Raw genomic sequence first — 115343 nt, 5'->3', positions numbered from 1 at the left:
TTTAAACTAATATTTTAGAATTTTCGCTATGATCATCAATATAGGAAAAATGCATTCCTCTAAACTTTATAATGGTTTATCTACTATAAACACCCTCTTATCAAAGAAGTTCCTGAAGCAGAATTTATTCTGAGATCAGCCGATCTGAAGGAGTTTCTGAAGGATTTGTGCTGGAAGCCTTAAGCCGATAATCGGACGGACTTAAACCATACTCTTTTTTGAAGCGCTTATAAAAGTGGCTTTCATCGGCATAGCCAAATGATCTGCAAATTTGGGAAATCGTATCGGCGGTTTGAATTAACAAATGGGCGGTTGACCTTAATCTCTCGCGACCGATATACCCTTTAATAGAAATACCCATTTCTTGCTTAAAGTAAATGCTCAACTGGTGTAGTGGCATTCTGAAGGTTTCAGCCAGCCCGGGAAGGCTTAACATTTGTGGATCTTTTAAATTTTTGTGGATATGCTTTAATATTTTATCTATCGACTTCCCTCCACTCCTTTTGGAATTTTTATTTTCCCCGAAAGACAGATTACGTTCAATGACAGAAATGAGAGTCAGCAATTGAAAATAAAACAAGTTCTCATTCTTTTCAGGATGTTCGTTCATCTCCAACATTAGGAAAACTACCTTTTTGGCAAGTGCGAGGTCATCATTTTCCAGTCGCACTTTTAAATTTAGTGGAGACTGTGCCTTAGAAAATGAAACGACCACATTACTATTTTTATCTATCAATCCCCTTAGTACACTTTTCCCCGCCTCGGTAAATCGGATGCTGATCACCTCTACCTCAGAGACAGCCGAAACATGGTATCGCTTCATGCGTCTGACAAAAAAGATATCGCCATTTTCAAAGCTGACTTCCTGCCCCTCCTTCCTTAATTTCCCTGTCCCCGAACAAATATAAAGGAACTCATAAAAGTCATTGACGATATCCTGCGATGTCCCTGCATTGATCATCACCTTCTGCACATTTACTGCCCTGAACTGCTTTAAAGACCCCATGAAATAAAGGTATAAATATCAAGACCTTAAACCAATAAGTTATTTAAAAAGTACCAATGATTATTATAAATGTACCAGACAACCGCCTTTTGTGCCTACTACCTTTGCCCCCTATGAATGACAATATGAAGCACGAAAAAATGAAACCTGAAATGATGAAGGGATTACTGTCCATAAAGTCAAAAACTTTTCTTAGTCCACACTACATCAGTGTGGTTTTAGAGGGTGAGGACTTGAAAAACTTCAAAGCAGCTGAGATTGGCGACAACAACAAACTATTGATCCCAGCTAAAGGATCTAAAAACGTTGTTTTTCCGGAAAATGGAATAACTGGTAGTACTGCAGCCACGATCATAAGAACTTATACCCTACGAAACCTTGACCTGGAAAAACAGGAAATGACCATTGAATTTGTCGCACATGGTGATGAGGGACCTGCCTCTTCCTGGGCAATTTCAGCCGAAATAGGTGATCTGCTAGGTGTAATGATGAAGAAAAAGGATAAAAAGATCTTTCAGCCCGCTGATTGGTACCTTTTTGCAGGAGATCACACCGCCCTGCCTGTGATTAGTGTATTGCTGGAATCTATGCAGGAAGACGCCCGTGGCGAGGTGCTGATCGAGGTACATGGACCTGGCGACGTGATGGAGCTAAAACACCCGGCAGGCGTAAACTTAGTTTGGCTATTCAACCAGACACCAGGTCTCAACTCCAGTCTCCCTGAAGTATTCCGCTGGACAAAGATTCCTGATCAGGGAACCAGATTCCTTTTTGCAGCTGCCGAATCGCAGGCCGTAATTGAAATTCAGAGCTTTCTTAGAGAAAATCCAGCGCTGAAAAGAAATGAATGGAAGGCATACTCCTATTGGAAACTGGGGCAATCTGAGAGTCAGTCTTCAGGAGAGCGAGGATGATACACCACCTGACAATCAATGGGTGAGATGATATGTTTGCTGCCTCTATTTTTTTGCGAAGCAACAAAACCAAATACATTCAACTGAATAACAGATTTTTAACAAAAAAAACGGACTAAATACGCATGAAGGATTTTAAGTACCTGTTTTGCAATAATTAATACGGTTTAGTAGTGAATAATTGGTACAGGGCATAGGAATTGATATTTCTTCCTATATAAAATTCCTATGCCCATGGATACCATTACATACGATTTTAACTTCCATTTATGGAGTTATAAAGAGAAGTTTATTATAGAACTATCTGACAATTAATCTAAAACTAATCGAAATGAAAATCTTATTAAAAACAATCCTGCTAGTTCTGGGAACCAGCATTTCAGTAAGTAGCTTTGCACAGGATAAAAAAAAAGACACCATAAAGATAAATCCAGATCCGCAGATCAAAAAAGCAGCGAAAAAGGTAGGTGACAAAACTGCGGAAATTGCCGTAAAAGGCGCCTCAGCAATTGTTGACAAAACCTATAAAGGTAAGGTTGGACCCAATGGGCAGACTATTTATATTGACAACAAATCAAAGTATTATTATGTAAATGCTAAGGGTGCAAAAGTTTACCTGCCTAAATCTAAACTTAGAAACAAACCGGCAAAACCTTAACTCATGGGCTTAAAGTATGGTCCTTGCTTCAGGATCAGCCACCGGTTACTTTTTCTGGTCCGGAATATGCATTTTGAGAATGGAGTATAGCAAATCCAAATCAAAGGGCTTACGTATATAATCATCAAAGCCATTTATCCCATACAACCGATCAATATTATAATTGCAACTCATGGCAATCACCGGAAGGTGTGGGTAATGTTGTTTGATCTGGAAACAGGTTTGCCTACAGACTTCACCATCCAGCCGGTAATCCAGCATCACAACGTGAGGTCTATGCAAATCAACCAAAGTAAGAAAATCCGCTTCAACATTTTGGATCGGCAAAACAAAAAAGCCCTCCATCGTTAAGGCCTCTGTTAATACATCCAATATAGCTACATCGGTATCCTGTACAATAATGGTTTCCATAAACTATCTTTTTGATTAATCAAAGTACGACTTCTTTGGAGATTTCTCTGCTGAACTGATCTTGTTTCTTAAAGGACAATAAAAAAAACTCCGTCAAATTTTAGATCATTTTGCGGAAACCGGTAGAAGAAGAGTTAAGAAAACGGCCAAAATCAAGAATTTAAGGTTGAAAGCAGCAAACTTACCTATTGGTTGTTTTTTTGATTTCTCCTCCTATGCTCTGTACTAATTCCTGTTTAAGGAGCATATCTGCGTGTCCTGAAGTTTCATCATATTCATAACCTGAGTAAGTAACGGCATCCAAATCATTTGCAGAAATTGCCTCCCAACTTTCTCCCTGCCCTATAAAGATCTCCCCTACAAGAGCGCCATGGTAAACAATCTTATAACTACCCGCTTCCTGGGGGTGGATGTTTAAGTCCAATTGTTCAGTACCGTTTTTGATGACAATGTTAAATGGGTCCATAATATTTTCTATATAAAGGTTATTTGTATTGAAAAACACATGATTAGATATCTGGCTGGCTTAATAGACTTTAAAGAGCAGACTTCCAAGCTTGAACCGACCCCGAAAAGCAACAGAAAGTCGTTCCATCCGCCATAAAACTCATTTTATTTCAATGAGATCTGAATCTCTTTGGCCATTTTATTATGCTTTTCCAAAACCGGCAAGGTATGCTTGATGAAGTCTTTTACTTCGTGCCTTAAGCTACTGGAAGATTTGAAAAGTTCAAGTGTTTTTTGATGATCTTTTACCATCATATCCATATAACGAACATCAAAATCTTGTTGATTTAGTTTTTTCATTTCATTCATATGGGCCCTTATATCGGAAGGATAATCAGTTGGCAGAAGATGCTCCAGTTTAAATGCAATAGCCTTAAGTTCCGCATTGACTTTGCTATGGTCAGCAATCATCTGGGAAGCAAACTTCCTCACATTTGCATTTTTGGATTTTTCGAGTGCAAGTTTAGCCAGATCAACCTCCATCATTCCGCCAATTGCAGCGGTGTCCATGAAATTAGCACCATCGCCATCTACTTTACTCATAATGGTTAAATCCCGTGATTTCTTACGGGTATGATCCCTTTTAAGTGAATCTGTATCCTGACCAACAGCTGAGCTATCCATTTGCGCTTTACCACGTTTATCTGTATTCATACATGCAACCAGTGTTGTTAATACCAAAAGATAGGTACAGTATTTAAAAATGCTTATACTTTTCATAATCGTATATTTTAAGAGATTCTATGGTTCAAAGGCCTTAAACTCATCGAGTGCACAAAAAGTTTTAAATCCTACAAAAAAAGGATCAAACTACATTTATTCTATCCAAAACATCTTCCAATATCATGACATTATAGGTTTTGACCGGGTTGATCTATTCGCTAAGACACTAACAGATAAAATCACTTTTCAGATAAAAAGCCTGTTCTATTTAAGTTTAAATTTTCTTACCTACAAAACCAAAATGCATCGGCTTTGTTCATTAGGCTATACATTCTCTAAGACATGTTAAAAACACTCACATCCGCTATGACTATTCATAATGACCTGGTAACTGATAAAAAACATCCACATGAAAAACGAACTGAGTAATCAATTATTAGATTTCTGAGGATAATCTCTTAAAGAAGCCATGATTGACAATGCAGGTAAAGTGGAATTCAGGGATACTCTAAAGGGGACCGGGACAGAACTTCACATAACACTAAAAATAAAATACAATGGGAAATCTACTTTATACTATCGCGGTCATTTTAGTCATAATTTGGGCCATCAGTTTCCTCGGCGGTTTTTATACCGGCGGAATTATTCACATCCTAATTGTTATTGCTATCGTAGCAATCATTCTCGGTGTCATTCGAAGGTCTACATAGGCAAACCGGGCCTCTGAATGCGGCCCAGGGATGCTTAAAACTTCCAGGCTATTCGTGATGAAATTCATGCTAATGAACATTTAGATTAATCAAATAACCATACTAAGTATTTGATTTCAACTCTGGACGACCAAATAACATTGCAAATACAAGATCCCTCTTTTAAACATCTAAGGGGAATCTTGTATCCGTATAAACTATTTAAACCTAATCGTATGCAGTACAGACCAATTGATTTTTTGAAGACAATTTGATTACAATTAGTCAAAAAAGGAAGGGCGTTGATCCCTGTTTTTATGGAAATAGAAGACCTATCTTAGGGTTGACCTGACTGCGATCTGATTGCGCAAACAATTATCTGATAAAATCGTTTATTAGAGATCAACCATATACCCTTCCTATGAGTCAGACAAACCCAAATTATCATATTGTTAAGGTATTAGAAGCTTATTTTATCACGCATGATGTAAAACGTTTTGTAGTCGAAAAACCTGAAGGATATAATTTTGTTCCAAGTCAGGCGACAGAGGTTTCCATAAACCTTCGGGAATGGAAAGATCAACTGCGACCATTTACATTTACCTGTTTACCCGAACAGCATTATCTTGAGTTTATGATTAAGATATACAGAGATCATGATGGTGTAACCAATATGTTGGGTCAAATCAATAAAGACGCTGAATTAATTCTTCACGATGTTTTTGGCGTTATACAATACAAAGGCCCCGGTACTTTCATTGCCGGTGGAGCCGGTATTACCCCATTCATCTCCATCTTCAGAAGTTTGAACAAGCATAGGCATCTGGATGGAAACAGATTAATTTATTCGAATAAAACTTCAGCCGATGTAATCATGGAAGAGGAACTCCAAAAGATACTCAAACATGATTTTGTAAAAATATTCACCAGAGAACATGTCCTGGGATACATACCTCGACGAATTGATCGTAACTTCCTTATAGAAAACATTGCTGACTTTGGACAAAATTTTTATGTGTGCGGGCCAGATCAGTTTGTGAAAAATATTAATACACTTCTGCTTGATCTTGGTGCCTCTTCAGAAACGGTTATATTTGAAGAATAAATACCCCTTCTGAACCATAATTCAGAAGGGGTATTTATGTTTTTATTTTTTGCTGTTATTTCCCTGGTTCCCGCCTTTCTGGCTGCAGAGTGAAAAAAAAAAATTAAATACTAAAGAGAAACAAACTTTAGGTATACCCCTTTCAATTACAAATAAGGAGTATATTGAATTGTCTATTCAAGACGAAGATGATACCAAATCGGTATTTGATTTAGCAGCAACTACATACCCAGGAAATCAGGCCAATACTAAGGCCGACGCTTTTAGACATGCTTATTTTAATGCTTCAAATACCGTAACAATTGGTGAGAACCTCACAAAATTTTTATCTAACGCTCACTAGCTAAATCCTGGTTCAACAATTTCAATTCAGATGGACTTATGGAATAGCCAAGCGCCTAGTCAATTTCATTCTTTGGCCCAGGCAATACTTGCAATACAAGATTTAATGCACTCTCTGGAATTGAGGTATATTAGTGGCGGAGTTTTGACTCCTTCAAATCAAATAATTATGAACACAATTAAATTTACTGCCTTAATATTACTGCAATTTACTTCTTGCGGGCATCGTTCTAATGTTCCAATTATTGATTTTGATAGAAATGTAAATATTCTGGGAATTTCCAAAAATTTAACAAATCAACCTAGAAAAGTAGATTTCTGTAAAATAATTAATGTAGAATGGGATTTAGTTTGGATAATCCCCCCTTATACATCAACAGATCAAATAAAAAAAATTAAAGCAGAAAATTTTTTTGCCATTAGAAATGAAATTGAAATGGCTAAGGTTGCAGAGCATAATGTTCAGCTAATTATAATAAAAGAAAATAAAGTAGTTGCGCATGGCATACTGAGCCGGCGTCCTTTGGATTTAGCTGGAATTGTAAAATCAGATGGAACATTAATCTCGTTTTCAAAAGAAAATTGTGATCATTTTATTGTGTTACCAAATGATTTGGATTCCTTAAGTTTGAAATTAAGATTAGACCAATTAAAGTAAAAGTTAGCACTCTGTTAATTATAAGTATGTAGAAGTGTTTAAAAGTGTTCAGTTATTTCCTCATTGAAATATGACGAGGTACCCCCGCTATCCGAGTTACAAAGAAAACCAGAAAGTATGCAAAACCGCATCTGAAACACATTTCAGATGCGGTTTCTTTATTTTTATTTTGTGATTTTTTGCTGTTATTTTCCGAGACACAAACCATAACAAATTGATTACACGATACTTAAATACAACAAATAAGAATCATAAATTATCATCAATGGTTATCTCACTTGTTATGTGGAAAACCAACAACTAATTAGATACTAGTTATTAAAAAATTATATTTTCTTCTCCGTAACTACATTGATAAAAAACCTTCCACTTTAAACACCCAGGCATGTTCACACGGCAAATTTCCAGGATTTAAAACCGGCGGGATAATGGTAAGGCTATTACCTTTAAATGCTTTTTTTATAGTGTTATTTACGCCTATCATACTTACTTTCCCAACCCTCTTTATGCCTTTAATTGTGATCGGCTTATCAGGCCATTTTGTACAGAATACGTAGAGTTGATTTTTATTCATCGTGAAAAACACAGACTTATCACTTAACTGAGGTCTTTTTTCCCATGCAGAGCTACCATAAATGGCCTCTCCATTCACTTTTAACCACTCGCCAATATTGATAAGTCTCTCCTGCATTACTACTGGTATAAGGCCATTGGCATCAGGGCCAATATTCAACAGTAAATTACCGCCGTTCCCAACTTTATTGATCAATAAATCAATTATTTTTTTTGAGCTGGAATAGTCATCAGCTGTTTCAAATTGATTGTATCCATAAGACATCCCGATGCCGCGACTTTCTTCCCAAGGATGTTCACTCTTTTCACCGATTCCTTTTCCATTGTTTACCACATCATATTCTGTCGTATAATAACCTCCATGTTTGCTTCTGGTCTCCTTCCCCCATCTATCATTCACAACGACAGTCTGTTTTACAGGAGATTCATTATAAAGCCAGGCAAGGAATTGCTCACTTTTAAACTGATCACTTGTATAATCCCATTCCCCATCAGCAAAAATAACCTCTGGTTTATAGCTGGTTACCAGATCTTTCATTTGCGGAATCATATGCTCATCTACCCATTTATTCATGGTAGCCGGACTATAAAGTGGATTGTTCCATTCCAGTAAAGAATAGTATAATCCCATATGTAATCCCTTATTACGTACCGAAGTACTGAGTTCAGCTATGATATCCCGGTGGGGGCCTATAGCCACGCTATTCCACTTCGGACTCTCTTTACTTGGCCAAAGGCAAAAACCATCATGATGCTTTGATGTTAATACCACATATTTTGCTCCGGATCTTTGTATTAGATCGGCCCATTTATCGGGATTAAAATATTCTGCCTTAAACATAGGCGCAAAATCCTGATAAGTAAAGTTGTTACCATAATATTTCTGATGATGATTCACAAATAATTCATTTTTTGACAACAGCTTATTTTCATAATGTTCAGCATATTTATCATAAATACCCTTCACCTCAGTTGTTGGCGCATAGGCGGGGACAGCGTATAGGCCCCAATGGATAAAAATGCCAAATTTAGCATCCTTCCACCATTCAGGAACAGGCCTCTTGTCCAGTGATTCCCATGAAGGCTGATACTGTGCCTGAACATTTATCGAAATGGTTAGCATGGCGATGAACACAATGCTGCTAATAATTTTCATAAGTTTATTTTTTAATGGTATTGAAGCGATCATGAGTTTTATTCATTATTGTAAACAGACAAAATATTACCTATCTGTTTTGAGGTTCGGACTAAATTTTCATAGGTGTGGTCAATGGCTGACAATAGAGATTCAGGTTTATTTCCAATACTCAATAACATAGAAAAATATCGCTGCAGATCTGCGGGTACTACCCCTGGTATATTTCCGGCTAAGCCTATTACCGGAATATTTGCAGCCAAAGCATGTTTTGCCACAACATAAGGGGCTTTGCCATTTAAAGTTTGCCCATCGATACTTCCTTCTCCTGTAATTAATAAATCTACATTGGACAAAGCTTGTTTAAAACCGGTAATCTTACAAAAGTGCTCAGCTCCTTCCAGCAAATCTGCATTTAAATAGACACTTAATGTGGCGGATAAACCACCAGCAGCCCCTCCAAATTTAACCTGATCTAAAGATTTCCCCAGCGTATTTATGGTAAGCTTATTAAAGCTCGACAAAAACGCTTCTAATAAGATGACTTCTTTTTCAGTAGCTCCTTTTTGCGGACCAAATACTTTTGCAGCACCACGTTCCCCCAGTAAAGGATTATCGACATCACATAATACCCTAAACTTGCAGTGGCTGATCCTTTGCTTTAATCCAGTGACGTCGATAAAACCTACCTGCGAGAAATTTTCGGGATACACATCGATAACATGATGATCTGCATCCAAAAACCGAACACCCAATGCAGTTAACATACCAATGCCACCATCTATGGTGGCAGAACCTCCCAGGCAAAGTATGATTTCAGAGACACCAAGGCTTAAAACATGATCAATTAACTGTCCTAGTCCTTTTGTATCAGCCTGTAAAACCTGTCTGAGCTCCCCTTTAATAGTTTTAAATCCAGATGTTTCTGCTACCTCTAGTATCGCTGTTTTTCCATTATTTATGAGTCCAAAACGAGCATTCACTAAATCGCCATAGGCACCAAAAACCAGGTGATGGCCAAAATCACCTTTTAGATGATTTGTGAGTAAAAAAGCAGTATGATCGCCCCCATCACCTATCGGAAATTTGCTAGACTGAAACTTGAGGTTACTTTGGTTTAATCCCTGTTCAATAGCATGAGCAGCTTCATCAGCTGTAAGACTTCCTTTGAAACTATTAGGGGCGATTAAAATTTTGTACATATTAGCCAAACATTTATTAATTAAAAATATCCATTTACAGCCACATCACCATAGTTCAAGGCAACTTCTAACCGTTTAACCACAAAAACATTAGGTGTCCTGGCAACAATGCTCACTTTGTTCTCGCCTTTAATCAGGCAGTTTTTTGGAAGCACATAGGCAACCATTTTCTCGCCTTCCTGCAGGCCATGATTTCTATCATAATCCTCCGGGTATTTGGCCTGTATTTCTGTAATTTTCAAACCATTTACCTCAATTTCCATTCTGGAAGAACGGTCTGTACGAAGAAACAGGATGCTTTCTTTTGGATATTTTTTATCTATAGGATCTCCAATAAAAATGGACGCTGTGCTTTTTTTCCCAACTCCACAAGCCATTGGAAGATCGCTAACCTGTAATACCCCATAAGAGTTGGTAACTCCATCCGAAGCACAAAAGATTTTATTTGCGGTGTTCAGCTTATCTATAGTCCCAAGTTCATTAAGCAAACGTGTAGATCTTGTACGGCAAACTAAGCCGCTCGGATTTAGGGCTTTTTGATAATCAACTTTTCCGTAGTTGGCAAAATAAAAATTAAATAAATATAAGCCGTCACCACCCTGACCAAGTATGTTCGAAGCCATTCCTTTGAACATCCCATCTGAATAAAGTTCTCTTGGTAAATATCCTCCATCATCTATTGATCCATATACAGGGATCCTTTTATTTGATTTACCAAATAAATCCTGTTTAAACTTTGCGATAGGCATAGCGGTTTCTCCTCGCCAATGAGCACCAATAGAGATAAAATCAATGAGATCTTGCTTTACCCAATCTTTTACATCCAATCCCTTCTCCAAAGCGCCTTCAACCGTAATAGGAACACGTACAGACAATAAGATTTTTTTTCCCCGAACCTTAGACACAGAATCGACCATCGACTTCACAGTCTTTACAAAAGAGGTCATTAAATGAGCTTTAGAAGAACCTTCACCAGCCTTAAACAGCACAATAAAACGCATGAAATCTAAATCAAATCCATCAATCATCTCATATTTCTCCAACTGCTCGCGAATCATCGCCAGCTTATGGTCACGCACCGCTTGATGCGTAAAATCCAATGCCCTCGAACTATTCATTCCCTGGTTATCCTCTCCTATCCAATATTGCGGGTTATTAAACCAAAAATCGGGATAGGATACCCTACAATGTGTTGCTGTATCCGCGAAATGAAGATCATTAACCCTAAAGGTGATGAAAGCTTCCATTCCGCGTTGTTTGGCCCGTGTTAAAGAGGCATCGATGATATCAGTGCCCTCGGCTTCTAAGCTCTTGAAATTCTTAATATATTGCTTAAAAGCTTTACGCTCAGATTCGCTTCCTTTACAATCCAGCGAATCATTCAGATCATCCCCAAATGGGCGCTCATATTTGGAACGATAAAAGACGAAATCACTCCCCGTACACATCATAAATGTGGTGACCACCTTGCTTTCCGCAACCAGATCAACATAATTATTGATATCTTCTCTTGTTAAATCTGGTTTTCGATTAAACCACATATTCGCCAGCGCATCGGTACCATCATTATTATGGATGATCCTGAATTTTGGAGGTTTCGATTTGTAATCAGCTCGATCTGCTGAAGATAATAACGCTATTAAACTGATGGATATTAAAAAAAATCTCAGTCTGCTAAATTTATTGATACTTATGTTGAACTTCATTTACTTAGGTTTAGTTTTATGTTGATAATGCTTTCTTTTCCAATGCGTTTTTTTCCAGGCCTAACCAAATACAATGCGATGGCTGCGAGTACAATTAATACGGAAGCAAATTTGAAGATGGTACTTAGGTCAATATTTAAATCTCTTAATGCACCGCCAAAATACAATCCGAAACCACCAACCAAAGTGCCAAAGAAGTTTAAAACCCCATATCCTGTAGCCCTGTAGCGGTTGTCGACAGTCATACTTAATATTGGCATTGTATTGGTATCCACAAAGGATTTGCAAAAAGTATAAAGCATAAAGCAGAGTAGAGAAATAGAAAGCAGATGAGAGTAATTAGCCAGGAAGATTGCCGGTGCAGCAATACATAAGCCAATAAAAGGCACATAAATCCTTGCATTAGAATTTTTTCTACTCCATAAATCGGTTAAAAAACCTCCGACCAGCACACCTACAATTGCCGATGTAAAAACATATCCCGTGGAGTAAATCCCTGCCTGGGTCTGGCTTAATTGAAACCGCTCCTGGAAATAAGTCGGCAACCATCCCACAATAAGCCAGGAAACAATGCTAATTAACCCGAAGAATAAAACAATACAAATAAAAGAGAAGTTGCTGAACAGCGCACGTAATGACTGTCCGAAATTGACTTTAGGCTCCTGCTCTTCCTCAATTATGGTTTCTTTATCTGGCGCATCTTTAAGGAAAAAGAAGATGATCAAAGCATAGCTGATCCCGAATACCCCTAAAATAGTAAAGGCGTAATTCCAGGTATGGTTTTCTGCCAGCCAGCCACCCAAAAAGCCTAAACTTTGTCCAGCCATAATACCTGCCATATGTATTCCCGTTGCTAAAGACCGTGTAGGTCCTTTGTGATAGTCCATAATTAAGGAAAGTGCTGCCGGAATATAACAAGCTTCACTAATCCCCATTAAGGCTCTTGTAATCAGTAATTCCTCAAAACTACTTGCATAAGAAGTCATCCAGGTGACCAGCGACCATACAAAAAGGCTAAAAAGTATGATTTTACTCTTACTATAACGATCTGCTAAAAACCCTGCTAATGGGCTAAATAAACCATATACCCACAGGAATACTGCAGTCAGCAGGCCAAAATGAGCGTCTGTCATAGGAATTGAACCTACAATTGAGCCCCGCATGGTGGTAATCATTGTCCTGTCAATATAATTGAGCATCGCAATGATAAATAATAACCCTACAATAAGCCAGGGCCTAAAAGTGTTCATCGATGTATTGGTGGTTGCTAACTTCATTATGTCTTGTTTTTATCCCATATGCGCAAGCACATATTTAGCTTTTTCAATGGCGAAATCAATATCTTTTTCTGAATGTACAGCACTAATGTACCATAGCCCACGACCTATAATCCGGACTCCTTGATTTTGCATACCGGTAATGAATGTATTTAGTTTTGATTTGTCAGCTTGCAAGGTGTCACGATAATTAAATACATCCTCCAAATCAGAGAAAGAGGTGACCAATACTGGCCCAATCCCATATACTTTAAGATTTTGATGGGCTTCTTTTCCAGCATCTTCCAGTCCCCGCATTAACTTTTCGCCCAGTTCAAACATTCGCGGATAAGGCTGCTCCTCTTCCAGAACGCTTATGGTAGCTAAGGATGCAGCAATTGTCGGATTACTGGAATTCATTGTACCTGCATGGATCACTTCAGATTTGGAAATACAGTCCATCCATGATGCTTTCCCTACGATTGCACTTATTGGATAGCCACTGCCCATTGCTTTGGCAAAAATGGAAAGATCAGGAGTAACGTTAAAATAAGTTTGTGCGCCACCTAAGCCCAATCTAAAGCCAGTGATCACCTCATCGAAAATCAATGCGATGCCGTAACGATCGCAAATGGTTCTCATTCCCTCCAAAAAGCCTTCTTTTGGGAGTATACAACCATTATTACACATCATCGGTTCTGTAATAATGGCAGCAAGCTCATCTTTGTATCGCTCTACTGTTTGCGCTAATAAAGCTAAATCATTCCAGGGCAAAATAATAAACTCGTCCCTGCTGTTTGGAGAAATACCTTTTGACCAGGGATAACAATTTGGCTGATCTTCCTCTCCGAGTGCTTCCAGTCCAGGGCTGGAAATCCCCCAGGCTACATTATCTAACCAACCGTGATAATGCCCTTCAAAACGTATGAATTTATTTTTCCCAGTCTTGGCGCGGGCAACTCTAAAGGCCGTTTGCACCGCTTCAGATCCATCTAAACAAAAACGTACCAGTTCTGCTGAAGGGATATGCCGACAAAGTTTTTCAGCCAGTTCCACTTCCTGAATATGTTGGCCAGCATACAGCTGTCCCAATGCCGAATAAGATTGTACTGCTGCTAAAACTCCTGGATGAGAATGACCCAAGATCAAGGGCCCCTGACTTAAAGTAAAATCTAAATATTCATTACCATCAACATCAGTAATTCTGGAGCCACTGCCGGCTTTATAAAATAAGGCATGTGGATGATTGTATTTACGGAATTCCGAAGACACTCCTCCCGCCAAAACCTTACTTGCTCTTTCTAAAAGCCTTTGAGATTCATTATATTGGTTCATATTTAGTTAGGTTTATTATTTTGAATTCTTTAAATCGATAGCGTAAATCTTATTGGTTCTAGCTCCCGGTCCAATCTCTCCGTTTATCAGTAAACATTGTCCCTGGTATAAGACTGTCGGTACAGTTAGCCGAACTTCCTGTTTAGGCAATTGCCCTGCAGGTTCCCAGGTATTGTTGATCAGATTATACTGAAAAACATCTGGTAAGAAGCCCGGATGGGTTTTAGGCTCAGCATGCTGAGCCGTTTCCTGATCCAATCCGCCAAAGAGTACAATATGCTCCCCCTTAACCACTGGAGCAGGACTGGGTCCTGCCGCCATTCCTCTTGGCATTTCAGCTAATTTTTTCCAGGTTCCTCCAATTAATTTTTTGCCAAGATATTTAGGAAAAAAAGAGTAGGCATCAGTCAATACCTTTCGTTGGATCCCCAGTGATGTTTGAGTGATCTGAATGCCTGTAAATAGGTAGAATATGCCTGATGAAGAGGCACTTACCGAATTTATTCGGGCCGGACCCGGAATGTTTTCCAGAACTTCCCATTGATCTCCTTTGATGTCATAGGCCAGGAAATTTTGTGTAGGCAAGCCTGCTGAATTTTCCGACCCACCAGCAATAAATAAATAATCACCAACTAAATCACCACACATATTTGCTAATGCGACTGGCATGGAGGCCAGTTGTTTGATGCTGACTGCTCCATCTTTTTCCGTCAGCAGCAGCACATCGTTAATGTTTTTATTCCCCTCAGTGCAGCCGCCAGCTAATATCATTCCACTGCCATAAGAAACGGATACACCATAGGCCATTTTAAGCGGTAACTTTTGAGTCTGTCTTTTCCATTCGCCTACCTCTGGTTTAATGATATAGATGGCATCAGAAAAAGATTTAACCCCGCCATCCCAAGGCATTTTATCCAAAAAATTAGCCCCACCAGCCGCTATTACCGCCCCATCGATTGTGCCTGCATACATTGCTGCAAATCCAATTTTATCGGGCAATTCGGGGAAATCCTTTCCGACATAAGCAGATTTATTTTGAGCATATAGGGTTGTTTCTAGTAAAATCATAAGGGTTAACAATAATATTCTTTCAAATGTTAAGTATTTCATGGTACTATCGACTAATGATTCTCACCCTTCCCGGACCAGGCTCAGAAAGCCCTCCGGTTATTATAATTCTGTGATTATCTACATGAATATTACTGGTCAATGGAATTAAACTTTCCATGGAAAAGAGCTGGTTTTGCTGGAAATCAAAGCAATGAACTAATCCCATCCCATGGTGTGCAATCCACAAATTTCCGTTTTCGTCAAAGGCTAATCCATCTGGCAAATTATCAGCTTCTTTTCCTGAAGGATTTTCAGGAAGATCCACCAATACCTGAACCTGGGGAGGATCAAAATGAAGGTCCATCATAAGTATCCGATTTTTAAAACTCTCGGCTACATACAAACATTTTTTTTTGGCATCATAAACAATACCATTAGGGTAATCCAGATTTCTCGCAATAACCCGGGCTTGTCCGGCTTTATCAATGCATACCACTGCACCTTCATGCCGAATAGAATCTGTAAAGAAAATGGTATCATCTGGCTCTATCCATAAGTCATTCGGACATTGAATAAGATGATGGTCAACTTCTGCAATACGCCAGGTTTTTAAGAACTCACCATTCGGCGCAAAGCAATCTAATGACCCTGCTAAACTATTACATACAAAATGATTTCCATTTGCTGCAATAAATTGTCCATTCGGGCTTTTACATGCTGCCCACTCTTCCATACATTGATCATCAATCCGGAGAATTTGCCCCCCCAATAAATTGGTAAGGAAAACATTGCCCAGGCTATCCACCACAGGCCCTTCGGTATAAAAAGGGGTATCGATTAATACATCTTTTTTAAATTTGTCTAGCTGGAGTAGGTTAAGCATAGTTGTCGGTTTTTTCGAAAGGAAACATTGGTTTTCTTCGATATTGATATTTAAATTGTGTGGCATCAGCATTGCACTCACCTGGGGTATGTACCTTAAAATAAGTTGGACAAATATCCCTGTAAGCGGCAATTGGTGCATTTACTCCTTTTGCAATGATCCAATCCAACTCTTCGAGGGCGATATTAAAAATTCGCAATTGCTCGCTACTAAAAGGCGGTACACGTATAGAACTGAGTACAATGAAATTGCGGGATCTGGTTTTGACCAATACGGTTTGTCCCATATCATAATCAACTTGTCCACCATGTCTGGGTATCAGCTCTGTAAATTTCCCCGGTTTTATTTCCTGTACACACACCTCATAAGGTGCTTTCCGATTAGCCGGATTTGCAGTATTCAAATCAAGTAAAAGCCAGTCGCCCGGCGTATATTTAACTGCTTTAGCAACCAGGGCAGCATCATTGATGCAAATACAGGCGTTACTCAAACCTGCTGCTTCAATAGCATCCAAAAGGAAACTACTGTTGCCTTGAGCCCCACCCCCAACATTGTCGCCCATATCCAGTAATAACACCGGTTTTTCATAATTATCTTTCTTCTCCAGCACCCCTGAAATCTCTATTTTAGTCCCAATAAACTGGGGAAAATAACTTTGAAACAGCTTCATGATTTCAGTCTTCAAAGCAGTTGTATCGAATGACGCCTCAGTGATTAAAATCAAGGCTGTTCCCATTTCCTCTACATCAGCATATGGAAATCCAAGAATAATACTATGACTGATAATTTCCTCCTGATTTAGCAATTCCTGTACATCACGATAAAGAGAACGACAAGGATTTACAGCTGTCTCTTGCTGTTCAATACTGATAGAGGCTGGAAATTGAATCAGCTCCTGTTTAATCCGAATTTGATCAAAGAGGATTTTTTTAAGTAAATCAGCCACTTTTTTACCTGTCATTCTCTGATCTAAATGAGGATTCGTAGCATAAGCGATCAATGCGTCTGTGGCATTTTTCATGGCGATACTCACGTTCGCATGAGGATCCAAGGAGCCAAGAATTGGAATTTCCTGCCCTACTTTTTTCCGTAATACCTGCAGCCAATCTCCATCTACGTCTCTAATTTCTTCACTTACGGCTGCTCCATGTGCAGCAACATAAATTGCATCTACGGGTAAAACAGGTTCCAAGGCCTTTAAAAGCTCAGCTTTCAAACGCTCATAAGTCAATTTATCGATTCTTCCTCCAGGAATGATATCTGCAAAAAAAATCGGAATTAATTCGACATCAGCTGAATCCATACCTTCAATAAATCCACCAATCTCATGATGTGCCTGCTCATATCGGGCTATAATTTCGCTTCCATAAAAAAGATGTCCATCAGCAAAATCAGCCCAGTTGGTAATACCCAGGCTAAAAGTATTTGACTCATGATAAATACCCAATATGGCCACACGTTTTTTCATCATTTCTATTTAAAAAATGCCATTGCATCCACCTCAAACTTAAGCACCGAACCAATACAAGCCACCAAAGTTGTACGCGCTGGAAATGGAGCAACAAAATACTCTCTATAGATTTCATTAAAGGCTGGTAAGTCTTTATCTTCAGCCACATAATTACGTACTTGCACCAGGTCAGACATTTCTAACCCTGCAGCATTTACAATATTTTTTAAATTATCAAAAGAACGTCTGCATTCTTCTTCAAATGTTCCACTGATAATTTTTCCTTCCAAATCAACCGATGCCTGACCAGAAATAAAAAGGAATTGACCACATTTAACACCCGCGGAAAAGGGCAAGTGACTATTTGGTACTTTTTCACCCTGAATAACTTCTTTTTCCATAATTTTATCTTATTTATTTAATTTATTTTCAATGATTGTCTTTGTTTGGAACATATCCTCGGCATACTCACAATCCTCTTTCGTATAAATTTGATCCAGCGCCTTTAAATCCTTTGGACCATTCCCTGTAACCAAACAAACCACGGGATCCTGAGCCCGAACTTCTCCTCTTTCCATTGCTTTTATCAAACCAGCTAAGGCTACAGCTCCGGCAGGTTCACAAAATATACCTTCTTTTTGAGCCAGTAATTTCTGGTATAAGAAAACCTCCTCATCTTCCACAATGGCTCCATTACAAGAATGGTTTAATGATAAGTCATAAATAGCCTGAGCATCTAAAAGTGACGGAACCTGCAATCCACTAATACAGGTTGCACTTGTGGCCAGCGACTTAAGCACATGCTGTTTCCCCATTAAAACAGATGCAATGGTATCATTACCTGAAGGTTGCACACAACACATCATTGGCCTGACCTGCTCATTTTCATTGGTTTGCCATTTTGAAAAGCCAAGCAGGACAGATAGGAATAAACCTCCGCCACCGGCAGGTACAAAGACATGTTTTACCTCAGGCAGCACATCTGCAATTTCGAAAGCTATGGTTTGCACGCCCTCCATTCCCAGTGCTGAAAATTTATAGGCACTGATCTCCAAACTATAGTCTCTGGCTACAGCTAGTTCTTTCAAATGATCCATTACCTCTTTTGTTCGCAAGTCCTGGATTCCAAACCCTTTGATCATCAACAATTCTGAGCCATATACGCCCATTTGCTGGATCTTTCCAAAGGGGGCACCATCAACTAAAGCAACCAGGCATTTCAAGTCTGCTACAGCCGAATAAGCTGCCAGAGCCGCACCAGTATTTCCGCTTGAGGTCGCCAGGATAGCACCTTTCCTTTGTTGCAGGCAATTTGAAACCACCATCGCTGCAAAACGATCCTTATAAGAACCAGTAGGATTTAAATTCTCTAGTTTAAAGTATAGATTCTCCAGTCCAAGTGAAGGACCAATATTCCTAGAGCGCAATAGCGGGGTATTCCCTTCACCTAAGGTGATTTGATTGATATCCTCTATTGCTGGCAGTAAGTTTTTATATTTCCAGATTCCTTTCAAAATTCATTCGGTTTAAGGCGTTTCTTTAACGCGTAAGAATTAAAATTACGAAGCAGGCCACCATCTATATCTAAAGTTGTGGCGGTAATAAAGCTGGCTTGCGGGGAAGCCAGCCAAAATACAGCTTCAGCAATTTCTTTCGGATTTGCAGATCTACCCAGAGGTGTACGTCCTTCAATTTCTGTCAGAATTGCATGGCTGATATTTTCACCATCCGGATCAGTATAGTCATTGCTTAAGCTCGTTGTTACACTTCCCGGTCTCAAGGCCACAGATCTAAACCCATGAGGGCCATATAAGGCTGCCAATTCATAAGTCAGGCTTTCTACGGCACCTTTGCACACTGTATATGCCGTTGCATAACCGGATACCATGTGGGCCATGATACTCGACATATTTACAAAAACGCAATTTTTCTTTTTCAGCAAGAGTGCTTTAGCAACAAATTTGGATAGAAAGGCCGGAGCAGTAATGTTTACAGCTAAAGTCCGATTCCAATCCTCCAAACTGGTATGCGTTAAACTCTCCGGCTTCCGCCAGGCAGCATTATTTACCAACACGTCAATTTGTCCCCATTTTGCCATACTCTGATCCACAATGGTTTGTAAAAAACTGATATCTTCTAAATTACCTTCCAGGAGCAGATGATGTGAGTGGGCATTTTTCAAAAAGCTTCTTCTTTTTTCTATTTGACTGAAGTCAATATCTACCCAAACAACGGCATAACCTTCATTTGTGAATTTATCAGCTATAGCCCTACCGATTCCTCCGGCAGCACCGGTTACTATGGCAACCTGACATTTTAATTTCGTCATCTACTTCAATTCTAAACTGATAAAATACCGCCTAACGACTCCTCTTTATTTACCCTTGGCTGGCTCCTTATAAAAAGGACCAATCCATCTGCATCAGCATATACCTGATGAATTTCGTAAAGTGGCAAAGCATAGATAAGCCCCCACAGCTGGCCCCTTTTCACGATTTCACCCGGCAAAACCTTTGGCACAAAAATGCCATCTGTTGGCGAAAGCATTTTTTGCTGCAGAAAACCGCTGTCAGGTTCATAATCTTCAACTGTATACTGTATATCATTGACTTCCGATCTGTGATCCGTTAGCATATCAAAAAGCGCTAAAACATTTAAACAGCCATTGATATATGAATTTACCACGTTCTCTTTAACCGGTCCCGGCCCAGCATATTCAACATAAATCGCCGGGATATTCGCATCTCTGGCTATCGACAATGTACGCCCCTCAGGCAAAGGATCTGTACCCCAAACCAAGGGTAACCCAAAAGCTTTTGCCATTTTTCGCTGCTCATCTAACACCGGTTGATTCGGATGAAGCATATATCCAGCTAAGGGAAATAAATCAAACAGTTGTCCCCCGGTATGCAAATCAATCAAATAGTCACATTCCAAAATCAGCTTCGAAACATTGGCCGCATCCTGCATCGTAGATGAACCTGATAAATTTCCAGGACAGCTTCTGGCCAGATCCAATCCATCAGTTCCGCAGCGTGTTCCTGCATAATAGGCCGACTTATTCACCACTGGGACGATCTGCACAGTTCCCTTTTTTAATTTATCTTTTAAAATAACTGAAAGTTCAATTGCAGCCAATATTGGTTCGTATTCATCACCATGGACCCCTGCAAGGATCAGTAATTTAGGCCCCTCCTGATCTGATTGAATATCTATTTCACACATTTCCATATATTAATTATAATACGAGTCCTTAATAATTCCTGTAAATAGTTTTAAGATCCAGCAAAGCAATATCTGTCACAGAAAGATGTGTTTTTTGTTTTTGGCTTCCTGCACAATAACTTAACAGCACATTATTTTGATCAAAATGGATTGCCATATAACAATACCATCCATCCGGATCTGTTTCTATATTCTTAACGTGTTCCCAACTTTTACCATCATCTTTAGAAATTGCAATGGTTAAGGGAGTCCTTTGATCTTTCGCTTTAGGATCAGAACCATCAATATTATTCCAAATGGCAAAAAGATCGCCAGTGCCTGGAATGCGCTCAATACTAGCCGGAGATAAAGGCGACTTAAGGTTATAAGGAAGGGCATTAGTCCAGGTTTCTCCATGATCTTTCGAATAGGACACCAATTGCGAGCCACCAGTCGCCCGAATAAACATCATGACATCCCCGTTTTTCAATTCCACTACTCCGGGCTCTTGTGTTAACCTATCTTTCGGTCCCTTTACTTCTTGTCCGCTCTTCCATGTTCTGCCATTATCATCCGAATAATAACTAAACAAATTTCCTGACCCTCCCATGTATGCATTGAGATGCTGATGTAAGGCAACAGCGAATAACAGTCTACCGCTATTCAGTTGTATAACCCGGTCGTTATTCAAAACAAAGTAGCCAGTTTGATCCGTTATACAAGCGATGGGCTCAGACCAGGTCTTCGCTTCATCTTTTGAAAACCGCAAATATGGGATGCAATCCTTTGTCGTGTTTTTTTTCAAATAAAACATGGCGATTTCCCCGTTTTTTAAGCGCAGCAGCGATACAGACATTACATTCAGACCGCCCTCATTATTCAATACAACATCATCTTCATCTGTCCAACTGTGTCCGCCATCTGATGAAAATCTACTCGCCAGAAAAGCTGGATCATGATCATCTCCAGTCCCGGAAGTATACCTGGAATAAACGAATAAAATGTTGCCATTTTTCAAGGTTATAAATGACCCCTCACTGTTTCTGGGATTACCAGCTCCCGGTTTAATTTCAAGTACGACATTACTCTTCATTGCCGGTACCAACTGAGCAGCAACCTGGAATACATGACACAGTTGTAATCCCATAAGGGCCAGGAAAAAGCAAAAAACACATTTTGTCTTCATCATAATTCTAAAAGTTTAAAATAACAGAACATATACATATGTACGACATATATAGATATAAAGCTAAATATTATTTTTAAATAATTTCAAACTTTAAAAAAATAACTGTTAAACACAGCTACATAACCCAAATAATTTCTTTTCCAATAAATAAGTATTACTTATATTTGTAGACTATGAAAAAACTACAGCTTCAAGGAATAAAGCCAATAGAAAACATGTCTCAGGTTGATCGTATTGAAATTAATCTTTATGAATATTTTCGCAACGAGAATTTTGTGCCTGGTGATTCAATTCCCAAAGAAGTTGAACTAGCGGAAGCCATGGGTGTAAGCCGTACAGCCATGCGTGAAGCATTGACAAGATTTAAAACTTTGGGCATTATAGAATCCAAAAAAAATCGGGGAATGTCTATTACCCAACCTGATTTTTTTCAAAACATGAACCGGATACTTAACCCGATTTTGTTAACTAAAGAAACCATGCAGGATTTCTTTGAACTCCGTCTGGTTATTGAAATGGGCATTGTTGATTTGTTATTCATCAGGAAGACCAATGATGACCTGAAAAAACTGGAAAATATTATTGAAAAAGAAGAAGCTGCAAAGAGCAAATCTGAAAAGCTCAAATTGGATATTGAGTTTCATTCTACACTTTACCAGATTTCAGGCAACCATACAATTGAACGTTTTCAGAAAATTCTGATGCCGATATTTGACTACATGAATCATGACTTACATATCAGGAGTCAAGAAGAAAACGAGGACTACATCTCACACCGTGTTTTGTTGAAAATTCTAGAAAATGGTACAGCAGAAGAATTTAGAATGAACATGCACAAACATTTGATACAATATTTTGAACAAATAAAATAAAGATATTACTGCCCCCAAATAGCGCTCAGCTTTTGGGGGCAGTGTGGATTTAACCAGGCTCTTTTTTATTTCATAACTTAGATTAATTATACCCTAAATTCTGTTTAACTTTTGGTTCAAGACTGAGTGTAGTTTCAGCTATCGGAAATAGCAAAAGGTTGTTATCAACTGGCTTGCTCGCTAAAGACGGAACCAGTTCGAACGCTTTACTAAAGCGCACTAAATCCCACCAGCGCTTTCCTTCTACCGTCAACTCCAATAATCGTTCCTTTAAAATGGCTTTATCATTCTCCACAACAGACTGATTCACATAGGTGTGAGCTGGAAAATTAACACCGTAGGCCCGCTTACGAACCGCGTTGATCGCAGCAGTGGGATCTAAACTTAAAGCATTTTGAGCTTCAGCTTTCATCAGCAAAACATCAGCATACCTAAACAAAACAATGTCGTCATAAAACTTTCTGGCACCACCAATCACAGTTCCACTAAACTTAGAAACCACTGAACCGTAGAAAGTATTCACACCATTTACTGGTGCATAAATCTCAATGAAGGTAGCATTACGACGTTGATCATCAAGAGAAAACTGATCCCGAACCAGCTTACTAACGGTAAAGGCTGGTAGACCGCCAAGTACACCAATCAGATCTTTAGTGGTTTGATCTGTATTTTTATTCATATAAGAATTATCGATATACATATTCATAAACACGTTATCGCTTGATTCAATATCCTGGAAGCGTACCGCCATCAAAATCTCTTTATTGCCTTTATTTGTGTAATCAAAAACAGACTCGTATTTATCTAACAGGACAATATCGCTCTTTTCAACCTCCTCTACAGCTTTTAATGCCATACGGAAATCATCCTGCCCGCCTTGCATCATCTTACCAGTCCAGAGGTATACCTCTGCTTTCAAAGCATTGACAGCTGGTCTTGACCACATATTCCTTCCATTTTTAAAAGCATTGTCCGGGAACAATCCTAGCGCCATCTCAATATCTGCTTTAATCTGCGTCATTATTACAGCTTTAGAAGACCTTTCCTTCATAATAACGTCAGGGTTACTGCCTTCTGTAGGCTCAAGAACCAGCGGCAAGTCGCCCCAGGTCCTGGACATCACAAAATAAGCATAGGCACGCATGGCATAAGCTTCTGCCAAGATCTGATGCTTATTGTTCTCAGAAGAGAAAGAAATTTGTGGCGTTTTTTTAAGCAATAAATTTGCAGCATGAACAGCTGCATACATTCCTTGCCAGGTAGAATTTATGGTATTATTAGCTGCCGACACGCCCACATTCGACCGATTCAATTCATTAAGAAAAAAAACTTGTAAGCCTGCCGTGCCACCTAAACTACGATCCATCACCTCTGAGCGCGCTTCACCCCAGGCAAACAAATTACCAGCGGCTTGTGTGCGCAATTTAACATACATACCATTTAATGCTCCAGTTGCATCATTTTCCGTTTTCCAGAAGGATTGATTGGAGATCTGACTGATTGGATCCAGTTCTAGTGTTTTCGTACAAGAAGTAAAGCCAGCTATTGCAATTACCGCCAACGTAAAAAATGTATTTACTTTTTTCATAATCTTCATTTACCTAAAATGTCAAATTTGCACCTAATACAATTGTTCTTGGCACTGGATAACGACCATTATCCGTACCACCGTCTTCAGGATTCTGCCCTACATAATTTGTGAAATAATGCAGGTTACTTCCCGAAAGGTTCAGTCTCAACTGACCGATTTTCAACTTATTTAATATCGCCTGAGGCAGCACATAACTTAGTGTCACTTCTCTCAATGCCAAATAATCACCTTTTTCATAGTAATGTGAATTCCCTCTGAATATGTTGCTCCTTGCCTGCTGGTCGGCCCAGTAAAATCTTGGAATATCAGTGATATCACCTTGTTTTTGCCACGAGCGCAGAACAGTAGAAGAAAGGCCGTTTTCGCCCTGGAATTGCCCTATGCTAGCTGCTTCTGTGTAATTGTAGATGACATGGCCTGCCGTATAGTCGAAACGCACTAACAGGCCGAAATTTTTATAATTAAAAGTATTGGTAAAACCACCGGTCCATTCCGGATAAATATTACCTACATAAACACGGTCACGAGAATCAATCAAACCATTTCCGTCCACATCTTCCCAATTTACATCCCCACCATATTTAGTCTTATCAGCTAGAGGAACCATCGTGTCTTTTGGCCCTTTAGCAGCTTCTTCATCGGTAGCATAAATCCCTATTTGTTTATAGGCATAAATATCTCCAGGTTTTCCGCCTTCCTGTAATCCCCCCATCCAGGCATAATCGCCGATTTTAGGGTTGTAAACATAATCGCCACCAATCCGATTTAATGGGATCCCATTGTTTGGCAATTCTAAAATTTTGTTTTTGACTTTTGCAGCGTTTAATGAGATATTCCATCCAAAAGCTGAGCTTTGAGGAAACACATGCCCTGACAGCTCCAATTCTATCCCCTTATTTTCTAAACTACCCAGATTGGTCAGGATACTCGCAAAACCAGTGGAATGCGGCAGTGACATATTGGTCAGCAGATTATCAGTTACACGACGATATACATCCAGCATCAGGTTTACCCTACCGTTAAAGAAACCTAAATCCGTACCAAAGTTTAAAGTTTTAGATTGCTCCCAGGTTAGCGCGGGGTTTGATAAAGCTGTATTCTGTACTGCTGCAGCACCGTTATACTGCGCGCCTACGCTATATTGTCCTTGCGCATCGTAATAACCTAACTGGCCTATATTTCCATTCACACCATAACTCGCTCTAAGCTTAAATTGTGATATTTTATCTGAAATACCGCTCCAGAAAGCTTCCTTATGCACATTCCAACCTGCGGAAATACCCGGAAAAAAGCCCCACTTTTTATCTCCTAAATTCGAAGCCCCATCGTAGCGAAGATTAAAGGAAAGCAGATATTTTTCTAAATAGTTGTAATTTATTCTAGAAAAATACCCCATAATCCGAAGCTGACTTTCCAAACCGCTGACCGACACTGGCACCGCCGACCCATTTAATGTTGGTATTAGATCAGAAGCTGCACCTCTTCCTGAGGCTAAAAGACTGGTTTTCTCTGTCTGAAAGTAAGAAAAGCCCAATTTTGTCTCTAACTCGTGCTTTTCCAAAAATGTTTTATTGTAAGAAAATACACCTTCCGCCTGATGTTGAAGCGTTTTGTTATATCCTCCACTCGCAACTCTCGAATCGATATAACTGGCTGGCCCGTTATAATAAGCGCCTTGAAACGAACGACTGTCATCTGTCACCTGATAAATGGATACTTGTGGTGCAAAGTTTAAATCTTTGGTGATATTCCACTTTCCGCCAACAGAAAGGGTTAGGTTATCGGTACTGTTCTTAGCGTCAATTGTTGACTCATAATAGAGCGGATTACCGATTGTTGCTCCCAAACCAGGGGCTAAACTACCATCTTCATAAGTGAATTTTGCAGTTGGCGCCAAAGCTAAAGATCTACCGAACATATCACTTTCTTTTCCGAATACTTGTGTATTACGCATGTTAGAATACAAAACACGCCCAAAAACACTAAGATTGTCGGTGGCCTGCAACTCACCATTCATATTTAAAGTCAAACGCTTATAATCTGTAGAAATCGCAATTCCTTCATTATCCAGATAACCCAAACCTAAATTGAATTTTGCCTTTTCGCTTCCTCCCGATACGGAAAGGTTATGGTTGTTGGTCTTTCCGGTACTGAACAACACATCCTGAAAATCGGTATTTTTGAAAATTATCGTTCTGGTGGGATCTGTAGGATCGACCATACTTTCCCAGCCTTCATTTAATTTATAGCTATTTGCAGAAGTTAGGTATTGGGTAGTGTAAGCTGTTTTATTTGTTAAATCATTCCCAGCGCCTCCGCTGGTTGCGAGCCCTAGTTTTACCAGCTGACTTGGGTCCTGATCAGCACGTGCTGCAATCCCCATTCGCTGATAGTAAATGAAATCTCTGGCATTCAGCATGCTATATTTCTTTTGTAAAGTAGAGATCCCTAAATCATATCCATAATTGATCTGAACAGCACCTGCTTTTCCTGATTTTGTAGTCACCAAAACAACCCCATTCGCTCCCCTTGACCCATAAATAGCAGTCGAAGCGGCATCTTTTAAAACTTGTAAGGACTCAATATCATTGGAATTAAGGTTATTAATATCACTGCGTATAATACCATCTACGATGTATAAAGGCGCAGCACCATTTGGATTGTTAATAGAAGTTCCTCCTCTAATAATCACCCGTGGTGCGGCTCCTGGCTGACCAGAGGTGCTTTGCACACGAACCCCTGGTAATGTCCCCTGCAGGGCAGAAGCCACATTGGCAAGTGGTACATTCTCTAATACTTTCATATCCAATTTGGAAACTGATGTACTGAGCTTTTCCCTGGATTGTGTTCCATATCCAATCACAAGGACTTCTTCCATTGTCCTGCTTTCCTCTTCAAGAGTAACATTAAAAACCCTTTGGTTACCCACAACTAACTCCTGTATCTTTTTTCCTATGTAATTAAAAGTCAGCCTACTTTGATCAGAAAGAACCTCTATACTGAAATTCCCATTGGTATCCGTGGAAGTCAAATTTGTTGTCCCTTTTTCTTTAACAATAACTCCAGGAATACCTATTTTTTGTTCATCAGTAACTTTCCCTTTTAATTTTACCTGGGAAAAGGAAAAGCTGGCAAAAAGAAGCATTGAAAAGGTTAATAATACTTTATAAAAATTTTCATTGAATTTCATAATTGTTATGGTTAGTAACTTTTTGGTTTATATTTGGTTAATTGCTGATGTAACGTTGTTAATCCTGCAAAGTCTGCTCTAATGAAGCTAGAATAGCGGCAACCTGGCTTTCGGTCCAATCTGTTTGACCACGACCTAAAGGAGATATTGTATTTCCTATATTAACCTGGTGCTTAACTAGCATGGCTTCTTTGAGAAAAGTCCAGATATTTGGCAACACCAATTCAATAATTTCCTGAAACTTCAACATAAACCTACTTGCCAACTGAAAATTACCCTTTTGAAACTCATGTAATACATATTTACACTCCTGTCCCCATAGGTTATAAAAAGTACCAATAGCACCAACAGTACCTGAAAGTGAAGCCTGGCAAAATAATTCGTCTGCTCCACTAAATAACTTTAGCTGATCTTTGGCTATATTATGTACACGACTGATTTCCAGTAAATTTCCTGTCGTCAATTTCATACCCTCGATAAAAGGAACCTTTAGAATAGCTTGAATAAATTCCTCAAAATTGCCTGGTATAACACCCAGTTGGTAAGGAAAAAATGGCAATTGTGCAGCTTTTGCAATTTCTGTATAATGATGAATTGCCATTTGCTGACCTCCAGCGAAATAAATCGGGCCGACTGATGAAACTGCCGCTACACCTGATAGCGCTGCATGCTCAGCCAATCTCACTGACTCCTTGGTCGTTAGACACCCAAGTTGCGCCATTACCGGCACTCTTCCCCCAACACATTCTAAAACAACTTCCAACACTTCTTTTCGATCCTCTTCCCCGAACAGCACTCCTTGCCCCGTTGATCCTAAGACATACAAGCCGTCTACGCCTTGTTTCACCAGGACTTCGCACAACTTTTGTAGTTCTTTTAATTCAGGTTTCTCATTAGTACCAACGGGGGTAATTAACGCTGGCCACAGACCTTTAAATAAATCTTCCTTATTCATATCATTTGATTGATTTGCATATATGTAGTACATATGTATTACATATGTAAATATATATAAGTTACTGTGAGAAAAACAAATATTTTTTACCCCATCCAAAATCAATTAATATAAGATGAATGATGTACATCAGGGTTAGTGCCGAGGAACAGGCGAAAATGATTTTCTCAACGCGGCCAGGAAGAAATTCCGCCTTATAACATGAAACACATTACACATTTATAGCACAAAACGCAGCATATAAGCTGTACATCCCAGCTGAATTAAACCACCACCACATCCCCCTGCTGAATTTCAAGTTCTTAAATACGATCTGAGGCCCCCCTATCTATCATTATTATTATAGATATCTATTAATTATATTATTTTGATGATAACTGTTTTATAAGGAATTTTGTCCTATAGAAAAAGTTAAACAAACGAATCTTAACTAAAAAAAACATGAATACAGTAATCAAATCCTTAACGGCCACTGAAAATCAGTCCGTTGGTATTGAAAAAAAGCAAGGTTTACCAGCCGCGCTTTGGGCACTAACCATTAGTGCTTTCGCCATTGGAACAACAGAATTTGTAATTGTAGGTTTATTACCTACGGTGGCAAAAGACCTAAGCATCACCATTCCTTCGGCAGGTCTGTTGGTGAGCTTATACGCAATCGGGGTCGCCATTGGCGCGCCAATTTTAACTGCCCTGACCAGCAGTGTGCCACGTAAAAAACTATTGATCTTACTTATGGTCTTATTTATCATCGGTAATGGACTTGCCACCATCGCCCCTGGATTTTATACGCTCGTGATCGCCAGGATCGTCACCGGATTTGCCCATGGGGTTTTCTTTTCAATAGGCTCTACAATTGCCGCAGCACTTGTTCCGGCAGAAAAAAGAGCTTCAGCGATCTCCATTATGTTTGCCGGACTTACCGTCGCCATAGTTACCGGAGTTCCACTGGGAACTATCATCGGTCAGCATTTTGGTTGGAGGGCAACCTTTATCGGGGTCGCATTATTAGGTGTAGTTGGTTTGATTTCCAGCATGATCCTGGTTCCCTCAAACTTGAAAAATGAAAAAGCTGCCAATTTAAAAACACAGTTAAAAGTCATCACCAATAAGCGCTTATTATTGGTGTATTTAATGACAGCTTTGGGGTATGGCGGTACATTTGTAGTTTTCACTTACTTGTCCCCAATCCTTCAGGAATTAACAGGTATATCCGAATCCACTGTAAGCATCATTCTATTGTTATATGGTATTGCCATAGCGGTTGGTAACCTTGTAGGCGGAAAGGTTTCCAATAAAAACCCGCTAAAAGCATTAATATGGATGTTTGTGCTACAGGGAATCGTTTTATTGGTCTTTACCTTCACGGTCCACCATACCATTTTAGGGATCATTTCTTTATTTATCATGGGAGGCCTTTCCTTTGCCAGCGTACCGGGACTGCAGTTGCTAGTGGTACAGACCGCTGAAAAACAACTACCCGGAACAGAGGATGTAGCCTCAGCATTCAACATTGCAGCATTCAATATCGGAATTGCAATTGGTGCCTATGTAGGTGGATTAATCGTATCCTCAGCGCTAGGCCTTGGGGCAACCCCATGGGTAGGTGCCATTTTCATTCTTTTGGCCATTCTGATTACCCTATACAGTGCAAAAATTAACCGTGAATAATACGTGCTTAACCTTCCTATCCAGGTTCTTTGGAATGAAAAGATGTCCGCTAACTTCCATCTTATATTGGTTATTGAACGTTACTTTATTTAGCTCAACATTATCACTCATTTTAAAAGTAGTGTAGTTATCTGATGTTCCATTTCTTTTGTCTTTTCTGATTGCTCTTTTTGTTTTACTTCCTTACAGGCCAGCCCAAACAACATAACAGATCCGGCGATTAAAATCTTTGAAATTCTCATGTTTTTACCTTTTAGATTTCCTTAAACTTAAGCCTGAATTGATTTAATGATTTTTGCCGGGATGCCACCAACAACTACATTATCTGGAACATCTTTTGAAACTACTGCTCCCGCTGCAACTACCGCATTTTCACCTATAGTAACACCAGGCAATATTGTGGCTCCCGAACCGATCCATGCATTCCTTTTGATCAGGATTGGTTTTGTGACTAGTGCCCTCCTGTCGGCCGGGTCTAAAGGATGGTTTTCTGTGACCAGATTTACCCTCGGGCCAATCAGCACCTCATCTTCTATCGTGATACCGCCCATATCAAGGAATGAGCAGGCATGGTTAATAAAAACATTCTTTCCGATTCTCGTGAACCTGCCAAAATTGGTATAAAAAGGGGCAAAAATGGTGGTACTCTTATCAATCGCTGTGCCGATGATTTCACTTAAGGATTGGCGCATCTGAACGGTATCAATCGCACTATTCAGTTGCTGGGATAGCTCCATCGTCCTGCAAACGACCTCGTTGATCTTAAAATACTCCGGATCATTTAGGCGTATAGGCTCGCCCGCCCTCAACCTTTGAAATATATCTGATGTCTTATGTTCCATTACAATTTCTCCTATCGTATTTTCCATAAAACAAAATTAACCAGAAAGCCCCACAGCGACGTTGCTGTGGGGCTCAATTTACCTTTCTGAGAAGCTCAATTCTTCCTGAATTTTACACCTCTGTTGGCGGAAATCCGTACTGTTTTTTAAATGCAGTAGAAAAATGTGAAGGGTTTTTGAAACCAACTTCAACATATACCTCCTGCACCTTTCTGCCTTCTTCCTTTAGTTTAACGTAAGCTGCTTCCAGGCGTTTTTTAATCAGCCATTTTTGTGGACTAAGACTGCTGATCTTCTTAAAATCTCTTTTAAACGTGGCAAGACTACGTCCTGTATAGGCAGCAATCTGCTCCATAGAAAGCTCATCCATATAATTTTCATTAAGAAATTCCAAAATGTCCATTTTCCAGGGTTCGGTAAAGTCGAACAGTATCGGAAAGAAAACATCAGCGCTATTCAGCAGCGCATAAATTCCTTCCTGCAATTTCAATTTTACCACACCTTCGGTTGGCTTCACACCATCATCAAAATAAGGGGTCAGTGATTGGAACAGACTGTTGATATCAGCCCTTGGTTCGATCTTAATCACATTTTCTTCTGTAATAGTTACTTTTTTTGGGATGTCTGCTTTGTTCATCCTGCTGTAGAATTCGCGCAGGAGGCTGCGATTAAATGTTAAGGAAATACCCTTGTACAGTTCTTCAGCCTTGCTGTTCTTATACATTAACAATCTATGGCTCCGTCTGATAAATGCGCACTCTCCAGCCCGTATTGTAATCTTCTCATTTCTGTCTTCTATAATTTGTTCCCCAGCGTACAAATACAAAAGCACGTGCTCCGGTGTAGCGTGGATACATTTTTCGCTGTAATCAGAAAAACAGGACAGGAATATGCCCGAGTAATGGATGGTTCTTAGTTTTTCTAGCGGTTCCATAGTCATGCCCAAAATATATATCAAGATAGGCAAACCTAATCAAAACATAGCAGGAAAACTTTATTGTGGGGCTCAATTTACCTTTCTGAAAGGCTCATCCACATTCAATTCAACAATATTATTTAAAATGCAGAAACTGTTTAAGGAGAAAAATAATTATTACTTAACCCAATCATTAATATAAAACATCATCCTAATTAATTGAGGTAATGAAGCACTATCCTATGTAGAATTGGACCTGCAAAAGGAAAAGTAGCACTAAAAATAAAATAGTAATCAAGGTCCTATATATCACAAGAATACTCGAGTCCGAAAAGGGAAAACCAATAGTCACATGGATTATTAAGAGACAGAATACCAGACACATGAACATGACAACTGTTGTTATTATGAGAGAAACTGGCTTTATCAGAACATAAAAATGGATCAGCAATATACAAAGCCGTTCTACATGTTTTTCCTTATCATGCCTATGGGTATCAGTCAGGGGTTTGTAACGGTGGCCTTGCCTTTTTTACTGACGCAAAACGGCTTTCCTCTAGCACTCACAGCAAGCATTGTTGCCACTGGGCTTTCGGCTAACTTATGGCGTTTCGTTTGGGGGCCAATAGTGGTTTTATCACTTAGTTTACATAAATGGTATTGGATAAGTTTATTGGCTTGTGTTGCTTCATTGTTGTTGCTCTGTTTTTATTCCCTTTACCCTAAAGGAAACCGCTTTACTTTCAGTAATTGTCTTTATATCTCAAGTGGCCGCTACCATTACCTTATTGCCTATTAATGGCTTTATGGCAAAGCGAATTAGAGAAAATAAAAAAGGAGAAGCTTCAGGATGGTATCAGGCCGGTAACCTTGCCGCTACGGGTCTGCGAGGAGGTGCCGGTCTGTGGCTTGCAACACATTACAATCTCCCGCTAACGGGTATCGTTTTGTGTATAGCATCCCTACTATTTGCAATGGTTATGCTGCTAATCAAAGATATTCCGCATTTAAAAGAGAAAACAATGGTGCAGGAAATAAAAGTAATGGGTAAGGATATTTTATCCATGATAAAATTACCAGTAGCCTTATTTGTAATGATACTTATAATTATGCCGATTGGTACTCACTTATGGGCTTTGTACAGGATTGATGTACAAAGCTTTCACCGCCATTATTTTTTTTGTAATTGGTAAAAATCAGGTAGCCACTAAATACTCCTTGTTGTCCTCTTTGGGTAATTTACCGGTAGTGTATATGAATACTTTTAATGGATGGACCCATGATAAATTCGGCAGCCGGTATATGCTTACTGCAGAGGCAATAGCGGGGTTGGTATTTGTAATTATTTTCATCCTTATTCTAAAACTTATGAGAAAGAAAAATCTAATTCCAGTGATTGTTGAATCATAGGATTCAGTAAAGCAAACCTAAATATAGAAACGCTGATCAACGGCAATCTAATCCACAAAGAAAAACCTTAGCAGGAAAGATTTTGAAATGCCAGCCACTGTATTAAAGATTTCAGATATAGCGCCTGAAAGGATATTTGACAGGTGTCATAAGAAAAAGAGCCGTTATTCTAATTGAAAAACAGCTCTTTAAGCTTGGACCTTTTGTATTGTAAATATCAGCCTTGTTTAACAAGATTTAGGAACGTTGAGATTCCTCATAATTAGGGCCATACATAGATGGTACTTTATTTCCTGTTACCCTAAGGTGCGAGATCAGCTCTCCGCGATGATGATACAAATGATTGTAAAGAAATCCCCTGATCACCTGAATCTTCGGCAATGACGGCATCATTGGGTTGCCTCCTGCAGACATTGTCCAGGTATTCATATACTGTGATTCATCAGAGTTTTCTATTACAGTCTTTGCATTCGCAACATTTTCTTCAAACTTTCCCAGGATGTTAGAGGCTTTACTAATATCACCTTTGTCATATTTATAAGACCCCATATCAAATTCATCCTGGTCAAATGTAGGTCCATACCAGTTGTATACTTCAGCAATATGCGAAGCTAGCTGACCTACTGACCAAAGATGTGGCTGCGGACGGTATTCTAATGCACTGTCCGGAATCATTGATAATAACTTTCTTGTGTTTTCTGCTTCATGCAGGAATTCACCAATTAATGCTTGTTTCATCATTTTTCTACTAATTAATTCAATATAAAAATAGGGAATATTCCACTATGTTCATCCTGGAATCAATTAAAAAAAACGGTTAGCACAACATTGCCTTTTCCATCCAATCCTCTATCTATAAACAGTTTTTTCACCGAAACAACGGGGTCAGTTTAATCCTAATTGATCTAATTTACCTTGAAGTTTTGGGGCTGAATATTTGAGCAAAGCTTCCAGTTGTATCGGGAAGGTGGATCTGGTGCCAATGGTGGTGGTGGATGTGGTTGTAATTAACTGAAATCATGAGAAAAATCTATCTGCATGTACTCATGCTCTTCGCTGGCGTCTTAAGCGCGCAAGGACAAATTAAGATTAAAACTACTCCCTCAGACACAACCAATTACCAAAGTCGAAAGCTGAAGATCGATGAGATCAATCTGGTATCAGCTTGCATTCGCCTCCGCAGCCTCGTTCATTATAGGTGGCCTGCTTCCCCTACTAGTTTCCATATTTGCACCAATAAAACTAATGGCTATTTACCAGTCTGGCTTTTCCATCATATTTTTAGCACTATCAGCAATGATTGCGGCAAAGGCAGGTGGCTCAAACCTGGGGAAGGCTGTGCTGAGGATTTGCTTTTGGGGAACTGCTGCCATGTTAATGACAGCAGCTGTTGGTTATTTGTTTGGTGTAAGAACAACATAGCTTTTCCTTTTCCACCACTTAATGAGCTCAAACCAGATTACACTAAGGAATCCAATGCCTGTACTTAACCCTAGTTGTGCTAAAGTAAGTGCCTGGAATTCAAAGAATCCTGACAAGAACTCATTGTAGGTCAACAAACCACAAATAGCGATTGTTACCGTAATAATTCCTAAAACTAAATTATTTTTATATTTCAATGTAGCTATGATGCTATAATAAAAGGAACGATTGATTAAGGTTAAAAAGATATTTGCTGAGATTAACACCGTAAAAACCATAGTCCTCGTTGTATTTTCACCCAAATCAAAGTAAACTGCATATTGATAGGTAAATAAGGCTCCAACTGCAATCATCAGCCCCTGTATCAAACTGGTCACTAATTCTTTACTATTAAAAAAAGTACTGGTAAAGGGCCTGGGCTTTTGTAACATTGTATTTTTTTCCATCGGCTCATTTTCATAGATAATTGAACAGGTTGGTCCCATGATGAGTTCTAAAAAAATGATATGCACAGGAGAAAAGATATTTGGATAAATCCAGCCTAGCGCTAAAGGAACAAACACCGTAAGGATAATAGGAATATGGATAGATATGATGTATTGGATTGCTTTTTTGAGATTTGCATAAATCCGCCGGCCCATCCCAACCGCAATAACCATTTTTTCCAGGTCATCATCTGCCAATACTAGTGATGCGGCCTGTTTGGCAATTTCCGTCCCTTTTTTTCCCATAGCTATCCCAATATGAGCAGCTTTAAGTGCAGGTCCATCATTTACCCCATCTCCTGTCATCGCTACGATTTCATTGTTTTCTTTTAGTGCATTTATGATCTTAAGTTTAGCTTCGGGAAACATCCTTGTAAAAATAGCAGTATCTGTAACCCTCTGTTTTAATTCACTAGCTGTCAGTGCCATCAGTTCTTCCCCACTTATGCTATTTTCAGCCCCGCGAAAACCTACCTGACGGGCAATTGCACAGGTTGTAGCTGCATTATCACCAGTTACAATCTTCACATCAATTCCAGCAGCATAAAAATCATTAAAAACGGACTGAATGTTTTTCTTGGGTGGATCATAAAAAGCAACCAGTCCTTTAAATTTAAAGCTAAAGTCCTGTTGTTTCTCCGGAAAATCATCGCCTGCAAAAACTGCTTCCCCAACGCCTAAAATCCGATAACCATTATTTGCCAATGCTTTGATGGCTGCTTCAATTCCCCTCCTCTGGTCAATATCTAAATCAGAAACATTTAATAAGGCTTCGGGGGCTCCTTTTGCAGCCACCACTCTATCCCCAATATCATTTTGAAAAATATGTGTCATCATTGGAGGCTTTCCTCCTAAGGGATACTCATGCCTCATTTTAAATTGAGGCCTTTCATCCAACGTTGAAGTTTTTGCATAGGCATCATGTAAGGCGACCTCCATAGGATCAAAAGGAATCGGTTCACTCGCCCACATCGCTGTTCTAATCAGCCATTTTTCTTCTAAACTAAGTTCGTCTTCCGGGCTGGTTATCTTTTGCTCCCGGCTTGCATAAAGCCCTGCCAGGATCATCTTGTTCTCTGTTATAGTTCCTGTCTTATCTGTACAGATCACAGTAGCACTGCCCAGTGTTTCCACTGTTTTCATCTGTTTCACTACAATTCCCATTTTCATTAATCTCCAGGCACCAAGCGCCATAAAAGTGCTGAAAGCTACCGGGATTTCTTCCGGTAGCACACTCATAGCAATGGCTAGTGCCTTCATCAAACTATCAATTGCATTGCCGGAATTATAAAAATTTATTGCCCAGACTACAGCAAAAACAACAGTGCCAGCAAGAACCATTTTTTTTACAAAATTGCTGATCTGTACTTCCAGTGGTGTTTTCTCTTCCTTAATTTGTTCAAGACTTTCACCGATTTTTCCCAATTTGGTTTCATTTCCAATTGCAGTTACCCTGACAATAGCCAGGCCACCTGATACAGTGGTACCTGAGTACACACAATTATCTAACTGGGTATGGTCCTTATAAACCGGCATCGATTCACCGGTAAGAATTGATTCATTGACAGAAAAGTCATTAGACTGCTCAATTATCCCATCTGCGGGTATAAATGTACCTTCCTCAATCATCAGACAATCCCCTAACACCAGATCTTCACTTTTAACTTCCCGGACCTGTCCATTTCTTATCACTTTACAATCAGGCTCTGTTAATTTTTTGAGCTGTGCTAAGGCATTCCGACTTCTTGAATCCTGGTACAATGAAATTACAGATATTAGAACTATGGCAATCGCCAGAAAAACCCCATCACCGACATTCCCATTAATAAAATAGATGGCAGATGCTAAAAGCAACAAAATGACCATTGGTTCCTTCAATACCCCTTTTAGAACATTCAAAAAACCATTCTGCTTTTTATGATTAAATGAATTATTTCCATGCACCTTCCGGGCAGTGATCACTTCTTCTGCGCTTAACCCTTGTATATCTCCTAATTCCATTGAAATAGCTTTTAATCAATTATATACAAAATACCAGAGGCCTGTTAAAGGCTTAATCCTTCAAATATCACACAGTTTTATTTAATATTTGAAGGATTGATCAATTGTAAATATTAAAATCCAACTACCGCCTCAATCACATATCCGTTAAATTTGCCTCCTGCACGATAATCCTGTGTTGGAAAATCCTTGTATTTTTGGACTACATATTCTCCTTTTAAAAGGATATTTTTAGTTAAAAACCAACCTGCTGCTCCGGCAATTCGCTCAACTTTAACGTCCTCATTATAGGAAATAGCTGTAGTATTGGCCAGACCTGCGGTAACTGTATTGTATTTGGCACCAACAAAAAAGTTTTCAGTTTTTCCGAACCGGTAAACGACATCAGCAGCAAATTGTTTCATTTTTCTGGTGTCTGTTTCTTTGGCAGTTCTTCCTGAAGCTGTTTCATAGGTTCCAAACAATTCAAGGCCTTTAACTTTTAAAAAACCATTCAGCATAATGGTATTTACTTTCTTAGTAAAGCCCGGATTGAAACGGCCAGAGAACGCCAGGGGAGTTCCTGCTCCTGTTGTACTGCTGGGATTAGCAGAATTCAATTCCATAATATACTGATAATTAGAGCCAGAACGGTCTCCGCCAAAAATGGTATTTCCGCCAGAGCTTTGATTTCCATAATAGGAAGCGCTTATCCTTAAGCGCACATCTTGCATAACCTGTTTATCAAATCCACCTTTTAGCAATATAGAAGGCGCTTTATGGTAGTCCCCGTCAGAGTTTGAAGCTGCATATAGTGAGTCTATATTTCCTTTGATCATACCATTGGTTACACCGATCAAACCAAAAAAACCATTTTTCCTTAACATAACCTGTCCGCCGATCTCGGTTGCAAACTCATCAACAATGTTTCCTTCCATGAAAGGGTTATAAATCGCATTACCTCCATCGCTTCTACGAAAGTGCTGATCGCCATAATCTACCTCAAAATGGCCTATTTTAATAGTAGCGATTTCCATGATGTCTTCCCAGATTTCCCCCTTGAATGGGAGCTTATCAAATTGAATGTATCCACCCTTCACCCAATTCTCATTGTGGTGTTTTGTAGAAAGGTAACTGGTGATATTTAACCTGATCCCATCGGCCAGCTGGACATCCATATACAGATTGGCCTGAGCGGTCTGGAATCCCGGAGTAATTACTTTTAACCTGTTACCTGCTACAGCGGGATTAAATGACCCAATATTGTTATTTAAAGCACCCGGATTTTTATGTTTCAGGTTTTGAAACTGTTGTGTAAAGCCAGCCCCGAATTTTAATTTTAATCCATCAAACGTGGTGATGGTATCTTTTGGGTCCTCAAATACATTGATACCGGTTTTATCGTAAGGCCTCAGATTGTCAATTTTTTGAAACTGGGCTTTACCGATAAGGGGAATAAAGCACATCCACATTAATACAGTTCCGGTAACTAACAGTTGAGTATTGTTTATTTTCATGATTTTGAATTTATTTTAGATTATAACAGGTTATTTTTTAAAATTGAGGGTAAATGAAATGGTCAGCTCGTTGCCTACCTTCATTGCGCCGAGCATAAAGCTGGGCGGCTGAATGCCATAATCAGTAAGCTTTATTTTTTTCTGGCCTGTACATAAAATGGCATTGTCTGCATTAACTTCCCCGTTTACTTGTAAAGTAATGATCCTGGAAACCCCGGCAATCGTTAATGTTCCGATAGCATTGACCGAAAATTTATTCTTCTGCAGTGGTGTAATAGTTGCTTCAGAAAGTTTAAAGTCAATTTCCGGATAATCATCAGCCTTGATGGCTTTATAGGTACGGTTGTTCATAGAACCGCTTTCGCTCTTCAGACTTTTAGACTTCAGGCTGAAATTTAGCGACCCCAGGTTTTTAGGTACTCCACTCTCCTGAGAAATAGCACCAAAATTTGCTTCACACACTGGATTTTTCGCTATCATTGTCCAGTCATGAACATTTGATTTACCAGAAACTTTTACACTATTATCTTTCGATCCATTTAGTCTATACACTCCCTGTGCATGCAGTTCAATACAAGCTGTAACACAGATGAAGACAAACAAATATTTAAAACGGACAGGGAGCAAAAAATGATTTAATATCTTTCTCATAACACTTTGATTAAAATTATTTAACCAAAAGTACAACCGGGAATATCTCCCCCAGATGATAACCCGCATATAAAATAATGACATTCATCACCTTATCATCGACGATAAAGGTTTCCTGGAAAGGGGGGGGGCGCATTTAAGGATTTAACTTTGCAAACAATATCCCTGCAACTATGGCCTGGGCAAAACCATAGACAAAACAACTGAGTACCATATAGGCTGTAATATCTATCGCACTAAATGTGATCCACATTACCGGTAGCAAAGCTAGCAGAGCATATACAGTACCGAACTCCAGTCCTCTTAAAATAATGATGTCTTGGACAAGACTTTTGAAGCGATTCCAAAACCATGATAAGACCAAACTGGTGACAAAGGCATGCATGTAAAAAAGTACATCTCTGTTTCCTTCTGAATTAAATAATGGGTTATTATAATCTATAAAAAGATTGGGAAAAAACCTGATTCCAAAATACAAACTGCCGTAACTAAGGGCAAAGAGTACGGTCCCTACAACTAGTCCAGGAAAGATGATTTTCGTTAATTTAGAGTTTTTAAATTGAGTATAAATTCAACATTCAGCTCATTATTGGTTTTGATCATTCCCCCTAATTTCCGGGGAGGTTCAATATTGAAATCAGAGAAATTCACTTGTTTTGTTCCGATCAGCCGCAGCTCATTATCTCCGTTCATAATGTATTTGTAATCTACGTCAAAACGTTTCACTGTCCCGGCAAGTTCAATGGTTACTGTACCTTTTATGGTATTCTCTTTTATAGAGGGCTCCGGATATCTACTTAGGTTAAGAAACCTGATCTTGATTTTTGGGTGTACTTTCGCTTTAAGTGTTTTTCTCAGATCATTGGTCATCATCGCATTCTTGCAGTCAAAGTTTTGGATGTCAAGGACCATTCCTCCGGTAATCTTCAAGGGCTCATCTTTATTTCCCCTATAAAACATCAGAGTATCAGCCTGGGCGTACTCCGGAATCACACAGCTGAACTTATTGACATTAGTCTTCCCATTTACCTTTAATGTACATTGTTTTGTTAAAATCCATTTACCAGGACCTGAACCAGCGTTTTTAAAGCTGAACAAAGGCAGAAAGAATAAAAGTAGCCCCAGAAATGGCCTTGGCAAAAGATCTGTAACAATTCGGATTTTACTCATTTTACAGTAATATGATGACAATGAAATGCCCTGTAAATCTTGAACTATTATTTCCTTATTTAACTGACGATGCGCAGGCTTTAACGTGATACTCATCAGGCATGAGGAATAACTAATCAATTCCAAAACTGACACCTATCATCTAAAATACTGATAGCCATCAAGGTTTTAACAACTTTTTAGCAGAACCTTTGTGTATACACAACCTAAAATTATGACTACGACAATAGAAGACAATGCGTTGAGCGCAGAATTACAGGAACTTTACCTGATCACAAAACAATGGTCATCTGATCTACAATTCATTAGTGATGAATCCGATATTCTGAAAAAGCTAAGTAAGAAACCACTGGAACCTGAAGTTAAGAAGAAACATGCTCTCCTATTCAGTTCATTAGAACAACAATTAGTAAAATTAAAACTCAAGGTTATTCACTTGCAAAAAAGACTAGAGCCTTTAACTTATGGACCAATAAAGGAAATTAAGTTAAGTTTAATTGAAGAACAGCAGCTTCTAAAGAGTGAGATGGAAGAAATATTATTGACTTTTCATGCCACTAAAAATGAATTACCAGGTCACATTCCTCACAAATGAGACCTGATTTCACCCTAACCAGCATCAATCCTATGAACGATGATGTTCTTTTTGGAACAGAACAGCTTTAACTCACTCTCCGAAATACTTCCGGGATGTTATAGCATCCATGACCTAAGATGCTATATATGAAGCTAATATAAAAAATCCTAGCGCTTATTTGATCAGATTAAACTCTTTACTAAAGGAATTCCGATATTTCTTAATATAATCCGAAGGATTCATCCCATATAGTTTCTTGAATTGTGTCCTGAAAAACTTGATGTCATAAATCCCCACTTTAAATGCTGCCTCATTAACATTTGTATTGGTACTCAACATCAATAATGCTGCTTTGCGTAACCGGATAGACCTTATAAATGCATTTAAAGATAGTCCAGAGATGGATTTTACCTTTTTGTAGAGAATAGAATAGCTTAAATTACAAGACCGCGCCAGCCATTGCGCATTGAAATCTTCGTTACTTAGGTTCTCCTCCACAATGGCAATACACTTCTCCAGAAAAGCCTTATAAGTAGCAGATATTTTCTGATTGTTGTTGCGAAGTGTGATGTTGTCTCTAAAATATTGGTGCAAGGTATCTCTATTGTCTAAAACGGCATTGATTTTAGCCAGCAGCAGGTCCTTATCAAAGGGCTTAATCATGTAATCATCTGCCCCGCTTTCGATCCCTTTTAATTTACTTTCCGAAGAACTGAGGCCAGATAAAAGAATCACAGGAATATGGTTCAGCGTAGGATCAGTTTTTATCTTTTTACAGAGCTCCACCCCATTACCTCCCTCCATCAGGACATCACTAATCACTAGATCCGGCACGTATTTTTGTGCCAGTTCAAAGCCAATATTACCATCCTCCGCTTCATAAACTACAAACTGCTGGATGAAAATCTTCTTTAGGTATTGTCTGAGTTCCGTGTTGTCATCCACGATCAGCAAGGATCTCTTTTCAGTAATTTCCAAGGTGTTGATATTGGGCATCTGCAGGATTTCTTCATCCGGGATCTGCTCTGCTCTCGGCAGCAATTGATTTTGCTGTCCTTCTGGCTGGATGGATGCATCAAACCAGAGTCCTTTTTTCAGCTTTATTTGAAATGAAGTCCCCGTATTCGGATCGCTGGAATAACTGAGTTCTCCCTTGTGTGCATCGATAAATTGCTTTGCCAGGTACAAACCAATTCCAAAGCCTTTTTCTTTGTTTTCGGAGCTGTCTTTTTCCTGATAGTATTTTTCAAAGAGCTTGTTCTTGACATTATTATTGATCCCACACCCGGTATCATTAATGAAAATCTTTACTTCAAATTCATTTTCTTCCACCTTAAACAGAATCTGACCGTTTTTAGGCGTAAACTTGAAGGCGTTGGAGAGCAGATTGAAAATGATAATTTCCAGCTTTTCATAATCACCAAAAATCATCAGTTCCTGGTTTTCACAGTCAAATTCATACTGGATATTTTTGCTTGACGCAATCTTCAGGTAGCTTTCATAAGTATCTTTACACAGTTGATAAAGGTTAAGCTCATTGAGCTGGATATTGGTTGTTTCCTGTTCAGTGGTCCTGAAAAGCATCAGCTGATCCACCAGTGTCAACAGGCGATTCGCATTTCTATAGATGATATTCAGCTCCTGCTTTAAAGTATCTTCCGTTTTACTGATTAACTCCTTAACAGGGTTGACGATCAAACTAAGCGGGGTTCTCAATTCATGGGTAATGTTGGTGAAGAAAGAAAGCTTCTTCTCATTAAGTTCTTTTTCCTTTTCAATTTCAATTTGTGCGAGACGCACTTTATAGGTTAAATCAAGCTGTTGTCGCTTGTACCTGACGTATAAATAAACACCCATCCCAACGACCAAAGCATACAGCGAATAAGCCCACCAGGTACGCTGCCAAGGCGGTAAAACTACAATGCGGACTAACTTTTCATCTCCCCATTCGCCTTCACTATTGCCTGCTTTGAGGTGAAGCGTATAAGTTCCTTCTTTTAACCTGCTATAATTTGCCGTTCTTACTTTACCTGCATTGATCCAATTGTTATCCCAGCCTTCCAAAAAATAAGCATAATTGATTTTGTCTGGCTTGGAATATTCCAGACTGGTATATCCGAAGGATAGCGAAGCCTTATGGTAAGGGATCACTAACTTTTCAATCTCGCCGGCTGTTCTCTTTTTAATAAATCCAGCATTCACAGGATCAGTTAAAGGCGAGTTATCTATACTTACCTCAGTCAGCAATATCTGTTGTCTTTCTTTGGAGAAGCTTATTTGCTCTGGTGAAAAAACATTAAAACCTTTGATCCCTCCAAATATCAGTTCTCCTGATTTCAATTTGGCAGCCGCCAGGTAACTGAACTGGTTGCTTTGTAAGCCATCTGAGGCAAAGAAATTATGAAACTTTTGATTTGTGGGATTGAATTTTGAAAGCCCGTAAAAGGTGCTCAGCCAGAGTGCCCCATTGTTATCGCGGAGGATATTCAATACCGCATTGTTTGGCAACCCATCACTTTCCGTAAATCGCCTGTACTTCTGGTTGCTGGTGTTCAGCGAGATTAGACCTCCACCCTCGGTTCCCAGCCATAATACCGTTGCTTTATCTTCAAGAATAGCCCTAACACGATACCCAATATGATAAACCAGGTGTTTTTTAGATTTTCTGTCTATACGGATCAGTTTATTATCCGTGCCGGCCCATAAATCACCTTTACGATCCTCTATAAAGCAAAGTATATTTCCAATCGCATCGTCAAACAACTCAAACCGCTTCAGCCCTGGATTGAACTTATATAATCCACCATTGTCGAACGTACTTGCCCATAAATTCTGCTGCTCGTCCTCATATAATTTCCATATATTTTTGAACTCTAAACCATTGACAGGATGGATACAGCTAAAATGCTCAAAAGTCCCTTTTGATGAATTGAAGCGGATAATACCGCCACCCCAGGTTGCGATCCAAATGGTGTTTTGATGGTCATTTAAAATGGTCGTGATGTTATTACTGCTCAAGCCATTCTTACCTTCCTTTTTATAGTTTACATATAAATTCTTTGTTCTGTCCCAACGGTTCAGCCCGTTCCCATCCGTTCCGATCCAGATGTGATTCGCAGCATCCTGGGCGAAAGAAGAGATAAAATAGTTATGGTAACTATTCTTTTCCAAAGGATCAGGATTAAGGGTTTTAAAGCGGTATCGCTGATCATCTATGATGTTGATCCCTCCTCTTAAAGTAGCCACCCAAACCCTGCCTTGACTATCTTTCAGCATTCCCTTGATCGCAGAACTGGTAAAGATCTCCTCTCCATTCAACTTTAAAGGCTGGCTGATCTTTTCTTCCTTGATGTTCATCATGAAAATACCCCCACCATCTGTGGTGATGTATAACTGCTCAGGCTTGTCGAAATACAAACTCGTCACTGCCCGGGGCAATGGTTTAAAAGTGAACTTTCCAGCCGACACGATATAATTATAGATACCTGAACTTGTACCCAGCCATAAATTCCCTGAGCGATCCGCTTTAATACAGGAGGCATATTTTAACGTATTGTCCAGAACAGCAACTGTATGTGTTTTTCTATCGTATCTGCATAAACCTACCCCCTCAATAAATAGCCATACCTGATTGCTTTTATCAATTTCAATCGCTGTCACCTGGTAGGAAACACGATTTGCTGAGGCGGATTGGAGCGGGATCTGGATCGTCTCGCCCCTTTCCTTTACATACACTAACAAACCATCTTTGGCAGTACCGATCAGCATATCATTATTCGGTGCTCTTTTTAATACAGTGGTATTGTCGACTCGTTGCTTTTCCGGTTTTGAAGAAGTATTAAAATAGAGCGTACTAAACTTTTCCTGTGCATCATTATAAATGGATACCCCGCCCATCGTGCCAATCCAAAGATTTCCAGCCTCGTCTTCAGCCAGGCATTGCACCCTGTTGTTGAGGAGCGAATTCCTATCCTTCAGCTTTTTCCTGAAGATCTTAAAACTGTATCCATCATAACGGTTTAAGCCATCAAAAGTACCAAACCACATATACCCCTTCCTGCTCTGAAAAATACAATTTACCTCGTTGTTAGAAAGACCATGTTCAATGCCCAAATAGAATACCGAAGAAAAATCAAATGCAGATGATGGTAATGTGATCCATAGCAATGAAACAGTGATTGCAATACTTTTAAGCTGATTAAACATGTGGAGGTAAAGGAATTGATATCTAGGGCTGAATGTAGGTATTATTTGTGTTTTATATAGGGAACATATCGAGTTTACCCCCCTTTTTTAACTACTTCACCCCCTTTGCCGGCTGCTATTCCTATATACCTTAGCAATGCGGTTCAGCACATCTTATCGCCAATTACCTCACCTAACCCAAATATTATGAAAACACCAGCCTTATCATGCGCTGTTTTATTCTGAGCCCATCAGGGCTCTGGATTAAGACAGACCTCAGGAACCTAAGGCTTCCGCAAGGCCAGGTTTAATCCTTATAAACTCCAGAAAAAACCTAATTCTTTCTACAAAAAACCAAATCAAATCAGTTATGATCAAACGATTACACCCTTCTTCTTTTTTCAACCATCCGCTAACCCTCCGACTGATACTGCTTATGCTCGTTGTATTTTCCGGGTTTACCACTTTTGCCCAGCAGGTCATCACCGGAAAAGTCACCAATGAAAGCGCCCCTTTACCCGGGGTTGTGGTAAGGGTAAAAGGAGGTTCCATATCTACACAAACAAATCCCGAAGGTAAATTCTCCATCAATGCACCTGCAGATGCCACACTAATTTTCAATTACGTGGGTATGAAAGAAAAGCAAGTGCCTGTAAATAACCAAAAAGTCATTACAGTAGCTTTAGAATCCGATGTAAAAACGCTGGATGCAGTTGCCGTAATTGGTTACGGTACGCAAAAACGTAAAGACCTGACCGGATCTATTGCTACCCTAAAATCCGACACTTATAAAGATCAGCCCGTACTCAATGCAGCCAATGCATTACAGGGAAGAGTAGCGGGTGTTGCCGTTACCCAAAGTTCTGGTGCACCTGGTGGACAGGCAAAAATCAGGATTAGAGGGGCCAATTCCATCGGTGGCAGCAATGAACCTTTATATATTGTAGACGGTGTAGCGCTGGGCAGTATCGGTATCCAAGACCTCAATGTAAATGACATTGAAGCTATGGATGTGTTAAAAGATGCCTCAGCTACTGCTATATATGGTTCAAGAGGCGCAAATGGCGTAGTCATTGTGACCACTAAAAAGGGAAAATCAGGCACTGTAAAAGTGGCCTACAACAGTTTCGTCAACTTCAGCAGTCCAATGAAAAGATACAAACTGATGGATGCGGTGACTTATGCCAACATGGCCAACCTTTCGGCAGGCAGTCCGGTGATCCCCAACCCGGAATCATACGCTGGTAAAACAACAGATTGGCAAGACCTGCTTTTTAAAGACGCCATCACCCAAAATCATCAGCTTTCTGTAAATGGAGGCTCTGAAAACACAAAATATTATGTTTCTGGCTTTTACACCGACCAGGGTGGATTACTAGTGAATACCAACCAAAAGAAATTTGGACTCCGCACCAATCTGGAGGCGAAGTTAAACAGTAAAATGTCGTTGGGAATTAATCTTTTTGCACAACGCATCAATTCAAAGAACAATGGACTGCAAACGTCAAAAGCAAATCCAGTAATGGCTTCCATCGCCTGGGCACCAACAGAACCAGTTTATGACGACGAGGCGACCAGACAATATAACCGAACCGGATTGTCCCCTATCTGGCCAAACCCATACATGACCAGCATGGAAAGTGACAATAATGTTTTTGCTAATGTGGCCACCATGAATGCCAACCTGAAGTATAACATTACAGACTGGCTAACCTTTACCTCTACTTTTGGATTAGACCTTAACCTGTCGAAAGCAGCTTCTCTTTCCAACAACTGGATTTCCCAGGGAAATATGAAATCCGCACAGAGCTTCTCCGAAAATTACAACTTTCAGAACAACAATGTCCTGACCTTTCATAAACTCATCAACGACAAGCATGACATTACCATCACCGCTGTGGAAGAGAGCACGCAAAACACTTCCAATAGCTTTAGTGCAAATGGATCTGGTTTAAGCACTACTTCCAACGGATATTATAACCTGGGTCTGAACACCGCTCAAAGCATTTCATCAGGTTATTCGCAATGGTCAATCCTATCTTTTATGGGTAGAGCTGCCTACAGTTATGATGGGAAATACATGGCCACTGTAACCATTAGAAGAGATGGATCTTCCAAGTTTCAGGGAGACAATAAATGGAGTAATTTCCCTTCAGCAAGTTTAGGCTGGAACCTATCTGAAGAATCCTTCATCAAAAAATTGAATGTTTTTTCTGCACTTAAACTTAGAGCAGGCTGGGGCGTTACCGGAAACCAATCCATTGCTCCCTACAGTACTTTGGGATTATTGAGTCCGGTAAATTATTCTTACGGAAGTACGACCTCCTTCCAGGGCTACACCCTGGGTAATCCAAATACACCAGACATCAAATGGGAAACCACAAAACAGACTGATATCGGTGTGGATATGAGCTTTTTCAACAGGCGATTGAATATCACAGCGGATTATTACAATAAAAACACGACAGATCTACTGCTGTTCACCCCGATCGACAATTATCTTGGAGGCGGCACATTGCTAAAAAACATTGGTGCAGTGAACAACAGAGGTTTTGAATTTATGGTAGATTTCAATGCAATTGACCATACCGACTTCAAATGGAATACCAGCTTTAATGCCGCACTGAATAAGAATAAGGTAGTCAGCCTTGGTGAGCAAACCATGATCAGACGTACCCAAATTGGTGGTGGTTTAATTAATTCACCTATCCAGGTGATTCAGGTAGGACAGCCATTAGGTTCATTTTACCTGATTCCATGGGAAGGAGTGTACCAAAATGACGAGAATGGACATAAAGCCGGTGATTATAAATACACTGATGTGAGTGGAAACGGAACGATTGGCTTTGAAGATATGGTGATCTCAGGAAATGCCATGCCAAAAGTGCAATGGGGTTTTAACAATAATTTTGGGTATAAGAATTTTGAATTAAATGTATTTATTCAGGGTGCTTATGGGCACAAAATATTCAATGCCACCTATGCGGCATCAGCAATTGCCAGTAGCGATGTAGCCTATCCAACACTTGCCGCAGCAGCCGATTACTGGACGCCTCAAAACACAGGCTCTCTATGGGCAAACCCGACAAGTACCGCAAAAGAATATATCGAATCCACTCAATTTCTGCAAAACGCAGCTTACGCCAGACTAAAGAACGTCAGCTTATCCTATAATTTCCCTAAAAGCATGATGAAGTTTGGAAATGCAAAGCTAACCCTAAGCGGTCAAAACTTATTTACCATCACTAAATACAAAGGATTTGACCCTGAGGCCAGTTCAACTGCTGCAAATAGCGATTCAGATGCCGGCATTGATTTAGGCGCCTACCCTTCTTCAAAAACCTTCACCATTATGCTTAATCTAACCTTTTAAACCATTCCAATGAAAAAATATATCATTACCCTCCTGATACCAACTATGCTTGTCTCCTCCTGCAAGAAAGATTTCTTGAAAGAAGACCCTAAAGGGAGCATCACTCCTCAAACTTTTTACAAGACTGCCGAAGATCTGAATTCTGCTACCCTGGGTATTTCCTTAACGTATAACCTGGCCTGGAATCAAACCGGCGGACTGGCCACCACCTTTGGCAGCGATGACATTACCACCCATGCGGGAGGAAATAAAATGGGCTTCTCCAACTTCGACACCTTTCAGGCCAACTCGTCCAACGACAGGATGACCATTTGGTGGAGCTATTTCTATAAAACCATCAAATCTTCCAATTCTCTGATTGAGAACTACCCAAAAGCAACGGAAGCCACTGAAGTACAGCGGAACAACTCAGCCGGTGTAGGCTATTTTTATCGTGCCATGTCGTATTTTTTCCTGACCCGTACCTGGGGTGCGGTACCTATGCCGCTGCAGGCAAATCTGGAGCCGCAAAACAATGCTTCCCCACAGGAAATCTATAATGTAGTGATCGCAGATCTTCAGAAAGCAGAAAATATGTTGCCTGATGCCTGGTCCGGTCCTAGACGACAAGGCAGCACAGATATCCTACCCACAAGAGGTTCAGCGAAAGCATTGCTGGCCAATGTATACCTTACCATGGCTGGCTGGCCTTTGAAACAAACCGATAAATATGACCTGGCTGCTAAAAAAGCTAAAGAAGTGATTGATGGCAAAGGAACCTGGGGTTATGGCCTGGTAAACGGCTATGCGGAACTTTGGGATAAAGATTCGAGGTTTAACAAAGAAGCCGTTTTTGCCTGTTACTATAATAAAAACATGCCAAGCATCTGGGATTACGGAGATAACTGGGGTAATGGCAGTCAGATGGGACCTCCCAACTTTGCTCCTGGTGAAGAAGGTGGATGGGATGAAGCTTTCGGAGAGATTGCATTTTACAACAAATTCCCTGTTGGTCCGAGAAAAGATGCCACCTACCAAATGGTTTACTTCTTAGGGAACGATCCAGCTAAAGCGGTAGATTACACTAAACTAACGCACAAACATCCTTATTTCTTAAAATACAGAGATGATGAGTCCTATGATCCAGCTACCCATAAGTTGAACGATTGGTGGGGAAGTGCAACGGTGTATATGATCCGCTATGCAGAAGTACTCTTAACTTATGCGGAAGCAAAGGCCATGTCGTCTGGCGGACCAGATGAAACTGCTTACCAGGCTGTCAATGAAGTAAGAAACAGAGCAGGTCTAGGGGAATTGGCTAAAGGATTAAATCAAGCAGATTTCAGAAACGCGGTAGTTGCAGAAAAAGGCTGGGAATTTGCCGGCCCTGAACCTACTGCAAGGTGGTTTGATCTGATCAGAACAGAAACAGTAGCAAAAGCGATCGCCGACCGCGATCCCGCTGAGCTCCCATTGAAAGGCAAACCGAATGATGTTACACATGACTTTTACTGGTCGCCATTACCGATAATCAAGTAAACCATAAATAACCAATTATTCCTTAAACCCTAACATTATGAAAATCATGAACCTCCTGATGGGCAGTTCCATCCTGTTATTTTCCTGTTCAAAAGCGCTGCAGCAAAATCCGGAACTGCCTGGCAAAACCAACCAGGAAAGCACAACGGCTGTTCAAAGTACGGCCATGCTGAGTACCTTGAGTTCTTCCTGGGACCTTGTCTTTTCAGATGAATTTAACAGCAGCGGCAGTTTCGATGCCAGCAAATGGGCTTATAGTCCGAGGTGGTCTCCAGCATGGGCAAAATACCTGACCTCAACCACAGATTATGTCGCTCAGAATGGAACCGATCTGGTCTTGAAAATGGACAATGCAGTGATCGCCGGAGATCCGGTACCCTACCATTCAGGAGGAATTCAGACTTCCACAAAATTCAGCTTCTTGTATGGGAAAGTTGAAGTTAGGGCAAAATTTAAACAAGGACAGGGTTCATGGCCTGCCATCTGGATGATGCCGGAAACACCTGTTTCCTATGGCGACTGGCCAAACAGCGGTGAAATAGACATCATGGAGCACGTAAACTATGAGAATTCTGTGCACCAAACGATTCACAATGGCACAGTAACCGGTCCATCAGGCGGCAGTTCCGCAACCAAAACTACGGCTTATAACACTGCAGATTATAACATCTACGGCATCATCTGGAGCCCTTCAGCCATTCAGTTTTATGTGAACAATGTGCTGCAGTACACTTATATCAGAGCTGCCGGTGCTACCTCCTCACAATGGCCGTTTGATAAGCCATTTTACCTGATCTTAAACCAGTCAGGCGGTGCAGGATGGCCTGGAGCAATTACCAATGCCGATTTGCCTTTTAATATGAACGTGGATTGGATCAGGGTGTATAAGGAAGTTCCTGTTCTGGGTAATGCGGGTTTTGAGGATGCTACATTGGCACCATGGGGCAACTGGAATCCGGCAGGCAATACGGCTGTGGTGACTACCAATTTCAGGTCTGGTGCAAAAGCAATCAGACAGCAAGGCGGCGAGACCTCATTAGAACAAGTAATTACCGGTCTTAGTCCAAATACGACTTACGTTTTTGGAGGGTATGGCAAAGTAAGCACCGCAGGAGAATCTGCGATGTTTGGCGTTAAAAACTATGGCGGTGCTGCAGTAAACACTGCAATCACTAATTCCAGCTACACTAATTCCTCGGTTACGTTCACTACCGGAGCTGTCAATTCTTCAGTCACCGTTTACATGTATAAACCAGTTGCCGGAACCGCTTACGGCGATGATTTTTACTTTAATAAATTATAATTCTACAAGTTAAACACACACAAATGAACAAATTCTTTATTTGCTTTTTTACATTACTGCTGTTAAAAGCAGAATTGCATGCCCAATTTAATATCATCCCTCAACCCCTGGAAGTCAGTAGTACTTCCAAGGGTACTTTTAACTTGTCAGACAAAACTCCTGTGGTCTTTAAGCAGCAAGGTTTAGAAAAATCAGCCTCCTTTTTAAACGCTTATTTAAGCCAGTTTTATGGTTTTAGCCTGAAACAACGTAAGACAAGTGCCACACAAGGTATCTACCTTGCGCTGAAAAATAAAACCAGCAAAACTGTTGGAAACTACGCTCTTGAAGTAAAAAAGGAAGGTGTTTTTATTAGCGCGGCTACCGAAGAAGGTGTTTTTTATGGCGTTCAGACCTTGATTCAACTGCTGGATCCAAGTACAAAAGAGAAAACCCTGGCAGTTCCTTTTGTGCAAATCAAAGATGAACCACGTTTCCAATACCGCGGGATGCACCTGGATGTAGCCCGTCATTTTTCTAAGATGTCTTTTGTGAAAAAATACATTGATTACCTCGCAGTTCACAAAATGAACTATTTCCATTGGCATTTAACGGATGATCAAGGCTGGAGAATTGAAATTAAAAAGTATCCAAAATTGACGGAACTAGGTTCGGTACGTAAAGGGACCATCACTGGTTTCCTGCCAGGCAATGGAAATACCAATATCCCTCATGGGGGATTTTATACCCAGGAAGAAATCAAAGAAGTAGTTAAATATGCTGCTGACCGATACATCACGGTAATTCCCGAAATTGAAATGCCAGGCCATGCTTCAGCAGCATTGACGGCATACAGTTATTTAGGATGTACCGGCGGGCCATACAAGGTTCAGGAAACTTTTGGTGTCTTTGACGAGGTTTTCTGTGCAGGAAATGAGCAGACTTTTACTTTCTTTCAGGATGTTCTAGATGAAGTAGTTGCTCTTTTCCCTGCCAAATATATTCATATTGGTGGTGATGAGTGTCCGAAAACCAGCTGGAAGAAATGCCCGAAATGTCAGCAGCGCATGAAAGACCATCAGCTGAAAGACGAGCATGAACTACAAAGCTACTTTGTACAGCGTATGGAGAAATACATCAACAAAAAAGGCAAAAGCATCATTGGATGGGATGAAATCCTGGAAGGTGGCCTGGCTCCTAATGCGACCGTGATGAGCTGGCGTGGTGAAGAAGGTGGTATTGAAGCGGCAAAGCAAAATCATTATGCGATCATGACCCCTGGAAACTATATGTATTTTGATTACGCTCCTTCTGCCAAAAGAGATTCGTTAACGATGCCAGGTTTGACCACATTAGAAAAGGTGTACAGTTATGAGCCGATTCCTGCCGGCCTGCCAGCTGAATCAAGAAAATATATTCTTGGCGCACAAGCTAATGTGTGGACAGAGTATATGAACAACCCATCAAAAGTAGAATACATGATCTTCCCACGAATGTCTGCCTTGAGTGAAGTATTGTGGAGCAGCAAGGAAAGCAGAAACTGGACTTCCTTTGAAAATCGCCTAAAGCTGCAGTATAACCGTTATAAACTCTGGGGCGCAAATTATTACAAAGACGCACTGGAGAACTCCGGTAAGGCAAAATAATCAACCCTATTTTAAGGCACAAAGATGGTATTTTGCATGCCCCTGGAAAGTTAACTCCTTTCCAGAGGCATTTTTATTGTCCTTTTCATATAAAAAGGGAAATTAAATTAACTATTGATTTACGAAAACTTAAATCGGGCTGATCTGCTCTGAGAGCATATTTGCTTGATCCACAAAGAATCTTGCCTTTGAATTCTTATGATTTTTCATCATGAGCAGGGTTAAATCACATACCAAATATGTTGGAAGGTATTCTTCGCAATGAGTCTACTGTTTAAGCCAATGTGGTAGCATACTATGCTTTTGACTAAAAGTAAGTAACGAAATCCTGAGTCAATTAATTAAGGTCGTACTTAATTTTAAGTAGCTTCTCCAAACTTTTACATCGTTCATTGGTAAATCTATCAGAAGCATAACTTTTCCATATCCCATCAATTAAAAGAATAAGAACATCCGATTCTTCAGCCGGATATTCATAACCCAATAATCTAAAAACCTCAGTCAGTTTATCACCGCTTGGTTTCATAAAACTATTATGATAATGCTGTGCAATTGAATTTAAGGGTAAAATTTTATATTGCATCCGCCAGAAATCAAAATTGGAGTCGACTAAAGTCTGTGGTAAATCAATCATTTGAATCAAAAAAGCCTTAGGTTCTTTATGCTCCAAAAAAGTAGTAGTAAGTGTTAATGCTTCTTTATATCCATTTCTTATTATTCCTTCCAGTAAATTATCTTTTGTTTTAAAATGTCTGAAAATTAGAGCTTCGGAGGTATTTGCTTCCTCAGCAATAGATTTTGTTGAAGTTGCTCTAACTCCATTTTTTGTAAAGAGCCTCAAAGCAGCAGCCAAAATATCTTGTTTCTTACTCATATTCACAGATTAAACATCAAAAACTAAACCCTTTCTAAGATAATAGCGTAGCCTTGTCCAACACCTACACACATCGCGGCTAAAGCATACCTTTTCCCCTTTTTTTGCAGTTCCAGAGCAGCTGTGTAAGTAATACGTGTACCCGACATCCCTAATGGATGACCTATTGCTATAGCGCCGCCATTTGGATTAATTCTTGGGTCATCATCTGCTAACCCTAAAGCACGTGTACATGCTAAAGCTTGTGCTGCAAAAGCTTCATTAAATTCCATTACATCTATTTGATCTAAAGTCAAACCAGCTTTTTTCAATGCCTTCAAAGTGGCTGTAACAGGGCCAATCCCCATAATTGCAGGCTCAACACCAACAACTGCAGATGCCAGGATACGCGCAATTGGTTTTAAATTATATTTTTCAACTGCTTCTGCAGAGGCTACAAAAACAGCAGCAGCACCATCATTTAACCCGGAAGCATTACCGGCAGTAACCGTGCCTCCATCTTTGAAAGCAGGTTTTAATTTTGCTAAAGCTTCAATTGTAGAATTTGAACGTACAAATTCGTCTTTTGAAAAAATGATCGGATCGCCTTTTCTTTGAGGAATAATTACAGGCATAATCTCTTCAGCTAAACGACCATTCTCTGTAGCTGCAGCTGCTTTTAATTGAGAAGATAAAGCGAACTTATCCTGGTCCTCACGAGAAACATGGTACATATCCACCAAATTCTCAGCTGTAATTCCCATAGGGTCTATGCCATACATTTTTTTCATTTTCGGGTTAACAAAACGCCAGCCAAAAGAAGAATCTTCCATTTTAGAATCGTTTCCAAAAGCTTTAGACGATTTCGAAATCACCAATGGTCCACGTGTCATGTGTTCAACACCACCTGCAATAAAAATATCGCCATCTCCCGCTTTAATTGCACGGGCTGCATGTACGATTGCTGACATACCAGAAGAACATAGTCTGTTAATGGTTTCACCTGGCACAGTAACCGGTAATCCGGCTAATAAACCAGCCATACGTGCAACATTTCTATTGTCTTCTCCAGCTTGATTGTGACAGCCGAGAATCACATCATCAATCGCATCTAATGGGATATTAGGATTTCTTTTTACCAATTCAGCAATTGGTAAAGCCGCTAAATCATCAGCACGTAATGCTGATAATGTACCTCCAAAACTTCCAACCGGAGTTCGGATTCCGTCAATAATATATGCTTCTTTATTCATTTTCTGTTAAAAAGTTTTTATTTAAACAATTAAAAATATAGGAGGTTATTAGTGTTACAGAAAGACCAATAAAACACCCCAGGGTGACAAAAATAAATCGCTCTCCGGGTGCCCAATAGGTGTCTGTTTTATGTTCCATTAGTACGATTAATAAACCTACAATAGCACTACGTGCTGCATTGATTAAATCTGCAAACCTGCAAATGATTAAGGCTATTAAAATTCCCAGGGCTATCTTATAAACATCATCCATAGGAAGGAAAAAAACCAGCAGTCCGGAAATTGATCCTATAAAATTCGATTTACTTCTTTCTATTGTTAATTTCCTGGCATCCTTTTCATCCGGAGATATCACTAATATAATAGATAACAACACCCAGAATAGTTCATGCTGAGGAAATTTCTCAATTAAAAAATAACCAATTAGAAAGCCTGTAATACACCGTATAGCATAGGCTACAAATGGAGAATTAATCGCTCTTTTGACAAGCTTGACTAGCATACTCCTTAATGTTTTATCAGGATAATTTTTCCAGGAATTTTGCAGAGGTTAGCTTCCTTACTTCTTCTAAAGTCGCACCTGGCATAATCTCAATTAACGTTAATTTATCGTCAACAAACTCAAATACAGCCTTGTCTGTGATGATCATGTCAACAGATTTAAGCGCTGTTAATGGCAATGTGCAGGAAGGAACAATCTTTGCATCTCCATTCTTCTCGGCATGCATCATCGTAATAATCAAACGTTTTGCACCAGAAGCTAAATCCATAGCCCCCCCTACACCTAATAAAGGCTGACCAGGAACGGCCCAGTTGGCCAAATTAGCTGCTTCATCCACTTGCAAAGCTCCCATAACAGCAATATCAATATGTTTACCACGAATCATCGCAAATGAATCTGCAGAGTCAAAATAAGAAGCACCAGCTAAAGCGGTGACAGGGATCTTACCTGCATTAACAGGATAATCCATTGCACCACCATCAGCAGGAGCTGGTCCTACAGCCAGCATACCATTTTCTGTATGTAGAATAATTCCATCTTTCTCCGAAATTAAATCAGCAACTAAGGTTGGTATACCAATTCCTAAATTAACGACATCACCTTTTCGCAATTCTTTTAAGGCTCTTTTAGCCATATTCATACGACTTTCTGAAACTTTTTTACCAGAAGAAACTGAAGCGGAACTCCCTAAATCTTCTAAAGTTAAAGTTGCCTGAACCAAATAGTCTATATATGATCCTGGTGTATGAATGTTTTCCGGTAAAATTTCACCTACTTGTACAATTTCTTCAACCTCAGCAATTACCAAATCTGCAGCAGTAGCCATTGCTCTGTTAAAGTTTTGCTCTGTCATACGATACTGTAAATTCCCCGCAGTATCCGCTCTCCAGGCCCGTATAAATGCAACATTACCACGTATTCCAGGGATAAAAACCTGTTCAACACCATTTAAAAATTTTGTTTCACGCCCTTGTGCTAATTCAGTTCCCGCAGATGTAGGTGTAAAAAAACCTCCAATACCAGCGCCACCTGCACGAATGGCTTCGGCTAATGTACCCTGCGGTAATAACTCGTATTCAACAATCCCATCCTGAGCTGCTTTTACAGCTTCTGGATTTGACGTAAAAAAAGAACCAATTATCTTCTTCAGTTGACCATTGCGCAATAGCCGTCCACCCCCAATTCCAGTTTCACCCACATTGTTTCCAATAAACGTAAGATTTTTTGTTTTTGTTTCTGCTAAAGCATGCATCAAATGAACCGGGTTTCCAGTCATTCCAAAGCCACCCTGTAATAAAGTATCCCCATCCTTTACCATTGCAACTGCCTCCTTTAAGGATATTTGTGGTATAGTTTTCATCTATGTTTTTTTAATGTTCTGTAAAATGTATAATGTGTTTTGCGAATTCTTCCGGATGCTCCACATTCGATAAATGCGCGGCATCAAGCGTAACCAAATTAGCAATAGGGGTATGTTTTTGTATAAATTTCCCATCGGCTAATGTTGTCACTTCATCCTGGATACCAGCGATAATTAGTAAAGGAACATCTAAATTATAAAGCTGTTCCCTAAAATCTGCCGCTGCAACGGCGTAGCAACAAGCAGTATATCCTTGTAAAGAATTAGCTTTAAAATGATGAAGGATCTCTTGAACTTTATCAGGATTTTTAGCTCTGTAATCAGGACTAAACCAGCGTTCAGCTGTTGGAATTAAAATACTTCCCAATCCATTTTCTGTAACTTGTTTTACACGAGCGCCCCAACCTTCTTCATTTCCAATCTTCGCCGCTGTATTGCTGATCACTATTTTCTCGAAACGACTGGGATGGTTAATTCCTAACCACTGACCGATTAAACCTCCTATAGATAGCCCACAGAAATAAACTTTATCTAATTTTAAATAGTTTAACAATTCAATCACATCGTTTCCCAATTCGGCAATGGAAACTTTATCCTGGTGAATAGTACTTTCACCATGCCCACGTTTATCATATCTTAAAATGTTGAACTGGTGACTCAGAACATCAATATTATCTTCCCACATGGACAAATTTGTTCCTAATGAATTAGAAAAAATCAATGTTTTCTCATGTCCGAAATTTTCAAGATTATAATTACAAATAAAGTTTGTTAATTGAACTTTTAGCATTTTATTCTATTTAAAATTATCCTAAATCTCCACCCGCAACCGGGATGGTAACTCCTGTAATATATTTAGCTTCATCAGAGGCCGCAAACAAGATGGTGCTCACCTGATCTTCGATGGTACCATATTTTTTCTGCAGAGATGATTCCATTGTTTGATCCACAATTTGTTGATACCACATTCTTTCTTCATCCGTTTGTGGATTTTCATTTCTCGGAATTATACGTTGAGGTGCTTCAGTTCCACCGGGTGCTACTCCTAGTATACGCACATTATTAGCAGCTTGTTCAAAAGCTAATGATGCAGTAATTGAATTCACACCACCTTTGGCAGCTGCATAAGGAACACGATTAACAGAACGTGTTGCCACAGATGAGACATTAACAATTACCCCACCACCGTTGGATATCATATGCGGTAGCACACTTCTGCATCCCCATAGCGTAGGAAACAGTGATCGGTTTATTTCCTTCATGATTTCTTCTTCCTCATAATGTTGAAAAGGTTTAGCCCAGATGGTTCCACCAACATTATTAATCAAAATATCGATCTTACCAAAGGTTTGAATCACGCTATCTGACACTTTATTAAAACCTGCTAATGTTTCCAGATCTGCCTGTATTGCAAGGACATCATATCCAGCCTTTTTTAAACTTTCTGCTACTTCCAATACGACATCCGAACGATCTACTAAAACTGTTTTAGCCCCTTCTTTCGCAATACGTTCCGCAACACCTCTACCAATGCCTTGTGCAGCACCGGTAACAATGGCAATTTTATTTTTAAATCTATCTTGAAAAATCATACGCTTTTGAATTATACCGTTAACATTCCTGTTGGAACAAATTTCTCAGTATAGAAATTTTCGAAATTTATTTGATGTGCTGCTAGTGAAGACTTAACTGCATCTACCATCGCGTTTGGGCCGCATATATAAATATCGTAAATCTCTTCCTTTAGTTCCTCTTTATTAACCCACTGCGTCACATACCCTGAAGGATAAGCATCACAGTTCTCACTTGAAACACAAGGATACACTGCTACGTTAAGGTTTGTGAACATTTTAATACGATCCAGGTCAATAATATTTTCTACCGTCGTAGCACCATAAAATAATTTAATCAATTGAGGATTACCTTCTTTGTTGAGCTTCTCTAACATCGCTATGAAAGGAGCAATTCCGGTTCCTCCTGCAAAGAATAGAGTTTCCCTTTTGACATCACGACTATAGAAACTTCCCACCGGTCCGGTAATACTTAAAGCCTCTCCTATTTTTGCTTGCCTTAAATAATTACTCATTAAGCCTGCATTTGGAATTAATCGGATGATAAACTCCATTTCATTGGTATCTGACAAACAGGAAAATGAATAAGAACGAGTTTCTGTTGACCCTGGAACCAATATATTTGCATATTGACCCGGCAAGAACGTGATGGTAGAACCATCTGTTATTTTGGCTTTTAGCCTTACTATTTCTGAGGATAAAAAAGTTAACCCGGTGATTTCAGTTTCGTAGGTACGCAGCTCTACTTTACATGCTGCAGCGCTTGCGAATATATCTACTATCATATCCGACTTCGGGCGCATCTGACATGCCAACCCATAACCATTTTCCGCTTCTTCTTCCGATAAAGCTTCATCAATATAATCTCCAGGATCAAATGAACCTGATTTTGATAAGCATTTACAAGTCCCACATGCGCCATCAGCACAATCTAAAGGAATATTAACACCTAAGCGATAGGCTGCCTCGGCAATGGTTTCATACCCTGTAGTCTCAATAAAACGCGTTACGCCGTCTTCAAAATTTAATGCAACTTTTGCCATAACTATTATTTTAAATATGATAAACGTCTAAAACCTGACGGATGTAGTCGTTTTTTATGATTACTTTCTTGTTTACAATGAGCAATGAATCTTCATTTTTTTTCAGTGTGTAAAAGCTTACACCGAAATAGCTATCTGTTGTTTTGTATCGAAACGACAAGGTGTTCCAGTTAAAGCGGATTTTCAGCTGCTCCTCGCTTTCTTCCAGCACTTCTACATTACTGATATAATGACAAGTCCTGGGTTCGGGCATGGAGGCCGACGAGCGTTCTGTCTTGATACGAAACACACGATCTTCCAGTCCACCTTTATTTGGATAATAGATCAAAGAAATTTCGGTTTGCGGATCTTTTGTCAACTCATCTTCGTCATCCCATCCCGGCATCCAAAAAACACAATCTTCATCGTAAAATTTTAGCCATTGATCCCATTCTTTATCGTCCAAATGACGAACTTCCTGATATAAGAATGCTTGTATGTCCTGGTAATTTGTCATGATTTATTTTCTGCTAATACATTTTTAGAAATACCCTCTTTTAATGAATTTTTCCAGAATTCATGTTGGGTAATAAATAGACCCTCGTCTTCAGATTTGATTCCGGAGATTATTGGTTTAATGCCCATTTTTTCTGCTTGTTCATCTTGTCCATATAGCCAATGCGTAGCACCACGACTCATGTCATTGTATTTTAAAGCAGAAGACTGGTAGGCAATTTGACAAGACCGGAATTCTTCTAAATCATCCGGTGTTCCCATTCCGGTTACATTAAAGAAGTCTTCATACTGGCGGATTCGCGTTGCACGTTCTTCCCCACTTTCGCCCTTTGGAGCAAAACAGTAAATTGTAATTTCAGTTTCATTAACGGAGATAGGTCTTATTACCCGGATTTGTGTAGAGAACTGATCCATTAAAAATACATTTGGATACAACCCTAAGTTACGTGTCATATTAACCATAAAACCAGCTTTCTCTGCACCAAATTCAGCAATCAAACGATCTTGTTGTTGATAGATGGGACTTACCTCGGGGTTTAACTTGTTTGTCCACAATAAAATATGTCCATTTTCGAAGCCATAAACACCGGCTACAGATTTCGACCAATTGTTGGCATCTACAGCTTTTGTTCCTTCCTTTTCATAATCACGCCTCCCCATGGTTGCAACGTAATTCCAATGCACTGATGAAACATGATAACCATCAGCCCCATTTTCCATTTGTAGTTTCCAATTTCCATTGTAGACATAAGACGATGAGCCGTTTAATACTTCTAAGCCATCTGCCGCCTGGTCTACAATGTGATCGATAATAACTTTTGAATCGCCTAAATATTCTTGTAAAGGAAGTACTTCGGGGTTAATCGATCCGAATAAGAAGCCTTTATAAGCCTCAAATTTGGCAACTTTCACTAAATCATGAGAACCCTCGCAATTAAACTGTGTAGGATAGCCGCCTGTTTTTCCATCTTTTACCTTCAATAATTTTCCGGCATTACTAAAGGTCCATCCATGAAACGGGCAGGTAAAACTGGACTTGTTTCCTTTTTTATAACGACACAATTGTGCTCCCTTATGTGTACAAGAGTTGATTAAGGCATTTAATTCACCTTGCTTGTCTTTCGTGATGACTACCGATTGTCTTCCTATTGAAGTGGTGTAATAATCATTAATATTTGGAATTTGAGATTCGTGCGCAAGGTATACCCAATTGCTTTCGAAAATGTGCTCCATTTCCAATTCAAACAAATTTTCGTTTGTAAAGGATTCACGATTATGACGATAAATGCCATTTTCCTTATCGTGAACAACAAGGCTGTCCAGGTATTCAGATGAGACTTTTTTCATGTTTAATGTTTTGAAATTTAAGGCAATAAGATCCCTTATCGAATGTTAATCATTCAAATTTTCAGTGTTAAAAATTATTAAAATAAAGGGGATTAGGCTTCTGTAGCAGCTCTGGTTCTGTAGTTTTCGCCAGGTGCTGCATTTATAATTTCCTGAACCATATTAAAGTCGAAATTAATCTTGGCGAAAGCCTCATCTTTTCCGTACTTAGCAGCCTGTTCAGCAGAGATTCTTTCGATATGAGGGACCAACTCCGGGCGAGTCGCGAATGCGAAATCATCATAAGTTAATGGGTCACCTTCAATATTAATCTGCGTAGTTAATTTTCTATAACCCGGTGCTGTGATAAAAAAGTGAATGTGAGCCGGACGTGCTCCATGACGACCTAACAATTGCATTAATGTATCTGTAGAGCCATTTGGTGGACAAGCATATCCAACAGGCACGAAAGATTTGAATTCATATTTTCCATCCTCAGCAACCAGAATAGCACGACGTAAATTGAATGCTGGTTGAGAAGAATCAAAGTGAGAGTATAAACCTTTCAAATTACAATGCCATACTTCAACTTTTGCTCCAGGGATTGGATTGCCATGCTCATCACGAACCACTCCACCCATAAATAAACGTTCTGAATCTGGTTCGATCTCTGTCTCCAGTTCTGCATAAGAAGTCGATTCGGGAGAACCAGCTACATATAAAGGTCCTTCGATAGTGCGGGGAGTTTTGTTTTCGATACCTGCTTGCTCATCTTCCCAATCCATTTGAACGTCTATGAATTTTTCAATACCTAAACCGGCAAACACCAATCCATATTCATTGTTTTTTCCTGTCTGGGTTAGCCAATCACAGGCTTTCCACATTTCTTCGGAGGTAATGTCCAGGTCGGCCATTGCGTTAAACAAATCCTTAAGGAGACGGTTAACGATGATTTTCATTCTTTCATTACCAACGCCTTCTTTTTCCTGAGATTTTATTAGCTCAAGCGTCTGATCGATGGTTTTTTGATCTATTCTTTTCATCTTATATCTGGTTTTTAGGTTAAACAATTTATAATTAAATCATTGTTTCTTTTAATGCATTTGGATGTTTGCAGATGCTGGTTACTTTTATAGTCATATATGGAAATAAAGGCAGGGAGCTCACGATGCGGTGGAGTTCATCTGGCCCCTCTACATCCAAAACACTAATGTTTGAATATTTCCCTGCTACTCTCCATAAATAAACCCACTTTCCGGATTGCTGATGTCCTTGTGAACATGCTTTTTCACGAGTGATATAATCTGCAACTTTTTCTTCATTCCAACTTTCAGGGATGTTAACATCCATTTCAACTACATATACCATATTTAATTTCTTTTATATTTTTCTATTTGATTCATGTCTAATTCAATTCCCAAGCCCGATCCTTCCGGAATTTCTAAAGCATGGTTTTGGTAAACAATAGTTTTTTTAACAATGTCATCCGATAATAACAATGGACCGAAAAGCTCAGTTCCCCAATCCAGATTTGGAAGCGTTGCACATAAATGAGCAGTGGCCAGAGATCCTATGGTTCCCTCTAACATCGTTCCTCCGTATAAAGAAATTCCTGCTCCTTGTGCAATTGCTGCCTGTTTTTGAATATTAGTTAAACCGCCAGATTTTGAAATTTTTAATGCAAAAACACTTGCTGCACGAACTTTAGCTAATTTAAACGCATCCTGAACCGTTGCAACAGCTTCATCTGCCATAATTGGAATTTCGAAATATTCAGTTAAACGCGCTAAACCATCGAAATCAGATTTTACTAAAGGCTGCTCTATTAGATCAATTCCTGCATCTTGCAATTTCTTTATGGCACGCTTAGCAACAGATTCGGACCAGGCTTGATTCACATCTACAGTCACTTTGATACCCGAACCCAGAGCAGCTTTTATTGCAGCCACATGGGCTATATCAGTTTCAGGATCTTTCCGCCCAATTTTTAATTTAAAAGTATTGTGTCGTTTTTCTGAGATCAGCTGTAAGGCTTCATCGATGTCTTTTTGAGTATTTCCACTGGCTAATGTCCATAAAACCGGAAGTGTATTCGTTATTGCACCACCAAATAAGGAAGATACAGGGACCCCTAAACGTTTACCCTGTGCATCTAAAAGTGCAGTTTCAATTCCTGATTTTGCGAAGTTATTACCCGAAATATTTTTGTCCAGCATTTTCATGATGGCATTGGTCTGGGTTGGATTTTGACCGATAAGTAATGGTGTGAAGTAAGTGTCGATTGCTAATTTTATGCCCTCTGGAAATTCATCCGCATAAGAAATACCGCCTATAGTAGTAGATTCTCCTAAACCTTCAATACCATCAGAACAAAATAAACGGATGATTACCATGGACTGTTTCTTCATTACAGCCATAGAAAGATGATGGGGTCTAATCGTTGGCAAGTCAACAATTATGGTTTCAATATGGGTTATCGTTATTTGCGGCATACAATTTTATAAAGCAAGTGTTGATTAGATATGTGAGTAATTACTTACTACACTACAAACTTACTTTTAATCGATATCCAGAAATAGGACTTTTCTTTTATTACTAAGACATATTTGATTATTTAGTCAAAACACTTTTAACTAATTACTTTGTTCCAATTTTTTTACGGAATTCGTTAGGTGTCAATCCTGTTTTTCTTTTAAAAATCCGGGAGAAGTAACTTGGATCTTCAAATCCAAGTGTATAGCAGACTTCAGCAATCGATTTTTCGACGTTAGATAAGAGCAACTGCGCCTGGGTGACATAGTAATCCATAATAATCTCCCTGGGAGATTTGAAACCTACATAATTACAGATGCGACTTAAACGTCCGCCGGCAATTTTTAAATCGGAGGCATATTCTTCAACAGATTTTTTATACGAAGAACTTTCTCTAATGAGCTGTGTAAATCTTCGATAATAAATAATAGATGAATTGTCCGCATTGTGTATAGTATACTGTAATGATTGGGGCAACCTCCTTAATTGGACTATAAGCTGGCCTACCAAATACTCTAACATCAACAAACGGCCAAGTTCTGCAGAATTGTATTCTTTAATGCAATTCTGCATCGTATTGAAAACCACTTCAGAATATTCCCCTGCAACAATTGTGGTGACCTGAAACATCTCAATAGCTTCAATGACTTCCGCTTCTCTTTTAATCATATGTTCCAAAACATTGTCAGATAAACTGATAATCCAACCTTTAACTTCAGTAAGGTGTTCGAAGCCATGATCTGTATTTTTGGGGACTGTTATAAAAGATGGACCTTTTATATGAAGCTTTTCATTATTGTAAAGCAGGTTAGTTTCCCCTTCGATAACCACAAAAATCTGAAACTGATTGTTATGAGCATGTGATTTAACGTTATTGTTATTCTCTTTACCAATAACGCCAAATGGATAGACATATATAAGACCTTTTGCAAATTCAATACGATCAAGTCCATATAACCCTTCGAAAAATGTTCTATTGTTTTCTGCCATGATCGTACTCAATTAGCACGAATTTACAATAATTTGTTGGATTAATTTTGAGCAGTATCACCTCCAGATGGCTAGATCTGGTCATCGCAAACATATATGGGAGTATAATCATTACTTTACCAGGTACAGAATAAAACCCATTTTAAAAGAATGAGGCTGAAAAACATTCCGGTAAACATTGCCATGGCTTATCCACTTCAATAATTATTCCAGGTACAGTTGTAGGTTTTGTACTTAGAAAAATGTTTCCAATAGGCACCCTAATTGAAGGATGATAAAAACTGAATTAAATTACTACGCCTGAGAAAGGATTATATCTCTGAGTTTAATTGTGTAAAAACTACCACTTTTATCCCAAACACAACAAATCACCTGGTGCCCATTTTCAAGCAAAACAGGCAGCAATCGCTAAGCAATGAAACCAGTAGCGGCTGTTAACAATATTCGCACATCAACTTATTGGTATTAATATGTACTATATTTAATATTTATAGTATATTTGTATACCATTACATGCAATTATTTCATTATGAACTATCAACTGATCAAAGAAGTTATTCACCTCATGGAAAATTTTGAGCTTAACGCAGATTCCAAATCTTACACAAAAGATCTGAGCGGCTTCAAACGCTGGATTTATGATGCTGAAAAAGAAGCACACAATCCCTCCAATGATATCGATTGGGAGGGAAAAGAAAATGGCCGAAGTCCGGATAGCGAGATCAATACATTAATTGTTCATATGAATAGATATGCAAAAACCTATTCAAGGTCAGCTATACACGATTCGGCATTCAGCACTCAAGAAGATTTTATATACTTAATTAATCTAAAAGCCTTTGGATCAATGACCAAAACGGAATTGATTAAAAGGAACCTCCAGGAAAAACCTGTAGGAATGCAGATTATCAACCGACTGATTGGGCAAGGCTGGATACAACAAAGTGATTCTATAGCAGATAAAAGAAGTAAAATCATTTCTATCACAGCTAAAGGAATTGAAGCACTGGAAGATATTATGGGAAAAATAAGGCAAGCCAGTCAAATTGTGACTGGGAACCTTAGCGATACCGAAAAAATGCAATTGATTAAAATACTTCAGAAATTGGATCGCTTTCATCAAGCTATATATGCTAAAAATATAGAGCCCGATCAGCTTATCCATATCGCTTACAATGATTTTTTATTAAAAAACAATTAAAGCTATCCCATCGATAAACAAAACTCATCCATGAAAGCGCCAGATTCTAAAAAGACGATAGCTATAATTGGTGCAGGAATTTCCGGTCTCTCGGCTGCGGCTTATGCTGCTCAGGCTGGTAATGAAGTGCATGTTTATGAAAAGCATCCCCAACCTGGAGGGAGAGCAAGACAGTTCAGTACAGAAAATGGCTATGTATTTGATATGGGCCCAAGCTGGTATTGGATGCCCGATATTATAGATAATTTCTTCGGCGATTTTGGTCATAAAACGAGTGACTTTTATGATCTTATTTGCCTAAGCCCTCAGTTCGAAATGGTTTTTGAAGATGGGCTGCTTACAGTTCCGGAATCTTACCAGGATTTAAAAAATTTGTTTGAGCAGCTAGAACCAGGAGCAGGTGAAAAACTTGATGCCTTCATGAACGCTGCAAAGTACAAATACGAAGTTGGAATGCAGGATTTTGTGAACAAACCCTGCTACAGTTGGCTGGAGTTTGTCTCACCTAAAATTGCCCGCAGCGCTTTAAAATTGGATCTACTATCAAATTTCAGAAGCTACGTTAGCAAATATTTTTCGCACCCGAAGCTTAAAACCTTAATGGAGTTTCCGGTTATTTTCCTGGGCGCTTCCCCGAAAAATATTCCGGCACTTTATAGCCTAATGAACTATGGCGGTTATGCTTTGGGCACCTGGTATCCAATGGGGGGATTTTACCAGTTGGTATTGGGGATGAAAAAAGTTGCAGAAAAACAAGGTGCCGTTTTCCATTTTAATCAAAACGTAGAAAAGATCATTACTGAAGAAGGAATTGCCAGGGGGATAGTCGTAAATGGGGAATTTAAGGAGTTTGATGCCATTATTGCCTCTTCAGATTATCACCATACCGAAACGCTGCTAAACAGCGAATTGCGTAACTACGATCAAAAGTATTGGAAAAGCCGAACATTTGCTCCCTCCTGCCTGATTTACTATTTAGGATTTAAAGAAAGGCTTCCTAATCTTAAACATCATACCTTATTTTTTGAAAATGACCTGGATGAACACATTAAGAGCATTTACGAAGAAAAAAAATGGCCTGAAAAACCATTGTTCTATGCCTGCTGTCCATCCCAAACAGATCCTGATTTAGCACCCGAAGGACATGAAAATGTGTTCCTGCTTATGCCGCTGGCAACGGGACTTAGTGATGAGGAAAATACCCGTGAGCACTATTTTCAGGATATGATCAAACGTTTAGAAAAACACACCGGAGCAAAAGATTTGCTAGCAAAATTAAATTACAAACGAAGCTATTGTGTGGATGATTTTATCAGCGATTACAATGCTTACGGAGGCAATGCCTATGGCCTGGCAAATACATTATCGCAAACCGCAGTATTGAAACCCGGCATTAAAAACAAGCATTTGTCGAATTTATTTTATACCGGACAGTTGACAGTTCCTGGTCCGGGTGTACCCCCATCAATTATCTCCGGTAAAATAGTAGCAAAAGAAGTAAATAAGCTTAAACAAAAAAGGCGTGAAAAAATTATTTGATGAATTGGCTTACAAGGTAAGCAAAGCGGTTACGGAAAAATATAGCACCAGTTTTTCATTGGGAATTCTGGCGCTTAAACCGTCCATTCGTCATGCCATTTATGCGATCTATGGTTATGTGCGTCTGGCCGACGAAATTGTAGACAGCTTTCATGATTATGACAAAGCATGTCTGCTGCAACGTTTTAAAATAGAAACCTGGACTGCCCTGGAAGAGGGTATCTCCCTTAACCCTATTTTACAATCTTTTCAGGACACTGTCAATCATTTTACCATTGACAAAACCTTAATTGATCAGTTTCTGCATAGCATGCAAATGGATTTGCAGCAAATAGATTACAATTCTGATTTGTATAACGAATACATATTAGGCTCGGCTGAAGTCGTAGGATTGATGTGTCTTCAAGTATTTGTAGAGGGCAACAAAGAGGCATTCAATAACCTAAAACCTTATGCCATGAAATTGGGTTCAGCCTTTCAAAAAATAAACTTTTTACGGGATCTGAAAGACGATTATCATGTTTTGGGGCGCAGTTACTTCCCCAATATTGATATGAAAACATTCAACAACAAAATCAAATTGGAAATTGAAAATGAGATTGAAACCGAGTTTAAAGAAGCATTAATTGGGATAAAAAAGCTGCCGGCTTCTTCCAAATTCGGCGTGTATCTGGCGTACAAATACTACCTGTCATTGTTTAAAAAAATAAAGAGTACGCCAGCCGATAAAATTATGAACCAAAGGATACGTATTCCAAACAGTCAAAAATTCTCTCTGGCAATGAGTAGTTATGTACAATATAAGATGGCCATACTATGATCTTAAAAAAAGCAATGATTTTAGGTATCTTTTCCCTAATTGGTATGGCTTGTCATGGGCAAAGTATCGATTTAGAAGGCATTAGGGCCAATTATAAAAAAGCTGTTTCGGACAAAAAACTTTGTATAACCATGATCAAAGGATTGAGTACGGGTACCGAAAGCTCGGTACACCTCAGCTACCTGGGTGCGTTTCAAATGATATGGGCAAAACATATTACCAATCCGATATCAAAACTCAAAACATTCAACACTGGCAAAAAAAATATTGAGGCCGCTGTAACATCAGACCCTAACAATTTAGAAATCAGAATCCTGCGACTATCGGTTCAGAAAAACAGTCCTGCATTTTTGGGATATAAAAAAAATATTGAGGAAGACCAAAAATTTATTCAAGCCAACAATAAAAATATTACATCTACGCATTTGAGAAATATGTTGGAAACACTTATCTAAAAAAAATGATTTATCAACTTAAAAAAGAGCAACAACTATATTGTGATATTGAAAGTGCCTGGGATTTCTTTTCTTCCCCTCACAATCTTTCACGTATTACGCCCAAAGAAATGGGCTTTGATGTATTAAGCGATCTACCTGAGGTGGATATATATAAGGGAATGATTATCGATTATACAGTTTCCCCTGTGCTGGGTATTCCACTGAAGTGGCAGACACAAATTACAGCGGTAAACTACCAAAAGAGCTTTACTGATTTTCAGAAAAAAGGTCCCTACAAATTATGGCGACATCATCATGAATTTATCCCAAACGAGAAGGGAATTTTGATGATAGATACAGTGGATTATGAACTGCCATTTGGTATCATTGGCAAGATGGCGCACAGTTTTATGGTAAAGAAAAAACTGGAATATATTTTCGACTATCGTTACCAGGTTTTGGAACAGATATTTATACCGTTAAAACATTAAACATGAATTTCATTATCCTACTGATAACATTTATATTGATGGAAGGCACCACCTGGTTCATTCACAAGTATATCATGCATGGTCTTTTATGGGTATGGCATCATGACCATCACGACCACAGCACTGAAGGACCTTTCGAGAAAAATGATTACTTCTTTGTGATTTTTGCCTTACCGGCTATTGCTTTAATCTATTTTGGTTCATTAAATCATTTCAATTACTTGTTTTACATTGGACTGGCTATTACGCTTTATGGAATAACCTATTTCTTCGTACATGACATCTTTATTCACCAACGCATTAGATATTTAGCAAATACCCAAAACCCTTACTTACTGGCTATTCGCAGGGCACACAAACAACATCATAAACACCTGGGTAAAGAAAAAGGTGAATGCTTTGGTTTTTTATATGTGCCCATAAAATATTTTAAAATGTATTATAAAAAGACGAAGTAATGAAACCATACACTTATTTACTAATAAATTTACTAACCATCAGTGTTTGTTTTATTTTCTCTTTTGACAAGAGAATTCAGTTCAACAAGCATTTTGCGGCCTTTCTTAAAGCGAGCATTTTAGTCGCTATTCCTTTTATTGCATGGGATATATGGTTTACCGCCCATCAGGTATGGTGGTTCAATACAGATTATACTACAGGATTGATTCTTTTGGGACTGCCTATTGAAGAGTGGCTTTTTTTTATCTGTATCCCATTTTCATGTGTGTTTACTTATTTCTACCTGGATAAATTCTTCAATCTTGCCTGGCTAAGTGCCTTTAACAACATTATTGTTTTTGTCAGTATCATCGTATGCGTAGTTGTAGCATTATTGCATTACGACAAAATCTACACTTTTGTAACAGCTATAGTAACGACAACAGCGCTAATTTATCTGCATTTTATAGTAAGAGCACCCTGGATCAGTCAGGCGTCTTTTGTATTTGCCATTTTGATGCTTGGATTCCTCCCTGTTAATGGTGTTTTGACGGGTACTGGTTTGGAATCTCCGATTGTGAATTACAATCCGAAGAGTTTTTTAAATACTCGGATCCTTACTATTCCAATAGAAGATGCCGTGTATGGTTATACACAGTTTTTACTCAACATCTATTTATTTAAAATATTTCAAAAACCCGTAAATAATTATGAAGAATAAGATCTTCGTTCCAATTCTTACAATTGCAGCAATTGTAATTTTAAATTCCTGTGCATCGATCCCTAAAAAAGCAAAACCAATTACAAATTTTGAGGTAAACCGCTATTTAGGCACCTGGTATGAAATTGCCCGTTTTGACTTTCGTTTTGAGAAAGATCTGGATAATACAACGGCACAATACAGTTTAGAGGAAAACGGAAATGTAAAAGTGCTAAACAGTGGTTATAATTATAACACAAAGGAATGGAAGTCGGCAAACGGAATTGCTAAATTCAGAGGCGATAAAAACATCGCTGCTTTAAAGGTCAGTTTTTTTGGGCCATTTTATGCAGGTTACAATGTACTAGCGATTGACAAAAATTATCAATATGCTTTAATTGCCGGAAAAAATTTAGACTACCTGTGGATTTTATCCCGTGAAAAAAGCATACCGGATGATGTAAAGAGTAGCTATCTTAAGATTGCCAGCGACATTGGATACGACACATCCAGACTAATATGGGTGAAACAAGATAAAAAGAATCCTTTTATCCATGAGAAGTAAGATCACAATATTATCTCCTAGACGCTATTTGCCTTTAGAAGATAATATTGCCTTGCGTCACGCTTTGAAGGGAGAGGTGCAAATACCGGTTACTCCTTCGATAAAAATTATATTCAGTTTTGCTTTTCCGTTGTAATACATCACTTGGAAAGTGAAAATGATATGGCTCTACCGAAGAACAATACAAATGCAGTAGAATAGTGAGAAATTGTTGCTGGGTGTTACCAAAAACACCGGAGAAAGGAAATATTCATTATCAACAACTCATAATTGGGCCTAAATTTTAATATCTTACTTTAATTATTTCTTCTTGAGGTGACAACAATGTTCAATTATGTGGAAACAACTATTTAAATTCAATAAAACAGACCGGGCCTGGCATCTTCCTGTTGTAGCAGGATTTTGTGTCGCTATTCCATTATTACTAGGCCTTCTGTATAATGATATTGAGGCAGGAAAGCTTGCATCGATCGGAGCACTCGTAATCCTGTATATCCAATCCAACAGATTGGTTAATCGGATGATGATTCTGATGGTTTGCAGCTTTGGCTTTATTTTTTCATTTGCTATAGGCGTAGTTTTCTCATTTAATCCATGGTTGACACCCGTAATATTGGCATTATATACTTTCGGCGTTCATTATTCGCTAAATCGTCTTGAGTTAACCATTCCACCAGGAAACTTTTTCTTTGTCATGATTGCATCTATAGCAATTTCACTTCGCCACAATCCAACAAACATAGCGAGCAGTATCGGAAACTTTTCCATTGGTGTAATGATTGCCTTTATGATCGCTTTTTTCTATAGTATTCTTGTGCTGCGAGAAGGTACCAACAAGCCCGATGTGATAGTTTTACAGAAAAATACCTATGTAAATATGACAGAATCGATAATTTTCGGTATCATGGTAGGGCTGGCGTTGCTGATAGCCATCTTACTGAAGCTTGAAAATCCCTATTGGGTGCCCATCTCCTGTATGGCGGTAATGCAGGGAGTAACTGCCAAACATATTTGGATTAGGGCTGCGCAAAGAGTACTAGGTACTTTTATAGGTCTGGGTTTAACCTGGTTTATTTTGCAAATGCAAATCACAACGTTAGGAATATGCATAAGTATTTTACTTCTTCAAACCATCGTTGAATTTCTTGTGGTAAGAAATTATGGGATAGCGGTTATTTTTATCTCCATGTTAACCATATTTCTTGCTGAACCTAATATGAATTTAATAGGACAGCCTGATCATTTAATAGCAATAAGGTTTTTTGATATACTGATCGGAAGTATAATTGGAGCAGCTGGTGGTTGGATGCTTTACCATGAGCAAATCCATTTCTTTACGAAAAAGCAGCTATTAAAGACTAAAGTTATCATGAAAAAATATGGGCATTAATGTGAAAAGGAGTCGTATTTTTGATATATGGAGCAGTTTAAATGCCGATATTGGGATAAAGAATCGCAGTATGGTAAAGCCCCACACCATCCCTACTAGCGGGAGGTGCATCTTTGCTATGCCAGGTATTTAAACCTATATGATGGTGGTAGCCTCCGGCAGAAATAAATGCAGCCTGATCTCCATGCAGGGTGGTTACTTCAAAACCTAGCAAGTCACGGTAAAACTGAAGTGATCTTTCCAGATCGGCTACTTTGAGGTGGACATGCCCATTACGTGTTTGGGCTGGTATTTGATATGCTTCTATCATTATACTAAATGAGTATTAATTTCTATCAGATTGATAAGAATTTTGTGAACGGGACAACTGTTGGCTACGGCGAGTAGTCGTGATCTTTGTGTTTCATCAAGATTGCCAAGTAATATCAGTTTTCTATTTATGACCGTGTTTTTTTCATTTTCGTCTCTTTCCAGTAAAGATATTGAGTAGTTTAGAGGCCTCCCTAACAGATAAAAATTCAGCAGGCTGCTTATTAACTTCAATCAAAGCTGCAGTTTGTTTCACCTCCAGGTCGGATGCTTTTATCTTAAGATCACGAGCCTTCTGTTTTGCGTGTCTACGATTGCATTTAAGACTACAATAGTGGGTAACAGTAGTCCTCGCGATAAAAGTATTCAGGCAAAATTCACAAATTCTTTTAACGGCAATATTCGAACTCATAATATGATAATTAAAATACCTGCAATCGGTTCCCAAACCCCTCTTCACTTAAATCATCGATGGTAATTTACCCCCAATTTAAACCCCATTTAAGGTAATTAAGGTGATTTAAGTGGGATTAAGAGGAACTAAGCGCCATAATTTCCCCTCAAAATTTTAGGGCATAAAAAAACGCATTCGAGTTACAAATGCGTTACAAAAGTCAGAAAAACAAATGCATAAATCCAAAGATATGGACAAAAGAAATCCACATAACTTATTAACAATAAACCACTTAATTGTCATTACTTGTCGTAATTATGTGGTAATTATCATCGGTTATTTCCCATTAGGATAACCAACATGAAGATACTTATCGTTGAAGATGAAACAGCCGCATACGAGAGTTTAGTTGAGGTATTGAAAGAAATTGATCCTGAAATAGAAGTTTTGGGAAATACCGAAAGTGTAAACCAAACCATTAATTGGCTAAAGGAGCAGCCCCTACCTGATCTTATATTAATGGACATCCATTTGTCTGACGGATCTGCATTCCTGATTTTTGAACACATTGAAGTTGAAGTGCCGATTATTTTTACAACGGCTTATGACGAATATGCGATCGAAGCATTTAAAGTAAATAGTATTGATTATTTACTCAAGCCCATAAAAACTATTGAATTAGAACGTGCGCTCCAAAAATTCACAAAATTATCCCGTACTGGGATTGCCGACTATGTAGCGAAAGTCAACCACTTGGCACCAACTCCACGTTACCAAAACAAACTATTAATCCCCGCCAATTTTTTTCGCGCGAATAAGCAATTCATCATTGCCCGAAATGCGGTCAAAAATATTACGGTATGGTTCGATAGCCGATTGCTGGTTACCCTTGACAGAGCGGTTCCAGAGCGTATTTACATCAGTAAGAATAAAGCCGCTGAGTTCAAAGAGTGGTTAGTTAATGAGTAATCAAATGATTTTTGGTTTAGGCCTTTCGTCTTAAAGTGCTTGATTTTCGTGTTGGTTCCTCCATCCAATAAAGCATGAGATAATTTCTCGATATTTAGGTATGTCAAGTTTAGAATCAAAAATCATCAATATGAAAAAAGCACTATACATTCCCATTTTATTATTTGTGGGACTCGCCAAGCCTGTTTTAGCACAAGAAAGCCCTCTTTTCCCGAAAGGTGAAAAATCTCCAAATGTTCATCATGTAGGAAATGTTTGGCTCACAGAATTAAATGCACCAGATAGCGTATTCGCTTATGGTACCTCAGTAGCCATATTTGATCCGGGAGCTAGATTGGATTGGCATAGTCATCCAGGGGGACAGATTTTAATCATTACTGAAGGGGTTGGTTATTATCAAGAAAAGGGAAAACCTAAACAGATCGTAAAAAGAGGCCAAGTAGTCAAATGTCAGCCAGGAGTTGAACACTGGCATGGTGCCACACCTGAAAGTGGTGTCACTTACATTGCAACCTCTCCTTCACAGAAAGGTAAAACAATATGGTTAGAGCGAGTAACCGATCAAGAATACAAGGGCAAAAAATAACCTCAGCCATCATCAGTAATATTGGTAATAGAACCCGTAATCGGTATACCAATTTCAATTGTATTATACCGGAAATTTGTAATAACAAGGTTTTACCTCAAACCATTTAAAAATGAAAACAGTTAAATTGAATAACGGAGTAGAAATGCCCATCCTGGGATTTGGTGTGTTTCAGATACCCGATGCTTCCGAATGCGAAAAAGCAGTAATTGAGGCCATAGCAACAGGTTATAGGTCAATAGATACTGCCGCTTCTTACCTAAATGAAGCTGCAGTAGGCAAAGCCATTAAAAATAGTGGCATAGCAAGAGCAGAACTTTTTATCACCACCAAGCTTTGGGTACAGGATACGGGCTATGAAAAAACAAAAGCCGCATTTCAGAACTCTCTGGATAGACTGCAGCTAGATTACCTTGACCTGTATCTAATACATCAGCCTTACGGTGATATTTTCGGTTCCTGGAGAGCTATGCAGGAACTTTACCAGGAAGGAAAGATCAAAGCGATCGGTGTTGCCAATTTTCAACCAGACAGAGTGATTGACCTGATCATAAACAGTGGTTTTACTCCTGCAGTGAATCAAATTGAAACCCACCCTTTCCACCAACAGATTGAAACGCAAAAGTTTTTAGAGGAGAACAATGTACAAATAGAATCCTGGGGACCATTTGCAGAAGGAAAAAACAACATCTTCCAAAATGAGCTTTTAGCTAGTATTGGACACCAATACAATAAAAGTGTCGCACAAGTAATACTTCGTTGGTTAACCCAAAGAGGTATTGTTGCTATTCCCAAGTCTGTTCGCAAGGAAAGAATGGTAGAAAACTTTAACATTTTTGATTTTGAACTTTCCTCCGAAGATCTACAGGCTATATCCACATTAGATACAAATGCAAGCCTATTCTTTGAGCATAGAGATCCAGCAATGGTAAAATGGTTGAGTGAACGCAAATTAAATGTATAAAATGAATAAAGAATTAGTCAGGTTTTTAGGGGCTTTTACATTATTGTTGGCAACGACCATATGGGGCAATGCCCAAACCAAAAAGCCCCCCTTAACCATTGCTCAACAAGGTAGCTTTGCTGTTGGGGGAACAATGAATACCGATCCGGGAAAATTCACTTTGGAAAATGCATTGAAACCTCAGGGACAGACCTTTCATGGTGACCATGCTTATGCCTTTTACCAAATTCCAGTAAAAGCCCGTAAATATCCACTGGTTTTTCTCCATGGAGCTGGACAATCCAAAAAGACATGGGAAAGTACCCCTGACGGAAGAGAAGGATTTCAGAATATTTTCCTCAGACGTGGTTTTGGGGTTTATCTACTTGATCAACCCAGACGAGGAGATGCTGGAAAGAGCACTGTTGCGGCAACCATAACTCCCATTGCTGATGAACAATTCTGGTTCAGCCAATTCAGGATCGGGAATTATCCAGATTATTTTCCCAATGTCCAGTTTCCAAAAGATCCTGCTTCACTAGAACAATTTTATAGGCAGATGACTCCAAATACCGGTGCTTTTGATGCCAATGTAGTTGCAGATGCAGTGTCGCAATTATTTGATAAAATCGGCGATGGCATTCTCCTAACGCATTCACAAGGTGGCGGTCCTGGCTGGTTGACAGCTATAAAGAATGAAAAGGTTAAAGCAGTAGTCGCTTACGAACCCTATAGCGGTTTCTTATTTCCTAACGGAGAGCTCCCAGAGCCGATTAAATCTGCCGGGCTATTTGGTGAGTTGAAGGGGACTGAGATACCCTTGTCGGATTTCCTTAAACTGACGAAGATGCCGATCGTAATCTACTATGGTGATAATATCTCGAAAGCGCCAACCAATATATGGAATAAGGACCATTGGCGTTCAGGTCTTGAAATGGCGAGACTATGGGCAGCCTGCATTAATAAACATGGAGGCGATGCAACTGTGGTACATCTGCCGGAGATCGGAATAAATGGAAACACGCACTTTCCCTTTGCTGACCTGAACAATATCCAAGTAGCCGATGTATTGTCCAGCTGGTTACGAAAAAAGGGTCTGGATTAATCGACTACAACAAGAAAAACTGAAATGAAGACCTTAAAAATAAATTGGTTATGGCTCAGCACAACTTTATTGTTACTATCCTCCTGCTCACGCGCACAGGTGTCAATGCCCCAAAAAACTGAATTATTGAACGATAAAAAAGTATTGATCGTTTATTTGTCGAGAACAAAAAACACCAAAGCCCTTGCAGAACTCATCCATCAGAAAGTTGGTGGAGACCTGGTTGCCTTGGAGCTGGTCAAGCCCTATCCCGAACATTATCAAACCATTGTGGATCAGGTTGCCAATGAAAACATCACAGCCTTTTTACCTCCTTTGAAAACAAAGATTGACAATATCGATAAATACGATATCGTCTTCCTCGGATTTCCAACCTGGGGAATGCAACTGCCCCCACCGATGAAAAGCTTTCTGAACCAGTACGATTTAAGCGGTAAAACGGTCATTCCCTTTAATACCAACGCTGGCTATGGTATTGGCAGCAGCTTTGAAACAATCCAGCAATTGTGTCCAAAAAGCAAATTACTAACAGGTTTTTCAACCACAGGTGGCAAAGAAAGAGATGGTATTTTATTCGTGATGAAAGGCGAAAAAGAAAAGCAGGTTCAGATTGAACTTCAAAACTGGTTGAATAAGATAGGTCTGTTTAATTAAACAATATTTAAAATGAAACTGATAAAAACGACACTAACAGCAGTATTAATGACCGCAATCATCATTGCTTCCGCTCAAACCAAACCCAAAAACTCATTTGGCTTGGTGTATGGAGATGCCATTGCAGCCAATATACCCGGGAAAGTAAATATTCATCCGGTCAGCTATAAGCTGAATGGAATTGATATCTCAGCAAACATCTATACCCCTAATGGTTACGACAAATCAAAGAAATATCCGGCAGTCGTACTGGCTCATCCTAATGGTGGCGTGAAAGAGCAGACTACCGGGTTATATGCTCAACGTTTGGCCGAGTCGGGTTATATCACGATTACAGCGGATGCTGCATATCAAGGTGCTAGTGGCGGGCAACCCCGTCATGTCGATAAACCGGCAAACCGAATTGAAGATATTCATGGTATGGCAGATTTTATCACCCGATACGCAGGAGTTGATAAAAACCGCCTGGGAATTTTAGGTATTTGCGGTGGCGGTGGTTATACTTTAAAAGCTGCACAGGGAGATAAACGCTTCAAAGCGGTAGCAACTTTGAGTATGTTTAATTCTGGTGAGGTCAGACGTAATGGTTTTCAGAATTCGCAATTGACAACGATCCAGGAACGATTAAAGCAAGCTACTGATGCCCGAGCTCAGGAATCCTCAGGTGGAGAAGTGATTTATACAGGTGTGGCCATGCCAACAGATGAAGAAATTGCCAAAATCCCTACTGATCTTTATCGTGAGGGGTTTATGTATTATTACAGAACCCATGCACATCCCAATTCTACCTTTAAATACACCTTAAGTAGCCTGCTTGATTTAATGACTTTTGATGCCGCCACTAACATGGATCTGATCAATCAGCCCCTATTGATGATGGCCGGAAGCAAAGCCGACTCAAAATACATGACAGATGAGGCTTTTGAAAAAGCAAGCAATGCAAAGACTAAAGAACTCTTTGTTATTGATGGTGCCACGCATATCCAAACGTACTGGAAACCTGAATATGTAAATCAGGCGGTGTCAAAACTGGTTGATTTCTTTGGTAAAAATCTTCGTTAAGGTAGCTGAAAAAAAGGATACGGCCAGATGGGAGTAGTTATTGAAAACAAAATTCATGGTGTTATAAAATTTAAACCAATCAATATGAAATCTTTAATTATCGGAATATTAATTATTATGGGTACACAATCATCCTTCGCACAAAATTCTAAGGTAGACGAGGAAATTATTAAACTTTCCAAAGATAAATGGACCTGGATGTCCGACAAGAATATAGAAGTTCTTGACAAGTTTTTTCACGAAAAATCTGTCTTTGTACACATGGGCGGATCCTGGGGAAAACAACAAGAAATCAACGTCATAAAAAGTGGAAACATTTGGTACAAAAAGGCGGATATCCATGATGTTTCTGTGAAAGTAATCGACAATACGGCCATTTTGCTGAATAGAATTGATTTGCTGGCCGTTGTTGGCGGAAATGAAGTGACCAATCCATTTATGGTAACAGAAGTTTACATCAAACAAGATGGATCATGGAAACTAGGCTCCTTATCCTTTACCAAGCTGATCGGTGCTGGTGGCAAATAACAACCTATAAAACCAATCAAACATGAAAAAAATATTAACAGGTTTAGCCATCATGATAAGTTGTGGCTTGCAAGCTCAGCAAAGGGCAGTAAATGCCAACACTACCGATAGACCAACGGTACGTATTGCATCGGGAAGCTTACAGGGTGGAACTGATGGAAAAGTGGAGACCTTCAAAGGAATTCCATATGCGGCAGCACCAGTGGGCGAGTATCGTTGGAGACCGCCCCAGCCTGTTCCTAAATGGCAAGGAATACGTGATGCGAACAAGTTTTGTGCAGATTGTGCACAGGCTGGTTGGCCACGTACTGCCGGCAAGATTGCAGAAAATACATCAGAAGATTGCCTGTTCCTTAACTTATGGCGCCCTGCCAATACTAAGACAGGAGCAAAACTCCCAGTCATGGTTTGGATCTATGGTGGTGGTTTTGTTGGCGGTAGCGGCTCAAGGCCTGAAACTTCAGGAGAGCAGTTTGCTCAGCAGGGTGTGATCTTAATGACCTTCAACTATCGCTTGGGCCGCCTTGGTCATTTTGCATTCCCCGCCTTAACAGAGGAGCACCCAAATGAGCCGAAAGGCAGTTATGCCTATATGGACCAGATCGCTGCCCTTAAGTGGGTGAGACAAAACATTGCAGCATTCGGTGGAGATCCAAACAATGTTACTATTTTCGGAGAATCTGCCGGTGGTGTCTCGATACATTCCCTATTGACTATTCCCGCTGCAAAAGGCCTTTTTCAGAAGGCAATTATCGAGTCTGGAGGTGGCCGTGATGGAGTACTCACCGGAAGACCGATTCGCGAAGAAAATGCAGATCCCTACTACCCCATTTCAGCTGAAACAATTGGAAAAAACTTTGCCCGAAAACACGGGATCGACGGCAAAGATGCAGCCGCACTCGCAAAACTTCGAACGCTGACTGTTGAGCAAATCGTTGACAATGGACAGGAAACTGACGGTCAGGGAGGTTTGCCAATCTACTCCGGTCCTATTCTCGATGGCAAACTGGTTGTAGAGACTGCGCAGAGCGCATATCATGCTGGTAGACAAAACCGTGTTCCACTTATTATCGGATCTAATAGCGCAGAAGTCCCTGCTGGATTCGTTAATGCCAGTACCAAGGAGGAATTATTTTCTTTATTCGGAAATATGCGAGCTGAAGCTATAGCTGCTTATGATCCAAATGGCAACACTGATTTCGCCGAAATACTCTCGATGGTCAATACTGACAAAGTCTGGGCCGAACCCGCAAGGTTCACCGCTAATGCATTTACCGTCAAGGGCGATCAGGCTTATATTTATCTCTTCTCTTATGTACCTGCCCTGATGCAACAGCGGATGCGATATGGCGCATCACATGCCTCTGAAATCCCTTATGTATTCAACAATCTTAGCGCTCGAAATGGAGCCACCATCCCAGCCAAAGATCAGGAAGTTGCCGTAATGATGAATACCTACTGGGCAAACTTTGCTAAGACCGGTGATCCCAATGGAAAGGGATTGCCTAAATGGCCAGTCTTCCATACCAAAAAGAATGAACTGCTGGAGTTCCGCCTGGATGGTTCTGCACTTGGCATTCCTGATCCTAAAAAAGCTCGTCTTGATGTGATTGAGAAGCTAGCAAAAGACAAAAAGTAAAGAAATCAATCATGAAAAAGAATAAAATATTTATCGCATTATTCAGCACATTCAGTTTTATTTCGATGATGCTGAATGCACAAGAAAACCCAAATCAAAATGTGGTATTAAGTCCCAAAGAGAAAAGTATTATTGGAATTGCAGCTTTAACGGGAAAAGGTGATCTGACTAAGCTTAAGACTGCATTGAACAGTGGGCTCGATGCAGGACTGACCACCAACCAAATCAAAGAAAGTCTTGTCCATGTCTATGCCTATGCTGGCTTTCCACGAAGTATCCGTGGACTTCAAACCTTTATGACTGTACTGGATGACCGCAAAGCCAAAGGAATCAATGATGTAATGGGCGCTGAAGCATCACCAATCAATGACGAGCGAAGCAAGTACGAACGCGGTAAGGCCATATTGAAAGAATTGACAGGCGTAGCAGAACAAGGACCAAAAACTGGTTATGCTGCTTTTGCCCCTGAAATCGAAATATTCCTTAAAGAGCATTTGTTTGCCGATATTTTTGAACGCGATGTACTCAGTTATAGAGAAAGGGAAATGGTAACCATCGCGGTACTAAGCAGCATTGGCGGAGTTGAACCCATGCTAAGTTCTCATTTGAATATTTGTATAAATCTAGGTTTAACACCTAGCCAATTGCTGGAATTTCTTGATGTTATAAAATCAAACATTGGTAAAAAGGAGTTTAAATCCGCCAGCATTGTATTAAACAGTGTACTTAAAAACAAAAAGTAAAATGAAGTATCTCATAAATATCAATCTCGCATGCTTATTGGCGCTACTTTACTCCTGTAATTGTGGTCCCGTAGAAAGCAGTTCAAAAACAGAAAAGGCAGCTATTATTTTCCCAAAAGGAGATAAAAACACGAATCAGAATTTCAAAGGAGAGGTATGGGTCAAATCCCTGGTGGAAACCGATAGCTTAAATGAATCCGCGGTTGGAAATGTCACTTTTGCTCCCGGAGCGAGAAGTAACTGGCATATTCACCCTGCCGGACAAATTTTGCTGGTTACAGATGGTGTAGGGTATTACCAGGAAAAAGGAAAATCAAAAGTCATACTGCGTAAAGGGGATGTGATTAAATGTCCACAAAACCTGGCGCATTGGCATGGAGCAAGTGCAGATACTGCATTTGTCCAGCTTGCGATAACGAGTAGAAAAAATGGCCCAACTATATGGTTACAAGCCGTTACAGAAAAAGAATACCGAGATTAACTTTAGGAGTTGAAGCTAAAATCGTAACTTCTATTTTCTTAAAAACCGAAAAAATCATAAAATCCAAGCTTATCAATAGAGAACCAAAACCTATCAAATAAATTAATTGATTATGATTAACCTAACTATCAATCAGAAACCTTACTCGATAGATGCAGACCCGGAAATGCCCTTATTATGGGCATTGCGAGATCTTATCGGGCTCACTGGTACAAAATACGGATGTGGCGTTGCTCAATGCGGCGCATGTGTAGTACATTTAAATGGTGAAGCAGTGCGTTCATGTGTCACCAAAGTCAGTCGTGCAGCAGGACAAAAAATAGTCACTATTGAAGGTCTCTCAAAAAATAATGACCATCCGCTTCAACTGGCATGGAATGAAATAAGTGTACCCCAATGCGGTTATTGTCATTCCGGACAACTCATGTCTGCAGCCGTATTACTACGAGAAAACCCAAATCCTACAGATCAGGATATAGATAATGCCATGGCAGGAAATATTTGCCGTTGTGGCACCTATCCCCGCATTCGTAAGGCGATACATTTAGCAGCGGAATTACAAAAGAAGGAAAGGGAGGCGAAATGAAAAAATCAATCATGATCATGTCCATCATCCTTACCATGGTAGGGCTGATGGCTTTCGCCTGGCATACAGGAAATCGTAAAGAAATTCTTTCCTCACCAGTAGTTGTGCCCATAAAAAAAGATAGCATTGCTTCTGTTAAAGCATTTGAAAAGGTTTATCGCGTACTAATGAGTCCACGCTGTATGAACTGTCACCCATCTGGGGACATCCCTTTACAGGGAGATGATAGCCATTTGCATGAAATGTTTCCTAAAAGAGGAAAAGATGGTAAAGGTTTATTTGCCATGAAATGCGGCAGCTGCCATCAGCCATCCAATACTCCAGGTAAACACAGCCCTCCGGGGAACCCGGAATGGCATTTACCTCCAGCAGATATGAAAATGGTTTTCCAGGGCAAAACCGCAGCTGAACTGGCTAAACAGTTGATAGACCCGAAACAAAATGGCAACAAGTCAATGAAGCAATTGTTAGCACATTCAGAAGATGGTTTAGTCCGCTGGGGCTGGCAGCCTGGAGAAGGTAGAACCTTACCTCCGATGAGTCATGCAGAATTCAAAAAAGCATGGGAAACCTGGCTAAACAACGGTGCTTATGCGCCTAAATCAAAACCTTAAAAACCAACAAAATGAGCACTAAACAGGTATCCAGAAGAGATTTCCTCAGAGTTTCAGGTCTGGCAGGCACAGCATTGTGTCTAGGTTTCTATTTTCCATCCAGCGCTAAGGATGCAGAGATTATCAATACAACTGGTATAACAAGTTCAGAGGTTGAGCTCAATGCCTGGATTCATATTGACACCAGTGGTAAAGTAACGATTTTCAACCACCGTGCCGAAATGGGTCAGGGTTCTTTTCAATCGGTTCCACAAATTATAGCCGAAGAACTAGAAGTCGATCTAAACGATGTAAACATCGTTTTTGCACAGGGAAACCGGGAAAAATACGGCAATCAGGTAACTGGTGGAAGTTCAACTATACGCAGTTCATATAAGAACTTATTAAAATTAAGTGCTACAGCAAGGGTGATGCTGATTACTATTGCTGCACAAAAATGGAATGTCAATCCTGCAGAATGCTATGCAGCATCCGGGCATGTATTCCATAAGGTTTCTGGTAAGAAATTTCACTACGGAGAACTTGTTGAACAGGCAGCTAAATTGAGCCCACCAAAAGAAGTTATCCTTAAAAAAACGTCTGAATATAAACTGATTAGAAAACCCCTGCTCAGACAAGACACCCCGCTTAAAACAAATGGTACAGCGGTATTTGGCCTGGATAAGAAGTTGCCGGGGATGTTGTATGCCACAGTGGAGCGTAACCCTAGATTACGGGGTATTGTGAAAAGTTATGACGATGCTGCCACCTTAAAGGTACCTGGAGTGATTAAGGTATTTAAGGTACGCATGGGTGTTTTTAAAACTTTCCGGGAAGGAGTAGCAGTAGTAGCCAATTCTACCTGGGCAGCAATGCAAGGAAAAAAAGCATTAAAAGTCGAATGGGACGATTCCGGCTTTGAACACATCAATACTGCCGAAATATACCAACGTCAGCAGGATAGTCTTCAAACTCAGGAAGGGCTGTTTGCAAAAAAGCAAGGAGATCCTGATGCCATCCTCAAACAAGCGGAAAAAACCGTAGATGTTGTTTATCAGACGCCTTATCAATCCCATAGCTGCATGGAACCTGTTAACTGTGTCGCTCATTACCAGGGTGATAAAGTAGAGATCTGGGGACCTATCCAGGCTCCGGAATGGGTACAGGATTACATTAGTGAACAGCTCAATCTTCCTAAAGAAAAAGTAATTGTGAATATGACCTTCCTTGGTGGTGGTTTTGGTAGAAAAGCATTCATGGATTATCCTCATGAGGCTACGATGATCTCCAAAGAAATGAACGCTCCTGTTCAGGTGGTATGGACCAGAGAAGACGATGCCACACAGGGGCCCTACCGCCCAGGAATTTCCTACAGATGTCAGGGAGCGATTAACGATGGAATCGTCACTGCACTAAAATTTCGTATGGCCGGTCAAAACAATGACCACTGGAGAAGCGGTAAAACTGATCAGGCAAACAGGAGTACTTCTGAGGGTTTTTTAAAACCTTACTACGATAGCATTAAAGATATCAGCTTTGCAGAGGTACAATTCGAAACCCCAATTCCAACGATGTGGTGGAGATCAGTATATGCTTCCACCAATGGCTTCGCTTATGAAAGTTTTCTAGATGAGATGGCTATAGCAGCAGGGAAAGATCCATTAGCACTTCGCAGACAATATTTACAGGAGGAACGTTCCCAGTTGCTCATTGACAAAATGGAGGAAGTTTCAGGCTGGAAACATAGAAAGAAAAATGAAGGGTTTGGAGTAGCCATTACAGAGTGTTTTGCAAGCACCGTAGGTCAGATTGTAAAAGTATCAAGAGCTGCCGATGGCAAGATTAAAATTGATCAGGTTTGGGCAGTAATGGATTGTGGCTGGTATGTGAATCCGGATATCATTAAGGCTCAGGTGGAAGGCAGTATTGTGATGGCCTTAGGCGCAGCTACCATTCATGAAATCACCTTTAAAGACGGACTTGTAGAACAAAGTAATTTCTACAATTATAAAATGCCAAGAATTACAGACATTCCACCAATTGAGGTTTACATTATGGAAAATGAAGCTGATGCAGGTGGTGTTGGGGAACCTGGATTACCTGCCTTCGCTCCTGCCCTTACCAATGCAATATATGATTTAACCGGAAAGCGGATTCGCAAACTTCCATTTGATTTAAGTGCAGTTTAAAGGGTTATTCTTATGAAAGAAATCACGGACATACTTAAAGCTTATAAAAAGGCCGTAAAAGCACAGCAAAAAACGGCACTCGCTACTGTGGTTCAGGTGGAAGGATCTTCCTATCGCCGGCCAGGGGCCAGGATGCTAATTACTGAGGATGGTCAGCTCACTGGGGCAATCAGTGGTGGATGTCTGGAAGGAGATGCCTTAAGAAAGGCACTCTCGGCGATCGTTCAAAAGGAAAATAAGCTGATTACTTATGATACGACCGATGAGGAAGATGCCACAATTGGGGTTCAACTAGGATGTAATGGTATTGTACATATCCTTTTTGAACCAATAATAGATGTGGATCCGCTGAACCCCATCGCACTTTTAGAAGCTTTGGTTGCTGAACGGGAAGATGCGGTGCTAGTCACCCTATTTTCTTTGACTGACAAAAGCCAGCCTGGCAGCAGTATGATTTACCGGAAGGAAAATTCTCAATCTAGAACTCCTGGGTCAATTCAGCAAGAGGTAATGAAAACCGCTGCAGCCGTTTTGAAGTACAAAACTTCTTCCTTTGAAATTTATCAGTTAGAACAAAATGCGATAACTGGTTTTTTCCAGTTCATAAGGCCGGCTATTTCCCTGGTCATTGCCGGAGCTGGAAATGATGCACAACCTTTAACAGAAATGGCCTATTTGCTTGGCTGGGAAGTCAGTATTGTTGATGGCAGAGCTACCCATGCTTCAAGCTTACGTTTTCCAAATGCAGCACGCGTGATCATCGCTAAACCTGAACAGGTTTTATCAAAAATCAGGATTGATGAACAAACAGCATTTGTGCTGATGACCCATAATTACAATTATGATCTTGCACTGCTGAACCTACTTTTAGACACAAACAGTCCATATATTGGCAGCTTAGGTCCTAAAAAGAAATTGATCCGTATGCTCGATGAGCTAAACAGGAACACAAAAGAAAACGAGCTGCGGGTGCATGGACCTGTTGGACTTGACATTGGTGCAGAAACCTCGGAAGAAATCGCCATCTCCATCCTTGCGGAGATCAAAGCTGTTTTTTCAGGAGCTTCATCAAACGCGTTGAAAGAAAAAAAAGGCCCAATTCACCAGCAGCAACAAATAAGCAACCTATGAAAACCGGGATCATCATATTGGCGGCAGGTAATTCCAGTAGACTGGGAAAACCCAAACAATTGCTAAATTATCAGGGTAAAACCCTACTGGAAATTGTCAGCAGAGCCGCTATTGCCTCTTCCTGCAAACCTATTATTGTGGTACTTGGTGCCTATGCAACAGAGATTTCTGCAAAACATCATTTTCCCGAACTAAAGTATGTCATCAATGACCAATGGGAAAGAGGGATGTCTTCCAGCATTGCAGTTGGAATGTCTGCAGTTTTAGCCATCAATCAAGACATTCAACAGGTGATCATTGCGGTATCGGATCAGCCCTTTATCAGTGCTGAAATTTTTGAAAACCTGATAAAAACACAACAACTGAGCGACAAAGGAATCATCGCAAGCAGTTATGCAGAAACATTGGGGACACCTGTGCTTTTTAGCAAAAAATACTTTCCTCAGCTTTTATCACTCCAAGGAAATCAAGGAGCGAAACAACTTTTAAATGAATATCCTGAAGATAGTTCAAGTCTGGTATTTACCCTTGGTGATATCGATATTGACACGACATCAGATTACAACAATTTAAACCTACAAAGATGATAGCAGATTCTTTTGGACGAGTACATGATTATCTGCGGATATCGTTGACCGATAACTGCAACTTCCGCTGTTTTTACTGCATGCCGGAGGAGGAGTATGACTTTACTCCCGCATCGAGGTTGATGCAACCTGAAGAAATTCTTCAGCTGGCAAAAATATTTGTGGCCCATGGCGTCAAAAAAATCCGATTAACCGGCGGGGAACCACTCGTGCGCAAAGATGCCGCCGAGATTATTCTGGCATTAGGCCAGCTTCCAGTAGAATTGGTGATCACCACCAATGGAACAAGGATCGCAGAAATACTGCCAACGCTTTTACAAGCGGGTATCAAAACGATAAACATTAGCCTGGACACACTACAACCAGAAAAATTCCTACTCATCACACGCAGAGATCTGTTTCATCAGGTCCGAAGTAATATAGAACTCCTGCTACAGCATAAGCTTATTGTAAAAATCAATATGGTAGTGATGAAAGGACTTAACGAGGAGGAGATTGAAGACTTTATCCTATGGACTAAACATCATCCCCTACAGATCAGGTTCATAGAATTCATGCCTTTTAGCGGAAACAAATGGACCAGTAATAAAATGTTTTCACTTCAGGAGATCCTGGCTAGCATCGCTAAAGATTTCGCCTATATACCGGTTAAAGGCGATGCTCATGACACCGCTAAACATTTTATGATCCCCGGACACCAAGGCTCTTTTTCGATAATCAGCACTATGACTGCTCCATTCTGCAGCACTTGTAACAGAATGCGTTTGACGGCAGATGGCAAACTTAAGAACTGTCTTTTTAGTGATGGGGAAACTGATTTACTGACCGCCCTTAGAAATAATCAAGAGGTACTCCCACTGATACAGGCTTCTATATGGGCTAAGAAAAAGGAATTGGGAGGCCAATTAAATACTCATTTTGAAAATCTAGATGCTGCTGCAATTCATAACAGAAGCATGATTACCATAGGAGGATAAATCTTTAACATGATCACAGTCACTGAAGCAAAAACGCTCATTTCAAGCCACATTACCCCTCTGAATTCAACAATGGTTCGTTTAGAAAAAGCATCCGGTTTAATTCTTGCAAAAGACATTTATGCCGGCTGCGATATACCTGCCTTCCGGCAATCGTCAATGGACGGTTATGCCATTAAATTCGAAGACCGGGCAAAGGAACTGATTCTGGCTGGGGAAATGGCCGCAGGAACAGACCAATCTATCACCTTAATCAAGGGCGAAGCCAGCCGGATATTTACCGGAGCCCCCTTACCTATTGGGGCGGATACCGTAGTAATGCAAGAAAAAGTAAGCCTAAAAGGTGGCCGTATTGTCCTTCAGGATGAAAAACTACAACCGGGGGCGAATGTCAGGGATCAAGGTGCTGAAATCAAATTTGGTGATTTGGCAATGAAAAAAGGAACTTTATTGAGTCCTGCAGCAATTGGATTTCTTGCTGGAATCGGAATCCTTAATCTAGAAGTTTTCCCCTTGCCAAAAATCTCCATCATCGTGACCGGTAAAGAACTGCAGCAACCAGGACTTGAACTTGGTTTCGGTCAGGTCTATGAATCCAATTCCTATTCCCTTTCTGCGGCATTAAAAATTGAAGGTCTTGCTGAGCTTAATATTTTTCAAGCTGATGATGACTTGGGCCAACTGACTCAGATTTTGGATGAAGCACTTACCCTTAGTGATGTGGTATTGCTTACCGGTGGGGTCAGTGTTGGAGATTACGATTTTGTCTTGGAAGCCTCAAAAAATTGCAGCATAGAACAGATATTCCACAAGGTAAAACAGAAGCCTGGTAAGCCTTTATTTTTCGGAAAAAAAGGAACTAAATTGATCTTTGGTCTACCCGGAAATCCTTCCTCAGTATTGAGTTGCTATTACAATTATGTCCTTCCTGGAATTAAACAATTATCGCAGCAAGCAGACAGCGTAAGGTATATCCAGGCCAAACTGGCAAAGGATTATAAAAAACCTACTGGCCTAAGCCATTTCCTAAAAGGAAGCTATGAAAACGGGCGAGTAAGTCCGCTAAATGCACAAGAATCTTTCCGTCTAAGCTCCTTTGCTTTGGCAAATTGTCTGATCTGCCTGGAGGAAGAGAAAGAAGATTTCCTTACTGGTGAAACTGTAACGATCATGATGCTACCTCAATAATTTTATGGAAGAAAACTTTATCCTTTTTTACGGCTTACTTTTCATAGTAGCCTTTTTATATGCTTCAGTGGGACATGGAGGAGCCAGCGGCTATTTAGCACTAATGGCCATTTTTGCAGTCTCACCTACAATAATGAAACCAACGGCATTACTGTTAAATTTATTTGTATCCTCTACCTCCTTTATTCAATTTTATAGAGGTGGTTATTTCAAGTGGAAAACATTCTGGCCATTTGCTTTCGCCTCCATCCCATTGTCTTTTATTGGAGGAATGATGGTGATTGAAAGTGCAGTATATAAAAAAATCCTTGGCATTCTGCTGCTCATACCGGTCATCCGTTTTTTATTCTTCAGCAATACCGATCCTAAGGATTTCAAGGCTGCCAATATCCCGCTTTCTCTGGCTATTGGAGGTGTAATTGGACTGCTCTCTGGCATGATAGGTATTGGTGGAGGCATTATCCTCTCTCCCATTCTACTGCTTTTAAAATGGACTGACCAGAAGCAGACCGCAGCCATAAGTGCTGCTTTTATATTTGTAAACTCGGTTGCGGGTCTGGGTGGTCAGCTTATTAAAGGTTTTGAGTTTAACAGTGCTATGCTTGCTTATGTAGGAGTTGCTTTTGCAGGAGGAATTTGCGGAGCCTATTTCGGTGCTTTAAAATTCCCACAGAATGTATTAAAAAATGTACTTGCTGGTGTCCTTGCGTTAGCCGCTTATAAATTAATATTCACCCATGCTTAATATGAAATATCTGATACCCATTTTATTGTTTTTCTGTTCATCTACCGCTGCGCAGGAAAGCAAGCAGTTTATCGTTGATGGAGAGGTTAAAAATACCCGTACGATCAACATGGAGACACTCAGTCACTATAAAACATTCAGTTTAGACAGCCTGATCATTTACAACCACCTGATGCAAAGAAAAAGCAGCCTTAAAAACATTAAAGGGGTGTTATTGAAAGATGTTTTAGCTGAAGTTGAGATTACCGCTGAGCATCCAAAAGTGCTGAGCGAGTATTACCTGGTTTGTACTGCTACCGATGATTATAAAGTTGTCCTTTCCTGGAATGAGGTTTTCAATTCGAAAAAGGACGGCATCCTTATTCTAACTAGTTTTGATACTAATCCGGCAAAAAAAGAAAATGGCAACATTGCCATGATTGTGACCACAGACCAGGCAACAGGCAGAAGATTTGTAAAAGGGCTGAACAAAATCAGCATTTTAAAGGTAAATTAGTAATATGGAAATTGAGATCATCAGTTTCGGAAAAATATCCGAATTTATACCGCGCCAGAAAATAGACATCACTGGTATCAGTGATACAGATACATTAAAAGTACACCTGGAGAAGGCTTTCCCACAGATTAGTACAATGAAATATAAGCTTGCTTTAAATGAAAAGCTTGTTCAAAACAACACCCTGATTTCAGGGAATGAAGTGGTCGCAATTATGCCCCCTTTTTCTGGAGGGTAATCATCAATGGCAACAGAAAGGTACCATAGGCAGGTTATTCTCAATGGTTTTGGGGAAACTGCCCAAGTTTTATTATCAAAAGCCCGAGTTCTGGTGATTGGCGCAGGAGGAATTGGTTGTCCTGCCCTGCAATATCTTGCCGCAGCTGGGGTTGGATCTATTGGGATTGCAGATGATGATACCATCGCCCTTTCTAATCTTCACCGTCAGGTTCTATTTAACACCGATGATATAGACAAGCTAAAAGTCCGGATTGCCAGGAAAAGACTTGAAAAGATGAATCCGGAGATTGAAATCATTTCCCATCCTTTAAGACTTCAAAGAGAAAATATACTTACTTTATTAAAAGGCTATGATTTCGTACTGGATGGAACCGACAACTTTGAGTCCAGATACCTCATTAATGATGCCTGTGTATTACTTGGGAAAGCTCTGATATTTGCTGCCATTTCTGGATTTGAAGGACAATTGGCCATATTTAATGTAGCGGACAAAAAAGGTCAGCGCTGTAATTACAGAGATCTATTCCCGATTCCTCCTCAGCCGGGAGAAATTCCAGGTTGCACAGAGAACGGTGTTTTGGGCGTGCTCCCAGGAATTATTGGCATTATGGCAGCTGCAGAAACCATCAAGCTGATTACCGGAATCGGACAGCCATTAATTAATCAGCTGCTCCATTATAACCTGCTCAGCCATGATCAATATAAAATGACAATTAGTCCCGGAGATAATTATGTAATGGCTGATAATGAAAATGATTTCCTAAAAATGGTAGATCCCAGTTTTTGTAACTTGAAACCAGGTTACAATGAAATTGATGCTGAACAACTAATTATCCTTCAAAAGCAATCGACAATTATTATAGATGTCAGGGAGCAACATGAGCTTCCAATTCTAAACGATGAGGTCTACAAGAAAGCACCCATGACTGAATTTCCAATATTTTTGGATAGCGAAATTGAAGAGAAAAACATTGTATTCATTTGCCAACACGGCATACGCAGTATTCTTGCTGCTCAAGCCACACAAGAAAAATATGGCAGCAGGAAAAACATTTACACGCTAAAGGGTGGTATTGTAAAATGGAGAAATTACTTTATATAAGTACAAAATGAGTGATATAAAAATAAAAAACATATTTGTAAACGGCAAAATTGAGTCAGGTTTTATAGGAGAAAGTATTGCAAAACACAGTTCCAAAACAACCATTGGCGGTCACAGTATATTTATGGGACAAGTGAGAAGAGATGATCAGGGTGGTAAATTTGTATATGCGATAGAATTCACAGCTTATGAAACTCTTGCTTTGGAAAAAATGAATCTAATCAGGGAGGAGATTTTTGACAAATACCCAATCATTTGTTTACATGTCTACCATAGCCTTGGGGTCGTTAATACCGGTGACATCTGCCTTTTTGTATTCTGCTCTGCTGCACATCGTACGCCGGCTATTGATGCCTGCACAGAGATCGTAGAGCGGTTAAAAACAGAGCTACCTATTTGGGGCAAAGAGATATTTGAGGACGATTCACATCAATGGAAAGAAAACAACTAACATGGTAAACATTACAAACAAATCAAATACATTAAGAATTGCCATTGCAATGGCCACTGTTAAAGTTTCAAAAGTTGAAACAATTGAGGCCATTGAACAAAGAAAAATACCCAAGGGAGATGTTTTTGAATTTGCCCGTGCTGCCGGACTTTTAGGCGTAAAAAAAACAAGTGACCTCATCCCCGATTGTCATCCACTACCGATAGAATATACCGCGATAACTTACGAAATTGAAGGGCTGGAAATCCATATAACGGTGGAAGTGCATACCATTTACAAAACCGGTGTAGAAGTGGAAGCCATGCATGGCGCTTCAATAACTGCGCTCACGATGTATGATATGCTGAAACCCATTGACAAAGGTGTGGAGATTCAAAATATCAGGCTATTAAAAAAATCAGGTGGCAAATCTGACTTTAAAAAATCTCAATTTAGCGAGATAAAAGCGGCTGTAATGGTTTGTTCTGATTCTATCTTTTCCGGAAAAAACCAGGATACTTCCGGGAAACATATCATTAGTTTGTTGGAACAATTTGGAATAGAGACACTCAAATATGAAGTACTCCCAGATGAAATCAGCGCAATCAGTGTAAAGGCACTAGAGCTCTGCCAAGCCGAAAATCAACTGCTTATTTTTACTGGTGGAACAGGTCTATCTCCACGAGACGTTACCCCTGATGCGCTCTCGCCATTAATTGAACGCAAAATTGAAGGCATTATGGAAACTGCAAGATGGTATGGACAACAACGTATGCCTTACGCTATGTTATCAAGAGGCATAGCCGGTTTTATTGGGGGAACTCTTGTACTTACCTTCCCTGGATCAAAAAACGGAGTTGAGGAATACATGAATGCCTTATTCCCACAGATACTGCATCTTTTTAACGTGAATAAGGGCCAGAATCACTAAAACAAACAATTAAAGGGGAAGCCAGACGCTTCCCCTAATAATTAATTCAACATTTCTGCCCCCCGACTGAGCGAAGTACATACAAAGGTTAAAAGCAGTCTGAGACCTTTTGGCTCCAAGGCCATCCATGATGCATTTAAACTTACTTTCATCATCCTTATAACCCCGAACGTTCTGGAAATACCCCGTTACCGCATTATATGCACCATATAATGTTCCCCGGGTACTTTGGTCCTGCTGAGTAGGACTAGAAAACGCATATTCCATTACACTGCTTACCACGTTATTGTACATCGTAGAAAGCTGTTCTTGCTGATGATCTTCTAAATACCTCAGCGTCTCTTTGTTTGGTGCCATTGCAATTTGCACAAGTCGTTTTACCAAATGATCATTGATCTGAATTCCAGTGATTGAAAACCTCCTGAAGCTCAATGGCAAATTGGTTACTGATACCCAAGAGCTGATACGCTTGTTTTAAACGGTCTTTCGCACTTGAAGTGTGCCTAATTTTAATACAATTACTGTGATTATTCAATGCAGCGTTTAAGGTATTCTGACACACAATTCTAACCGGAGTAAAAGCAGCAGTAATGCTACCATAACCGTCATGGGAGGTAGTTAAAAACAAATACTTCTCGATACAATCTTCTTTGCCAACACGAATGTAATCAGGAAGTTTAGCCGTTATAAATATACGCTCACCTTTTCCCAGTGCACCAGCAGTCTCATATAATATCCCATCGCCTCCACCTACGATACTATCAAAAAAAGCAAAAGCATCAATGTTTTGAACTATGGTATAATCTTTACCTACCACTCCAAGCACCTGCTCAGTATCATTACGCACATTTGCGAAATAATCCGGAACCGTAATATCCGGCTGCAGCTGATCGAAATAGTCATCAGCGTCTGGATTTTTGAAGTTCGTCAGATCTTCTCCATTTAAAGTAAATAAAAGTCTTTTCTCTACCGTATAATCTAAGCCCGCATGGATAATCGCTTCTGCGCTTGTCGGATAATCCTGGATCAGTTGACCTAGTTTATGCCAAGGTTTTTCCTTTACTGTAAAGAAACTGTGTTTTTCTGTTTGCTCATTATAATTAAGATGATGTGCCATTGTTGTAGTTGTTAGATTTCTGATAAATAATAGATTAGTGTAACGGAGAAATTCTCAATTGAATAGGTGTCCTGGATTGCCCCTTTTGCAGAATGCTGTAGCCACAGGGCTTCTGATGTTTATTTGCTTCATAGTCAAATCGTTTTAGAAAATCAGTCGGCAGCAGCCTTCTGGCTTTTTGATAAGCCCCCGCTCCTAAACGATTCCATAGCAAGACAAGGCTTTTCAGAAAAAAAACCTCGTGAGTGTAGCGAACAGGGAAGATTTTTTCAAGAAAACCCGAAGGGTTTAGCCTTGTCGGCTAGGGAATTGTTGAGAAATTTGCCTACAAAAAGTAGGAAGAAATTTTAATCACCAATTGGTAATCGCTCAGAACAATCAGAAACACAAAATTCAGGTTATTTAATTATCAAGTGGTTCTAGAACTGATACATCATTTTTCATCATGTAATAAAACTTATTGAATTTATCCCACATGGGATTTCTTGCCACTCTAAAAAACCACTATTGTGATGAATATAAGATTAGATATAGACCTCAGCCCATGGAACCATTTAGTTTTGACAAACTCCCGGAAGTCATACGTCAGTTATTTGAGAAAATTGAACGAATGGAGGAACTGCTGCATGAATTACAGCCCAAAGAACAGCAAGAAAACCAACTGCTCAGCATCACTGAGGCCGCTGAATTCTTAAAAGTATCTGTACCTGCCTTATACACCAAAGTCAGCCGGCAGGAAATCCCTGTCAGTAAACCGGGAAAAAGACTCTACTTCAATAAAACTGAACTAAAAAAATGGATCCTGGCCTCCAGAAGAAAAACTATTTTAGAGCTTAGAACTGAAGCAGCGGAACGCATCAAAATTCGTGACAAGCACAAAAACTTCATTTAACATTTCAAGAACAATCATCCTACCGGTAATGTGAAACACTAAATGAACACCCTGATCAAATGGGATAATTGTTAGGGTAGATAATCGATTAATCCTTATTTGATTTTATTGGATCTTTAGTTAAAAAGAAAAATAATCGACACTAATTACTAATATTTTTAGCATACTTGTAATCTAATTCTTTAATCATGGCAGCAAGAGCTTTAGCATATACAGACACGATTGATCTTTTACAGTATAAAATCATCACTTACATTCGCCTGAATTCCGCATTAAACGCCAACATTACCTACAAAACCAGATTTGTAGATGTCACTGAACATGCGATAAATTTCAATTTTTATGAATTCAATGATGCCTATCAAGAAAAATTCATCGAACCTGATTTTGAAGCTTATAGTACAAAATTCATTGAATTTATCAAACCTGTATTTCAGGATTTCATCAAAGAAATTCACTATGGTGGCTATACATTCCGGATCAGTATTAAATTTAATGCGGAACGGTTTGAAAAAGTATTTTCTGTACTCAGTCCGGGAAATCCCCAGCAGACTAATTAAGGTCTTATAAATTACAACCGGTACCGGAGTTTGATATTTCTACCGATGGCTCTAAGCAGTCCAGGATTATCGTTTACAGTCGCATCAACAGCGTCCCAATCGCCTTTTGAATTACAAACCAGTTGATATTCTCTATCATTCAGGTTAATCTGAATTTCAGTGGTTAGTTTGGTAATTCCCTTGGTAATAATGAGGTAAGTATAGTCTTTCTCCTCAAAGTTGATGCGCATGGGTAAGTTCATAATGCAAATATAGCATCGCAAATTAGCTTTTATTGTGCTGCTGGTTATAAACCCTATAAATAGCTATGAAGGGGTTAAAACTAATTTTCATTCCGATGCACAATAAACTTAAATGATTTGGGGGCTAAGTTTTCATCTACTTCCATCGCTTCAATTTCTTCCGGCATTTTCAACATCACCTTGTCTGCAGCATTACGCTTGGTCTTGTCTACAATTTTGACATAGATCTCCGTATTCTTAAAAGCCTTATGACCTAACATTTTAGAAACCGTGTAAATATCTGTTCCCAATTCCAATTGGAGTGTGGCAAAAGTATGGCGAAAACTATGAAAAGTAATGTTCTTTTTAATACCGGCACCAGCCAGCCAATGTGTAAAGAAGGTCTTCAATCTGGAATACCTCCACCCTTTAAAAACAAGAATGCTTTCTGTGTTTTGAATCCCCATCATGGAGACAGCCTGATCTGAGATTGGCATCACCTCCGCTGCATCAGTTTTTTCCTGCGAGAACTGAAGTTCATATTTTCCGGCAGTTCCACGCAGCTCTGACCATTTCAAAGTCGCTACATCAGAAAATCTCAAACCGGTAAGCCCTGAAAAAAGCGAAGCCATTTTCATTACATCTGAATCAGCAGGAGTTTCTGCTAATTGTTGGAATTCCTCAAGCGTAAGCCTTTCTCGATGCGTCTCTTTAGGTGTAATCGGCTTAACAATCGCATGTAGATCCTGGGGAATTAAACCCCGTTTATAAGCGATTCTTAAAATATGCCTAAACTTAGCATAATAACTTACAGTAGTATTTTTTGAGATTGGCCTTCCAGTCCTGCTAATACCAGGCCGACTAAGTAAATAATTTTTATAATCCTCACACAAGTAATCATTGAGCTCAGGAAACTTCAAATCATGGCCAGCAAAGGCGATAAAATACCGTAACCCCATCCCCCAGTTATCTGAAACAGAGTGTTGCTTTTTGCGGGCTTCAATTTGAAAAAAGTCAATAAAGCTAGAGTCTTTCAGGGCATCAAAAATATTCCCATTAACTACGAAAACATTAAAGATGAAAAGTGGGCGCACTATGATCTTGCTAAAAAAATGCAGTAGTTCACATGCTTAGTATGTTTAAAACCTAACATCCGTCCCTATGGAGCGGAATATCCACCTTCTGGAAGTTTTTCCGAAAGAATATGATATGGAAGATCATTCCTGATGTTTTTAACTCTCAGATTCTCTATTGAATAAGATATTTTTCATGCTTAGTTTCAAGCTCAAAATCTGACAAACTTCTAAGTGTTAAATAACAATTAGAAGTTTATGACAAAAATTAAACGCGTCCTTGTCGAATTGGTTTGTAGTACTGAAAGAGGAGAACAAATAAACTATCGCCCTAAATAAGGTTCTAGCCCTATTTCAAGAATATTAATTAATTCGGCATCCATATATTGATATTCATCAGGGATCTCCAATATAATGATCTGTTTGTTATTCAACAAAGATGGATACTTCTGGTTTAACCATTGTTTATGATGCTTTTCCATTACGAAGATCAGATCAGCCCATTCAAGCAGTTTCTCATTTACTTTAATACGAGCAGAACTGGACGTACCAGCAGAACGAACATTCAATCCACTAAAATTTTTAAAAATGTCTTCAGCTGTTCTGCTACGCCATTGGTTGCGACTACAAATGAAAAGAAAATTGTCCGACATCTCAATTAATCTATTAGGATCTACCTACACCTTATATAGATAAATATTTAATTAAAATATTTATTCAAAGTAAAACAACATATGTGCGTATTATTTTTAATTAATAACAACACAAAAAATATAATTAAGATAATTATTTACCGATACAGAAACAATAAATCATTATAAATCAGCATCTTACCAAAAACAAGTTACATATTAGTTTCGTCAAAAAACATCCGTGGTAATTTACCCGGTAATGTTGACAACTAGTATAAATACACTAGTAATCATAACTTATATTTGAATACATTCAACTCGACTATTGTGCTATTCAGCCCAATCCTTAATTTTTGAAAGACCTCAATAACGGTTTTTTGGACTAGTTTTCAATAATTTTCAGAATTGAACTTATCCTAATGATCAAATTTATTAGTCTACATCACAAGAAAGCTTTTTAACGAATATTAAACCGCAACTGCTTTTCCTTATCGCCATTCCAGTAAGCACAATCTAGCTGTAAAAATACCGAAGTATAAGGAATAGTCTCATTTGTTTTAATGACCAGAACTTTGAACAGTTTCGATTCTGTATCAAGCTTCCTGAACACAGAGTCATGAAGCATTGTCTGAACAATTTGATTACCCAAGACCAGCCGCTTGAACTAGTGCGATCAATGAATGGGAACTTGTCATAGACACCATTTGCAAGGTTGCCCCAACATTCTGCATCCATGTACCAATATTTGAAATCACAGTACCTATCCAGATTATTTTAAATAACTGGTTTTGTAAAGGAAGCCAAACTGAATCAGTAGTGCCAGAAGCATTCTGTTGTTTAGGGTTAAAAAAAGCCATACTATATACCTATACTGTTCACATTAGAATTTAATCTGTCCGACAACAGAAAGAAAGAAAATATTTTTCCCTTTTCCTTTTTCTTTAATAAAGGATCCAGGCCAAAACCAGACCGGATTAACTAGAAAATTGGTGAATGGATTGGGGTCATAATTAATATCAAGGCCCAATTGTTGCCCAATAAACTTTTTATCACTCCCAGTCCCCTGGTAGATCAAATTGGATGCAGCCCCATAGATCCCATCATTTTCACTTAACCTCCAAAAAAAATCATAATCCATACTTAGTTGTATTTTGTTAAATGGTGTAATCTTTATGGAAGGGTGGATATCAAACAAATTGACCGGGCCGATTATGGCGGGAAGACCAAAATATCCGCCATTTGGAAAAAGAGGATTCAAGCTTTGAATGATGTTGTCGCCACTTTTTACATCACCACTTATCAACTCTGTTTTTAAACCCAATTTTGGCTGAAGTTTTGTCTCTGCAATCAGTAAAGTGCTATTTGATGAAATAGACCAGGCGCCACGTATTATTTTGTCACCAATGTGACCAAACTGATAAATACCCTCAAAATCATAGGTCCAATTCTTAGCTTTTCCAAATATTCTGGTTCCAATAGAAGAACGGAGTTCCCTACCTACAGCATCGTTCCATATACTCTTTTCCTTTTCCAGCCCTAAATAATACACATCAAGGTTTTGTAGAAAAGGTATATTGTAAAAAGTATTGTAAATACCCCAAAAATTGCTACCCTCGGCTAAAATCTTATCATCAAAAGCCCATTTCCTTTCTAAAATAGGCCGGGTATAAAACACTGAACTATGAATAGACTTATGCTTGAATAAAATCCTTGCACCATCAAAGGCACGGCGGGCATTTGGAAACTCTCTTGCCGCAACAAGACGAACTGAGCCAAAAGTCATTTCCTGTCTGCCAACCCTGAGAATGAGTGAAGCAGATTTATTTAACAAGGGAATATCAGCAAAAACCTGATGAACCTCCAGTTCATTCTGCTCTGCAGGAAAAGTGACCATCAAATCATTTCTCCCATGTGAAAATGCAGTCTGCAGTTGGAAAAAAAAACGAAATCCTTTAGTAAGATGAAGATCTGAATGCAATAAAATTCGGGAAAGCAAATAGGCATCCTGGTTAACCGGAGCATCTCCCCATTTTTCGTTTTTAACAAATGTGAAATAAGAGCGTACATCACCACCAAGCGACAAATAACTGCTCCCACTTTTAGACATGGAGATGTATTTAATATCTTCATAACCTGTACGATTTGAATCAGACTTTAAAAAAGTATAGTCCTCATCATATCTAAGTGGTTTAAATACTGGAAGGCCCTGACCAAACCCATAGTTCCAAACTAAACAAGGTATTAGAAAAAACACCCTGCAAAAGATACTCAGATTTATAAACGCCTTTTGTATGGTAAAAAATGGTGATATCAGCAATTGCTTCAGGCGGGTTCTCATAGATTTCCTCCATTTTTTTATTTAAAAATTTTGCTCCCCTTATTAAATCAGGTATAACGCCGAATGAGCTTCCGCTATGTAATGATTGATATCTTTAGTATCCGAAATTAAATTTACTACGAATTCATCCAAAAAAAAATAATGTAGGTTAAGAATAAATGAATACAAAAAGTTAATCTAGGTTATTTTTTTCCGCTTGTTTTCCTGATAAATTAGATCTGGATAAAAGACCTGTTTATTATGAAAAAAAAGATTGACCATATCCTTCTAGGAAGAGAAAAACAAATCACCAAAGAGGAAATTGTAAGGCAACCTTTGCCCCATAAAGATTTCAGATTTGCCAATCCTTTTATCGTACTGCACCACATGGGGCCGGAAACCATTCTGCCAGGACAGGAGTTAAGAATCCATCCCCATCCACACAGGGGCTTTGCTCCCGTAACCTTTCAATTGCAGGGTGAAGGTTATCATAAAGACAACGCCGGGAATGACGAGATCATAAAGGCAGGAGATGTCCAGTGGATGTTTGCTGGCAAAGGGATTCTACACAGTGAGGGACCAACTAAAGATTTATTGAAAAATGGAGGTACCCAGGAACTCCTACAACTGTGGGTTAATGTTCCCAAAGCCCATAAATGGGATAATCCTTCTTATCAATCGGCAACCAAAGCCGAGCAGCCAGAAGTTTTAAAGCAGGCAGGTGTAAGTCTGAGGCTAGTAAGCGGTGAATATGAAGGTCAGACCGGCCCTATGAAAAGTTTTACTCCTATCATTTCCATTATCGGTGAAATTCAAAAAGAAAAACAGGTAGAAATCAAAACTAAGCCAGGCTACTGGACATTATTGTATGTTACCAAAGGATCCTTGAAAGTAAACAATGAACTCATCACCTTTCATCATCTGGCGGTGTTTGATAAAGATGGTGATGAAATCGTACTAAAGGCAGAAGAAGATACCCAGATTCTATTTCTTTCTGCAACACCTATAGAAGAGCCTGTAGCGGCTAAAGATAATTTTGTAATGAATACCCCTGAAGAAAATGAGCAAGCCATTTCAGATTATGCAAATGGCGTTTTCGGGACACTTGAATTTTAAACTTTATCAGGAAAGAATGTATCAGCTTAAAGTGATTATCGCCAGTACAAGACCCGGTAGAAAAGGGCCCACTATAGCAAACTGGTTAATAGAACAACTCAAAAATCAGTCCGACTTCGAAGTCGAATTATTGGATCTAAAAGAAATTAACCTACCCTTTATGGATGAACCCGAACACCCCAGGCTACAGCAATATCAGCACGAGCATACTAAAGCATGGAGCAAGAAAATTAATGCTGGCGATGCTTTTATATTCGTGACCCCAGAATATAATTTCGGATACCCGGCTCCCCTAAAAAACGCACTTGATTTTCTATATCAGGAATGGACATACAAGCCTTTGGGATTTGTGAGCTATGGCGGTATTTCTGGAGGAACCAGATCAGTTCAGATGTTGAAACAGGTAGTTACCGCATTAAAAATGGTTCCCCTTATAGAAGCGGTTCACATTCCCTATTTTAACAAAAACATTGATGATGAAGGTGAATTTATCGGAGATGAAGGGCATATTCATATGGCACAAGGGTTATTTAAGGAATTGGCGCGCTGGACCAAACAATTGAAAACAATGAGATCATAATTTAGTAAACAGATTTTTTCACCATTAAAAACAACTATCATGAGTAGCTTACCAATCAGAGATCAGAAAAAAGATCACCTTTTAACCCCTGAAAATTCAGCGTTGATCATCATCGATTATCAACCAGTTCAAGTTAATTCAATTGCGTCAATGGACAGACAGTTGTTAATTAACAACATTGTTGGTGTAACAAAAATGGCTAAGCTTTATAACTTGCCCATCATTCTTTCCACCGTTAATGTGAAAACGGGTTTAAACTTCGAAACCATTCCTCAGTTGCGTAAAGAAATGACAGGACTACCTTCTTATGACCGTACGACCATAAACGCATGGGAGGATGTTGAATTTTTGGAGGCAGTAAAGGCGACTGGAAGAAAGAAATTAATCATGACTGCATTATGGACAGAAGCCTGTCTTTCTTTTCCAACTTTAGATGCCTTGAACGAAGGTTATGAAGTTTATCCTGTGGTTGATGCAGTTGGAGGAACCTCATTGGCAGCTCATGACGCTGCATTGAGAAGAATGGAACAGGCAGGTGCACAACCAGTAAGTGTAGCACAGTTATTTTGTGAACTTCAGCGGGATTGGGGAAGATCAGAAACTGTTCCAGGATTTATGAAATTATTCATCGAAACGGGTGGTACTGCAGGTATCCAGTTCTCGTATGACAAATCAGAATAATACAATCTAATCTCAATTCCGGCAGAAAAAATCTGCCGGAATTTGTTTTATATGATAGTTCTCCATGTCTGAGATCAAGGCTACTTGTGACTGTTGCTAATAGTAAAAAAAGAAAACAAGTAATTGTTTGACATCATTAATCGGTTAAAACACCAAATTTCCCCTGATTAAAGTCTTCAATAGCCTGACTAATTTCTTCCTGAGTATTCATTACAAAAGGACCATAACTTACAATCGGTTCATTCAATGGTTCTCCACTTAATAGCAAAACCACGCTTTTATCCCTGGATTTAATATGAATTTCCTCTCCTTCATTTTTAAACAAAACAAAATTATGTTCTGAGGCTTCGGCTCCATTAACTTCCACATTTCCATTCACAACTAATAAGGCAGTATTATGTCCAGCCTCAATTGTAGTACTAACTTCTCCGCCCTCATTCAATCTGATGTCAAACAAGTTTACAGGACTATATGTTTCTGCAGGGCCTGCAACACCATTGAAATTTCCGGCAATTACATTAACAACTCCTGCAAGATCAGGCAGCTCTAATTTCCCCATTCTTGCAGCAGTTAATTCCTGATAATGAGGGGGTGTTGATTTATCTTTTTTTGGAAGATTTACCCATAACTGTACCATTTCAAAAGGGCCACCCTTTTTAGAAAAAGCCTCTTCGTGATATTCTTTATGCAAGATTCCACTGCCAGCGGTCATCCATTGTACGTCACCGGAATTAATAATTCCTGAACCTCCTGCACTATCATGATGAGCCACTGTTCCTTTATAAGCGATTGTTACTGTTTCAAATCCTTTATGAGGATGTACACCAACTCCACGTTTGTGATTTGAAGGACCAAAATCATATTCAGCGTTAAAGTCTAATAGTAAAAACGGACTTACTCTTTGCGGAGAAATACCTGCTCCGGGAATATAGTTAACGACCCTGAATCCATCACCAACCATGTGAGGTTTCCCAGGATTTGGGACAATTTTTTCAATTATTTTTTTCATTTTAATGCTCCTTATGATCTGTTTTAATAAATGTAAAAATATTGAAGGCATTTAGCTCCTTTTGACTATGAATGGAAACCATGCGCCTAGATTTGTTCCTCTTCCAGATATCCGAATTTACCATCAGCGACATCTTGATATGCTTGCTCAATTTCTTCAGCTGTATTCATTACAAATGGCCCCTTATGTACCGCAGGCTCATTCAAAGGTTTTCCACTCAACACTAAAAATTTCGAGTCTATGGATGCCAGGATTTCCAGTTCATCACCTTGATTTTCAAACAATACAAACTGTTCCTTTCTTCCTGTAACACCATTTACTTCCAGCTGCCCCTCCAGAATAAAAATTCCAAGATTAAAGTCGGAAGGGCAATCCAGCTTCATCATGCCTCCCCTTTCCAAAGTAACATCAAGCATATCCATCGGGCTGTAGGTATGCACCTGACTTTTTACTCCCTGATAACTACCGGCAATCACCCTGACCTCCCCCTTTGGTAGTGTGACCTTTTTTATTTCTTCATTAAGTATGGTCTGGTAATTGGGATTCACATATTTATTCGCCTTAGGTAATATGGTCCATACCTGAATCATTTGTAGGTTTCCTCCCTTACGAGAAAATTCTTGTTCAAAATATTCCTTATGGAGAATCCCTTTTCCGGCAGTCATCCATTGTACATCCCCAGGGCCAACAATTCCAGTGTGCCCGGCGCTATCAGCATGAGCTACAGCACCTTGATATACAATAGTAACTGGTTCAATTCCCCGATGTGGATGTACATTTACCCCACGTTTTCTTTTACTAGGCTTATAATAGGTTTCCGGTTGATAATCAATCATAAAAAATGGACTCATACGATCGCCGAGGTTATTACCATTTGGAAAAACATTAACCACATCAAAACCATCTCCAACAGCATGTTTAAAATTACTGCTGTAAACACCGGCTATTTTCCTTTTCATAAAAAATGAATTTAAGTAAAGTCAAAATCATTAAAAGTCCAACAAACACACCTTACTTCTTGCATTGTTTTTCCGGCTACATCTTCTTTGGTGAATTTCTTGTAACTAAGCTAGTTTATAGGGAAATCAGGTAAAAAAAATAACATAGATTAACTAAAAATTTTAATCAACATCAAAAAAATCAGAATTTACCTTTGGGTCCTTATGAAGCATTTTACTCAGAAATTCCGGAGTAACCCCAATATAAGCTGCCACCTGCTTTTGAGAAATTTTGTCGATCAGAGTAGGGTAACGAAAACAGAATTTTTCATACCGTTCTTTTGCATGTAAACTTAAATTTTCCATCGCGCGAGTCTGAAAAGATACCAGAGACTTTTCTGCTAAAACGCGGAAATAAAAATTGAATTTAGGAATTTCCTTATACACCCTATCCAGATTAACCCTTGAAATCAGCAATAGCTCACTGTCAAAAAGAGCGTCTATGCATAACTTTCCCGGCTCCTTAGTAATCAGACTATACATATCTCCAATCCACCAGCCTTCGGGTGCAAACTGCTGAATATAATGGAACCCATTTTTATCCATAGTATAACTTCTCAAACATCCGGAGTTTACAAACATAGCATAATGGTTCACTTCACCTTCCATTAATAAATACTCCTTTTTTTTTACTTTTTTCACTTGAACATAAGATAGAAAATGTTGTTGTTCATTATCTTCAAGTTGAATGTGCTTTGAAATACTTTCTAAAAGGAGATTATGATTCATAGTGGGGAGATAAGTAAACATCAATATAATTCTTTTTCGTTGGATAAACAAAAGGCATTGGCACTGATCCCTGAAAGATTCAGCACCAAAGCCTAATCTTATTTATTCTCCTTTGCCTACACTTACTGCTTTTTGGTAGCTTTCGATAAGTGCCTGGTATGGAGGCATTACTTTTGAATAGGCAGATGCCCATTCAAGGGCATCATCACGGCGCCATGTTTTCTGGATTTCACTCAACACTGCCGCGGTACTGATAGGAATCACATCAGCCAATGCCAAACGTGCAGTCGTGATCTGTGTAGACATTGGACTCATATCGCCTGACGCATCAATCACTGCAAATACATCAAACCCTTCAGACTTGGCGGATATCGAAGGGAATGCCACACAAACACTAGTTAATACACCGGCAATAATCAATTTCTTTCTACCTGATTTTCTAACTGCATCCGCGAAAGCAGGTGTGTCCCAGGCATTAATTTCGCCATTACGCGGAATATATACCGCATGAGGTGCTATTTCATGAATCTCAGGCATCAATGGCCCATTTGGTCCATTTGGCTCTGATGCAGTGGTAAATACCGGAATCTTTTCAATTGCCGCCACTTTAGCAAGCGCGGTTACATTGTAACGTAATGCGGTAACATCAATATCTTTAACGGTTTGGAACAAACCACTTTGGTGGTCGATCAACAGAATTGCTACTTCTTCAGAATTGATCCTTGTTAGTACTGCCATAATCTTATATTTTAGGTTTAAATAAATGAATAAGGATTTATTTATCATCGATTGATAATAACCTAAAGTTAGTTAGTCATGTAAACACAAAAAATAACCTAGATTAAGTTTAATGACTAATCTAGGTTTCAACATTATTTAACGCCGCTAATTAGTGATGCAATTGATGCATCACTGTAAGCAGATAAAAATAGATTTACTAAGTTTTAATAGGAGATCGTACTAATTGCCGAATAAAATGTCTCTATAGCGTTCTTTGGTTTATATGCCGTTTTAATAGTAAAATTACCAGTAGGAATAGCAGAAACTAAGACCGTCACATCGGTTAGCCTTGGCGTGAATATTTTAAGCGAATCCCCTCCGATTTTTGGATAAGTTACTTCAACGCCAAAAATTGGAGAGTCTTTATCCGACTCTGCAAACCAATTGATCACTGGATTTCCATTCACTGTTGACTGGCTTTTAACTACCCTGTTCACCAGTCCGCTGCTATAGGCCGGACCATATATTTGTCCGGTTTTTTCTGTGAACACCGAACGGTTGCCTGCCTTATCAAAAGTGGCCAGTTCAAAAGTATAAATACCTTCAGGGATTACCGGAATGTCAACTGCTTTACGCTTGTTGAGGTCGGCTGCCGCCACTGATGCTATAATAGAATCGCGTCTTCCATTCCAGTAAACACCTAGTTTTGCGACCCTGGGATCCGCACTCAGCAGACTTACGATCTGCGCCTTATTGTACCCAGAGCTAACCACTACCGAATCCGGCCTGCCAGGGTAGATCTTCTCCGCTTTTTTTAAGTATTCGCTGTAATCCCCATCTTTAGTACAGGCAAAAAAACAGAACAGGATGAAGCTGCCAAGTATAAGTTTATTTGTAATTAATTTCATTTTTAAATTTTCCATAATAATCATTAAACATTCCTAATTACCTCTTATTGTTCTATTCCAAAAAATGAAAATTCAGACATATAGATATAGCTTAAATTCCCCCAGTTTGCAATAGATCTCCACCGCCAGTACCTATACCCTTGTACATTAGGGTCGACTTCAAATTCTTCTCCTTTTAAACATTGCTCAATATCTGCACTACTGATCTGGCCTAATGGCAATCCAGATGGTTTAACAGAACGGTAGGTGCCTACCTGTGTCCAGGAGCCAAAAGTGCCATCCGGGTTCGGATTATTACTACCCCATAATTCCCATACCGAAGGTTGTCCGGCACCAAAAACCGTTGTATTATCTGCATTAACATCAGGGTAGAAAATAAATCTGCTCAGCTTTGCCTTCACACCCATATCCCAGGTAAAATGCTGTGGCATCACGTCGACTGGTCTGGTATGAAAAATACTCCCGTTTCTATTATTTAGTCCGTCCCATAAAACAGGCATATCTCTCGCCCTAGATGCGCCTGTGTGAGGGGTATAGGTATCCCCAGGCAGATTGTATTGTTTAAACAGGCGTTTTTCAAATTGCTTCTCGAAGATTGGCGATAATGATCGTATTAAGGTATCTGATTTATTATTCCACCTATCTGTTATAAAAACAGAAAACTCACGTTCAACAGGTTGATAACCGCGCAACTTAATTCTTCCGCTTTTGGCTTTTGTATAAGCTGTTTCCGCTACCTGCCAATTACCTTGTGCATTTTTGGTCATCACCCTAATCACAAGATTGCTTTCCGTATCATTCTGATAATCGATATTAATGCCTCCAAAGGTTGCATACATCTTATTTTCATTCTCAATCTCATCTATGATGAATTGATGAACTGGTTTTAAAGCAATAATTTTGATATTTGTTGGAGTCGATTCTTTTTCCCCTACCCCCACAACAGTAAGACTGATTTCATACTCACCTGCAGCAGAAAATCCATCCACCAGCAAGGTGTTTTTATAGACTGTAGATTTCGCTTCCCTTGTAGTCCCATTATTAATGGTATAAGTAGCTTTTACATAGCGAACATCATCTCCTTCCGGTAAGTTATAGGTAATAATAGCGCCTCCAGGAATTGACTTTACACTAAATTTAGTTATGGGTGCAGGCACCTCTCCTATTTTAACAGGTTTTGGGTTGAAACTATCTTTACAGGAAAAAAAGATCAACAAAACAACCATCAAACATAGCTGCTGTATTTTTAACGATATTTTCATGATTATATAATTAGCAGTAAGAACGGCCTTACCATCCAGGATTTTGAGTTAATTTTGAATTTCGGCGAAGCTCATTAAGGCTCAGCGGCCAAAAATAATCCCGCTTTGTAAATGTCCGGCTAAATAGGTTTAGTGGCCTGTAAAATAACTGAGGCTCTTTCTCCCGAATACTCCATCCCAATATGTTTGTATTCAATTCGACTTGGGCGGTCTTCCATCTTCTGAGATCCCAATACCTTTTACCTTCAAACATGAGCTCAATGGCGCGTTCTCTTTGAATGATTTTTCTTAGACCGTCTTTGGTATTTGGTTTTCCCGGATTGCTGGAAAAATTTGCCCATGATTCCTTAACTCCAGCAAGGCCACTACGTTTTCTTACCAGGTCAATATATTTAAAAGCATCAGGAACAGGCCCGTTTACTTCATTTAAAGCTTCTGCATAAAGCAGGTACAAGTCAGCCAGACGAATAATTGGATTGGCATATTCATAAACAGTGTATACATTCGATGCAGCAGAAACATTACGGTAGCTCACCAGTTTCTTAGGGGTGTATCCTGTAATGGAATACCCGTTTGGGCTGATCACCGCGGCATTACCTCCTACACGATAATTGGTATTGAAAGTATTTGCATCATTGGTATGGTTACTCATAAAGTACCGTCCACCATCAAAAGACAATGAAGCATAAAAACGATCCTCTCTGTCAAAATGCAACCCAATTGTGGTATAACCTGGAGTTAGATTGTATTTGTAGGGAGATGTGGTAGCGGAAGGAACCGTGCGTAACTCGAAACGTCCGGAATAATTATAGGTAAGATCTTCCTCGATAGGGACACCATTATTACTATAAAACATTAAAACACTATTTATAGTAGGCGCCATAAACCCTTGTAATACAGAATTATTTATAAAGGCGGGATCATAACTTCTTACTGTAGAAATCGACTGAAAGTTTTGTGTGGCTCGCGATGCATTATTAACCCATATTTGTTCTGTATTTCTCTGCCTTTCTGCTATAGCTTCCCTGAAGCTCATCTGGTTCACTGTTGTTTGTTGAGGTGCAGGACTCATGGTTAAAGGCGCTTGCCATTTAAAAAGCGCTCTGCCATGAGCTTCGGCAAATGCAACAGCGATACGTGATGCCTCTGCTGCTTTATTCCATTTTTCTTCACTGAATGTTGGATTAAAGAATGATGTTTTTGCTTCGTTTGCGAAACCGGCGTAATCATTATTGCCATTAAAAAGTGGACTGGCCGCAGTCACCAGTATCTCTGCTTTCATAGCATAAGCAACCAATTTACTGACCCTTCCATTTTCCAATGCAGATTCGGCAACATCCTCTGGAAGGTTCTCCATTGACGAATCAATAAGATCAACAATATAAGCGAAACACTCATCAATAGATTTCCGTTCTATCTGTGTTTCTTTAGGATCAGAAAAGGCCTCCACATTTTTGTCCATCAGGTGTATTGGTCCATACATCCTCAACAGATAGTAATGATAATAGGCTTTTAAAAAAGTAACCTCCGCCGCCCAACGCTTAATTTCAAACTCATCCATATCCGGGACTTTGGCAATATTGTCAAGGAAGATATTACAATCCCGAATTCCTGCCCAAAGGTTCTTTCCCTGATTGGTACCTTCCCAGTAATTGTTCAATGGATTATTTACATTTTGAGTACCACGTGCAATATACCAGTTACCATAGGTTCCTTCAGTAAAGTTTGCAGTTGAATTAAGCCACACTTCATCTCCGGCTAAAATTGCCGGATTAGCCTGGAGATCAAAGCCTGCAGGCATCCAGCTGTAACAGGTAAATAAATAGCGTTCGGCCATCGTCCGCATTGCAAAAGCATTCTCTAACTCAGGAACATTATCAGGCACAATGTCCATAAACTTTTTGCATGAGCTAAAACTGCCAGAAACCAGAATAATAATTACTATTATAAATTTTTTCATCATCAATAAATTAAAGGGTTAAAAATATGCCCATATTGAACACTTTTTGAAGGGGATAGGCTAATCCATTACCACCCATTTCAGGATCCCATGAATCAAATGAACTTACCTTGAACAGGTTGGTTGCACTAACATAAAATCTCAAACCTTCGATGTAGATACGTCTGGTAAATGCAGGGTTTAGTTTATACCCTACTTCAACTTGTTTTAACCTTAGGAAAGATCCGTTGCGGATCCAGTAGGTACTGGTCTGTGTGTTATTAGCTAAAGCTGTAGAACTTAATCTTGGCCACATTGCATAAATGTCCTGGTTTTCTTCTGTCCAATGACTATCAGCAATCTCTTTCAATACGGCCTTAGGTGCCAAAACAGAACCGAATGGGGCAATAGCGGAAGGATTGATAAACAATGATGTTTTTCCTATTCCTGAGAAGAAAAATGAGACATCAAAATTCTTATAGCCGGTAGACAAACCAAAACCATAATTGATTTGCGGGGTTGTTGGATACCCGATAGGAACCTGATCATCAGCATTGATTACGCCATCACCATTTACATCCAGGTATTTAATATCTCCCCCTTTTACAGAGGAACCAAAAGCTTGTGTCGGGCTATTAAAAACCTCATTATCATCCGTAAACAAGCGCTCAGCGATGTAACCACGTTGTTGAGAGGTGGGTAAACCTATACGGCTTAAATAAGAATAATTGTAATAAGGTTCTTCAAACTTGACATATTCCCCTCTGGCAAAAGTAAAAGTACCTCTACCCTGAAACCATAGGTCGTTGTTGACTGTATAATTGTAGGTAGCTTCGGCATCCACCCCCTCGCTTCTGTATTTTCCGAGGTTCGCCAGTGGAACTTGTGCTAAACCTAAAGCGGCCGGTAAAGATGCTCTTGTCTGAATAATATCACTACGATCCTGTCGATAGGCATCTACCGTAAGGTTGAATGTGTTCTTAAATAAACCCAGGTCCAGCCCCAGGTTGGTTTGTCGCGATTTTTCCCAGCGGACTGTTGGATTTGCATACCTGTTTGTGGTCACGCCATTAACGGTATACAAGCTTCCCGGCATCCCAAATGAATAGGCCTTAGCCGAGTTATTTAAGTTTACATCGGAAAGATAAAAGAAACGTTCATCAGAAATCGCGTCATTACCAACTAAACCATAGGTAGCCCTAAACCTGAGGGTGCTGACCACATCTTTTAAAGACTGCATAAACTGCTCATTATGAATCGTCCATGCAACTCCGGCCGATGGAAAAAATCCCCAACGGTATTTTACATCAAAGCGTTCAGATCCATTGTATCCAAATGCAAACTGAAAATGATACCGATTGTCGTAGGCATAGGTGAAACTGCCGGAGAAACTTGCATTTCTGAAGGGCAAAGTATTTAACAATGTAAAATCTTCTCCATTAGGCTGGGTGATATTATTCCTTATGGTAGTAATAGCCATCCCGCTAACTGTATGTTTATCGCTAAAAGTACGGTTATAATTAAATGCATTTTCCATGTAAAACAAGGCCGAAAGCCCCCTGCCAGTAGAGGAGAAATCAAGTGTTTCAGTCCCGGTATTTGGATTTATGTTGGTAAAGGTATAAGCTCCTGTTTTGCTGTCTATTTGAGCTGGCGTATAATAGAAAGGGCTATATTGTCTCAAAATCTGATACTCGGATGTTCTGGTTATGTTGGCAAGCGACCTGAATTTTAAGCCCTCTGTAATAATGGATGATAGATCTTGTTTTGCTTCCAGCTGGATCTGCATGTTATTGGTATTCCGCTGCTGGTATCCTCTAACTACATTAGCATACGGATTGGCATAATCTCCATTACCATAATTACCAAAAAGCGGATGTTTGATATAAGATTGTTGGGGACCTGGCTGATAAACCGGTTGAAATAATACCGGATTTGCACTAATTGCCTGTGTAAATGCTTGTCCACCGGTAATTGGCGGACCATTATAGGTTTGAAAATTACCTATGGTTCGCACCATTAGTTGTGTAGATTTTGTGAGGTTAAAATTAATGTTGCTACGCAGGTTATACGTTTTATAATCAACGTTGGTATTGAAGTTATTGATCGGATTTACTTTAAGCAGTCCATTATCCTGAGTTAAGCTTCCGCTCACTGCATAGGTAGCCAAACTTCCTCCTCCGGTCACGCTCAAACTATAGTTTTGAGTTGTGGTACGATCTTTTGTAATCATACTTAGCCAATCTACAGCCGGATAAAGGATTGGATCCGCACCGGCTTCGGTCATCGCTATCTTTTCATCAGAATATGGAGTAACAGCCAAAGGATCTCTGGTTAACAGCGCTTCATTGTTCATTTTCATAAAAGTGACCGGATCCGAAATTTTAAGCTTTTCGGTTGCTGATGAAACACGTTGCTCCATTCTGAAGCTTATTTTTGCAGGTCCTTCGACACCAATTTTTGTGGTGACTAGAATCACGCCATTAGCCCCCCTTGAGCCATAAACAGCCGATGCCGTAGCATCTTTTAATATCGAAAAACTAGCAATATCATCTGGTGGTATCCTGGCCAACTGATCAATAGTTACCTCCATATTATCAATAAGGATCAATGGTCTTTGGTTCACGCCGAAAGTACCAAGCCCTCTGATAAAGAAATCGGCATTGTCCATACCTGGTTCACCACTTCTTTGAAAGGAAACTATCCCTGCAATCCTGCCTTGTAGAGCAGTTGTCAGGTTACTGGATGGAACTTTAAGGTCTTTGGGAGAGATCGTCGTCACCGCGCCTATTAAATCGCTCTTTTTCTGCACATTACCAAAAGCCGTTACTACAACTTCATCAAGGGCATCATCCGACTCCAGTAAAGTGACGTCAATAGTCTTTTTGTTACCTACCGCTATTTCTTGCTTTTTATAGCTCAACATAGAGAAGATCAGCACGGCACCTTCAGGAACATTTAATATGTACCGTCCATTTAAATCAGTTGTTGTCCCAATTTTAGAATTGGCTTTTACTGACACTGTTACACCAGGTAATATCCCTCCCTTGATATCTGTTATTATACCTGATACTGAACGATTTTGAGAACCCCGTAAGGGAATAATCCTATGCGCAAAACTTGAAGCACTAGCCTGTAGTAAGAAAGTGACCCATAAAATGACGGTCAGCTTCACAATACGTCGTATTTGCCTGGATCTGCAAGCGGGATGCTTGGAGCTAAATAGATGGTAAAAATTCATACATTTGGTTATTGGGTTTATTGTTGATGATTGTTTCTACTTTTTTTGAGTGGTAATCCCAAAATTTTGCCTGGACCCGATTGCAGTCGGGATCCAGGTTATTTTTTCATTTGACGTAAAGTCATTCCATTATAAATAATCCTCCTTCCTTCAATTTTAAAGTGAATGTTCCCGGTTAGTTCAGCTTTAATTTTCAAGCTTATGGTCTTTATCGAACATTTTTCCGTTCCAGGCCTTTAAGGAAGTCCATTCCTCGGCTCCGTCCGACCAAAATGAATCATCAGCGGACAAACCTAAGGGCAAAAAACCCAAAGTACACATGTACAAGCTCCCAGTTGACGTGTAAGTATCTGCTACCTCCGGCTGATGACCAACAAAACCAAGTTGTAACCAGCCATTCGCATCAAAATTACCAGGTACCTTATCAAACATATTGACCATTACTTTTGTTAAAGCACATCGTACCTGAGCCGGTTTAATCTCCTTTGGTAATTTCTTTAATAAGGATATCTGCCCCAACGATTGGAATGCAGCCAAACGATAAGTTATTGACCTGCCGAAAACCGGATAAGTTCCTTCCGGGGAAATAAGCCGTTCGATGAAAGTTGAGTGACGCACCATACGCTGCACTGCAACTTCGTATTCTTTTGCATTTGCAAGTCCATTCTTCGACATCACCCTTAGCATATCAACGGTCATCGGTTGAATGACAAAATCATTGTAATAATCCATGACAAATCCAGGACCATCATTATACCAGCCATCTCCGGCATACCATTCCTTTATTTTGTTATAGGCTATATCAAGCCTCGCCGGATCATACTGTTCATTAACAGATAACAGAAAAGCCTCTGTGATGCCCGAAAATAGCAGCCAATTGTTATAATATGCTTTACGATTACGTAATGATTTAAATTCCTCAACAAATCTCTTTTTTGTCAGTTCATCCAAAGGTTCCCATAGTGCTTTTGGAGCACGAAGAAACGCATGAGCAATAAATGCCGCATCTACAATTGGCTGATAATCTGTTCTGAAATTAAGATAATCCGGACTTGCCGGATCTACTGCATTGGAAAGGCCTTTAATTAATTCTGTTCTCAGTTTTTTCCGAAGATTGCCCTCACTGGTTTCATCATCCGGCAATGAAAGCCATGGCGCAAGGCCCGCCATGGTTCTGCCTACCGCCTCCATATAAGTTACCTTTTCAACCTGTTTAGCATAATGAGGTGCCACTTCCAAGGGCATATTTTTCTTCAAGGTACCTTTAGCCAGATTATGAATAACAGGGTAAGCAATTTTCACTGCAAGGTTGCACCAGTACGCTCGATCTTCCAATCCCGTCTTATTGCTGTTTATGATGGTTCTTTTTTTACTTTTAATTTGCGAATAGCTAAAAAAACTGATCACAATCAAAAATAAAGTTCCATAGGTCTTGATACCTTTAATCATTTTTATTTATTTTATTGGTTAACAATACTTTTTAAACCGAGGTCCAATTATTATTAATTAGGGCCTCGACGTTTTTTTAGATAGGTCAATATTTTTCGCAATTTGCTTATCGGTTAAACCGATTTCCCTACTCATCCTGAATACGAGCAGACATTTTTCGGGGAGCGCCTGAACAAATATTGCCTGCCATTTTTGCCATGATCTTGTAACGGGCTATTGCAGCAATAATGGCATGAAAAGTGTCATGATTTATCCCGTTCATCTCCATCTGGTGCACAACTTACCGCCATAATTAAAACATGATCTGCCGCTCTTTTGATGCCAGTATTGTTGTTCCGATCAGCCGAAATTATACCGTTCACATGGGTTCCCTGCATAGTATCCGGAGCACCCGGCTCTTTCAGTTGCTTGATACTATTCAAGAACTTATCAGTATAAAATTCATCATAGCTACTTGGACTCAATTGGAAAATCATCAGGACTTACCTTTTAATCCTTTACATCTTAATAATGCTTCCAGGTAATAGTAGTCGGCATACGACAATGGTACATTTACCTCACTATTTGAAGGCTTTGAACCTGTACTTTGCAAAAGAATA

At 39.4% G+C, this 115343-nt stretch carries 110 protein-coding genes and 1 pseudogene (1 of these 111 only partly in view); 52 read left to right on the top strand and 59 right to left on the bottom strand.

All coding sequences use genetic code 11. From position 1 onward, the window contains the following. Window positions 1-124 precede the first annotated feature (124 nt). On the bottom strand, window positions 125-1006 hold the full coding sequence (locus OQX61_RS13875; RefSeq protein WP_265842344.1) for an AraC family transcriptional regulator: 882 nt from the start codon (window positions 1004-1006) through the stop codon (window positions 125-127). Window positions 1007-1131: 125 nt separating this feature from the next. On the opposite strand from OQX61_RS13875, the gene OQX61_RS13870 reads away from it, so the two are divergent. Continuing rightward, window positions 1132-1920, top strand: coding sequence for a siderophore-interacting protein (locus OQX61_RS13870; RefSeq protein ID WP_265842343.1), 789 nt, complete (start codon window positions 1132-1134; stop codon window positions 1918-1920). A gap of 331 nt (window positions 1921-2251) precedes the next feature. Next, window positions 2252-2578, top strand: coding sequence for a hypothetical protein (locus OQX61_RS13865; RefSeq protein ID WP_265842341.1), 327 nt, complete (start codon window positions 2252-2254; stop codon window positions 2576-2578). Between the two features lie 45 nt (window positions 2579-2623). On the opposite strand, the gene OQX61_RS13860 is transcribed toward OQX61_RS13865, so the two are convergent. From OQX61_RS13860 to OQX61_RS13850, 3 genes are all read right to left on the bottom strand, one after another. Further along, a complete protein-coding gene (locus OQX61_RS13860) occupies window positions 2624-2989 on the bottom strand; it encodes a response regulator (RefSeq protein ID WP_265842338.1) in 366 nt (121 codons plus the stop codon). Between the two features lie 181 nt (window positions 2990-3170). Then, entirely contained in the window at window positions 3171-3455 is a 285-nt protein-coding gene (locus OQX61_RS13855; RefSeq protein ID WP_265842335.1) for a hypothetical protein, read from the bottom strand. A 146-nt stretch (window positions 3456-3601) separates the two neighbouring features. Further along, complete coding sequence (locus tag OQX61_RS13850) at window positions 3602-4216, bottom strand: DUF4142 domain-containing protein (protein ID WP_265842333.1); 615 nt, start codon at window positions 4214-4216, stop codon at window positions 3602-3604. Between the two features lie 500 nt (window positions 4217-4716). Between OQX61_RS13850 and OQX61_RS24345 the strand changes: the two genes are divergently transcribed. The 3 genes from OQX61_RS24345 to OQX61_RS13835 all read left to right on the top strand — a co-directional run bounded on the left by OQX61_RS24345 (window position 4717) and on the right by OQX61_RS13835 (window position 6953). Beyond that, on the top strand, window positions 4717-4869 hold the full coding sequence (locus OQX61_RS24345; protein ID WP_265842330.1) for a lmo0937 family membrane protein: 153 nt from the start codon (window positions 4717-4719) through the stop codon (window positions 4867-4869). A gap of 400 nt (window positions 4870-5269) precedes the next feature. Next, window positions 5270-5953 carry a flavodoxin reductase gene (locus OQX61_RS13840; RefSeq protein ID WP_265842329.1) on the top strand — a complete coding sequence of 228 codons (684 nt, stop codon included), beginning with the start codon at window positions 5270-5272 and terminating at the stop codon, window positions 5951-5953. 373 nt (window positions 5954-6326) lie between these two features. Further along, window positions 6327-6953, top strand: a complete 627-nt coding sequence (locus OQX61_RS13835) for a hypothetical protein (RefSeq protein WP_265842328.1) — start codon at window positions 6327-6329, stop codon at window positions 6951-6953. A gap of 346 nt (window positions 6954-7299) precedes the next feature. Here the strand turns inward: OQX61_RS13835 and OQX61_RS13830 are convergent, their stop codons facing one another. From OQX61_RS13830 to OQX61_RS13770, 13 genes are read right to left on the bottom strand one after another with little or no spacing between them, the layout of a single operon-like run. Next, window positions 7300-8682 carry an alpha-L-fucosidase gene (locus tag OQX61_RS13830; protein ID WP_265842326.1) on the bottom strand — a complete coding sequence of 461 codons (1383 nt, stop codon included), beginning with the start codon at window positions 8680-8682 and terminating at the stop codon, window positions 7300-7302. A 38-nt stretch (window positions 8683-8720) separates the two neighbouring features. After that, window positions 8721-9863 (bottom strand): glycerate kinase, encoded by a 1143-nt coding sequence (locus OQX61_RS13825; protein WP_265842325.1) that lies wholly within the window; start codon window positions 9861-9863, stop codon window positions 8721-8723. A 20-nt stretch (window positions 9864-9883) separates the two neighbouring features. Then, window positions 9884-11569, bottom strand: coding sequence for a hypothetical protein (locus OQX61_RS13820; RefSeq protein WP_265842321.1), 1686 nt, complete (start codon window positions 11567-11569; stop codon window positions 9884-9886). Continuing rightward, the gene (locus OQX61_RS13815) at window positions 11566-12846 is read right to left on the bottom strand and encodes an MFS transporter (protein ID WP_265842320.1); all 1281 of its coding nucleotides are present in this window, start codon (window positions 12844-12846) and stop codon (window positions 11566-11568) included. The genes OQX61_RS13820 and OQX61_RS13815 overlap by 4 nt, the downstream gene beginning before the upstream one ends. 12 nt (window positions 12847-12858) lie before the next feature. Then, window positions 12859-14160 (bottom strand): aspartate aminotransferase family protein, encoded by a 1302-nt coding sequence (locus tag OQX61_RS13810; protein ID WP_265842319.1) that lies wholly within the window; start codon window positions 14158-14160, stop codon window positions 12859-12861. 15 nt (window positions 14161-14175) lie between these two features. Then, window positions 14176-15228 carry a hypothetical protein gene (locus tag OQX61_RS13805; protein WP_265842318.1) on the bottom strand — a complete coding sequence of 351 codons (1053 nt, stop codon included), beginning with the start codon at window positions 15226-15228 and terminating at the stop codon, window positions 14176-14178. Window positions 15229-15274: 46 nt separating this feature from the next. Next, window positions 15275-16093, bottom strand: a complete 819-nt coding sequence (locus tag OQX61_RS13800; RefSeq protein ID WP_265842317.1) for an SMP-30/gluconolactonase/LRE family protein — start codon at window positions 16091-16093, stop codon at window positions 15275-15277. Further along, window positions 16086-17564 carry a M81 family metallopeptidase gene (locus tag OQX61_RS13795; RefSeq protein WP_265842316.1) on the bottom strand — a complete coding sequence of 493 codons (1479 nt, stop codon included), beginning with the start codon at window positions 17562-17564 and terminating at the stop codon, window positions 16086-16088. Before OQX61_RS13795 ends, OQX61_RS13800 begins: the two co-directional genes overlap by 8 nt. Window positions 17565-17566: 2 nt before the next feature. After that, window positions 17567-17944 carry a RidA family protein gene (locus tag OQX61_RS13790; RefSeq protein WP_265842314.1) on the bottom strand — a complete coding sequence of 126 codons (378 nt, stop codon included), beginning with the start codon at window positions 17942-17944 and terminating at the stop codon, window positions 17567-17569. Window positions 17945-17953: 9 nt separating this feature from the next. Further along, window positions 17954-19057 carry a pyridoxal-phosphate dependent enzyme gene (locus tag OQX61_RS13785; protein WP_265842313.1) on the bottom strand — a complete coding sequence of 368 codons (1104 nt, stop codon included), beginning with the start codon at window positions 19055-19057 and terminating at the stop codon, window positions 17954-17956. Next, entirely contained in the window at window positions 19054-19872 is an 819-nt protein-coding gene (locus OQX61_RS13780) for an SDR family oxidoreductase (protein ID WP_265842310.1), read from the bottom strand. Before OQX61_RS13780 ends, OQX61_RS13785 begins: the two co-directional genes overlap by 4 nt. A gap of 11 nt (window positions 19873-19883) precedes the next feature. After that, window positions 19884-20774: a succinylglutamate desuccinylase/aspartoacylase family protein gene (locus OQX61_RS13775; RefSeq protein WP_265842309.1), complete on the bottom strand. Its 891-nt coding sequence runs from the start codon at window positions 20772-20774 to the stop codon at window positions 19884-19886. Window positions 20775-20796: 22 nt separating this feature from the next. Further along, window positions 20797-21936 carry a sialidase family protein gene (locus tag OQX61_RS13770; protein WP_265842308.1) on the bottom strand — a complete coding sequence of 380 codons (1140 nt, stop codon included), beginning with the start codon at window positions 21934-21936 and terminating at the stop codon, window positions 20797-20799. 173 nt (window positions 21937-22109) lie between these two features. On the opposite strand from OQX61_RS13770, the gene OQX61_RS13765 reads away from it, so the two are divergent. Further along, a complete protein-coding gene (locus OQX61_RS13765) occupies window positions 22110-22808 on the top strand; it encodes an FCD domain-containing protein (RefSeq protein ID WP_265842306.1) in 699 nt (232 codons plus the stop codon). An 82-nt stretch (window positions 22809-22890) separates the two neighbouring features. Here the strand turns inward: OQX61_RS13765 and OQX61_RS13760 are convergent, their stop codons facing one another. Genes OQX61_RS13760 through OQX61_RS13750 form a run of 3 tightly spaced genes read right to left on the bottom strand, consistent with a single transcriptional unit; the run spans window position 22891 to window position 28544 of the window. After that, on the bottom strand, window positions 22891-24396 hold the full coding sequence (locus OQX61_RS13760) for a RagB/SusD family nutrient uptake outer membrane protein (RefSeq protein ID WP_265842303.1): 1506 nt from the start codon (window positions 24394-24396) through the stop codon (window positions 22891-22893). A 13-nt stretch (window positions 24397-24409) separates the two neighbouring features. After that, complete coding sequence (locus OQX61_RS13755; protein WP_265842302.1) at window positions 24410-27589, bottom strand: TonB-dependent receptor; 3180 nt, start codon at window positions 27587-27589, stop codon at window positions 24410-24412. A gap of 58 nt (window positions 27590-27647) precedes the next feature. Beyond that, entirely contained in the window at window positions 27648-28544 is an 897-nt protein-coding gene (locus OQX61_RS13750) for a dihydrodipicolinate synthase family protein (protein ID WP_265842301.1), read from the bottom strand. A 441-nt stretch (window positions 28545-28985) separates the two neighbouring features. On the opposite strand from OQX61_RS13750, the gene OQX61_RS13745 reads away from it, so the two are divergent. Then, a complete protein-coding gene (locus OQX61_RS13745) occupies window positions 28986-30212 on the top strand; it encodes an MFS transporter (protein ID WP_265842300.1) in 1227 nt (408 codons plus the stop codon). Window positions 30213-30481: 269 nt separating this feature from the next. Here the strand turns inward: OQX61_RS13745 and OQX61_RS13740 are convergent, their stop codons facing one another. Next, window positions 30482-31081, bottom strand: a complete 600-nt coding sequence (locus OQX61_RS13740) for a DapH/DapD/GlmU-related protein (RefSeq protein WP_265842299.1) — start codon at window positions 31079-31081, stop codon at window positions 30482-30484. A gap of 85 nt (window positions 31082-31166) precedes the next feature. Then, window positions 31167-31691, bottom strand: coding sequence for an AraC family transcriptional regulator (locus OQX61_RS13735; protein WP_265842298.1), 525 nt, complete (start codon window positions 31689-31691; stop codon window positions 31167-31169). 718 nt (window positions 31692-32409) lie between these two features. Between OQX61_RS13735 and OQX61_RS13730 the strand changes: the two genes are divergently transcribed. Further along, window positions 32410-32769, top strand: coding sequence for a hypothetical protein (locus OQX61_RS13730; RefSeq protein WP_265842297.1), 360 nt, complete (start codon window positions 32410-32412; stop codon window positions 32767-32769). 7 nt (window positions 32770-32776) lie between these two features. Further along, window positions 32777-33163: a hypothetical protein gene (locus OQX61_RS13725; protein WP_265842296.1), complete on the top strand. Its 387-nt coding sequence runs from the start codon at window positions 32777-32779 to the stop codon at window positions 33161-33163. Window positions 33164-33617: 454 nt separating this feature from the next. Here the strand turns inward: OQX61_RS13725 and OQX61_RS13720 are convergent, their stop codons facing one another. Beyond that, entirely contained in the window at window positions 33618-34121 is a 504-nt protein-coding gene (locus tag OQX61_RS13720; RefSeq protein ID WP_265842295.1) for a DinB family protein, read from the bottom strand. A 402-nt stretch (window positions 34122-34523) separates the two neighbouring features. Here OQX61_RS13720 and OQX61_RS13715 point away from each other — a divergent pair, with 402 nt between their 5' ends. After that, window positions 34524-34802 carry a VIT1/CCC1 transporter family protein gene (locus tag OQX61_RS13715; RefSeq protein ID WP_265842294.1) on the top strand — a complete coding sequence of 93 codons (279 nt, stop codon included), beginning with the start codon at window positions 34524-34526 and terminating at the stop codon, window positions 34800-34802. On the opposite strand, the gene OQX61_RS13710 is transcribed toward OQX61_RS13715, so the two are convergent. From OQX61_RS13710 to OQX61_RS13695, 4 genes are all read right to left on the bottom strand, one after another. Continuing rightward, window positions 34775-37288, bottom strand: a complete 2514-nt coding sequence (locus OQX61_RS13710; protein ID WP_265842293.1) for a cation-translocating P-type ATPase — start codon at window positions 37286-37288, stop codon at window positions 34775-34777. The genes OQX61_RS13715 and OQX61_RS13710 overlap by 28 nt on opposite strands. A gap of 113 nt (window positions 37289-37401) precedes the next feature. Then, on the bottom strand, window positions 37402-38784 hold the full coding sequence (locus OQX61_RS13705) for a hypothetical protein (RefSeq protein ID WP_265842292.1): 1383 nt from the start codon (window positions 38782-38784) through the stop codon (window positions 37402-37404). A 30-nt stretch (window positions 38785-38814) separates the two neighbouring features. Then, window positions 38815-39435: a YceI family protein gene (locus OQX61_RS13700; protein WP_265842291.1), complete on the bottom strand. Its 621-nt coding sequence runs from the start codon at window positions 39433-39435 to the stop codon at window positions 38815-38817. A 540-nt stretch (window positions 39436-39975) separates the two neighbouring features. Continuing rightward, window positions 39976-40605 (bottom strand): YceI family protein, encoded by a 630-nt coding sequence (locus tag OQX61_RS13695; protein WP_265842289.1) that lies wholly within the window; start codon window positions 40603-40605, stop codon window positions 39976-39978. A 214-nt stretch (window positions 40606-40819) separates the two neighbouring features. Between OQX61_RS13695 and OQX61_RS13690 the strand changes: the two genes are divergently transcribed. After that, window positions 40820-41200, top strand: a complete 381-nt coding sequence (locus OQX61_RS13690) for a hypothetical protein (RefSeq protein ID WP_265842288.1) — start codon at window positions 40820-40822, stop codon at window positions 41198-41200. Window positions 41201-41356: 156 nt separating this feature from the next. Here the strand turns inward: OQX61_RS13690 and OQX61_RS13685 are convergent, their stop codons facing one another. Next, entirely contained in the window at window positions 41357-45388 is a 4032-nt protein-coding gene (locus tag OQX61_RS13685; protein ID WP_265842286.1) for a two-component regulator propeller domain-containing protein, read from the bottom strand. 349 nt (window positions 45389-45737) lie between these two features. Between OQX61_RS13685 and OQX61_RS13680 the strand changes: the two genes are divergently transcribed. Genes OQX61_RS13680 through OQX61_RS13665 form a run of 4 tightly spaced genes read left to right on the top strand, consistent with a single transcriptional unit; the run spans window position 45738 to window position 53186 of the window. Continuing rightward, window positions 45738-48740 carry a TonB-dependent receptor gene (locus OQX61_RS13680; RefSeq protein WP_265842285.1) on the top strand — a complete coding sequence of 1001 codons (3003 nt, stop codon included), beginning with the start codon at window positions 45738-45740 and terminating at the stop codon, window positions 48738-48740. A gap of 9 nt (window positions 48741-48749) precedes the next feature. Continuing rightward, on the top strand, window positions 48750-50258 hold the full coding sequence (locus tag OQX61_RS13675) for a RagB/SusD family nutrient uptake outer membrane protein (protein WP_265842284.1): 1509 nt from the start codon (window positions 48750-48752) through the stop codon (window positions 50256-50258). A gap of 37 nt (window positions 50259-50295) precedes the next feature. Then, window positions 50296-51561, top strand: a complete 1266-nt coding sequence (locus tag OQX61_RS13670; protein ID WP_265842283.1) for a family 16 glycosylhydrolase — start codon at window positions 50296-50298, stop codon at window positions 51559-51561. Between the two features lie 23 nt (window positions 51562-51584). Continuing rightward, entirely contained in the window at window positions 51585-53186 is a 1602-nt protein-coding gene (locus OQX61_RS13665; protein WP_265842282.1) for a beta-N-acetylhexosaminidase, read from the top strand. 337 nt (window positions 53187-53523) lie between these two features. Here OQX61_RS13665 and OQX61_RS13660 read toward each other — a convergent pair whose 3' ends face one another. The 13 genes from OQX61_RS13660 to OQX61_RS13600 all read right to left on the bottom strand — a co-directional run bounded on the left by OQX61_RS13660 (window position 53524) and on the right by OQX61_RS13600 (window position 65111). Then, window positions 53524-54060 carry a TetR/AcrR family transcriptional regulator gene (locus OQX61_RS13660; RefSeq protein ID WP_265842281.1) on the bottom strand — a complete coding sequence of 179 codons (537 nt, stop codon included), beginning with the start codon at window positions 54058-54060 and terminating at the stop codon, window positions 53524-53526. 23 nt (window positions 54061-54083) lie between these two features. Next, window positions 54084-55292 carry a 3-oxoadipyl-CoA thiolase gene (pcaF, locus tag OQX61_RS13655; RefSeq protein WP_265842279.1) on the bottom strand — a complete coding sequence of 403 codons (1209 nt, stop codon included), beginning with the start codon at window positions 55290-55292 and terminating at the stop codon, window positions 54084-54086. Further along, a complete protein-coding gene (locus OQX61_RS13650; RefSeq protein WP_265842277.1) occupies window positions 55285-55794 on the bottom strand; it encodes an FUSC family protein in 510 nt (169 codons plus the stop codon). The genes pcaF and OQX61_RS13650 overlap by 8 nt, the downstream gene beginning before the upstream one ends. Window positions 55795-55810: 16 nt before the next feature. Beyond that, complete coding sequence (locus OQX61_RS13645; protein ID WP_265842276.1) at window positions 55811-57154, bottom strand: 3-oxoacid CoA-transferase; 1344 nt, start codon at window positions 57152-57154, stop codon at window positions 55811-55813. Between the two features lie 10 nt (window positions 57155-57164). Continuing rightward, window positions 57165-57944 (bottom strand): 3-oxoadipate enol-lactonase, encoded by a 780-nt coding sequence (gene pcaD, locus OQX61_RS13640; protein ID WP_265842275.1) that lies wholly within the window; start codon window positions 57942-57944, stop codon window positions 57165-57167. A gap of 16 nt (window positions 57945-57960) precedes the next feature. Then, on the bottom strand, window positions 57961-58746 hold the full coding sequence (locus tag OQX61_RS13635) for a 1,6-dihydroxycyclohexa-2,4-diene-1-carboxylate dehydrogenase (protein WP_265842274.1): 786 nt from the start codon (window positions 58744-58746) through the stop codon (window positions 57961-57963). Window positions 58747-58757: 11 nt separating this feature from the next. Continuing rightward, the gene (gene benC, locus OQX61_RS13630) at window positions 58758-59768 is read right to left on the bottom strand and encodes a benzoate 1,2-dioxygenase electron transfer component BenC (RefSeq protein WP_265842273.1); all 1011 of its coding nucleotides are present in this window, start codon (window positions 59766-59768) and stop codon (window positions 58758-58760) included. A gap of 10 nt (window positions 59769-59778) precedes the next feature. Then, window positions 59779-60264, bottom strand: coding sequence for a benzoate 1,2-dioxygenase small subunit (benB, locus tag OQX61_RS13625; protein ID WP_265842272.1), 486 nt, complete (start codon window positions 60262-60264; stop codon window positions 59779-59781). Continuing rightward, on the bottom strand, window positions 60261-61610 hold the full coding sequence (locus OQX61_RS13620) for a Rieske 2Fe-2S domain-containing protein (protein WP_265842271.1): 1350 nt from the start codon (window positions 61608-61610) through the stop codon (window positions 60261-60263). Before OQX61_RS13620 ends, benB begins: the two co-directional genes overlap by 4 nt. Before the next feature lie 92 nt (window positions 61611-61702). Continuing rightward, entirely contained in the window at window positions 61703-62632 is a 930-nt protein-coding gene (locus tag OQX61_RS13615) for a dioxygenase (protein WP_265842270.1), read from the bottom strand. A gap of 34 nt (window positions 62633-62666) precedes the next feature. Beyond that, the gene (locus OQX61_RS13610) at window positions 62667-62957 is read right to left on the bottom strand and encodes a muconolactone Delta-isomerase family protein (protein WP_265842269.1); all 291 of its coding nucleotides are present in this window, start codon (window positions 62955-62957) and stop codon (window positions 62667-62669) included. Between the two features lie 2 nt (window positions 62958-62959). Beyond that, window positions 62960-64081, bottom strand: coding sequence for a muconate cycloisomerase family protein (locus OQX61_RS13605; protein WP_265842268.1), 1122 nt, complete (start codon window positions 64079-64081; stop codon window positions 62960-62962). A gap of 145 nt (window positions 64082-64226) precedes the next feature. After that, window positions 64227-65111 carry an AraC family transcriptional regulator gene (locus OQX61_RS13600; RefSeq protein WP_265842267.1) on the bottom strand — a complete coding sequence of 295 codons (885 nt, stop codon included), beginning with the start codon at window positions 65109-65111 and terminating at the stop codon, window positions 64227-64229. 529 nt (window positions 65112-65640) lie between these two features. Between OQX61_RS13600 and OQX61_RS13595 the strand changes: the two genes are divergently transcribed. The 9 genes from OQX61_RS13595 (at window position 65641) to OQX61_RS13555 (ending at window position 72692) form a co-directional block, all read left to right on the top strand. After that, complete coding sequence (locus tag OQX61_RS13595) at window positions 65641-66312, top strand: MarR family winged helix-turn-helix transcriptional regulator (protein WP_265842266.1); 672 nt, start codon at window positions 65641-65643, stop codon at window positions 66310-66312. A 30-nt stretch (window positions 66313-66342) separates the two neighbouring features. Beyond that, entirely contained in the window at window positions 66343-67851 is a 1509-nt protein-coding gene (locus OQX61_RS13590) for an oleate hydratase (RefSeq protein ID WP_265842265.1), read from the top strand. After that, a complete protein-coding gene (locus OQX61_RS13585; RefSeq protein ID WP_265842264.1) occupies window positions 67835-68671 on the top strand; it encodes a phytoene/squalene synthase family protein in 837 nt (278 codons plus the stop codon). The genes OQX61_RS13590 and OQX61_RS13585 overlap by 17 nt, the downstream gene beginning before the upstream one ends. After that, window positions 68668-69126 carry a hypothetical protein gene (locus tag OQX61_RS13580; RefSeq protein WP_265842263.1) on the top strand — a complete coding sequence of 153 codons (459 nt, stop codon included), beginning with the start codon at window positions 68668-68670 and terminating at the stop codon, window positions 69124-69126. Before OQX61_RS13585 ends, OQX61_RS13580 begins: the two co-directional genes overlap by 4 nt. Window positions 69127-69131: 5 nt before the next feature. Continuing rightward, a complete protein-coding gene (locus tag OQX61_RS13575) occupies window positions 69132-69599 on the top strand; it encodes an SRPBCC family protein (RefSeq protein WP_265842262.1) in 468 nt (155 codons plus the stop codon). A 2-nt stretch (window positions 69600-69601) separates the two neighbouring features. Continuing rightward, window positions 69602-70057 carry a sterol desaturase family protein gene (locus OQX61_RS13570; protein ID WP_265842261.1) on the top strand — a complete coding sequence of 152 codons (456 nt, stop codon included), beginning with the start codon at window positions 69602-69604 and terminating at the stop codon, window positions 70055-70057. After that, the gene (locus OQX61_RS13565) at window positions 70057-70758 is read left to right on the top strand and encodes a lycopene cyclase domain-containing protein (RefSeq protein ID WP_265842260.1); all 702 of its coding nucleotides are present in this window, start codon (window positions 70057-70059) and stop codon (window positions 70756-70758) included. The genes OQX61_RS13570 and OQX61_RS13565 overlap by 1 nt, the downstream gene beginning before the upstream one ends. Then, window positions 70748-71302 (top strand): lipocalin family protein, encoded by a 555-nt coding sequence (locus tag OQX61_RS13560; RefSeq protein ID WP_265842258.1) that lies wholly within the window; start codon window positions 70748-70750, stop codon window positions 71300-71302. The genes OQX61_RS13565 and OQX61_RS13560 overlap by 11 nt, the downstream gene beginning before the upstream one ends. Window positions 71303-71636: 334 nt before the next feature. Then, window positions 71637-72692, top strand: a complete 1056-nt coding sequence (locus OQX61_RS13555) for an FUSC family protein (protein WP_265842257.1) — start codon at window positions 71637-71639, stop codon at window positions 72690-72692. Window positions 72693-72729: 37 nt separating this feature from the next. Here the strand turns inward: OQX61_RS13555 and OQX61_RS13550 are convergent, their stop codons facing one another. Continuing rightward, window positions 72730-73002, bottom strand: a complete 273-nt coding sequence (locus OQX61_RS13550; protein WP_265842256.1) for a VOC family protein — start codon at window positions 73000-73002, stop codon at window positions 72730-72732. Window positions 73003-73755: 753 nt separating this feature from the next. On the opposite strand from OQX61_RS13550, the gene OQX61_RS13545 reads away from it, so the two are divergent. The 23 genes from OQX61_RS13545 (at window position 73756) to moaCB (ending at window position 93300) form a co-directional block, all read left to right on the top strand. Continuing rightward, a complete protein-coding gene (locus OQX61_RS13545; protein WP_265842255.1) occupies window positions 73756-74364 on the top strand; it encodes a DNA-binding response regulator in 609 nt (202 codons plus the stop codon). Window positions 74365-74494: 130 nt separating this feature from the next. After that, complete coding sequence (locus OQX61_RS13540; RefSeq protein ID WP_265842254.1) at window positions 74495-74950, top strand: cupin domain-containing protein; 456 nt, start codon at window positions 74495-74497, stop codon at window positions 74948-74950. A gap of 112 nt (window positions 74951-75062) precedes the next feature. Beyond that, entirely contained in the window at window positions 75063-75914 is an 852-nt protein-coding gene (locus OQX61_RS13535; protein WP_265842253.1) for an aldo/keto reductase, read from the top strand. A gap of 1 nt (window position 75915) precedes the next feature. Then, window positions 75916-76998 carry an alpha/beta fold hydrolase gene (locus tag OQX61_RS13530; RefSeq protein WP_265842251.1) on the top strand — a complete coding sequence of 361 codons (1083 nt, stop codon included), beginning with the start codon at window positions 75916-75918 and terminating at the stop codon, window positions 76996-76998. 24 nt (window positions 76999-77022) lie between these two features. Next, the gene (locus OQX61_RS13525) at window positions 77023-77652 is read left to right on the top strand and encodes a flavodoxin (protein WP_265842250.1); all 630 of its coding nucleotides are present in this window, start codon (window positions 77023-77025) and stop codon (window positions 77650-77652) included. 12 nt (window positions 77653-77664) lie between these two features. Beyond that, the gene (locus OQX61_RS13520) at window positions 77665-78714 is read left to right on the top strand and encodes an alpha/beta hydrolase (protein ID WP_265842249.1); all 1050 of its coding nucleotides are present in this window, start codon (window positions 77665-77667) and stop codon (window positions 78712-78714) included. An 84-nt stretch (window positions 78715-78798) separates the two neighbouring features. Then, the gene (locus OQX61_RS13515) at window positions 78799-79242 is read left to right on the top strand and encodes a nuclear transport factor 2 family protein (RefSeq protein ID WP_265842248.1); all 444 of its coding nucleotides are present in this window, start codon (window positions 78799-78801) and stop codon (window positions 79240-79242) included. 22 nt (window positions 79243-79264) lie between these two features. Then, on the top strand, window positions 79265-80881 hold the full coding sequence (locus OQX61_RS13510; RefSeq protein WP_265842247.1) for a carboxylesterase family protein: 1617 nt from the start codon (window positions 79265-79267) through the stop codon (window positions 80879-80881). A gap of 11 nt (window positions 80882-80892) precedes the next feature. After that, on the top strand, window positions 80893-81624 hold the full coding sequence (locus tag OQX61_RS13505) for a carboxymuconolactone decarboxylase family protein (protein ID WP_265842246.1): 732 nt from the start codon (window positions 80893-80895) through the stop codon (window positions 81622-81624). A gap of 1 nt (window position 81625) precedes the next feature. After that, complete coding sequence (locus OQX61_RS13500) at window positions 81626-82105, top strand: cupin domain-containing protein (protein WP_265842245.1); 480 nt, start codon at window positions 81626-81628, stop codon at window positions 82103-82105. Between the two features lie 112 nt (window positions 82106-82217). After that, window positions 82218-82691, top strand: a complete 474-nt coding sequence (locus OQX61_RS13495) for a (2Fe-2S)-binding protein (RefSeq protein WP_265842244.1) — start codon at window positions 82218-82220, stop codon at window positions 82689-82691. Beyond that, entirely contained in the window at window positions 82688-83305 is a 618-nt protein-coding gene (locus OQX61_RS13490; protein ID WP_265842242.1) for a hypothetical protein, read from the top strand. The genes OQX61_RS13495 and OQX61_RS13490 overlap by 4 nt, the downstream gene beginning before the upstream one ends. Before the next feature lie 11 nt (window positions 83306-83316). After that, window positions 83317-85473, top strand: coding sequence for a molybdopterin cofactor-binding domain-containing protein (locus OQX61_RS13485; protein WP_265842241.1), 2157 nt, complete (start codon window positions 83317-83319; stop codon window positions 85471-85473). Between the two features lie 12 nt (window positions 85474-85485). Continuing rightward, complete coding sequence (locus tag OQX61_RS13480; protein ID WP_265842240.1) at window positions 85486-86604, top strand: XdhC/CoxI family protein; 1119 nt, start codon at window positions 85486-85488, stop codon at window positions 86602-86604. Continuing rightward, a complete protein-coding gene (locus OQX61_RS13475) occupies window positions 86601-87191 on the top strand; it encodes a nucleotidyltransferase family protein (RefSeq protein ID WP_265842239.1) in 591 nt (196 codons plus the stop codon). The genes OQX61_RS13480 and OQX61_RS13475 overlap by 4 nt, the downstream gene beginning before the upstream one ends. Further along, window positions 87188-88168 carry a GTP 3',8-cyclase MoaA gene (gene moaA / locus OQX61_RS13470; RefSeq protein ID WP_265842238.1) on the top strand — a complete coding sequence of 327 codons (981 nt, stop codon included), beginning with the start codon at window positions 87188-87190 and terminating at the stop codon, window positions 88166-88168. The genes OQX61_RS13475 and moaA overlap by 4 nt, the downstream gene beginning before the upstream one ends. A gap of 9 nt (window positions 88169-88177) precedes the next feature. Next, entirely contained in the window at window positions 88178-89356 is a 1179-nt protein-coding gene (glp, locus tag OQX61_RS13465) for a gephyrin-like molybdotransferase Glp (protein WP_265842237.1), read from the top strand. A 4-nt stretch (window positions 89357-89360) separates the two neighbouring features. Beyond that, window positions 89361-90101, top strand: coding sequence for a sulfite exporter TauE/SafE family protein (locus OQX61_RS13460; RefSeq protein ID WP_265842236.1), 741 nt, complete (start codon window positions 89361-89363; stop codon window positions 90099-90101). Window position 90102: 1 nt separating this feature from the next. After that, window positions 90103-90597 carry a molybdopterin-binding protein gene (locus OQX61_RS13455; protein ID WP_265842235.1) on the top strand — a complete coding sequence of 165 codons (495 nt, stop codon included), beginning with the start codon at window positions 90103-90105 and terminating at the stop codon, window positions 90595-90597. 4 nt (window positions 90598-90601) lie between these two features. Beyond that, window positions 90602-90835, top strand: a complete 234-nt coding sequence (locus OQX61_RS13450) for a MoaD/ThiS family protein (RefSeq protein ID WP_265842234.1) — start codon at window positions 90602-90604, stop codon at window positions 90833-90835. A gap of 6 nt (window positions 90836-90841) precedes the next feature. Further along, window positions 90842-91939 carry a HesA/MoeB/ThiF family protein gene (locus OQX61_RS13445; RefSeq protein ID WP_265842233.1) on the top strand — a complete coding sequence of 366 codons (1098 nt, stop codon included), beginning with the start codon at window positions 90842-90844 and terminating at the stop codon, window positions 91937-91939. 7 nt (window positions 91940-91946) lie between these two features. Beyond that, complete coding sequence (locus tag OQX61_RS13440; protein WP_265842232.1) at window positions 91947-92390, top strand: molybdenum cofactor biosynthesis protein MoaE; 444 nt, start codon at window positions 91947-91949, stop codon at window positions 92388-92390. A 1-nt stretch (window position 92391) separates the two neighbouring features. Further along, window positions 92392-93300, top strand: coding sequence for a bifunctional molybdenum cofactor biosynthesis protein MoaC/MoaB (gene moaCB / locus OQX61_RS13435; RefSeq protein ID WP_265842231.1), 909 nt, complete (start codon window positions 92392-92394; stop codon window positions 93298-93300). Window positions 93301-93309: 9 nt separating this feature from the next. Here moaCB and OQX61_RS13430 read toward each other — a convergent pair. Then, window positions 93310-94417, bottom strand: a pseudogene (locus OQX61_RS13430) (DUF932 domain-containing protein). 475 nt (window positions 94418-94892) lie between these two features. Between OQX61_RS13430 and OQX61_RS13425 the strand changes: the two are divergent. Both OQX61_RS13425 and OQX61_RS13420 read left to right on the top strand, forming a co-directional pair. Then, window positions 94893-95309 (top strand): helix-turn-helix domain-containing protein, encoded by a 417-nt coding sequence (locus OQX61_RS13425; RefSeq protein WP_265842230.1) that lies wholly within the window; start codon window positions 94893-94895, stop codon window positions 95307-95309. 188 nt (window positions 95310-95497) lie between these two features. Further along, window positions 95498-95869, top strand: a complete 372-nt coding sequence (locus OQX61_RS13420) for a hypothetical protein (protein ID WP_265842229.1) — start codon at window positions 95498-95500, stop codon at window positions 95867-95869. A gap of 11 nt (window positions 95870-95880) precedes the next feature. Here OQX61_RS13420 and OQX61_RS13415 read toward each other — a convergent pair whose 3' ends face one another. The 5 genes from OQX61_RS13415 to OQX61_RS13395 form a co-directional block, all read right to left on the bottom strand. Continuing rightward, window positions 95881-96111: a hypothetical protein gene (locus tag OQX61_RS13415; RefSeq protein WP_265842228.1), complete on the bottom strand. Its 231-nt coding sequence runs from the start codon at window positions 96109-96111 to the stop codon at window positions 95881-95883. 80 nt (window positions 96112-96191) lie between these two features. Then, on the bottom strand, window positions 96192-97184 hold the full coding sequence (locus tag OQX61_RS13410; protein ID WP_265842226.1) for a site-specific integrase: 993 nt from the start codon (window positions 97182-97184) through the stop codon (window positions 96192-96194). Between the two features lie 302 nt (window positions 97185-97486). Continuing rightward, window positions 97487-97816 carry a protein tyrosine phosphatase gene (locus tag OQX61_RS13405; RefSeq protein WP_265842225.1) on the bottom strand — a complete coding sequence of 110 codons (330 nt, stop codon included), beginning with the start codon at window positions 97814-97816 and terminating at the stop codon, window positions 97487-97489. A 436-nt stretch (window positions 97817-98252) separates the two neighbouring features. Then, a complete protein-coding gene (locus OQX61_RS13400; RefSeq protein WP_265842224.1) occupies window positions 98253-98420 on the bottom strand; it encodes a hypothetical protein in 168 nt (55 codons plus the stop codon). A gap of 255 nt (window positions 98421-98675) precedes the next feature. Then, window positions 98676-99902 (bottom strand): alginate export family protein, encoded by a 1227-nt coding sequence (locus OQX61_RS13395; RefSeq protein ID WP_265842223.1) that lies wholly within the window; start codon window positions 99900-99902, stop codon window positions 98676-98678. Window positions 99903-100373: 471 nt separating this feature from the next. On the opposite strand from OQX61_RS13395, the gene OQX61_RS13390 reads away from it, so the two are divergent. The 3 genes from OQX61_RS13390 to OQX61_RS13380 are packed head-to-tail and all read left to right on the top strand — an operon-like array spanning window position 100374 to window position 102489. After that, the gene (locus tag OQX61_RS13390; RefSeq protein ID WP_265842222.1) at window positions 100374-101228 is read left to right on the top strand and encodes a pirin family protein; all 855 of its coding nucleotides are present in this window, start codon (window positions 100374-100376) and stop codon (window positions 101226-101228) included. Further along, window positions 101173-101808, top strand: a complete 636-nt coding sequence (locus tag OQX61_RS13385) for an NAD(P)H-dependent oxidoreductase (RefSeq protein ID WP_265842221.1) — start codon at window positions 101173-101175, stop codon at window positions 101806-101808. The genes OQX61_RS13390 and OQX61_RS13385 overlap by 56 nt, the downstream gene beginning before the upstream one ends. Before the next feature lie 39 nt (window positions 101809-101847). Next, on the top strand, window positions 101848-102489 hold the full coding sequence (locus OQX61_RS13380; RefSeq protein WP_265842220.1) for a hydrolase: 642 nt from the start codon (window positions 101848-101850) through the stop codon (window positions 102487-102489). Between the two features lie 136 nt (window positions 102490-102625). Here the strand turns inward: OQX61_RS13380 and OQX61_RS13375 are convergent, their stop codons facing one another. The 11 genes from OQX61_RS13375 to OQX61_RS13325 all read right to left on the bottom strand — a co-directional run. Further along, window positions 102626-103549: a pirin family protein gene (locus tag OQX61_RS13375; RefSeq protein ID WP_265842219.1), complete on the bottom strand. Its 924-nt coding sequence runs from the start codon at window positions 103547-103549 to the stop codon at window positions 102626-102628. A 35-nt stretch (window positions 103550-103584) separates the two neighbouring features. Beyond that, on the bottom strand, window positions 103585-104457 hold the full coding sequence (locus OQX61_RS13370; RefSeq protein WP_265842218.1) for a pirin family protein: 873 nt from the start codon (window positions 104455-104457) through the stop codon (window positions 103585-103587). Between the two features lie 162 nt (window positions 104458-104619). Continuing rightward, window positions 104620-105225 (bottom strand): Crp/Fnr family transcriptional regulator, encoded by a 606-nt coding sequence (locus OQX61_RS13365; protein ID WP_265842217.1) that lies wholly within the window; start codon window positions 105223-105225, stop codon window positions 104620-104622. A 102-nt stretch (window positions 105226-105327) separates the two neighbouring features. After that, window positions 105328-105963, bottom strand: a complete 636-nt coding sequence (locus tag OQX61_RS13360; RefSeq protein WP_265842216.1) for an isochorismatase family protein — start codon at window positions 105961-105963, stop codon at window positions 105328-105330. A gap of 206 nt (window positions 105964-106169) precedes the next feature. Then, entirely contained in the window at window positions 106170-106853 is a 684-nt protein-coding gene (locus OQX61_RS13355) for a DUF4998 domain-containing protein (protein WP_265842215.1), read from the bottom strand. 44 nt (window positions 106854-106897) lie between these two features. Next, window positions 106898-108115 (bottom strand): DUF5000 domain-containing lipoprotein, encoded by a 1218-nt coding sequence (locus OQX61_RS13350; RefSeq protein WP_265842214.1) that lies wholly within the window; start codon window positions 108113-108115, stop codon window positions 106898-106900. A gap of 28 nt (window positions 108116-108143) precedes the next feature. After that, window positions 108144-110009 carry a RagB/SusD family nutrient uptake outer membrane protein gene (locus tag OQX61_RS13345; RefSeq protein WP_265842213.1) on the bottom strand — a complete coding sequence of 622 codons (1866 nt, stop codon included), beginning with the start codon at window positions 110007-110009 and terminating at the stop codon, window positions 108144-108146. A gap of 76 nt (window positions 110010-110085) precedes the next feature. After that, window positions 110086-113229 carry a TonB-dependent receptor gene (locus tag OQX61_RS13340; RefSeq protein ID WP_265842212.1) on the bottom strand — a complete coding sequence of 1048 codons (3144 nt, stop codon included), beginning with the start codon at window positions 113227-113229 and terminating at the stop codon, window positions 110086-110088. Between the two features lie 252 nt (window positions 113230-113481). Then, a complete protein-coding gene (locus OQX61_RS13335) occupies window positions 113482-114744 on the bottom strand; it encodes a DUF2264 domain-containing protein (protein ID WP_265842211.1) in 1263 nt (420 codons plus the stop codon). Window positions 114745-114986: 242 nt separating this feature from the next. Beyond that, a complete protein-coding gene (locus OQX61_RS13330; RefSeq protein ID WP_265842210.1) occupies window positions 114987-115220 on the bottom strand; it encodes a hypothetical protein in 234 nt (77 codons plus the stop codon). Beyond that, on the bottom strand, window positions 115220-115343 hold the final stretch of the coding sequence (locus OQX61_RS13325; protein WP_265842209.1) for a glycoside hydrolase family 88 protein. Its footprint extends 1139 nt past the window's final position; only the last 124 of its 1263 coding nucleotides appear in the window; the start codon falls outside the window, past its right edge; it ends in the stop codon at window positions 115220-115222. The genes OQX61_RS13330 and OQX61_RS13325 overlap by 1 nt, the downstream gene beginning before the upstream one ends.

The sequence above is a fragment of the Pedobacter sp. PLR genome (assembly GCF_026239675.1).
In the GTDB taxonomy this organism is placed as follows: domain Bacteria; phylum Bacteroidota; class Bacteroidia; order Sphingobacteriales; family Sphingobacteriaceae; genus Pedobacter.
Note: the sequence above shows the minus strand (reverse complement) of the source record. Positions and strands in the feature narration are given on the sequence as shown.

Bases quoted from the DNA above. Each gene is read 5' to 3' on its own strand.
- OQX61_RS13670 (WP_265842283.1), top strand. From the start codon at position 50,296: ATGAAAATCATGAACCTCCTGATGGGCAGTTCCATCCTGTTATTTTCC.
- pcaF (WP_265842279.1), bottom strand. From the start codon at position 55,292: ATGAATAAAGAAGCATATATTATTGACGGAATCCGAACTCCGGTTGGA.
- OQX61_RS13400 (WP_265842224.1), bottom strand. From the start codon at position 98,420: ATGCTTCATGACTCTGTGTTCAGGAAGCTTGATACAGAATCGAAACTG.
- OQX61_RS13560 (WP_265842258.1), top strand. From the start codon at position 70,748: ATGAAGAATAAGATCTTCGTTCCAATTCTTACAATTGCAGCAATTGTA.
- OQX61_RS13605 (WP_265842268.1), bottom strand. From the start codon at position 64,081: ATGCCGCAAATAACGATAACCCATATTGAAACCATAATTGTTGACTTG.
- benB (WP_265842272.1), bottom strand. From the start codon at position 60,264: ATGACAAATTACCAGGACATACAAGCATTCTTATATCAGGAAGTTCGT.
- OQX61_RS13385 (WP_265842221.1), top strand. From the start codon at position 101,173: ATGAGCAAGCCATTTCAGATTATGCAAATGGCGTTTTCGGGACACTTG.
- OQX61_RS13415 (WP_265842228.1), bottom strand. From the start codon at position 96,111: ATGAACTTACCCATGCGCATCAACTTTGAGGAGAAAGACTATACTTAC.
- OQX61_RS13735 (WP_265842298.1), bottom strand. From the start codon at position 31,691: ATGAACAAAGCAGACATCCCAAAAAAAGTAACTATTACAGAAGAAAAT.
- OQX61_RS13715 (WP_265842294.1), top strand. From the start codon at position 34,524: ATGAGATCAATCTGGTATCAGCTTGCATTCGCCTCCGCAGCCTCGTTC.
- OQX61_RS13485 (WP_265842241.1), top strand. From the start codon at position 83,317: ATGAGCACTAAACAGGTATCCAGAAGAGATTTCCTCAGAGTTTCAGGT.
- OQX61_RS13370 (WP_265842218.1), bottom strand. From the start codon at position 104,457: ATGAAAAGGAAAATAGCCGGTGTTTACAGCAGTAATTTTAAACATGCT.
- OQX61_RS13590 (WP_265842265.1), top strand. From the start codon at position 66,343: ATGAAAGCGCCAGATTCTAAAAAGACGATAGCTATAATTGGTGCAGGA.
- benC (WP_265842273.1), bottom strand. From the start codon at position 59,768: ATGGCAAAAGTTGCATTAAATTTTGAAGACGGCGTAACGCGTTTTATT.
- OQX61_RS13480 (WP_265842240.1), top strand. From the start codon at position 85,486: ATGAAAGAAATCACGGACATACTTAAAGCTTATAAAAAGGCCGTAAAA.
- OQX61_RS13745 (WP_265842300.1), top strand. From the start codon at position 28,986: ATGAATACAGTAATCAAATCCTTAACGGCCACTGAAAATCAGTCCGTT.
- OQX61_RS13490 (WP_265842242.1), top strand. From the start codon at position 82,688: ATGAAAAAATCAATCATGATCATGTCCATCATCCTTACCATGGTAGGG.
- OQX61_RS13525 (WP_265842250.1), top strand. From the start codon at position 77,023: ATGAAGACCTTAAAAATAAATTGGTTATGGCTCAGCACAACTTTATTG.
- OQX61_RS13660 (WP_265842281.1), bottom strand. From the start codon at position 54,060: ATGAGTAAGAAACAAGATATTTTGGCTGCTGCTTTGAGGCTCTTTACA.
- OQX61_RS13375 (WP_265842219.1), bottom strand. From the start codon at position 103,549: ATGCCTTCAATATTTTTACATTTATTAAAACAGATCATAAGGAGCATT.
- OQX61_RS13825 (WP_265842325.1), bottom strand. From the start codon at position 9,863: ATGTACAAAATTTTAATCGCCCCTAATAGTTTCAAAGGAAGTCTTACA.
- OQX61_RS13535 (WP_265842253.1), top strand. From the start codon at position 75,063: ATGAAAACAGTTAAATTGAATAACGGAGTAGAAATGCCCATCCTGGGA.
- OQX61_RS24345 (WP_265842330.1), top strand. From the start codon at position 4,717: ATGGGAAATCTACTTTATACTATCGCGGTCATTTTAGTCATAATTTGG.
- OQX61_RS13390 (WP_265842222.1), top strand. From the start codon at position 100,374: ATGAAAAAAAAGATTGACCATATCCTTCTAGGAAGAGAAAAACAAATC.
- OQX61_RS13665 (WP_265842282.1), top strand. From the start codon at position 51,585: ATGAACAAATTCTTTATTTGCTTTTTTACATTACTGCTGTTAAAAGCA.
- OQX61_RS13725 (WP_265842296.1), top strand. From the start codon at position 32,777: ATGGCAAAGCGAATTAGAGAAAATAAAAAAGGAGAAGCTTCAGGATGG.
- OQX61_RS13595 (WP_265842266.1), top strand. From the start codon at position 65,641: ATGAACTATCAACTGATCAAAGAAGTTATTCACCTCATGGAAAATTTT.
- OQX61_RS13840 (WP_265842329.1), top strand. From the start codon at position 5,270: ATGAGTCAGACAAACCCAAATTATCATATTGTTAAGGTATTAGAAGCT.
- OQX61_RS13850 (WP_265842333.1), bottom strand. From the start codon at position 4,216: ATGAAAAGTATAAGCATTTTTAAATACTGTACCTATCTTTTGGTATTA.
- OQX61_RS13820 (WP_265842321.1), bottom strand. From the start codon at position 11,569: ATGAAGTTCAACATAAGTATCAATAAATTTAGCAGACTGAGATTTTTT.
- OQX61_RS13870 (WP_265842343.1), top strand. From the start codon at position 1,132: ATGAAGCACGAAAAAATGAAACCTGAAATGATGAAGGGATTACTGTCC.
- OQX61_RS13680 (WP_265842285.1), top strand. From the start codon at position 45,738: ATGATCAAACGATTACACCCTTCTTCTTTTTTCAACCATCCGCTAACC.
- OQX61_RS13765 (WP_265842306.1), top strand. From the start codon at position 22,110: ATGAAAAAACTACAGCTTCAAGGAATAAAGCCAATAGAAAACATGTCT.
- OQX61_RS13705 (WP_265842292.1), bottom strand. From the start codon at position 38,784: ATGAAAATAAACAATACTCAACTGTTAGTTACCGGAACTGTATTAATG.
- OQX61_RS13855 (WP_265842335.1), bottom strand. From the start codon at position 3,455: ATGGACCCATTTAACATTGTCATCAAAAACGGTACTGAACAATTGGAC.
- OQX61_RS13865 (WP_265842341.1), top strand. From the start codon at position 2,252: ATGAAAATCTTATTAAAAACAATCCTGCTAGTTCTGGGAACCAGCATT.
- OQX61_RS13805 (WP_265842318.1), bottom strand. From the start codon at position 15,228: ATGATTTTACTAGAAACAACCCTATATGCTCAAAATAAATCTGCTTAT.
- OQX61_RS13565 (WP_265842260.1), top strand. From the start codon at position 70,057: ATGAAACCATACACTTATTTACTAATAAATTTACTAACCATCAGTGTT.
- OQX61_RS13500 (WP_265842245.1), top strand. From the start codon at position 81,626: ATGAAGTATCTCATAAATATCAATCTCGCATGCTTATTGGCGCTACTT.
- OQX61_RS13615 (WP_265842270.1), bottom strand. From the start codon at position 62,632: ATGAAAAGAATAGATCAAAAAACCATCGATCAGACGCTTGAGCTAATA.
- moaA (WP_265842238.1), top strand. From the start codon at position 87,188: ATGATAGCAGATTCTTTTGGACGAGTACATGATTATCTGCGGATATCG.
- OQX61_RS13695 (WP_265842289.1), bottom strand. From the start codon at position 40,605: ATGAGTAAAATCCGAATTGTTACAGATCTTTTGCCAAGGCCATTTCTG.
- OQX61_RS13335 (WP_265842211.1), bottom strand. From the start codon at position 114,744: ATGATTAAAGGTATCAAGACCTATGGAACTTTATTTTTGATTGTGATC.
- OQX61_RS13835 (WP_265842328.1), top strand. From the start codon at position 6,327: ATGGACTTATGGAATAGCCAAGCGCCTAGTCAATTTCATTCTTTGGCC.
- OQX61_RS13755 (WP_265842302.1), bottom strand. From the start codon at position 27,589: ATGAAATTCAATGAAAATTTTTATAAAGTATTATTAACCTTTTCAATG.
- OQX61_RS13710 (WP_265842293.1), bottom strand. From the start codon at position 37,288: ATGGAATTAGGAGATATACAAGGGTTAAGCGCAGAAGAAGTGATCACT.
- OQX61_RS13355 (WP_265842215.1), bottom strand. From the start codon at position 106,853: ATGAAATTAATTACAAATAAACTTATACTTGGCAGCTTCATCCTGTTC.
- OQX61_RS13675 (WP_265842284.1), top strand. From the start codon at position 48,750: ATGAAAAAATATATCATTACCCTCCTGATACCAACTATGCTTGTCTCC.
- OQX61_RS13495 (WP_265842244.1), top strand. From the start codon at position 82,218: ATGATTAACCTAACTATCAATCAGAAACCTTACTCGATAGATGCAGAC.
- OQX61_RS13540 (WP_265842254.1), top strand. From the start codon at position 74,495: ATGAAAAAAGCACTATACATTCCCATTTTATTATTTGTGGGACTCGCC.
- OQX61_RS13875 (WP_265842344.1), bottom strand. From the start codon at position 1,006: ATGGGGTCTTTAAAGCAGTTCAGGGCAGTAAATGTGCAGAAGGTGATG.
- OQX61_RS13830 (WP_265842326.1), bottom strand. From the start codon at position 8,682: ATGAAAATTATTAGCAGCATTGTGTTCATCGCCATGCTAACCATTTCG.
- OQX61_RS13440 (WP_265842232.1), top strand. From the start codon at position 91,947: ATGAGTGATATAAAAATAAAAAACATATTTGTAAACGGCAAAATTGAG.
- OQX61_RS13685 (WP_265842286.1), bottom strand. From the start codon at position 45,388: ATGTTTAATCAGCTTAAAAGTATTGCAATCACTGTTTCATTGCTATGG.
- OQX61_RS13600 (WP_265842267.1), bottom strand. From the start codon at position 65,111: ATGGCAGAAAACAATAGAACATTTTTCGAAGGGTTATATGGACTTGAT.
- OQX61_RS13505 (WP_265842246.1), top strand. From the start codon at position 80,893: ATGAAAAAGAATAAAATATTTATCGCATTATTCAGCACATTCAGTTTT.
- OQX61_RS13790 (WP_265842314.1), bottom strand. From the start codon at position 17,944: ATGGAAAAAGAAGTTATTCAGGGTGAAAAAGTACCAAATAGTCACTTG.
- OQX61_RS13475 (WP_265842239.1), top strand. From the start codon at position 86,601: ATGAAAACCGGGATCATCATATTGGCGGCAGGTAATTCCAGTAGACTG.
- OQX61_RS13550 (WP_265842256.1), bottom strand. From the start codon at position 73,002: ATGATAGAAGCATATCAAATACCAGCCCAAACACGTAATGGGCATGTC.
- OQX61_RS13575 (WP_265842262.1), top strand. From the start codon at position 69,132: ATGATTTATCAACTTAAAAAAGAGCAACAACTATATTGTGATATTGAA.
- glp (WP_265842237.1), top strand. From the start codon at position 88,178: ATGATCACAGTCACTGAAGCAAAAACGCTCATTTCAAGCCACATTACC.
- OQX61_RS13360 (WP_265842216.1), bottom strand. From the start codon at position 105,963: ATGGCAGTACTAACAAGGATCAATTCTGAAGAAGTAGCAATTCTGTTG.
- OQX61_RS13620 (WP_265842271.1), bottom strand. From the start codon at position 61,610: ATGAAAAAAGTCTCATCTGAATACCTGGACAGCCTTGTTGTTCACGAT.
- moaCB (WP_265842231.1), top strand. From the start codon at position 92,392: ATGGTAAACATTACAAACAAATCAAATACATTAAGAATTGCCATTGCA.
- OQX61_RS13760 (WP_265842303.1), bottom strand. From the start codon at position 24,396: ATGAAAAAAGTAAATACATTTTTTACGTTGGCGGTAATTGCAATAGCT.
- OQX61_RS13460 (WP_265842236.1), top strand. From the start codon at position 89,361: ATGGAAGAAAACTTTATCCTTTTTTACGGCTTACTTTTCATAGTAGCC.
- OQX61_RS13775 (WP_265842309.1), bottom strand. From the start codon at position 20,774: ATGGAAATGTGTGAAATAGATATTCAATCAGATCAGGAGGGGCCTAAA.
- OQX61_RS13860 (WP_265842338.1), bottom strand. From the start codon at position 2,989: ATGGAAACCATTATTGTACAGGATACCGATGTAGCTATATTGGATGTA.
- OQX61_RS13330 (WP_265842210.1), bottom strand. From the start codon at position 115,220: ATGATTTTCCAATTGAGTCCAAGTAGCTATGATGAATTTTATACTGAT.
- OQX61_RS13690 (WP_265842288.1), top strand. From the start codon at position 40,820: ATGACTACGACAATAGAAGACAATGCGTTGAGCGCAGAATTACAGGAA.
- OQX61_RS13570 (WP_265842261.1), top strand. From the start codon at position 69,602: ATGAATTTCATTATCCTACTGATAACATTTATATTGATGGAAGGCACC.
- OQX61_RS13445 (WP_265842233.1), top strand. From the start codon at position 90,842: ATGGCAACAGAAAGGTACCATAGGCAGGTTATTCTCAATGGTTTTGGG.
- OQX61_RS13350 (WP_265842214.1), bottom strand. From the start codon at position 108,115: ATGAAAATATCGTTAAAAATACAGCAGCTATGTTTGATGGTTGTTTTG.
- OQX61_RS13365 (WP_265842217.1), bottom strand. From the start codon at position 105,225: ATGAATCATAATCTCCTTTTAGAAAGTATTTCAAAGCACATTCAACTT.
- OQX61_RS13510 (WP_265842247.1), top strand. From the start codon at position 79,265: ATGAAAAAAATATTAACAGGTTTAGCCATCATGATAAGTTGTGGCTTG.
- OQX61_RS13815 (WP_265842320.1), bottom strand. From the start codon at position 12,846: ATGAAGTTAGCAACCACCAATACATCGATGAACACTTTTAGGCCCTGG.
- OQX61_RS13795 (WP_265842316.1), bottom strand. From the start codon at position 17,564: ATGATGAAAAAACGTGTGGCCATATTGGGTATTTATCATGAGTCAAAT.
- OQX61_RS13800 (WP_265842317.1), bottom strand. From the start codon at position 16,093: ATGCTTAACCTACTCCAGCTAGACAAATTTAAAAAAGATGTATTAATC.
- OQX61_RS13450 (WP_265842234.1), top strand. From the start codon at position 90,602: ATGGAAATTGAGATCATCAGTTTCGGAAAAATATCCGAATTTATACCG.
- OQX61_RS13425 (WP_265842230.1), top strand. From the start codon at position 94,893: ATGGGATTTCTTGCCACTCTAAAAAACCACTATTGTGATGAATATAAG.
- OQX61_RS13770 (WP_265842308.1), bottom strand. From the start codon at position 21,936: ATGATGAAGACAAAATGTGTTTTTTGCTTTTTCCTGGCCCTTATGGGA.
- OQX61_RS13720 (WP_265842295.1), bottom strand. From the start codon at position 34,121: ATGATGAAACAAGCATTAATTGGTGAATTCCTGCATGAAGCAGAAAAC.
- OQX61_RS13345 (WP_265842213.1), bottom strand. From the start codon at position 110,009: ATGGACATTGTGCCTGATAATGTTCCTGAGTTAGAGAATGCTTTTGCA.
- OQX61_RS13810 (WP_265842319.1), bottom strand. From the start codon at position 14,160: ATGAACCAATATAATGAATCTCAAAGGCTTTTAGAAAGAGCAAGTAAG.
- pcaD (WP_265842275.1), bottom strand. From the start codon at position 57,944: ATGCTAAAAGTTCAATTAACAAACTTTATTTGTAATTATAATCTTGAA.
- OQX61_RS13610 (WP_265842269.1), bottom strand. From the start codon at position 62,957: ATGGTATATGTAGTTGAAATGGATGTTAACATCCCTGAAAGTTGGAAT.
- OQX61_RS13515 (WP_265842248.1), top strand. From the start codon at position 78,799: ATGAAATCTTTAATTATCGGAATATTAATTATTATGGGTACACAATCA.
- OQX61_RS13635 (WP_265842274.1), bottom strand. From the start codon at position 58,746: ATGATTTTTCAAGATAGATTTAAAAATAAAATTGCCATTGTTACCGGT.
- OQX61_RS13545 (WP_265842255.1), top strand. From the start codon at position 73,756: ATGAAGATACTTATCGTTGAAGATGAAACAGCCGCATACGAGAGTTTA.
- OQX61_RS13455 (WP_265842235.1), top strand. From the start codon at position 90,103: ATGAAATATCTGATACCCATTTTATTGTTTTTCTGTTCATCTACCGCT.
- OQX61_RS13555 (WP_265842257.1), top strand. From the start codon at position 71,637: ATGTGGAAACAACTATTTAAATTCAATAAAACAGACCGGGCCTGGCAT.
- OQX61_RS13740 (WP_265842299.1), bottom strand. From the start codon at position 31,081: ATGGAAAATACGATAGGAGAAATTGTAATGGAACATAAGACATCAGAT.
- OQX61_RS13700 (WP_265842291.1), bottom strand. From the start codon at position 39,435: ATGAGAAAGATATTAAATCATTTTTTGCTCCCTGTCCGTTTTAAATAT.
- OQX61_RS13750 (WP_265842301.1), bottom strand. From the start codon at position 28,544: ATGAATAAGGAAGATTTATTTAAAGGTCTGTGGCCAGCGTTAATTACC.
- OQX61_RS13405 (WP_265842225.1), bottom strand. From the start codon at position 97,816: ATGTCGGACAATTTTCTTTTCATTTGTAGTCGCAACCAATGGCGTAGC.
- OQX61_RS13530 (WP_265842251.1), top strand. From the start codon at position 75,916: ATGAATAAAGAATTAGTCAGGTTTTTAGGGGCTTTTACATTATTGTTG.
- OQX61_RS13780 (WP_265842310.1), bottom strand. From the start codon at position 19,872: ATGACGAAATTAAAATGTCAGGTTGCCATAGTAACCGGTGCTGCCGGA.
- OQX61_RS13730 (WP_265842297.1), top strand. From the start codon at position 32,410: ATGGATCAGCAATATACAAAGCCGTTCTACATGTTTTTCCTTATCATG.
- OQX61_RS13420 (WP_265842229.1), top strand. From the start codon at position 95,498: ATGGCAGCAAGAGCTTTAGCATATACAGACACGATTGATCTTTTACAG.
- OQX61_RS13650 (WP_265842277.1), bottom strand. From the start codon at position 55,794: ATGCTAGTCAAGCTTGTCAAAAGAGCGATTAATTCTCCATTTGTAGCC.
- OQX61_RS13380 (WP_265842220.1), top strand. From the start codon at position 101,848: ATGAGTAGCTTACCAATCAGAGATCAGAAAAAAGATCACCTTTTAACC.
- OQX61_RS13645 (WP_265842276.1), bottom strand. From the start codon at position 57,154: ATGAAAACTATACCACAAATATCCTTAAAGGAGGCAGTTGCAATGGTA.
- OQX61_RS13395 (WP_265842223.1), bottom strand. From the start codon at position 99,902: ATGTCTAAAAGTGGGAGCAGTTATTTGTCGCTTGGTGGTGATGTACGC.
- OQX61_RS13520 (WP_265842249.1), top strand. From the start codon at position 77,665: ATGAAACTGATAAAAACGACACTAACAGCAGTATTAATGACCGCAATC.
- OQX61_RS13580 (WP_265842263.1), top strand. From the start codon at position 68,668: ATGATCTTAAAAAAAGCAATGATTTTAGGTATCTTTTCCCTAATTGGT.